Below are 111,291 nucleotides of genomic sequence, written 5' to 3'. Positions count from 1 at the left end.
GTCTTGCCGGCGCCGTTCGTCCCGAGCAGCGCGTACAGCTCCCCGCGCTCGACCTGGAACGAGAGGTCCCGCACGGCGTGGAAGCCGCCGTAGGTGAGGTTCAGGTGGTCGACGTCGATGACTGGTGTCGTGGACATGCTCCGATTCCAGCCCCGTTCGCGCCCCGGCGGCAGTGTGGCCACGTCACCACAGGACATGACGTGGTGTCACTGGTGGGGCCCGCCGTGGCCGTTACGCTCGGGGTATGGAGGTGACCACGCTCGCGCGCCGGGCGACCTGGACGGGCGGGGCGGTGCAGGAACGGCTGCGCCGGCTCAACCTCATCACGACGGTGCCGCCGCTGGCGTTCGTCGGGGTGCTGCTGGTGGTGCTCACCGCCCGCACCTGGTGGCACGTCGTGTTGCAGGTCATCGGCCTGGCCGCCGCGCTGGCGACCGCGGAGCGCTGGACCGCGGGCGACTTCATCCGCGTCGCGCGGCCCTGCGTGGCCATCACCGCGGCGGTCTGGCTCGCCGGGGCGATCAACGACGACTCCTCCTCGTTCTACGGCCTGTGCGTCGTCGGCTCGTTCACCATCCCGCCGCTGCCCCGCCACCGCATCGCGGCCCTGCTGGGGCTGGGCGTGCTGGTCGCCGCGCTGGGCTCGACGAACCTGTTCGTGCACTCCGATCCCGGCCACGGCATCGGACGGCTGATGCAGTTCGTCGTCATCCCGGCCGTGTCCGTCGTGGTGTCGACCGCGTTCACGTTCGTCAGCCAGCGGTTCTACGACCTGGTGGCCGAGCTGGAGCAGTCCCGCGACCGCGAGGCGGAGCTGGCCGTCATCCGCGAACGCATGCGCTTCGCCAGCGACCTGCACGACATCCAGGGCCACACGCTGCACGTCGTGAAGCTGAAGGTCGCACTGGCCGAGAAGCTGCTGCGCAGCGACGTCGACCGGGCCCAGGAGGAGCTGAAGGAAGTGCACACCCTGGTCGGCGACACCATCCTCCAGACCAAGGAGCTCGCCTACGCCCAGCGGCGGCTCAACCTGTCCGCGGAGCTTGAGAACGCGAAGAACCTCTTCGAGGCCGCGGGCATCCACGTGCGCGTCGACCGCGAGGCCGAGGTCGACGCGCGGGCGGGCGAGCTGCTCGGCCAGGTCCTGCGCGAGACGACGACGAACATCCTGCGCCACGCCCAGGCCGAGCAGGTGCGGATCACGCTCACGGAGTCCGGGATCAGCATCGTCAACGACGGCGCGCAGGAAGGCGGGCTGCCCGAGCTGAACGGCCTCGCCACGCTTCGCCAGCGGCTGGCGGAGGGCGGGGGCGAGCTGAAGGTCGAACAGCAGGACGGCCGGTTCCTGACGGCGGCCGCTTTCCCGCGACGGGAGGACGTCCGATGACGACCGTGGTGCTCGCCGACGACGAGGCGTTGCTGCGCAAGGCGCTGGCGGCGTTGCTGCCCCTCGAGGGCGAGATCACCGTGCTCGCCGAGGCCGAAGACGGCGAACAAGCCGTGAAAGCCACCCTGGAGCACCGGCCCGACGTGCTCGTGATCGACCTCGAAATGCCCCACGTGGACGGACTCGGCGCCGTCGCCGAGATCCGCCGCACGCGGCCGGACCAGGTGATCCTCATGCTCACCCGGCACGCCCGGCCCGGCGTGCTGCGCAAGGCGCTGAAGCTCGGCGTCCAGGGGTTCGTCAGCAAGGCGGCGGAACCGGCGCACATCACGTCGGTGATCAAGACCCTGCACGAGGGCAAGCGCTGGATCGACCCGGACGTCTCCGCGCTCGCCGTCGTCGACGACTGCCCGCTCACCGACCGCGAAGTCGACGTCCTGCGCGCGACCCGCGAGGGGTTCGCGGTCGCCGACATCGCGGGTCAGCTGCACCTCGCGGAGGGCACGGTCCGCAACTACCTCTCGAACGCGATGCAGAAGACCCAGACCCGCACCCGCCACGAAGCGGCCCGCTACGCCCGCGAGCACGACTGGCTCTAGACCAGCTTTTCCGTCCACGCCAGCAGGTCCGCGACGACCTCGGCGCGGTTCGTCTCGTTGAGGATCTCGTGCCGGGCGCCCGGGTAGACCTTGACCGTCAGGTCCTTGATGCCAGCGTCGCGGTAGCGCCGGACGAGGACGTCGAACAGCGCGAGGTTGCCGTTCACCGGGTCCTGCTCGCCCACGGCCAGGTACATCGGCAGGTCCGCGCGCATCCCGCCCACCGCTTCGGGATCGGCCAGCCGGCGGGCACCGGCGAACATCGCCTTCGTGTTCGCCAGGTCGATCCCGAAGCCGCACAACGGGTCCGTGACGTAGGCGTCCACTTCGGACTCGTCGCGGCTGAGCCAGTCGTAGTCCGTGCGCGGCGGCTGGAACGGCGCGTTGAACACCGCCAGGTCCAGCGGCTGGTCGAGGTCCAGCGCCGGCTCCAGGACGTCGAGCGCGGCCGTGCCGGTGAGGACGGCCGCGTCGACGTCCGCCGAGTGGTCGAGCAGGTACTGCTGGGCCGCGAACGAGCCCATGCTGTGCGCGAGCAGCACGACCGGCAGGCCCGGCTGCTCTTCACGGATGCGCGCGGTGAGCACGCCGATGTCGGCGACCAGCGCCGGCCAGCCGTCCGGGCCGAGGTCGCCGGGCGTGTCCCGGATGGACGCGCCGTGGCCGCGGTGGTCCTGGCCGTAGACGGCGAACCCGCGATCGGTGAACGCGCGGGCGACCCGGTCGTAGCGGAGCACGTGCTCCCCCATGCCGTGGGCCAGCTGCAGCACGCCGACCGGCGGCCCCGCCGGGTCCCAGCGGTACGCGGTCACGCTTCCGGGCAGGGTGAACGTCTCATCGGGCATCGTCGCCTCCTCGTTCCGCCCACCCTGCCTCATGCGCCCCGCCGGTTCCAGTCCTCAGCCGGCCGGGATGCAGGCCCGGCCCTGCGCGACGGCCAGGTCGACCTGGAGGTCGGGGCCCTGGCGGACGTCGACCTGCGACGGCGGGTGGTGATCGGCATGGCGTGGCACCCACGGAACTCCGCGGACGACGGGCACTCCTGGCTGCGCTCGGCGGTACGGCGGGCGCTGGACGAGGACGGACGCTGAGCCGGGCCAACCGCCGGATGCCTGACGGCGGGCACTCCGGCCCCTGAGCGAGGCACTCCGCTGGGCAGCGCGGTGACCCATCGGCGCCGGCCGCGGGACAATCGTCCGGTGACCGACTCCGGGGTAGCCGTTCGGGCCGTCTTGCTCTCACGGCTGAAGCGGCACTGGTGGCGGATCGCCCTGGTCGCCGCCGCCGTCGGCGTCGCCGCGTTCTCCGGGGAGCACCCCTTCGCGGCCTTCTTCGGGCTGCTTCCGATCATCGCCTGGTGCTTCCTCGCGACGGCACCGCGAACCGGCGTGCTCTTCGGGCTGCTCCTGCTGCTCCTGCTGGCCTGGTTCACGGTGCCGCGCGGGCTCGAGCTGGCCGGGCCGTGGGTGCCCGCGGCGATCGAGGTCTACTGGTTCCACACCGCTCTCGCGGCCGTCGTCGGCGCCGTCGGGATGCTCGTCGAACGGCAGCGTCCCAGCTCGCTGCTGCTCACCACGGTGGTCGTCGGGTTCGCGGCGGCCGGCGTCGTCGTGTTCTCGGAGTGGGAAGCGCCGCCCACGGACGAAGGCGTCGCGCCCGGGCCCTCCCAGCTGACGGTCGTGCGGACCGTCGGCTGCGGGTCCGGCGGGTGCTGGGGTGTCCTGGACGCCACCGGCGACCGCGCCACCGAGGTGATGCGCGGCTACCTCGTGCCGCACGGTTTCACCCCGGCGAGCGAGATCGACGGGGTGCCCCGGCTCTGCCGGCGCACGGGCGTGCTCGTGACGCACGAGGTGTGCGCGGAGCTGCGGACCCGATCGGCGACGGCCGTCCGGGTCGAGTGGTACGTGAACTGACGCGCGGCGGCTCGCCGGGGAGCCGCCGCGCGTCCGGTTCAGGCCGGCGCGACCGCGCGGCCCGTCTGCGGGGAGATCATCCCCGCGCACAGGCCGCGGGAGGCCAGCCCCTGCGCGATGCGCGGGATCGCCGTCCGGGTGTTGGCCGGCCACTCGTGCATCAGGATGATCTGGCCGTTCTGCAGCCGGGCGTTGGCCGCGACGATCGCGTCCACGCTCGCGCCGTTCCAGTCCTGCGAATCGACGTCCCAGATGATCTGGGTGAGACCGTACTTCGCTTCGACCGTCCGGAGGGTCGTGTTGGTCTCGCCGTACGGCGGCCGGAACAGACGCGGGGTGCCGCCGCCGGCGCCGGCGATCGCCTGCTGCGTCCGGGAGACCTCCGAGTCCACTTGGGACTGGCTCTGCTGGATCAGGTGCGGGTGCGTGTAACTGTGGTTGCCGACCCACATCCCGGCGCTCACCTCCGCCCGCACCTGGGCCGGGTACGCGGCCGCGTACTGGCCCTCGTTGAACATCGTCGCGCGCAAGCCGTTCTGCCGCAACGCGGTCAGCAGCGCGGGAGTGTTGCCGTTCGACGGACCGTCGTCGAAGGTGAGCCCGACGTACCCGGAACAGGCGGCCGCGTGGGCCGGGGTGACGGAGATCGTGCTCGCCGCGGCCAGCATGGCGGCGGCCACCAGGGATTTGCGCATGATCAGCCCACCGTCAGGTTCGAGTTGCCGCTGCTCTGGTAACCCTCGGTCGCGAGGATCATGTAGTAGCTGAAGTTGCCGAGCCGCATGCCGTAGCGCGCCCACGCGTCGAAGTGGTTGCCGGTGGTGATGGTGCCACCGGTCCGCTTCTGCTGCCGCACGCTCCAGTACTGGTTGAAGGTCTTGGTCCCTTCGACGGACGGCGCGTTGTACCGCGTGGTCTGGTAGACGTCGTAGGTGCCGCCGTCGCTGGTGACGGTGCCCTTGTAGGTACCGGTGGGCCGGTAGGTGCCCCAGTTGTCGACGATGTAGTACTCGACGAGCGGGTTCGACGTCCAGCCGTAGAGCGCGAGATAGCCGTTGCCGGAGGGGTTGAAGCTGCCGGAGTAGTTCACGGTCCGCCGGCTCCCGTTGCTCCACCCCTTGCCGGCGACGAAGTTCCCGGTGTTGCTCCAGGAGGTGCGGTAGTTGCCACCGGAGCCGAGCGTCATCGAAACCGAGCCACCACCATCGGTCCAGAAGGAGTAGTAGTAGCCGTTGCTGGTCCCGGTCTGGTTGGTGGTGACAACGGTGTCGGCGTGGGCGACCCCCGGCGTCAACGCGGCGATCAGCGCCAGGGCGACCCCGCCGGTCAACGCCCTGAAGCGGCCGTGGTTCTTGGTGCGCATGCTTCCTCCTCATTGAGGCTGGCAGGCAAGCCAGGATGACGGAAGCATGATTTCCGCACGGTTGGTTGGGCAATAACTTTCGAAGATTTTCGAGAGTTTCGAGCCGCACGTAGCGGCTATTGCGAACGCCGTTGACTCCGCAGGTTGTGTGGCCGTACCGCAGGCCGGGCCGCGAAAAGCCGGATCCACGCCGCGGCGGGGCGATCTCCGTCCACGACCGCGACCGGCCGGTAGGCGGCAGCGCCCGAGTGTTCGCTGTGCCGGATCACCTCGTCGAAGAACCAGTCCGAGGCGATCACGGCCAGCACCGCCGCGGTGTCCGCCAGCGCGGTCTTCAACTCCGGTGCGTCCAGCAGGCACTGGGCGTGGATGATCGACGAGCCGGTCACGCCGTGATCGTCGTACGACACCTCGCCGGCGTGCAGCGCCAGCCTGAGCCGCATGCGCTCCTCGGGCGGGTGGACTCCGTTGTGGGCCGCCAACTCGTCAGCGAGGAAGCCGGGAAGGAAATCGGCGAACAGCGTCTTGGAAATCTCCGCGGAAGCCAAGACGAGCACACCGTCCCCCAGATCCGCGTGCCGGCATCCGGCCCACGGGATCTCGGCGGCGGCGAAGGACCGCTCGATAGCGCGATACATCCCGCGCCGAATTCGCACCTTGTTGGGATTGGTACGACTGTGCCGGCCGAATCCCTCGACGTCGACGACGACCATCGTGCAGTGCGTCGTGTCGAGCCCGACGCTCCCCCGCCAGCCCACCGCATCCGGGCCCTCGCCGTGGAACTGCGGCGACGACGCGACACCGATTGCACCCGGCACCTGCCCGGAGCGCAGCAGATCCCACCCCCGTGTCCGCCCGCCGGGCCGCGCGGCAGCCGGCCTCGTCGTCTCGGGATCGGACATCGCGTTCTCCTGCATCCACCGTTCGAGGGCGCGTCGCGCGAGTTGTCGCAGCGCCGTGACAGCTACCCTCAGGTTACGCAACGGAATAAGACACCGATGGCGCACCAGTGTCATCGTTCGGTTACCGTAACCGCGCCTGTGTAGTTTGCAGGTGCTGTCGCGCGTGCAGCAGTTGTGAACCCTGTCGGACGTCTCGAGTTTTGCCGCACACTGTCCCTCGGCCGGCCACGTCGGTCACCAGCGGAGGAAGACATGACTGCTTCGCCGTCGCCGGTCGTCGCCTCCTGGGAACTCGCCCTGCGCCTGAAGGGACGGCGAGCCCAGCTGGGCGTCGAGGTCAGGACCATCACCGAGACACTCGGCTTTTCCCGGAACTACTGGTCAGCCGTCGAGAACGAACGCAAGATCCTCTCCTTGGAGAGCCTCAGCCGAATCATCGAGCTCTTCGAGTTCGACGACGAGGAGAAAGAGGAGCTGCTGGCCCTGCGCGCCGCGGCCAAGGAGCGCGGCTGGTGGACCCGGTACTCCGCCCTCTTCGACGACGAGCTCCAGCGACTGTTCGGCCTCGAGCAGGGCGCCCGAGGTGTGCGGAACTACGAAAATCTGTTGATTCCAGGGTTGCTGCAAACGGCCGATTACACCCGGGCGATCATGACGCCCGACGTGACGATGCGCCGGGTCGAGGTCGACCAGCGCGTGGAGGCCCGGCTTCGCCGGCAGGTACGGCTGACCGACGAGAACGACGCGTTCACGTTCACCGCCCTGATCAGCGAGGCCGCGCTCCGGCAGCAAATCGGCGGCCCACGTGTGCTGCGCAGCCAGCTCGCGCACCTCGCCGCGCTGATCGAGCAACACCCGGAGAAGCTCGACATCCGCGTGATCCCGTTCACCGCCACCTCATGCGGCCTTTTCGGCGGGGCAACGGTGGTCCTCATCGATTTCGACAACCCGCGACTGCCGACCTTGGCCTGGCAGGAAACGGTGACGACATGGGGAATCATCGACGACCCCGTGCAGGTCAGGAATCTGATCACAACTTTCCGGGATGCTTACCGGCGAGCCCTGGATAAAAAGGAAACACTCCCCCTGATACGAAAGTGCGCCAAGGAACTCGATTGACGACAGAAATCACGCCCCCCGCAGAGCGCGACCGCAACGGGTGGTTCACGAGCAGTCATTCCAACGCCGGCGGTAGCTGCGTCGAAACGTGGCTCAAACCCGAGGTCGCCCTGGTCCGAGACAGCAAAGACCGCCGGACCGATTCACCGGTCATCACCTTTTCCCCATCCGCGTGGACAACGTTCCTGAAGTTCGTCACCCCGGAGGGCATCGACGTCCAGAGATAACGCGGGGATGGGGGCACAGCCGGACCCCTCATCCAGCGAAGATTCAGCGATCAACTCGAGGAAGGCCCATGCCAGATTTCGAGAATCCTCCCATCTCACCCCGCAAGCAAAAATGGTTTAGAAGCAGTTACTCCGATCCTCGAGGAGGCGGGGTCGAAGTCCACTTCAAGTCCGACGCCATCCTCGTTCGAGAGAGCGAGAACCGTCGAACCGACGCACCTTTAATCACATTCTCGCCGACCACGTGGGCGGCCTTCCTCCACGCGATGACGCCACAGGAAGACCAAGCTTGAAATAGAGTCAGGACGCCACCCAGCGTCCTCAACCCACTGCCGGGTCGTCATATCGATCGGGGCACGCCTCTTCTTCCGCCCCCAGCAGGCGAATCCATCCGCAAGCCGCGGTTTCCTTCTCCTTCACGCACACCCGGCGATATCGATCGGGCCGGCTGGCGGGACTGTGGCGGATGATCTCTTCGTAGAACCACGCGGATGCGATCACCGCGAGGTCGCCGCCCGCATGACACGATGCTTCCTTCATCACGCCGGAGTTGAGCAGCCGGAACGTGTGCACTATCGCGGTTCCCGTGGCGCCGTGGGCATCGGGGCTGATCTCGCCCGCGTGCAGGGCCACTCGGAGCCTGATCCGTTCCGGTCGCCGGTGTGCGCTGTTGTGGCCGGCCAGCGATTCCGCGAGCGCGCCGGGAACCAGTTCACTGAAGATCGCTTTCGGGTAACCCGCGGGGATCAGGACGAGTACGCCCTCGCCGAGATCCGCGCGATGGCAGTCTTCCCACTCCACACCGCTGCCGGCCAATGCTCGCTGGAGCACGTCGTAGAGGCCGGCCCGCAACGTCAACCGGTGCGTGTTCGTGCGTTCCGTGGCGGCGAAACCATCGATGACCAGAGCGAGAACGGTGCAGTGCACGGGATCCGTGAGAATCTCCGCGTACCGGCCCGTGGGTTCCGGCGCCGGGGCGCCACCCCGCCCGCACAATCGTCGCCACATCCGTCCGGTTCCGTCCGTCCACGACATCTGGCCACCTCCCGCTGGGCCGGTCGTACGGGGTGATCGTGAACGCGGCTGGTTGACACTTCGGCTGCCGGTTGCTGGACAAATTCTTGACAGGGCGTTGACCTGCGCTGAAACGATCAGGTCGGCGGGTTAGTGTGCTGTTCAGGAAGTCCTTGCCGACCAGCCGGGGGTGGACGAGGAAACCCGATGGAGTTCCGGATCCTGGGGCCCGTAGAGCTCCGGCTCGGCGAGCGGAAGGTCGCACTCGGGCGCGCAAAAGAACGTTCGCTGCTGGGCGTGCTGATGCTCCACCACGGCAAGGTCGTCTCCCTCCGGACCGTCACCGAGGCGCTCTGGGACGACAACCCGCCCGGCCACGCCAAGAAGGACCTCCAGGCCTACGTCAGCCGACTGCGGGCTTCCCTGCGCAGCTCCGGCGTCTCGGCGCGGATCGTCACCCATCGCGGGGGCTACCAGTTCCTGCTCGAGGACGACGACCTCGACTACGTGCGGTTCAAGGACCTGGTCCGGGAGAGCGGGGCCGCCCGGCGAGCGGGACGACTCGACGACGCCGAGGCCTCGCTCCGCGAAGCGATGGACCTCTGGCGGGGTCCGGTGGTCGAAGACCTCGGCACCGTCTGGATGGAACAGAAGCGCGAAGACCTCGACCGCTACGAACGGGTCGCCGGCTACCAGGCGTTGTGCGGTGTCGAGCTCGAACGCGTCAACCACCGCGAGGTATTGCGGATCCTCGACGTCGCGATGGTCGAGCACGAGTTCGACACCCAGTACATCTCACAACGGCTCACCGCGCTGGACGGTCTCGGGCACTACGAAGAGTTCGACGCGTACTGGAAACAGGTCTACGACCGGTCCGCCCGGTCGTTCGGCACCGGACCGGCGCGAGACCTGCAGGAGCTGCACCGCCGGCTGCTGCAGGCCCGGGATTTGCTCGCACCCGACGATTTCCACCGCACCCAGGCCGCGCTCCGCTCCTTACCACCCGCCCAGCTGCCGTCGACGGTGAGCGAATTCGTCGATCGCACCGCGGATCTCGAGCGGCTGGACGACTTGTTCCTGCGGTCCCGCGTCGGCGGGTCGCCCGTGACCTTCATCGTCGCCATCACCGGACCGCCCGGTGTCGGCAAGACGGAGCTGGGACTGCACTGGGCGCACGCCGTCCGCGAGCAGTTCCCCCACGGCCAGTTGCACGCGGATCTCTCCGGCTACGCCAGCGAACCACCGCGCGAGCCCATAGAGGTGCTGGGCGAATTCCTCGACGCGCTGGGCATCGCCGCGACGACGATGCCCGCGAGCCTGAGCGCCCGGACCGCGATGTTGCGGACCCTGCTGGACGAACGCCGGGTGCTGTTGTTCCTCGACAACGCACGGGACTCCGCGCAGATCGTGCCCCTGCTCCCGGCCGGCGCGCAGTGCATCGTCGTCGTCACCAGCCGGCACCGGCTGAGCGACCTCGTGACCCGCCACGGCGCCTACCGGCTGGAAGTGGGCCGGTTCACCGCGGCCGAAACGGGGCAGCTGCTCGGTGGCCTGCTGCGAGGATCCTCGTCCGAGCCGCCCGATCCGGTGGCCGCCATCGAACTCACCGGCGGCACCCCGCAAGCGATCCGCACCCTCGCCGAACTCCTGCCCGGCGCCGGGCAGCTGCCGAATCCGGTGGAACTGCTCCTGGCCGGCGAGCTGGCGTCGGGAACGATCCTGACCTCTCTGACGTGGTCCTACCGCGCACTCGCTCCCGCAGCGGCGCACCTCTTCCGTTCGCTCGCGCTCCACATCGTCCCCAGCATCGCCGGGGAAGCGGTGTTCGCGCTCGCCGGAGCCGATGAAGAAGCCACTCGCGGGGCGCTCGCCGGGCTCGACGCCCAGTACCTGGTCAGCCGTGAGGACGGCCGCTACCGCATGGACACCCTCACCCGGGCCGCCGGTGAGCGGCTCGCGCTCGCCCACGATCCGCCTACCGCCCGCCGGCAAGCCGCGGTGCGGCTGCTCGACTGGTACATCGCCCGGGTCACGGAGGCCGCGGAGCTGCTGGCACCGGCCCATCGGCGCACCGACGACAAGCCGCAAGCCGGGAACTTGCCGGATTTCCCGGCAGCGAAGGCGTTTCTGGCCGACGAGGAAGCGAGCCTGTGCGGCGCGATCCGCCGCGCTGCGTTCAGTTGCCCGGCTCGAGCGGTGACGTTGCTGCGGCTCGTGCGTCCCCACCTCGCCTTCAGGGAGACCGGTGCCGGATGGCACGCCGCCGCCGAGGCCGTCCTGCTGGCCGCCCGCGCCGAACACGACCTCGACGCCGAGGGGCAGGCCTTGATCGCGCTGGCGCGGACCCACACCGCGCTGGGCGATCCGGTGAAGACCGAGGAGGCTCTCCAGCTGGCGAACACGATCTTCGGCAACACCCGCAACGACCGGGATCTGTCCGAAGTGCTGCTCCTGCTCGCGAGCCACTTCGAAGGCTCGGGTGACCACGTCCATGCCGAGTCCCACCTCCGCCGGCTCCTGAAGATCCAGAACGACCTCGACGAACCCGCTCAGGCCGCGGCGGCGCACGCCGCGCTCGGCACGCACTTCCGTCGCCGGGACAGGCTCGAAGAAGCCGCGGTTCACCTTTCGCAGGCGAAGACGCGCTACACGGAACTCGGTGACCACCGACGGCACGCCGCCATGGCGGTGGAGCTCGGTCTGCTGAGCCGTCGATCCGGGCGGACTGGCGACACCATCGGGTTCTTCACCGAAGCGGTCACTCTCCACGAGCGCTACCCGGCGGACCACGAGCGGACGCTCCTCGCGCTGGTCGAGTTGAGCGAGGTCAGCTGTGATGCCGGCGAACACGGCGACGTCCTGCTGTTCGCGCGTAAAGCGCTGGGCATGTCCCGCTCCCCCGCCGACCACGCCCGGGTCGCTCGCGCGCTGGTGGCGTTGGTCCGGTCCCTGGCGGCGACTGGGAAGCACACCGAAGCGGCGACCGAATCCCGTCAGACGATCGCGCTCGTCGCCGAGCTGGACGAGAAGGTCCGTGCCCATGTCCGCGAACACTTCTCCGGGCTGGGTCTGTGGCCGGCGGCCGACACTGGAAACGGCTGAGGCCATGCAGCTGCCTCGGGTGAAACCGACCTGCGAATATCCGCCCTGCCGCAGTGCTGACTGCAGCAGGGCGGATCCGCGGCTACTCCCGCAGCCCGATGGCGTCGATCGGCTTGGTTCGTAGCGCCGCCCGGGTCGACAGGCCCATCGACAGCAGTCCCAGCAGCACCGCGCCCGCGATGATTCCCCAGTAGACGGTCGGCGAGCCCGACGGCACCACCGTCCCCCGCAGGCCCATGTTAAGCAACGCCAGCGGTACCAACGGAACCAGCGTCCCGACCACCACCGCGACGCCGACCGTGGCCAGTGCCTCCAGGCGCATCATCCGGATCACCTGGCCCCGCGTGGTGCCCACCAAGCGCATCAACGCGAACTCGCGGCCGCGCTGGGCGGTGCTCATCACCAGGGTGTTGGCCACCGAAATCGCCACGTAGCCGATCAGCACGCCGACCGCCACCAGGTTCAGGTAGAACTGGGCCTGGCGCTGGCCGCCCGTTTCCGGGGATGCCGCGGTGAAACCCAAGCCGGGGTAGCGCTCGGCGACCGCACCCAAAGCCGCGGACACGGCCGACGGGTCCGCGGTGGGCGAACGGCGGACCAGGACCGAGTCGTCCAGCTGGTCACCTGTGTGCGCACGAGCCAACGGAGCAGGCAGCACGAAGTCGCCGAAGGCCAAGTCGTGCTTGTACGTCGCTACCAGGCGGAGGGTGGCCGGAGCCCCGTCTCCGTAATAGAACTCCACCTGGTCGCCGATCTTCTTGTCCAGCCAGCTCGCCTCCGACTCGCTCAGCGCCACCGTGTCGCCCCGCAGGTCCGCCAAGCGGCCGGCCGAGACGCCCAGGTCCAGGGTCGCGCCGGCCTGGTCGCCCAGCAGGCCCTGCGCGGGCAGGCTCTGGACGTCGATGTCTTCGCCCGTGGGCGTCGCCACGATCACCTGGGTGCGCACCACCGGGGTCGCCGCCGCCACGCCCGGGACGCGGCGGACCGCCTCGGCCACCTCCGGGGAGATGCCGCCCGCCGGGCTCGTGAGCACGTAGTCCGCCGTGGTCGACCGCGTCGTCTGCTGCTCGGCGGCCGCCGAGGCCGACGTCTGGCTGTAGAACATCGACAGCGCGAACGCGACCGCCAGCATCAGCGGGGTCACCGCCGCCGCCAGCCGGCGGGTGTTGGCCTGGCTGTTCGCCGCGGCCAGGTAGCCGCTGATCCGCGACACCCGCGACAGCACCGGCGCGAGCACCCGCACCAGCAGCCCGACCACCTGCGGCCCCACGACCGCCAGCCCGATGACGGTCACGAGCGTCGCCATCGACGACGCCGCCGTGCCCGCGTCGCCGTGCACGAACAGCGGGACCGCCGCGCCGCCGAGGCCGATCAGCACCAGCGCCCAGCCCGTGACGAGCCGGACCTTGCCGAGCTCACGCCGCTCCACCGCGGCTTCGCCGAGCGCCTCGACCGGCTTGATCGTCGACGGCCGTCGCGACGCCGTCCAGGCCGCCAGCCGCGCCGCGCCCAGGCCGAGGACCACCGCGGCCACCAGCGGAAGCGGTCCGATCACCAGGCCGAAGTCCGCCGGGATGACGCCGATCGCGGCGAACGCGTCGCGCATCCCGGCGGCGACCGCCAGCCCGAGCAGGCTGCCGAGCACGCCGGCGACCAGCGCGATGAGCGTCGTCTCGACGCCGATGAGCTTGCGGATCTGCTTCGGCGTCGCCGCGACGGCCCGCAGCAACGCGAACTCGCGCCGCCGCTGGTTGATCGTGAGCGCCAGGGTGCTCGCCACCACGAACACCGCCACCATCAGCGCGAACCCGCCGAACGAGCCGGCGATCGCGAGCAGCAGCGTGCGGGTCTGGCTGACGTCGAGGAACTCGACGGTGCTGCGCTCGACGCCGCTGGTCACCTCGACCGGCGCCCCGGCCGTCGCGGCCCGCACGCGGTCGGCGAGCGCGTCCGGAGCGACGCCCGGCTCGGCCAGGACGCCGATCGCGTTCACCTGGCCCGGCCGAGCGGCCAGGTGAGCGGCCTGGGACGTCGTGAAGAACAGCGCCGACTGCCGCGACAGGCCTGCCGCGGTCGCGACGCCGGACACCCGGAACGGCACCGGCGTCGACCGCGTCATGACGCGCACCTGGTCGCCGACGACGACGCCGGCGCGCTGGGCCAGGTCGGCGTCGAGCACGACCTCGCCGTCGGTCGACGGCGCCCGGCCGGCGCTCAGCGTGAACGGCGCCAGGACCGCCGCGTCCCAGTTGTGCCCGAGCGACGGGACGTCGGTCAGCAGCTGCCCGTCGCGAGTCACCACCTGCGCTGGGAAGCTCTGCTCCGCCACCGCGGCGCGGACGCCGGGGACCGCGGCGAGCCGGCCGGTCAGGTCCGCGGGCACGGTGGCCTGCTCGGCGACCTGCTCCGACGACAGCGCGTCGGCGCCGGGCGGCCGCACCGACTGGGTGCCGCCGACGACGACGGCCGCGGCCGCGTACCGCTGCGTCGGGACGCCGGCGCGCAGGCCGGACTCCATGAGGATCCCGCACGCGGCCACCAGGGCCGCGCCGCACAGGATCGCGACGAACGCGCCGGCGAAACCGCCGATGCGCGTCCGGATCGTCTGCAGGGCCAGGGTCAGCACGGTCACCACTCCCCGAGGTGCGTCATGCGCTCCGCGACCCGCTCGGGCGTGGGCTGCGTGAGGTGGCCGGCGAGCCTGCCGTCGGCGAGGAAGAGGACGCCGTGTGCCGCCGAAGCCGCGACCGGGTCGTGCGTGACCATCAGGACGGTCTGGCCCATGCCTTCGACGACGGCGCGGAGCAGGTCGAGCACCTGCCGTCCGGTGCGGGTGTCGAGCGCGCCGGTCGGCTCGTCGGCCAGCACGACCTCGGGCCGGGTGACGAGCGCCCGGGCGATCGCGACGCGCTGCTGCTGCCCGCCGGACAGCTCCGAAGGCCGGTGTTCGAGCTTCTTCGCGATGCCGACGCCTTCGACGATTTCGCGCAGCCAGTGCGGATCCGGCTTGCTGCCGGCCAGCCGCGTCGGCAACGTGATGTTCTGCAGCACGTTCAGCGACGGCAGCAGGTTGTAGGCCTGGAAGACGAACCCGATCCGGCTGCGCCGCAGCTGCGTGAGCGCGGTTTCCTTCAGCTTGCCGATCTCGGTGTCGCCCAGCAGGACCCGGCCCGACGTCGGCCGGTCGAGCCCGGCCGCGCAGTGCAGGAACGTGCTCTTGCCGGAACCGGACGGCCCCATCACGGCGGTGAACGTCCCGCGCGGCACCCCCACGGACACCCCGTCGAGCGCGGTGACGGCGCCGTCGCCGCGGCCGTACACCTTCCGCACCTCGGCCAGCTCCAGCGCATACCCTGTGGTCATCACGATCCCTTTCGTTCTGTAGCAACAAAACTAGGTTCGTGGCGGTGTCCGATCGATCCCGTGGGGAGGTGGATCCGGGGTAGCGCCTGCACCACCACGGCGGTGGGGTGCGCCTCGGTGGGACACTGACGGCGTGACGACCCGCTTGCGTGCCTGCTGGTCGGCGGTGCGCTACCTGCTGGCCGGGGCGGCGACGTCGCTGTTGTCGATCTTCGCCCTCGTCGGGCTGCTCGTCGTGCTCGTGCTGTGCCCGTTCGGCATCGGGATCCCGTCGGTGGCGCCCGCGATCCGGCTGTCGCGCAAGGTCGTCCGGCTCGATCGCCGCCGGGCCGCCCGCGCGCTCGGCGAGCCGATCCCCGAGCCCTACCGCGACGGCAACCCCGTGACCGACCCGGCAACGCGCCGCGACGTCGCGTGGCTGGCGATCCACGCCGCGACCGGGATGCTCATCGGCGCGATGGCGATCGGCCTGCCGCTCGGCGCGGTCCAGCAGGTCGTCACGGCCGCCGTCTGGCCGGCGGTGCCCGGCGGGATCGAGGCGTCGATGGGGATCCTCGTGCACTCGTGGCCGACCGCCGGGCTGGCCGTGCTCAGCGGCGTCGTGATGGCCGCGGTGACGTTGTTCCTCGCGCCGGTGGTCGCGCGCTGGCAGGCCCGTACCGCGCGGTCGCTGCTCAAGCCCGGCGCGGGCGTCGTCCTGGCCGACCGCGTCGCCGAACTGACCGCGACCCGGGCCGCCGCCCTGGAGGCGCACGGTGCCGAACTGCGCCGCATCGAGCGTGACCTGCACGACGGCACGCAGGCGCGGATCGCCGCCGTCGTGCTCCAGCTGGGCATCGCCGGGCAGCTGTACGAGCGGGACCCGGACACCGTGCGGGACCTGCTGGTCAAGGCGCAGGACACCGCGACCGACGCGCTGGCCGAACTGCGGACCGTCGTGCGCAGCATCTACCCGCCGCTGCTGAGCGAACGCGGGCTGGCCGGCGCGGTGCGCGCCCTCGGCGAACGCAGCCCGGTGCCGGTCGCGCTCACCGTCGAGAACGACGCCGGACGGCCTGCCGCGGTCGAGGCCGCCGCGTACTTCGTCGTGGCCGAGGCGCTGGCCAACGTGACCAAGCACGCCGACGCGTCGAAGATCGAGATCACCCTCGGCGGCCCCGCGGGCCTGCTGACCATCGACATCCGCGACGACGGCCGCGGCGGCGCCGTGGAGACCGGCGGCAGCGGGCTCGCCGGCATCCGGCGGCGCGCCGAGGCCTTCGACGGGACCCTCACCCTGACCAGCCCACCCGGTGGGCCGACCGAGCTGCGAGTGGAGCTGCCATGCGGGTCGTGATCGCCGAGGACGACGCCCTGTTGCGCGAAGGACTTTCGCTGCTGCTGAAGACGTCGGGCATCGAGGTGGCCGCGTCGTTCGACAACGCCGAGGACTTCCTCGAGTTCGTCGAAAAGGACCGGCCGGACGCCGTCGTGATGGACGTGCGCATGCCGCCGACGCACCGCGACGAGGGGTTGCGCGCCGCCGTCCGGGCCCGCGAGATCCACCCGGGCCTGCCGGTGCTGGTGCTCTCGGCCCACGTCGAGACGAGCTACGCGGTCGAACTGCTGGCCGACGGCGTCGGCGGGGTCGGCTACCTGCTCAAGGAGCGGGTCGGCAAGGTCGAGCGGTTCCTCGACGCGCTGCAGCGCGTCGCGAAGGGCGGCACCGCGATGGACCCCGAGGTGATCGGCCAGCTGATGGCCCGCAGCCGCGCGAAGGACCCCCTGGACGCGCTCACCGCGCGCGAGCGCGAGGTGCTGGCGCTGATGGCCGAGGGCTACAACAACGGCACCATTGCCGAACTGCTGGTCGTCAGCGACGGCGCGGTGCTCAAGCACATCCGCAACATCTTCCAGAAGCTCGACCTGCCCTCGGACGAGGGTGGCCACCGGCGGGTGCTGGCCGTGCTCGCCTACCTCGGCCGCGACAGCTGACGCTCGGCGGTAGTGCAGGCGCTACCCCGATTCCGGGTGCGCAGGCCAGTGAACCGGCCGCCGCGCCGCTTTAGCGTTCTGGCCATGGAAAACAACACCATCGCCCCCGCCCGCACCATCGTTCCGGTCCTCTGGGTGGTCCTCGCCGTCAGCGCCGGAACCAACGCCATCGGTTCCGCGACCGGACTGGATTTCACCCTCCGCATGGTCGCCGGCTCGGTCGCCCTGGTCTGCACCGTCCTGCTGATCACCCACTACGTCCGCCGCCGCAAGGCCAGGTAGTCGCCGAGGCGGGCCGACGCGTCGAGCATGGCGACGCCCTGGGCCGTGAGCCGCGCCTGCCAGCCGGCCAGCGCGCGGGACAGCTCCTCGGTGCCGCCGGCCGTCCGGATCTGCTCGACCACCGTGGCGATGTGCCCCAGCGGGTAGCCGCCGCGGCGCAGGAGGTGGGCGAGGTCGGCGTCGCGGACGTCCTCCGCGCGGTAGACGCGGTAGCCCGCGGCGTCGCGCGCGGGCGCCAGGATGCCGGCCTGCTCCCAGTTGCGCAGGGTCGCCGGCGTGACGCGCAGCCGGTGCGCCAGCTCGCCGATCGTCCGCGCGCCGGGGTCCGGCGCGGGTTCCGCCGTCAGGTCGCCCACGGCGCGGCGCACCGAGCCGAGGGTTTCGCGGTCGCGCAGCAGCCGGGCGTGGCCGCGGTCGATGGCCAGCAGGGCCTCGTCGAGGTGGTCGTCGTGCAGCGCGAGCATCACGCGACCGGCCGTCGGGTGGCCGTATCCCCTGATCAGGGCCAGGTAGGCGCGCAACGCGGCCGCGTGCGTCCCGGTGTAGACCCGGTAGCCGCTCGGCGTGCGGTCCGCGGGCGGGAGGAAGCCGCCGGCCTCGTAGTTGCGGACGGCCTGGGTCGAGAGCCCGTGCTCGCGGGCCAGGTCGGCGGGTCTCATCGGGTTGAGACTTTACCGCGTCCGGCTTCGACCAGGTCTCAACCGTTCTTTCAACGATACGCTTGAGCCTCATGAGTCAGGACATCCGAGACTTCGCCCCTGCGTCGTGCACCCTGCTGGGCTACGGCGAGCCGTCGCACCAGGAACCGGCGTTTCCCTTGCGGCGCAACGCACTCTTCGCCCAGCTGGCCGGCCACGGCTTCCGCTCGATCGCCCTCGAGACCGACCGGGTGGCCGCGCTCGCCGTGGACGGCTTCGTCCGCGACGGCGCCGGCACCCTCGACACCGCGATGAAGGAAGGCTTCTCGCACAGCTTCGGCGAGCTGGACGCCAACCGGCGGCTGGTCGCCTGGATGCGTGAGCACAACGAGCCCCTCCCGGCCGCGGAACGCCTGGCGTTCCACGGTTTCGACGCGTCCACCGAGATGATGAGCGCGCCCAGCCCGCGGCGCTACCTCGAACACGCCCGCGACTACCTGGGCCTCGACGTCGACGTCGCGAGCCTCGCCGGCGACGACGACCGGTGGAGCCGCACGGAGGCCGTGATGGACGCGGCGGCTTCTCCCGGCGCCACGCCGGCGGCCGACGCCCTGCGCGCGCTCGCCGACGACCTGCTGACCACGCTCTACAGCCGCGCGCCGGAGCGGATCGCGGCGACCTCGCGCGCCGAGTGGGTCCGCGCGCGGACGCACCTCACCGCCGGGCTCGGCCTGCTGCGCTACCACAAGCAGGCGGCGATCGACGGCGCCGAACGGTATTCGCGCCTCAGCGGCACCCGCGACGCGATCATGGCGCGGAACCTCCTCGACATCCGCGACCTCGAAGACCGGCGGGGGCCGACGATGGTGTTCGCCCACAACAGCCACCTGCAGCGCGGCACGAGCACCTGGAACTCGGCGGTGGCGAACCTCGTGTGGTCCGGCGCCGGCGCCATCGTGGGGTCGTTGCTGGGCGAGCGGTACGTCTTCGTCGCCGGGAGCGTCGGGCGCAGCGGGGCGCTCCGGCTTGGGGAGCCCGAGCCGGAGACCTACGAGGCGTCGCTGCAGGACCGCGTCGACGGCTGGGGCCTGGTGCGCGCGGTCGAGCCCGGCCGCACGCGCACGGACGCGATCCCGGAGACGGGCTACTTCCCGCTCACCCCCGAGGTCCTCGACGGCGCCGACGCGGTCCTGCACATCAGCGCGACCACCTGAGCGAGCGCGATCAGGACGACGGCCGTCCAGACCGGCGCCGCAACCGCCCCGAGCACCGGGCCGGCGGCGGCGCCGACGTTCAGCGCCGCCGTCGCGTACGACCCCGCCATCGTCGGCGCGCCCGCGGCCAGCCGCAGGATCCGCGCGATCACCGTGCCTCCGACGGCGAACGACAACGCGCCCTGTGTGAAGGCCAGTACGGGCAACGCGGCCGGGACCAGCGCCAGCACGACCCAGCCCGCGAGCAGCAGGAGCCCGCCGATCGCGACGACCCGGCCGGGCCACCGGTCGGCGAGCCGGCCCGCCGCGGTCACGCCGGCGAAGCAGCCGATGCCGAAGATCGCGAGGACCAGCGGCACCGGCGCGATCCCGGCGGCCAGCGGCGCCAAGGCCGTGAAGACGCCGAACGTGGCCGCGTTGACCAGGGCACCGAGCAGGAGCGTCCCGGCGAGCGGCGGTCGTCGCAGCTGGGCGAGTTCCTCACGCAGCCCGGACGGCTTCGCGGTCGCGGGAGTGCCGGGGATCCGCGCGACTCCCGCGACCGCCGGCACGCAGAGCAGCGCGACGGCCCAGAACGCCGCGCGCCAGCCGAACGCGGCGCTCAGCAGCGCGCCGCCGGGAATGCCGGCGACGCAGGCGAGCGTCGTGCCGCCGAGCAGGACGGCCAGCGCGCGGCCCGTCCGGTCCGGTGGCACGAGACCGGCCGCCGCGGTCAGCGCGACGGCGAGGAAGCCCGCGTAGGCCACCGCGGCCACCGCCCGCGTCACCAGCAGCACGGCGAACGATCCGGTGAGGCCGCCGACGACGTGCGTCGCGACGAACACCGCGAGGAACCCCAGCAACGCCGTGCGACGCCGCCACGAACGGGCCACGGCGGCCATCAACGGCGCGCCGACGACCAGGCCGACGGCGAACGCGGACGTCAGGAAACCGGCCTGCGCCGGGGAAATCCCCAGCGCGCCGGCGATGTCGGGCACCAGCCCGGCGAGCATGAACTCGGACGTGCCCATGGCGAACACGGCCAGGGCGAGGAAGCAGACAGGAAAGGACACAACAGGCTCCAGGGATCACGAGATCGGCAGACGACTTCGTGGTCACCCGGGCGCGCGGGCCCGTGCGAGCGAGCTACCGGGCTGCCGGGGTGACCGACAGCCCGGTCCTGGACGCTTCGGGGCTCGACATGCGTCCGACGATACCGTGGGCCCGTGTTCGAGCAGGAAGTCGCACGCGTGGACGCCGTCCTGGCACCGATCGCGAACGCCCCGTACGACGGGAAGCCGTTCGAGGTGGTCCTCCCGCCCGGCGCGCGGGAAGTCCTGCGCGCCCTGCCGGAGCACTACGCGACCGGCGACGACGACGCCCGGGCCGAGGTCCGCGCGCTGTTCGAGCGGTACCCGTCGTTCCGCTGGGCGGTGTCCCTGCCCGACGCGGACTTCCGCACCCGGCTGCTGCACATCTCGGCCTGCGACCAGGGCGCCGACCCGCGCGACGAACTCGTGGCGCTCAACGCCCTCTGCACCGCGGCGCGCGCCGACGGCGTCGACATCCGGCCGGTGCTGCGGGAGGTAGCGGCACTGTCGAGCCCGGTGGACAAGTACGGCATGGGCTCGACCCGGGACTTCCTCCTGCGCAGCGCGGACTGACTACGACCGCGTCGCGGCGCTCAGCCGGCGCGGAAGCTGGCCCGGTAGGTGTTCGGGCTTGTTCCGACGACTCGCTTGAACCGCTCCCGGAACGCCGTCGGTGAGCCGAAGCCCACCTCGCCCGCTATCCGGTCCACCGCGTAGTCCGTCGCCTCCAGGAGGTGCTGCGCGCGCCGGACGCGGACCCGTAGCAGCCACTGCAGCGGCGTCGTGCCGGTCTGCTCGCGGAAGCGGCGGTTGAGCGTCCTCGTGCTCATCCCGGCGTACACGGCGACGTCTTCGAGGGTCAGCTCCTTCGCGCAGTTCTCCTCCATCCACGTCAGCACCGGCTCCAGCGCCGAGCCGCGCGGGGCCGGGGGCTGGTCGTGGACGATGAACTGGGCCTGGCCACCTTCGCGCTCCAGGGGCATCACCGACAGCCGGGCCGCGTCGGCCGCCACCGCCGAGCCGTGGTCGCGGCGGATCAGGTGCAGGCACAGGTCCAGCCCGGCCGCCGCGCCCGCGGACGTCAGGAACCGGCCGTTGTCGACGTAGAGGACGTCCGGGTCGACGTCGATCGCCGGGTGCCGCCGGGCCAGCTCGGCCGCGCCGGCCCAGTGCGTGGTCGCGCGGAGACCGTCGAGCAGGCCGGTCTCGGCCAGGATGAACGCACCCGAGCAGATCGACGCGATCCGCGCGCCCCTCGCGGCGGCCCGCCGCAGCGCGTCGAGCACTTCGAGAGCCACCGGCGGGTTCGCGTCACGGCCCGGCACGATCACGGTGTCGGCGTCGTCGAGCCCGTCGAGGCCGAACGGCGGCCGCAGGGTGAACGCGCCCGCGTCGACCTCGGGGCTCGCGCCGCAGATCCGGACCTCGTACCCGCGGCGCCCGCTCGGCAGCAGCGTCCGGGAGAACACCTCGATCGGCGTCGCCAGGTCGAAGGGGACGACCCGGTCCGGCGCGAGGACGGCCACGATGTGCATGCCGTCCACGATAGGCCCGGCCTACCCGGCCATCGGCGGCTCCGCGCGGAGGCTGCGCAGCATCAGGTTGGCGAAGTGCTCGCCCACCTGCTCACCCGACAGCTCGCCCTCGGCGTGGTACCACATGCCGAGGCGGTGGATCGCGCCGTAGTGGTAGTTGATGACCAGGTCGGCCGGGACGTCTTCGCGGAAGACGCCCGCTCGCTGGCCTTCCTCGACGAGGTCGCGCACCCGCTCGTGGTAAAGCCGGCGCTCGGCACGCACCTGGACCTGTTTGGACTTTTCGAGCAGCGGGAACGACTGGAAGAACACGGTCGCCGCGTCGAGGTCCGCAATGGACGTCACCACGACGTCGGCGATGATGGCGTGCAACCGTTCCGGCAGCGGCATGTCCGATTCGGCGATGGTCCGCATCCGCTGGGTCTGCATCCGCAGCATCGCGCTGTAGATCTCGAACAGCAGGTCGTCTTTGGACTCGAAGTAGTGGTACAGGCCACCTTTGGTGACGCCGGCCGTCTCGACGATCTCGCGGACCGTCGTGGCCTCGAACCCCTTCTCGGCGAACAACCGCACCGCGGCCCGCATGACCTTTTCCCTGACCGCCATGTCTTCACCTTAAGTGAGGGTGGGTAGGCTCGCGCGGCGCCGCGAGCCGGCCCACGTTCCTCTACTTCCCCAGCAGGTTCACCTGGTCGGGGGTGGCGCGTTCGCCGCTGTACGGCGTGATCGCGCCGGTGCCCCGGTCGGTGACGGCCGGTTGCTGGATCACCGTCGTGGTCGTGTCCGGGTTGATCTTGAACACGTACGCGCCGGTGTACCCCGAGTGCGAGTCCTTCGAGAACCCGAACGGCGTCAGGCCCGGTCCCTTGAGCGAGCCGGAGCTCATCGCGTCGACGATCTTCTTGCGCGTCGGGTCCGGCCCGGCGGCCTTCAGCGCCTGGCCGAACGTGTAGGCCTGCACCATGCCGTAGAAGAGCGTGTTGGTGAGCGGCTCCTTCGGGATGTACTTGTCGTGGATGCCCTTGAAGTAGGCGACCCACGGGTCGGACGTCTGCGCGACGTCGGGCAGGTAGCCGGTGCCGATCAGCCCGTTGAGCAGCTGCGCGCTCGACACGCTCGCGCCGCCGCGCTTGGCGAAGTCCTGCAGCAGAACGGAAAGCGTCGCCGGGTCGGCGCCGATGCTGCTGACGACGAACTGCGGCTTGTAGCCGATCTTCGCCGCGGCCAGGATGGACAGCGCGGTGAACGCCGGGATGCACTCGCACACCACGATCTCCGCGCCGGCCGCCTTGAGCGCGGACAGCTGCGGCGTGACGTCGGTGTTGGCGCTGTCGTAGCCCTGCTTGGCGACCGTCTGGTCCTTGATGAACTGGTCGAGCCCGGCCTGGGTGTCGCGGCCGACGTCGTCGTTCTGGGTGAAGTACCCGACCTTCTTGCCCGCGAAGGTGTCCTTGACGTACTTGCCCTGGATCTTGCCCTCACGCGTGTAGTCCACCTGGTACCCGAAGGTCATCGGCGCCTTCTGCGGGTTGTCCCAGGCGAGCGCGCCCGACGACACCAGCAGGTCCGGCACGCCTTCGGTGTTCAGGTAGTCGACGACCTTGGAGTGCGTCGGCGTGCCGAGGCCGCCGACGATCGCGAACACCTTGTCCTGCAGCACGAGCTTCTTGACGACCTCGACGGTCTTGGTCGGGTTGTAGCCGTCGTCCTCGACCTTGTAATCGATCTTGCGGCCGTTGATCCCGCCGCCGTCGTTGATCGCCTGGTACACCGCGCGGGCGCCGACGGAGATCTTGCTGTACCCGGGCGCGGCCGGGCCGGTGAGCGGCTGGTGGGTGCCGATCACCACGGAGTCCTTGGTGACGCCGACCGCCGAGTCCGCGGCCTGCGTGCCGCTGGTGTCGGACTCCCCCGCACCGCCGCACGCGCTCAGCGCCAAGGCCAGGACCGCGATTCCCGCGACGGTTCTAGTGCTTCTCATGGGTCTCCTTTTGCTCGGCGGATCGACGGAGAAGTCCTCGCAGCCGGCTGAAACCGCCCTGGATGCCGCGCGGGAAGGCGAGCACGACGACGATGAGGATCACGCCGTACACCGCGAGCGGGAGGTTGTTGGCCACGTCGGTGTTCAGGTGCAGGGCGTCGGCGAGGTCTTCGGACCACGCCTGGAAGTAGACGAGCGCGATCGCGCCCCACAGCGCGCCCCAGAGCGACCCGAGCCCGCCGAGCACCACGGCGGCCAGCAGGCTCAGCGACAGCGCGGGGGTGAACGAGCCGGGCGCGGCGGTGCCGAGCAGGAACGCCTGCAGGCCACCGGCGAGCCCGCCGCACACGGCGCTGATGAGGAACGCCAGGATCTTCGTGCGCCCGACGTGGATCCCGCTCAGCGAAGCGGCGACCTCGTCGTCGCGGACGGCGCGGAAGGTCCGGCCGAGCTTGCCGCGCACGACGTTCACCACGAACACCAGCGCGATGAGCACGCTGAGCCAGACGATCCAGGTTTGCCAGCGCAGTTCCGGCACCACGCCGACCAGGCCGGCCGGTCTGCTGTGGACGGTGAAGCTCAACCCGTTGCTGCCGCCAAGGAAATCCTGGAACCGGCGGGTCAGCGCGGGCAGGCCGACGGCCAGCGCGAGCGTCGCCCCGGCGAGGTACGGCCCGCGCAGCCGGGCCGCGGCGGCCCCGGCCAGCAGCCCGCCGAGACCGCCCGCGGCCGCGGCGAGCAGCAGATCGGCCCACAGCGGGAACGCCGGGACCCGGCGCACCAGCAGCGCGACGGTGTACGCGCCGATGAACATGAACGCGCCGTGGCCCAGGGAAACCTGCCCGGTGAGGCCGGTCAGCAGCGTCAGCCCGGCCACCGCGATCAGGTAGTAGCCGACGGTCGCGATCCGCAGGTTGGTGAACTCGTCGGTGACCAGGGAGAGCACCACGACGACGGCGAGCGCGCCCAGCGCGGCCAGGATGTGCAGGACCAGGGGCGGCAGCCGGCGCTTCCCCGCGCGGGCGGGCGAACCGGCCGGGGCCTCCGGGAGACTCGTGCGCACGCTCACACCCGCCTCGCCTTCGCGCGGCCGAACAGCCCGGCCGGCCGCAGCGTCAGCACGATCACCAGGATGGCCAGCGCGGCGATCGTCACCGTCTCCGGTCCGAAGTAACCGGACACGTAGGACAGTCCGACGCCGAGCACGAACCCGCCGGCGATGGTGCCCAGCGGGTTGTCGAGCCCGCCGAGCACGGCCGCGGTGAGCGCGTAGACGAAGACGCCGTCCAGGACGTTCGGGAACAGGAACGGCGGGGTGGCCAGGAGTCCGGCCAGCGACCCGACGGCCGCCGCCATCCCCCAGCCGACGGTGAGCATCACCCCGACCCGCACGCCGAGCGTGCGCGCGACGTCCGGGGCGAACGCGGCCGCCCGCATCCGCAGGCCGAGCGGGGTGTACTTGAACACCACCAGCACGAGCGCGGCGATCGCGAGCACGACCAGCACCACGAAGAGGTCATTGGCGGAGAACCGGCCGACGAAATCGAAGGCGTACGGGTAGGCCAGCGGCTCGTTGGACCAGATCATCCCGGCGACCGCCTGCAGCACCAGCAGCAGCCCGAGGGTGACGATGATCGAGCTGAGCTCGGAACGGTGGCGCAGCGGGCGGATCAGCAGCCGTTCGGTCACGACGCCCAGCAGCGTCCCGGCCACGATCGCGACGGCGAAGCCGAGCCAGTAGCTGCCCGTCCCCTTGGTCACCGAGTACGCGAGGTACGTCGAGATCAGGGCGAGCGCGGGCTGCGCGAAGTTCACCACCCGGGTGGCCCGGTAGATGATGACCAGCGCGAGCCCGAGGGCCGCGTAGACCGCACCGGCGGAGATCCCGCCGAGGGTCAGGTCGAGGAATTCCTGCATACCGGACCGTTCACCTCCCGTTTGATGGTCAGCAGCGTCAGAAGCCGAGATAGGCGTGGCGGAGGCCGTCGTCGGCCAGCAGCTCCGCCGCGGTGTCGACCGCCACGACGCTGCCGAGCGCGAGGACGTACCCGTTGTCCGCGATCGACAGCGCGCTGTGCGCGTTCTGCTCGACGAGCACCACGGTGAGCCCGGTCGAGGCCCGCAGGTCACGCAGAATCCGCATGATCCGCGCGGTGATCAGCGGCGCGAGCCCGAGCGACGGCTCGTCCAGCAGCAGCAGCTGGGGCCGGCTCATCAGCGCCCGGCCGATGGCCAGCATCTGCCGCTCGCCCCCGGAGAGCGTCGCGGCGAGTTTGCCCGAACGTTCTTCCAGGGGCGGGAAAAGCTCGTACACCTCGCGTTTCGCGGCGGCGCGGTCGGCGCGGTCCCGCCGCCACAGCGCGCCGAGGCGGAGGTTCTCCTCGACGGTCAGCTCGGTGATCACCCCACCGCCTTCGGGCACGTGCGCGACCCCGCCGCGCGCGATGCGGTCCGGCGCCCGGCCCCGCAGTTCCGTGCCGTCCCAGGTGATCCGGCCTTCACGGGCCGGCTGCAGGCCGCTGATCGTGCGCAGCAACGTCGTCTTGCCCGCGCCGTTCGCGCCGAGCACGGCGGTGATGCCGCCGCGGTCGACGGTCAGGCTGACGCCGTCGAGCGCGCGGACGGCGCCGTAGGCCACGGAAAGGCCTTCGATCTCAAGCACCGGTCGCCTCCTCGGCGGGGAGCGCGTCGACGTCGAGCAGCGGACGCCGTCGCGGCCGGATCGCGGGGGCCCTTCGCGGCCACCCGGGGTCGGCCAGGCCGGCCGCCAGGCCGTCGAGCACCCGGCCACGCCCCGGCCGAACCGCCGCGCCTTTCGGGACTGCGTTGTGCGCCACGGAAAAGCCCTGCACCTCAAGCACCGGTCGCCTCCTCGGCGGGGTCGCCGAGGTAGGCCTCGGCCACGCGGGGGTCGGCCTGGATCTCGGCCGGGGTGCCCGCGGCGATCACCTCGCCGAAGTTGAGGACCACGACGCGGTCGCAGACCTGCATCACCAGGTCCATGTGGTGCTCGACGAGCACCACCGCCATGTGCCGCCGCAGCGACAGGATCAACGTCGTGAGCTCGACCAGCTCGGCGGCCGAGAGCCCGCTCGCCGGTTCGTCGAGCAGCAGCAGGTCCGGTTCGGCGACCAGCGCGCGGGCCAGCGCGACACGCTTGCGCACGCCGTAGGGCAGCACGCCGGGCAGGCGGTCGGCGAGGTCGGCGATGCCCAGCTCCGCCAGGGTCGCCCGGGCCCGGTCGGCGAGGTCGGCCTCGTCGCGGGCCGAGCGGCCGACACCGGCGAGGGCCGGGAGCACGCCGGAGCGAGCGTGGCGGCCCGCGCCGGCCAGCACGTTCTCCAGCACGGTCAGCCCGGCGAAGAGGCCGAGGCCCTGCAGCGTGCGGACGATCCCGAGCCCGGCGAGGTGCTCGGGGCGGTGCCGGACCAGCGGCGTCCCCCGCCAGAGGACGCGCCCGGACTGGGGGCGGACGAAGCCACAGATGACGTTGAACAGCGTCGTCTTGCCGCCGCCGTTGGGGCCGATGACGCCGACGACCGTGCCCTCGTCGACGCTCAGCCGGACGTCGCGCAGCGCGGTGAGACCACCGAAACGCACGGTGAGGCCGTCGACCACGAGCAGGCCCTCGCCGGGAAGTGTCATCGATGACCCCTCTAGTTCTCACCATGTGGACCAGTCCGTACCGCGCGGTCGGTATGAAGAGGGTGGGGCGCGGCGCCAGCCGTGTCAAGGTGCGAACCGGCAACATCCGGATCTTCCGGGCCGGTCCGAAAATTTCGCGAAGCACGGCCTCGGCGGGAAGCGGCGACGTCCGCGAAACGACCGAAGGCGGGTGCGCAGAGTGCGCACCCGCCTTCGGCGGTGGAAACCCCCGGGATCAGCCGCTACTGGACTGCGGCGCGATCATCTCCGAGGCGTCGACCTTCGTCTGGATGATGCCCAGCTGCTGGAGCAGGTCCGGCACGCGCTGGATGCGGCGGGCGTCCAGCGTCGAGCCGAACGTGGGCATCACCATCAGGCTCGCGACGTCCTGGTCCACCTTGGCGTTGCGCACGACCAGCGGCTCGATCCGGCCGCGGTCCACCGAGTCGCGGGTGGCCTTGAGCATCGCGCGCTGGAACGCCGCCATCGTCCGGGGGTGCTCCTGGACCCACTTGCCGGTGGCGCCGAACCCGGTCAGCGGGAACGACTGGGTGCTCCCGCTGGCGGCATCGACGACCGGGTACGCGCCGGCCACCTTGGCGGCCTGGGTGAGGAACGGCTCCGGCTGGTACGCGGCGTCGACCTTGCCCTGGGCCAGCGCGGCGCCCATCTCCGGCAGCGGCATCGGGACCCACTGCACCTTGCTGAAGTCGATGCCGTGGTCGCGCATCACCGACCGGGTCAGGATGTCCGACGCGGCGTTCTTCGAGCTGATCGCGATCCGCTTGCCGCCCAGGTCGTTCACGGTCTTCACCGGCGAGTTCGGCACGGTGACGACCTCGTTGCTGAGCGGGCTCGCCGAAGTCGCGTCGGCCACCAGCCGGACGTCGGCGGAGCCACTGCTCTTCGCCAGGAAGAACAACGTGTACGTGGACAACGCGATGTCGTCCTGGCCCTTCGTCATGCGCGTCAGCGATTCCTGACCGCTGGCGGCGAGGTCGGTCTGCACGTCGAGGCCTTCGGCCTTGAAGTAGCCGCCTTGCTGGGCCAGCCACAGGGTCGCGAGGTCGACGGCGGTGAAGATGGCGACCCGGATGGCCGGTTTCTCGACGTCGCCACCCGCGGAACCGCTTCCGCCCGCCTGGTTGCAGCCGGCCAGCAAAAGCCCGGCGGAAAAGAGCACAGCGAACCGCCGTAACGAGGCGCGTCGGAACATGACACTCCCGGAAAACACTGGACAGATCAGGGAAACCGGCCGGTATGGCCGTGATCTGCCGGACTGTAGATGACGCTTTCCGCAGTCGCAAACGTGTTGCCGACAAAAGAGAACACGTTATTTCCGGAAAAGGATCACCGGACATCGTTCAGTGCGGAGCACGCAAGCAACCCACCAATACACCGCCACGGAAATGAGCAACGGCAAATTGCAATCGGCGTTATCCCGTCGAGGACGGTCCCGATGGGCGCGCGGTCGGTCACCGGCTGACCCGCGCGGCGCGGCGCCCGGATCGACAGGTCGCCGGAGAAAGTTTCGCCGGACCTGTCGATTCCGGGCCGCCGCCGCGTCGGGTGGGTGAGAAGCTGCATCGGACGACCAGGAGGAGCCTTGCGGTACATGCTGATGATCTGCGACGACGGCGCGGAGCTGTTCAGCCCGCCCGAGATCGACGCCCGGCCGGAGTTCGTCGCCTGGCTGCGGGACGTCGAAGCCCGCGGCGCCACCCACGTGGGGACGCTGCTGCGGCCGCCCGCCGAAGCCGTCACCGTGCGGGTGCGCGACGGGCAGCGGCTGACGTCGGACGGCCCGTTCGCCGAGACGAAGGAGTGGGTCGCCGGCTGCGAGGTCGTCGAGTGCGAGGACCTCGACGAGGCCATCGCGATCGCGTCCGCCCACCCGTCCGCCGGGCGGTTTCCCCTCGAGATCCGGCCGTTCTGGGAGGACTGAGCGATGAAGTTCCTGATGTGGGTGTGCGTCGACCCCGAGCTCGTCGGCACCGCGGAAGAAGACCCGGGCGACTGGGTCGCCGAGGCCGGCGCGCGCCGGCTCGAAGGCCACCAGCTGCGGCCCGTCGGCGACGCGACGACGCTGTGGCCGCGCGACGGCGGCACGTTCGTCTCGGACGGCCCGTTCGCCGAGACGAAGGAGCAGATCGCCGGGTACGACATCCTCGAGTGCGCCGACCTGGCCGAGGCGATCGACGTCGCCGCGGCGCACCCGGTCGCGAAGTTCGGCGCGATCGAGCTGCGGCCCGTGTGGGAGTGACCGAGTCCGTCGCCACGGCGGTCGACGAGGCCTTCCGCACCGAGTGGGGCCGCGTCGTCGCCGCCCTGATCCGGGTCACCGGCGACTGGGACCTGGCCGAGGAGTGCGCCCAGGAGGCGTTCGCCAAGGCGCTGGCCACCTGGCCCCGGGACGGCGTGCCGCGCCGTCCCGGGGCGTGGCTGACGACGGCCGCCCGCAACCGGGCCCTGGACAGGCTGCGGCGCGGCACCGCCGAGGCGAACCGGCTGCGCGAGCTGGCCGTCACCGCCCCCGTCGACGACGAGCCGCCGGAACCCGACGACGTCCCCGACGACCGGCTGCGGCTGATGTTCACCTGCTGCCACCCCGCGCTGCCGCTGGAAGCGCAGGTCGCGCTGACGCTGCGGACCCTCGCCGGCCTGACGACCCCGGAGATCGCCCGCGCGTTCCTGGTGCCCGAACCGGCGATGGCGCAGCGGATCGTGCGGGCCAAGCGGAAAATCCGCAACGCTCGCATCCCCTACCGCGTCCCGCCCGCCGAGCTGCTGCCCGAACGGACGGCGGGTGTGCTCGGCGTGCTCTACCTGCTGTTCAACGAGGGCTACTCGGCCAGCGCGGGCGCCGACCTGGTCCGCCAGGCCCTGACGGCGGAGGCGATCCGGCTCGCGCGCGTCGTGCTCCGCCTGCTGCCGGACGCGCCGGAGGCCGGCGGGCTGCTGGCGTTGATGCTGTTCCACGACGCCCGCCGCGCAACCCGCACCGACGACGACGGCGACCTGATCACCCTCGCCGAGCAGGACCGCGCCCGCTGGGACCGCGCCCTGATCGACGAGGGCGTCGCCGTCCTGGACGAGGCGCTGGCGCTCGGCCGGCCGGGCCCGTACCAGCTGCAGGCGGCGATCGCGGCGTGCCACGCGACGGCGTCGCACGCGGCGGACACGGACTGGGCCCGGATCGCCCGGCTGTACGAGCTGGTGGCGAAGCTGAACCCGTCCCCGGTGGTCGAGCTGAACCGGGCGGTGGCGGTGGCCATGGCCGACGGGCCGTCGGCCGGCCTGACCCTGGTCGACGCGCTCGCGGACGGCGGGCAGCTGGCGGGTTACCACCTGCTCCCGGCCACGCGCGCGGACTTCCTGCGGCGCCTGGGCCGGGCCGGCGAAGCGGCCGAGGCGTACCGGGCGGCGCTGGAGCTGGCGCCGACCGACGCGGAGCGCCGTTACCTGGCCCGGCGAATCGGCGAGATCCAGTAACAAACCACCCCGCCGCGGAGACTCTGGCCGCGAATCGCGACGCGCGAAGAGGGTGGGGAAACGATGAACGACTCCTGGAAGTACCGGCCGCCGCTGCTGTCTCCCAGGTTCGGCCACGAGGTGGCGCGCGCCGGCGACGACATCTTCGTCATCGGCGGCACCGACGGGACCACCGGCCACAGCTCCGTGGAGACCCGCAAGGTGACGGGCCGCGGTGAATGGCGCCACGTCAGCCCGCTGCCGGCCCCGCGTCGCGACCACGCCGTCGGCGTCGCCCGCGGCCGGGTCTACGTCGCCGGCGGCACCGTCGGCGACCGCCCCACCGACGCCGTCGACCGCTACGACCCGCAGCTCGACGAGTGGAGCCCGGCGCCACCCCTGCCCGTCCCGCTCGCCGGGGCTTCGGCCGCCGGTCTCGGGGACCTGCTCTACGTCGCGGGTGGCACCGCCGGGGACAGCGCCTCGGACGCGGTGCTCGTCTTCGACCCGGAGGAGAAGCGCTGGGACCCGGTGGCCCCGATGCGCACCCCCCGGACCCGGTTCCGGCTGCTCGCGACGGAAACCCACCTGTACGCCATCGGCGGGCTGGCCGGCGGGCTGGCCGGCGGGCCGCAGGACGTGCTCGACTCCGTGGAGCGGTACTCCGCCGAGACGGACACGTGGGAAGCCGTGGCCCCGATGCACAAGCGGCGCGTGCTCCCCGGCGTCGCGCTGCTCGGCGACCGGATCGTGGTCGTCGGCAGCGAACCGGCGGCCGAGGACCCGATCGCGCGCGACCGCACGACCGAGGTCCTCGACCTGGGCACGGGAGCGTGGCACCTGCTCGCCACGCTCCTGCCCCACGGCCGGTCGTCGGTGGTCTGCACCGCCGGCGCACCGCACCGGGTCCTGGCGATCGGCGGCCGCGCGAACCCCTACGGCCAGCGGATCACGGTGCCCGGCGTGCTCTCGCTGAAGGTGCTGTGACTCAGCAGAACCAGCCGGACTGGACCCAGCCTCTCTTGTTGACGTTGCCCATGGCGTAACCCTCGGCCCAGTCACCGCTGGGCGAGTACCGCGACAGCTCGAAGTGGTCGCCGCGGTAGAGCGTCCCGACGATGACGCCGGCGGGCTGCGTCCGGACGTACAGGTCGGTGGCGCAGATTTCGTGGACGGTCCCCGCCGAGGCGGCGGGGGCGAGGGTGATCGCCGCGGACACGGCGAGCGTCGCGGCCGCGAGACCGCCGGCGATGCGTGCTGTGGTCATGTCTTTCTCCCGTCAGTCCAGTGAAAAGCAGCTGCGGAGCAGGAAGCCCCACTTGCTCGCGCCGTGCCAGAAGACGTCGGCCGAGTTGTGGTCCGACGTGATGTACCGGACGCCGATGTAGTTGCCCTGCACGAGCGTGTCGATCGGGTCGGAGTGGCCCTGCCCGGAGGTGTAGTTGCCGAAGAGCGTGGCGGACGAGCACGTGATGTGGGCGGCGCGCGTCGGCACCCACGGGTCGCTGATGGTGCCGCTTCCACTTTGGACGGTCGTGGTCCCGGCCTCCGCCGGGGCGACGGCGAGGCCGCCCGCCGCCGCGGCCAGTGCGACCACCGCGCAGGCGCGTTTGACGCTGGTGAACGTCATCATCGGTCCTTTCCTCAGCGGTTTCTCCGCTGCTCGGAAAAGAACTACCGAGCAGGCCGCCCCGGCGGAAGCCCACGTCGTGACCGTGCGTGCACACTTCGGGTCTCACCGTGCAACCGCGCAGGTCAGCGCGGCCCGCCCGACGGCAGGCCCGGCCCGCCGGGCCGGGCACCGGCGGCCGGTCCGGCTCCGGCGGGTGTGCCCCCGCCGGGGCGGGACGACATACTGGTGCCATGCCCCGTCCGAAGCACGTCCCCGCGAGCGATCTCCGGCTCCCGGACGCACTGGTGCCGGGGCGGCCGAAAGGCGACCAGCTCCGTGAAATCATCGAAGGCGTCGCGACGGAGGCGGGCCCCGGCAGGCTGATGCCGTCCGAGCGGTTCCTCGCCGAGCACTTCCAGGTGGCCCGCGGCACCGTCCGCCAGGAGATCAACCGCCTGGTCGCCGACGGCGTCCTCTACCGCCAGCACGGCACGGCGACCTTCACCGCCCAGCGCCAGGCCGCGCACATCGACATGCTGACGTCGTTCACCGAGGACATGAGCGCCCGGGGCGTCGTCCCGAAGACGAAGGTGCTGCACGCCGAGATCGAGAGCGCGGGCCCGCGCATCGCCGGCCGCCTGAACGTCCCGCCGGGCGCGCGGGTGTTCCGCCTGGAGCGGCTGCGTTACGTCGAGGACGAGCCGTTCGCGGTCGAGCGCACCAACCTGTCGGTCGACCGGTTCCCGGACATCGAGCTTTTCGACTGGGAGACGCAGTCCCTGCACCGCACGCTCGAGGAACGCTGGGGCGTCCGGGCGGACTGGAACGACACGGCGATCTCCGCGGTCCTCCCGAACACCCACGACGCGGGCCTGCTGGGCATCGAAGCCACCCAGCCGTGCCTGATCATCGAGGGCACGCTCCACGACCAGAGCGGCGGTGTCATCGAGGCGGGCCGGTCGCTCTACCGCGCGGACCGCTACACGGTCTTCACCCAGGCCCGCCGCAGCGGCGGCTAACCCCACCGTGTTGGCCGTTCCGGTCACCACGGACGTCGGACCGGGCGCTAGACGTAGTGGCTCTTGAGCGCCTTCGCGCAGTGCGCCACCAGCACCTCCGCCGCGTCCGGGCCGAAGAGCGTCACGTACGACTCGTAGATCCCGTCGCGGTGCCCGTTCGCGTCCGGCAGGTACCCCAGGTAGCCGTCGGTGTAGCCGATCACCCGCGTGTGCCGGAACGGGCTGCCCTCGCGAATCCGCAACCCCAGTGACGCGAACAGCTCGAACGGCGTGTGCAGCCAGGCGATCTCCCCCAGCGACACCACGCTGACCGGCACCTCCGCGCACCCTGTCGGCCGGTCGCTGGCCGCCATCACGGCGAGCATCGCGCAGCCCTCGTACCGGGTCTGGGCGATCCGGACGGCCGGGTGGTCCGAGCCGTGGCGGGACAGTTCGCGCTGCCACTCGCCTTCGGCCGACTCGCGCAGCTCCAGACTGTCCTCAATGGACGGTACGTCGCGGTAGGGCAGGTACAGCGAGGAGCGGGTCAGCCGGACCGGGCCGGTGGCCGGGGCCGACGACGTGGCCGCGAGCGTCCGGGCGATCGACGTCGCCAGGTGGCCGCCCAGCGTGCGGACCTCGTCGTGGTCGCGGCCGCGGCGGACGAAGCGGGAGCTGGCGTCGCCCGCCGCGCCCTGGAGGAACGCCGCGACCGGTCGGCCCATCAACGCCGCCAGCTCGCGGCGGGTCGCGCCCGGCCAGTCCGCGGACCAGCGCAGGTTCTCCGGGCCCAGCACCGTGGGGTGGCTCGCGTAGTCGAACAGCAACGCGGCCGGGGTGTCGTCGTCGCGCCGCAGTTCGAGCACGCCGAACGACGTGTCGTGCGGGCCGTCGGGGTCGTAGCGGTTGCTGCCGACCGCTTCCGTCTCGCCCGCGTGCCACCGGGCCCGGACCCGTCTTCGGCAGGCGCGCAGCAGGGCCGCGGCGCCGGTGACCTTCGCCGTCATGCGCTCGACCAGGCCGGTGTCCCGCTGCCCCGGCAGCCCGGGGTGCAGCGATCCGGTCCAGCCTTCGGGCCCGGAGTGCGTGTGCGACGCGCAGACGAGCACGCGCTCGGCGTCGATGCCGACCACGTCGGCGACGGCGTCGGCCAGGGTGCGGGTGAGCCCGGCGTCCACGGCCAGCGCGTCCAGCGCCACCCACAGCACGCCGGGGTCGTCGTCGGTGGACAGCCAGATCAGCGACGCTTCGAGGTCGTCGTGGGTGCCGGTCGCGACGCCGTTGCGGGCCAGGTAGCCGCCCAGCGGGTGCCCGGGTCCCGGGGTGATCCGCACGTCCTGCGCGGCGAGCAGGAGCGAGGCGGTCACCAGGTGGATTCCAGGACGTCGACGACGCCGTCCCGGCCGGCGGCGCGTGCCACCCCGGCCAGCTCGGTGACGTCGGCGGCGGGGTGCAGCAGGACCTCCAGCAGCATCGGCAGGTTCAGCCCGGACACCAGCTCGACGCGGGCCGGCCCCTGCGCGGCAAGGGTGCGGACGGCGTTGAACGGCGAGCCGCCGTGCAGGTCGGCGAGCACGAGCAGCTCGGTGGCGGCGCCGGCCAGCTCGCGCAGCCGGGCGCCGAAGTCCTCCGGGCGGTCGCTCGGGTTCAGCTCGCAGACCTTCAGCCGCGCCTGCGGGCCGAGGATCATCTCGGCCGCTTCGCCGACGCCCGAAGGCAAGCTGCCGTGCCCCGCGAGGATGATCGGGATCGACATGACGGGCTCCTAACTCTTCGCAGGCCCGGCGGGTGCGAACCAGCCGAGCCACCCCAGTGCGACGCCGACGACCATGACGACCGCGATGATCCAGATCGGCCGCATCCGGGCCTTCGCCGCGAGCAGGTAGACCCCGGCCGTGACGAGTACCGGCAGCAGGAACGGCACCAGCTCGTCGAGCCGGTCCTGGATCGCCACCGCCTGCGTCACCGCCTGCCCCTGCACGGTGGTGGTCTGCCGGTAGGTCAGCGTGGTGACGACCTTGACGATCGACGGGATGAACCCGCCGAGCACCACGAACCCGAGCGCCGTCGCACCCTGCGCGACGCGGGCCAGCGCGCCGGCCGCGAGGTGCCCGGCCAGCCGCTTCCCTTCACGGTACGCGAACCCGAACTGCCAGCGCCGGATGAGCGCGTAGGGCACGAGCACCATGACGGCGGCGAACGCCGGGCCGAGCCAGTTGCCCTGCAGCGCCCACGACGCGCCCATCGTGAAGATGATGCTGTTGTACAGCGCGAAAACGAGGGTGTCGCCGATGCCGGCGAGCGGGCCCATCAGCGCGACCTTGGTGCCGGCCGCGGAAGTCGGGGTGCCCGCTTCCTCCAGCGCGACGGCGGAGCCGAGGATCAGCGGCCCGCCGACGAGCACGGAGGTGTTGAAGAACTGCATGTGCCGCTGCAGCCCGGCGGCGTAGTCGGCTTTGTCCGGGTAGAGCCGGCGCAGCACCGGTTCCATCGAGTACGCGAAGCCGAGCGCCTGCATCCGCTCGTAGTTCCAGGAGATCTGGCTCGACCAGAAGTACCGGCGGTAGGCGCGGCGCAGGTCCTGCTTCGTCAGCCGGTGGTCCACAGTGGACTCTTCGGCAGCCGGCACGGCTTCCGGAGCGGTCTCCGGCACGGCCGCCGGCTCTTCGCGCTTGAACGTCACGAACAGCATGGCCACCGCGACGCCGACCAGCGCGACGCCCAGCACCGGCAGGTGCAGGTAGGCGAACGCGACGAAGCCGATGAACAGCAGGTACCAGTACTTCCGCAGCTCCATCATGCCGAGCAGCAGCGCGAACCCGACCGCGGGCAGCAGCGAGCCGGCCAGCGTCATGCCGTTCACGAAGCCGGTGGGGATGCCCGCCGTGATGTCCTTGACCAGCCCGCCGGACGCGGCGAGCGCGGCGAGGAACGTCGGGATGGCCCGCACCGCCACCCACGGGATGAGACTGACCCAGTGGATCATCGCCATCCCGCGCGCGTTGCCGTCGGCGGCGTAGGCGTCGGCGCGGTGCACCAGCCCGGTGGTCACCATCTTGCCGACCGGGTCCAGTGCGGAGAGCAGGACCGCCGCCGGCAGCCCGACCCCGAGCCCGACCGCGACCTGCGCGGACGTGCCCCCGGCGGCGCCCGCGGCCAGCGCGGTGCCGACGATCGCGCCGGTCTGGTAGTCCGGGATCGTCGCGCCGCCGTAGGTGTAGACGCCGAGCGCGGCCAGCTCCAGCGTCGCGCCGATCAGCAGGCCGAGCAGCGGGTTGCCGGTGATCAGGCCGGCGACCGAACCGGCGATCAGCGGGCGCTGGGCGTAGATGAGGAACGGGCCGAGCCCGTCGTAGGTGCAGTAGACGGCCCAGACGGTCAAGGCCAGCGCGACGAGCATGCCGGGCTCACAGCCCCTTTCGATCGAGCAGCGCGACGAAGTCGGCGGGTTTGTCCTGGGGCATGAGCTGGGTGACGAGCGGGACGCCGGCCGCGGCCAGCGTCCGGTAGCCGGCGGCCTCGTCCGCGGTGACCGCGATCGAGCGGGTGACCATGGTGTAGCCGTCGCCGGGCCGGGGCGCGGCGTTGCCGACGTTGACGACCTCGGGCCGCAGCCCGCCCTCGACGAGGCGGAAGACGTCTTCGGGGTGCTTGGCGATGATCATCACGTCGCCGGCGGCGGGCGCGAGCAGCGTGTCGGCCACCGAGAGCACCTCGGTGGGCAGGCCGCGCGCGGCCTGCGGGAGCAGCATCCGCTGCAGGTCGTCGGCGGCGACGTCGTCGTTGCAGACGAGCAGCCGGCGCACGCCGAGACGACGGGTCCAGGCGACGGTGACCTGCCCGTGGACCAGCCGGTTGTCGATGCGAACGTGCGCCCCCGCCATGTTTCTCCTCCCAGATGGCAGGAGACATCCTGGTTCGTCGCAGTAGTGAAGTCAATACTCCGTGTGACCAGGAAGACAGCCTCGCGCGGGCCGACGGCAGGACCCCTCAGACCTCCCGTCGGCCCCGAGCGCGCGAAGCCCCTCTTTACGTATCCCGGTGTGAATCCCCGGACCCTCCCATAAAGGTATATACCAGTATGGACCGTCTAGATCGACTGTCAAGACCCGTACCGCTCAGCGGACCGGGCCCGCCGGGCCGGCCGTCGTCGATCGGTGACCGGTTCACCCCAAGCTGTCCGTTCTTGTCAGTGACAGCCATCGGGCCCGCTTCTATCATTCCCAGTGGTCTAGACCGCCTGCGTACTTCTCGTCCACTGCCGCATCGGGAAGGCGGAATCCTCGTGACCGCAAGAACCTGGCGCCTCGCCGCACTCAGCACCGCCCTCGTGTTCGCCACCGCGTTGCTGCCGTCCGCCGGGGCCGCCGGCAACGATGGCACCGAACAGCTCCCCGACCACCTCCGGACGCCGGCGGCCACCGCCGCGGCGCCGCTGTCGACCGTCTGCGACGGCGACGGCACCAGCGGAAAGCGCGTTCAGGCGCTCTACGTCCGCGGAAATGGGCAGACCGACCGGTATTCGCAGTTCGCCGCTCAGTTCCAGACGTTCGCGAGCCAGATCGACGACGCCTTCGTCGAGGCCGCGGGCCGGCTCGGCGGCGGCGTCCGGCACCTGCGGTACGTCACCGACACGAGCTGCCGCGCCACCGTCGCGAACGTGACGATCGCGCAGGCCGACATGGCCACCGTCGACACGATCACCAACGCGATCAAGGCACAGGGGTACAACCGCGCCGACCGCAAGTACATCGTCTGGTACGACAAGGACGGCTGCGGCCTGGCGTTCGGCAACGGCGGCAACGACAGCCCGGGCGCGGGCAACCCGTACAACGCCGGCCCGCACTACGCGACGGTCGGCACCGGCTGCTGGACGTGGCAGGCGACCGGCCACGAACCGCTGCACACCCTCGGCGCCGTCCAGGGCAGCGCGCCGCACTCGACGCCGTACGGCCATTGCTGGGACGACGAAGACATCATGTGTTACGACGACGGCGGCATCCCGAACCCGCCGGGCGGCCTGGTGAAGGTCTGCCCCGGCGCGCCGGAGAACCAGATCGACTGCGGCGGCGACGACTACTTCAACACGAACCCACCGGCCGGCAGCTACCTGGCGACCCACTGGAACGTCGCGAACAGCGCGTACCTGATCACCAGCGGCACCACCAGCCCATCGGGCGCGATCACCGGGATCGGCGGCAAGTGCGTCGACGTCAGCGCGTCGAACACCACCAACGGCACCGCGATCCAGCTGTGGACCTGCAACGGCACGGGCGCGCAGCGGTGGACGTCGCAGAGCGGGACGCTGCGGGCGCTCGGCAAGTGCCTGGACGTCGCGTCGAGCGGCACCGCGGACGGCACGCTCACGCAGCTGTGGGACTGCAACGGCACCGGGGCGCAGGCGTGGCAGGCCCGCTCCGACGGCACGCTGCTGAACCCGCAGTCGGGCAAGTGCCTCGACGCGACGGGCGGCTCGTCGGCCGACGGCACCCGGCTGCAGATCCGGACCTGCGCGGCGACGGCGAACCAGCGGTGGCAGGTGCCGGCCTGATCTTTTCGTGATTTTCTCGCGAAGAGGTTCCCATTCGGACGGAAACTGGCAGAATGCGGATTGACCTGCCGGTTTCCGTCCTTACCGAGAACCTGCCGAGAAGTCGTCGGGAACTCGTCGAAATCCCGGCGGAAAGCGCGCAACCTGGCCGCGCCCTCGTCGTTAAGCGCAACGCCGGTCAGAACCCGCTCACGTGGGAGACCGACACGCTGCGAAGCCGGGCCGTTACGGCTTCGCTCAGGGAGGGAAAGCAATGCCGGCCGTTACCGCGAACATCGTCCCGCTCCGGCACGCGCGCCCGGGGGTCGTGGCGTACGTGAAGAGCCCGGACGAATGGTTCGTCGCCAACAGTGGCTGGATCCAGGGCAGCGAAGGCGTCGTGTTGATCGACACGTGCGGCACCGAGCAGGCCACTTTGGAACTGGTCCGCGACGTCCGCAAGTACGCGCCCGAAAGCGCGCAGCAACTCACCGTGGTCGTCACGCACGCGCACGGTGAGCACCACAACGGTGTCGGGGTCGCGCTGCGCGACGGCGGGACCGTGCTCGCCGCGCCCGCGAGCGTCGAGCTCGTCAAGGCGGGGCCGCAGACCTACGGCAACGTCTTCACCTGCACCCAGTGGGGCGTGCTGGAGCCGCCGGAGCCCGCCGCGGTCCACCCCGTCGTGGGCTGGAAGCGGCTCGACCTCGGGGGCGCGGTCGCCGACGTCGTGGCCGTGCCGGGCACCGCGCACACCGCCGGTGACCTGGTGGTGCACGAACCGCGCTCGGGCACGCTGTTCACCGGCGACCTGGTGTTCATCGGCAGCACGCCGATGGCGGTGCACGGCTCGATCCCGGGCTGGCTCGACGCGCTCGACTGGCTGCAGGACACGTTCCGCCCGCGGACGCTCGTGCCCGGCCACGGGCCGGTCGCGAACCCGGGCCACAGCGCCGTGCACGCGATGCGCGTCTACCTGGAGTGGCTCCTGGACGCGACCGCGCGCAGCCGCGACTTCTCGAAGCTGGCGACCCAGGCTTCGCTGCGCTGGCCGACGTGGACCAACCCGGAGCGCCACATCGGCAACCTGATGCGCGCGTACGCCGACCAGCACGGCCTCAAGCTCGACGTGGACCTCGCGGTCGACGCGGTGATCGCCGCCGCGGGCGGGCGCATCGACCTGGACTACCTGCTGGGCGCCGAGCCGGTCCGCCGGATCTCCTAAGCGGGCCCGAGGCTTTCGAGGAGCTTCCGCAGCATCTCCGCCAGGTCCTCCCGCTCGTCGTCTTCGAGCGCGGCCAGGACGCGGTGTTCCGTCGCGACGTGGTCCGGCAGCGCGCGGTCGATCAGCTCACCGCCGGCGTCGGTCAGCTCGACCCGCACGCCCCGGCCGTCGGCCTCGTTGGGCGTGCGGCGGACCAGGCCCCGCGCCTCCAGCTTGTCGAGGCGCTGGGTGATCGCGCCGGAGGTGACCATCGCCGAGCGCATCAGCTCCGTCGGGGTCAGCCGGTACGGCGGGCCGGTGCGGCGCAGGGTCGCCAGGACGTCGAAGGTCGCGTGGTCCAGGCCGTGCCGGGCGAAGGTACGCCGCAGCTCGGCGTCGACCAGCACACCCAGCCGGGACAGCCGGCCGATCACGGCCATCGGGGAGACGTCGAGGTCGGGACGCTCGGCGTGCCACTGCTCCAGCACCCGGTCCACGTGGTCGGCCATCGGCCCAGCGTAACCGAAACCTTAGCGGTAAGTGAGCGGTAGCAATTTACCTTAGCGCTGAGCTATATTGCCTTAGTGCTCAACAACCGGCTCCTGGTGGTCACCGCTCTCGCCCCGGTCATCTGGGGCTCCACCTACCTGGTCACGACCGAGCTGCTGCCACCCGGCCGGCCGCTGCTGGCCGCCGTCGTCCGGGCGCTGCCCGCCGGGCTCCTGCTGGTCGCGTTCACCCGGCAGCTGCCGCGCGGCAGCTGGTGGTGGCGGTCGCTCGTGCTCGGCACCCTGAACATCGGCGCGTTCTTCGCGCTGCTGTTCGTCGCCGCCTACCGGCTGCCCGGCGGCGTCGCCGCGACGCTCGGCGCCCTGCAGCCGCTGCTCGTCGCCGGCCTGTCCACCGGTCTGCTCGGCGAACGGCTGACCCGGCGCACGCTGCTCGCCGGCGTCGCGGGTGTCGCCGGCGTCAGCCTGCTCGTGCTGCGGTCGGACGCCCGGCTCGACGCGCTCGGCGTCGCCGCGGCGGTCGGCGGCGCGGTCGTGATGGCCACCGGCGTCGTGCTGAGCAAGCGCTGGACGTCGCCCGCTCCCCTGCCGGCGACCACCGGCTGGCAGCTCGTCGCGGGCGGGCTGGTGCTCGTGCCGCTCGCGCTCGCCGTCGAAGGGCTGCCGCCGTCGACGCTGTCCGCGGCGAACTACGCGGGTTACGGCTACCTCGCGCTGATCGGCGCCGCGCTGGCGTACCCGCTGTGGTTCCGCGGGATCCGCGCGTTGTCGCCGACGCACGTGACGTTCCTCGGGCTGCTCAGCCCGGTGGTCGCGACCATGCTCGGCCGGCTCGTGCTCGGCCAGCGCCTCGGCGGGTGGCAGCTGCTCGGCGGCGCGGTCGTGCTCGTCGCCGTCGTGACCGCTCAGCGACGGACGCTGGGCCGGACGGCTGCTAATAATTATCAGCCTTTGACAACGTCTCCGCGTGCCACCGACTCTGAAGTGGTCTGAACAACTCGTGATCACCGGCCTCGACGAGGAGGCGCCCCGTGCGTCCGAGATCCCCCTTCCGACGGCGGTTTTCCGCTCTGGCCGCGACGCTCGCCGTCGCCGCCGGGCTCACGACCGCCGTCGCCCCGGCCGCCGACGCGGTCCCGGCCACCATCCCGTTGAAGATCACCAACAACTCCGGTCGCGGTGATCAGGTCTACGTCTACGACCTGGGCACCAACCTGGCCACCGGACAGCAGGGCTGGGCCGACGCCAACGGCACGTTCCACGCCTGGCCGGCCGGCGGCAACCCGCCCACCCCGGCGCCGGACGCGTCGATCCCCGGGCCCGCGAACGGCGGCTCGAGCACCATCCGGATCCCGAAGTTCTCCGGCCGGATCTACTTCTCCTACGGGCAGAAGCTGGTCTTCAAGCTGACGACCGGCGGCCTGGTGCAGCCCGCGGTGCAGAACCCGTCCGACCCGAACGTCAACATCCTGTTCAACTGGTCGGAGTACACGCTCAACGACGCCGGCCTCTGGATCAACAGCACCCAGGTGGACATGTTCTCCGCGCCGTACGCGGTCGGCGTGCAGCCGACCGGCGGCACGACGAAGACCACCGGGCACCTGAAAGCGGGCGGCTACAACGGTTTCCTGAACTCGTTGCGCGGTCAGGCCGGCGGCTGGGCGAACCTGATCCGGACCCGCTCGGACGGCACGGTGCTACGCGCGCTGGCGCCGGGCCACGGCATCGAAGCGGGCGCGCTGCCCGCGACCGTGCTGCAGGACTACATCAACCGCGTCTGGACGAAGTACAGCTCGTCGGCGCTGACGGTGACGCCGGTGGCGGACCAGCCGAGCGTGAAGTACACCGGCCGGGTGTCGGGCAACGTCATGAACTTCACGAACACCTCGGGCGGCTTCGTGACGGCGTTCCAGAAGCCGGACTCCGACAGTGTTTTCGGCTGCTACAAGAACCTCGACGCCCCGAACGACGTCCGCGGGCAGATCTCGCGCACGCTCTGCGCGGGCTTCAACCGCTCGACGCTGCTGACGAACGCCAACCAGCCGGACACCAGCTCGGCCGGCTTCTACCTGGACAGCGTCACCAACCAGTACGCGAAGAAGATCCACGCGCAGATGGCGGACGGCAAGGCGTACGCGTTCGCTTTCGACGACGTCGGCAACTACGAGTCCCTGGTCAACGACGGCAACCCGGCGACGGCCTACCTCACGCTGGACCCCTTCAACTGAGGAAACCAGCGCCCTCGTGAGTGTTCAGGGCGGCCGGAACCGCCCTGAACACTCACGTCAAGCCCCGACGTAGGCCGCCAGGTGCTCACCGGTCAGCGTGGACCGCGCCTCCACCAGCTCCCGGGGTGTGCCTTCGAAGACGACCGTGCCGCCGTCGTGGCCGGCGCCGGGGCCGAGGTCGATCAGCCAGTCCGCGTGCGCCATCACGGCCTGGTGGTGCTCGATGACGATCACCGACTTGCCCGAGTCCACCAGCCGGTCGAGCAGGCCGAGCAGGTTCTCGACGTCGGCCAGGTGCAGGCCGGTGGTCGGCTCGTCGAGGACGTAGACGTCGCCCGCGGAACCCAGGTGCGTGGCCAGCTTGATCCGCTGCCGCTCACCGCCGGACAACGTCGTGAGCGGCTGGCCCAGGGTCAGGTAACCGAGGCCGACGTCGCCGAGCCGCTGCAGGATCTTGTGCGCCGCGGGCAGCTTGCCGCTGAAGAACTCCGTCGCCGCGGCCACCGACATCGACAGGACCTCGCTGATGTCCTTGCCGCCGAACTTGTAGTCCAGCACCTCGGCCTGGAACCGCTTGCCCTCGCACACTTCGCACGGCGTCGCGACGCCGGCCATCATGCCCAGGTCGCTGTAGATCACGCCGGCGCCGTTGCAGTTCGGGCACGCGCCTTCGGAGTTGGCGCTGAACAACGCCGGCTTGACGCCGTTCTCCTTCGCGAAAGCCTTGCGGATCGGCTCGAGCAGCCCGGTGTAGGTCGCCGGGTTGCTGCGCCGCGAGCCGCGGATCGCGCCCTGGTCGATCGAGACGACGCCCTCGGCGCCCGCGACCGAACCGTGGATCAGCGACGACTTCCCGGACCCCGCCACGCCGGTGATGACGGCGAGCACGCCGAGCGGGATGTCGACGTCGACGTCACGCAGGTTGTGCGTCGACGCGCCCCGGACCTCCAGCGCCCCTTCGGGCTTCCGGACTTCGTCCTTGAGCGCGGCCCGGTCGTCGAGGTGGCGCCCGGTCATCGTGTCGCTCTTCCGCAACCCCGCGACGGTGCCCTCGAAGACGACCTCGCCGCCTTCCGAACCGGCCTTCGGCCCGAGGTCGACGACGTGGTCGGCGATCGCGATCGCCTCCGGCTTGTGCTCCACGACGAGCACCGTGTTGCCCTTGTTCCGCAGCTGCAGCAGCAGTTCGTTCATCCGCTGGATGTCGTGCGGGTGCAGCCCGATAGTCGGCTCGTCGAAGACGTAGGTGACGTCGGTGAGCGACGACCCGAGGTGCCGGATCATCTTGGTCCGCTGCGCCTCACCGCCCGACAACGTGCCCGACGGCCGGTCCAGCGAGAGGTAACCGAGGCCGATCTCGACAAACGAGTCGAGCGTGTGGCCCAGCGCCTCCAGCAGCGGCGCGACCGACGGCGCCTTCAGGCCGCTGACCCACTGGGCGAGGTCGCTGATCTGCATCGCGCAGGCGTCGGCGATGTTCACCTTCCCGATCTTCGACGACCGGGCCTCCGGGCTCAGCCGCGTGCCGTCGCACTCCGGGCACGTGGTGAACGTGACCGCCCGCTCCACGAACGCGCGGATGTGCGGCTGCATCGCGTCGACGTCCTTGGAGAGCATCGACTTCTGGATCGAGGGCACCAGGCCCGAGTACGTCAGGTTGATGCCTTCGACCTTGATCTTGGTCGGCTCCTTGTAGAGCAGGTCGTCGAGCTGGCGCTTGGTGAACTTCTTGATCGGCTTGTCCGCGTCGAAGAAGCCGCAGCCGCGGAAGATGCGGCCGTGCCAGCCCTCCATGCTGTAGCCGGGGATGGTGATCGCACCCTCGTTGATCGACTTCGTCTCGTCGTAGAGCTGGGTGAGGTCCATGTCGTTGACCGCGCCCCGGCCCTCGCACCGCGGGCACATGCCGCCGAGGACGCTGAAGCTGCGGCGCTCCTTCGTGGTGCGGCCGCCCTTCTCGAGGGTGACCGCACCGGCGCCGCTGATCGACGCGACGTTGAAGGAGAACGCCTGGGGCGAGCCGATGTACGGCTTCCCGAGCCGGCTGAACAGGATCCGCAGCATCGCGTTGGCGTCGGTCGCCGTGCCGACCGTGGAGCGCGGGTCGCTGCCCATCCGTTCCTGGTCGACGATGATCGCCGTCGTCAGCCCGTCGAGGACGTCGACGTCGGGGCGCGCCAGCGTCGGCATGAACCCCTGCACGAACGCGCTGTAGGTCTCGTTGATCAGCCGCTGCGACTCCGCGGCGATCGTGCCGAACACCAGCGAGCTCTTGCCCGAACCGGAGACCCCGGTGAACACGGTCAGCCGGCGCTTCGGCAGCTCGACCGTGACGTCCTTGAGGTTGTTGACGCGCGCGCCGTGCACCCGGATCAAGTCGTGGCTGTCGGCTTCGTGGCTGGCCTTGCTCATCGTGTCTCCATCTTGTCCGGGCGGGCCTGAGAGCGATCCAACCAGGTCAGCTGTCCTGCAGCACACCCAGAACGTTGCCGTCGGCGTCGGTGAAGGTGGCCACCAGCCGGCCGCCGCCGACGTCCTTCGGGGCGTCCTTCACGGTGCCGCCGGCCGCGGTCACCTCGGCGAGCTTCGCCTCGATGTCGTCGACGTGCCAGTAGCTCACCGGGCCGGTGCCCGGTGCGGCACCGCCCGGCACCAGCCCGATGTGCTGGCCCTCGACGTCGTAGCCGACGTAGTAGGCCGAGTCGGCGGTCGGCTCGGCGCCGAGCAGCGCGGTGTAGACGGCCTTGGCCTTCTCCAGGTCGGAGACGGGGTGCAGCACGGTCTTGATCCCCTGGGTGCTCATGGTCACTCCTCGTTGTCGTCTTCTGTGCCACCGACGCTACGACCGGGGCGATGACCTGCGCTTCTCGATTCCTGATCGGTCTCGCGCGTGCATGATGGAGGTATGCGGATCACGGCTTGGTGGCGCGGCATCAGCCCGCGACGGCGCCTGATGCTGAGCGGCGTGGCGGTCGTCGTGGTGGCCGTGGTCGTCGCGGCGGTCGTCGTCACGTCCGGTACCAGCGCCGCGCCGCAGGCCGGGACGCCCGACCAGGACAAGCCGGGCCCGGTGCTGCTCGTGCCCGGGTACGGCGGCGGCCAGGGCGCGCTCAACGAGCTCGCCGCGCACATCCGGCAGACCACCGGACGCACGACCGAGGTGCTCACCCTGGCCGGCGACGGCACCGGTGACCTGCTCGAACAGGTCGCCGTGCTCTCCTCGGCGGTCGAACGCGCGTACGCGGCCGGCGCGCCTTCGGTGGACGTCGTCGGCTACTCCGCGGGCGGCGTCGTGGCGCGGCTGTGGGTCGGCCGCGAGGGCGGCGAGCACCAGGCCCGCCGGGTCGTCACGCTCGGGGCGCCCATGCACGGCACCGGCCTGGCCGCGGCGGGCGGCGCGCTCGTGCCGGGCGCCTGCCCGACGGCGTGCGTCCAGCTGGCACCGGGCAGCGCGCTGCTGCAGGAGATGGCGAAGGACCCGATCCCGTCGACCCTGCCGTGGCTGTCGGTGTGGACCGAGCGCGACGAGACCGTCACGCCCCCGGACTCGGCCCAGGTGGACGGCGCGGTCAACGTGGCGTTGCAGCAGGTCTGCCCCGGCAACCAGGCCGGCCACGGCGACCTGCCCACCGACCCCGCCGTCACGGAGCTGGTGCTGCAGGCGCTGGGCACCACGCCGCTGGAAGCACCCGCGGAGTGCCTCAGCTCGTGACGTCCTTGGTCGCGAAGTTCGCCCAGGCGGCGCCGAAGAACACCACGATGTAGCCGGCCTGCAGCAGCAGGCCGTGGTCGATGTTGCGCCACAGCACGGGGTCGCGGAAGAAGTCGATCCACGACAGCCAGTAGTGCGTCGGCAGGTACGGCTTCACCGACGCCGCCGCGTCCAGCGTCTCCAGCACCGAGCTGGTGATCAGCACGGCCAGCCCGCCCAGCGCCGCGCCGAGCGACGAGACGGTGACCGTCGAGAGGAACATCGTGATCGCGGCGAACCCCAGCATCGACACCACGATGTAGCTCACCGCGCCGAGCAGCCGCAGGCCCAGCCCGGACGAGCTGAGCGACTGCCCCGACAACGACGTCACCCCGGCGGGCTGCCCGCCGGGACCCGCGACGCCGGGGTTGCCGCCGGTGCCGAACAGGATCACGCCGAGCACCAGCGACGTCAGCACCACGATCACGATCGCCGCGGTGACGTACACCGCGATGGCGGCCATCTTGGCGCTGAGCAGGCGTGTCCGGCCGACCGGGCGCACCAGCAGGTACCGCAGGGTGCCGCCGGACGCCTCGCCGGCGATCGCGTCGCCCGCGACGACGGCGACCGCGATCGGCAGGAACAGCGGCAGCACCAGGGCGAGCGCGGCCGCCGGGTAGAGCGCGCCGTCGTTCACCACGGCCGACAGGAACGCCCCGCCCTGCCCGGGCGGCGGCGCGAAGTCGGCCGTCGCCAGGAAGATCCCGACGATCGCGGGCAGCAGGCAGAGCAGCAGGATGCTGACCCAGATCCGCGGCCGCAGCACGAGTTTCCGCAGCTCGACGCCGATCATCCGGCCGCCACCTCCCCGAAGCGGTCCGAGCCGGGGCCGGTGAACTCGAGGACCACCTGTTCGAGGGTCCGCCGCTCGGCGTCGATGGACGACACGCGCACGCCGGCCTGGACGAGCATCGCGTTCAGGGCGGCCGGGTCTTCGTGCCGGATCACCAGCCGGTCACCGTCGCGGGACTCGAGCTGCCCGTCGAGGACCGCGGCCGCCTCGGCCGGGTCCGGCGTGCCGACGAGCACCCGGCCGGTCAGCGCGCGCAGCGACGTCAGGTCCTCTTCCAGCACCAGCCGGCCGCGGTCGACGACGCCGACGCGGGTGCACAGCTGCTCGACCTCGGCCAGCAGGTGACTCGACAGGAACACCGTGGTCCCGCCCGCGTTCAGCGCGACCAGCAGCTCGCGGATCTCCTTGATGCCCTGCGGGTCGAGGCCGTTGGTCGGCTCGTCGAGGATCAGCAGCCGTGGCTTGCGCAGCAGCGCGCCGGCCAGCCCGAGCCGCTGCCGCATGCCCAGCGAGTACGCCTTGATCGGCCGCTGGTCGACCGCGCCCAGCCCGACCTGCTCCAGGGCGTCGTCGATGCGACGCCGCCGGGTGCGCCGGCCGCCGCCGCGCCCGGCGGCGTCGAGCAGCGAGAGGTTCCGGCGGCCGGACAGGTGCGGGTAGGCGGCCGGGCCCTCGACGAGCGCGCCGACCTCCGGCAGCACCTCGGCGACCCGTTTCGGCACCGGCTTCCCGAGGACCTCGATCTCGCCGCTGGTCGCGTAGACGAGCCCGAGCAGCATCCGGACCAGCGTGGTCTTGCCCGAGCCGTTCGGGCCGAGGAAGCCGTAGCGGTCGCCTTCGCGCACGTCCAGGTCGACGGCGTCGACGGCGAGCACCCGGCCGTAGCGCTTGGTCAGGCCGCGGGTGACGATCATCGGCCGCTCCGGCGCAGCCGCGACAGCTCGTCCGCGACCGTGCGCAGCACGTCCGGCGTCACCGTCCCGGCCAGCAGGTACGAGCGCCGGGAGAACGCCGACCGCACGATCGCCAGCGACAACGGCGTGAGCGACAGCTGCACCACGCTCCCGGCCGTCAGCTTGACCTCCACACCGCCTGCCTTCCCGGCCGCGTCGCTCGCGGCGTTCCCGACGTTGCGCGGCACGGCGATGACGGCGAAGGCCGCCAGCCCGGTGCCGTAGAGCGCGGCGCCGGTGATCCCGCCGAAGTTCGACGACACCACCGGCCGCCCGCCGAGGGTGGTCGGCAGCACGGCCTGGCCCAGCGCCCCGAGGGCGTCGGTGACGTCCGGGGCGCTCGTGACGGAGAAGCCGGACCCGAGCACCGGCCGCGGCGCCTCGACCACCGGCGTCGTCTGCTCGACCTGCTGGAACGCGGTGCTCAGGATCGGTGCCTGCTGGCCCCGCGCGGTGACTTCGACGCGCACCGGCAGCCCCGTCGCCGGGTCGGCCCACAGGTCCACCTGGCCGATCGTGGTGTCCGGGTCGGCCGGGACCAGCCGCAGCCCGGACGCGTCGACACCGGCGACGCGCCGCGCGGGCAGCGTGCTCACCGAGTCGTTCTTCGCCGCCTGCAGGACCCGCCGCGCGAGCTCCGGCGGCAGCAGATCCCCTGCTCGCGGCAGCCGGACGCTCGGTTCGCCGATCAGCTCGGTCAGCGTGTTGGTGCCGTAGTCCCAGGTGTATTCGCCGTCGGGCAGCCGGTAGACGTCGTGCTCGCCCGCGGTGCCGAGGGTGTCGACGCGGTAGCGGTCGGGCCCGGCGTACCAGGCGCGCATCCGCGTCGTCCCGGCGAAGAGCGCGGCGACGTCGGCGAGGTTCGGCAGCTCCGGCAGGGCGAGCGAGCCGGAGCTCTCGGCGTACCCCTGGTACGGCCGGCCGGCGGAGGCCAGCACCAGCGTGCGCAGGCGCGCCGGGTCGATCGACTCCCCCGCGGACGGCAGGGCGGCGACGACGGCGGGCACCGACACGAGGACAAGGGTCACCGCGGCGACCACCGCCCACCGGCGCCGCGTTTCGTGCCGCACCACCGAGGGCGTCATCCGGCATCACCTCTCTGTCGTCCTTTGTACGCCATGGCACCCGGAAGATCAGCCGCCGAGTTCTTACGAATCCTGTGGATCGCGGCGGTACGCTCGCCCGGTGACGACCCCCGTTCATGCTGCTGTCTTGAGCTAGTTCCGGCTGCTCCGGCAGTCCCGAACCCCCCTCACCCCGCGCCGCGCGCGGGCACTCCGCCACGCGCGCGGCCGCAGCAGAACGGAATTCCGTGCCTCACCTCGTCATGCCCGGCGAACCCGGCCGCATGCTCTTCGCCCCGCCCGCCCGCTCCGACGTCCCGGCCGTTCCCGCCGACGAAGCGCTCTCGGCCGACGCGGCACTGCGCAGCTTCTCCGCCGGCGTCGCCCTGCTCTGGAGCGGCGGCTACCCGGCCGCGCGGCAGCTCCTCGACGCCGTGTCCCGGCGGCTCCCGCCCCCGCCGCCGGACGACTACCCGGCCCACCGGGCGCACCGCGCGCACCGGGCGCGGCTGCTCTCGCTGCTGTACGTGCCCCTCGATCCCGGGCACGTCGTCCCGCTGCGCCGGGCGCCGGACGTCCGGGAGGCGTGCACCGGCGTCTACGGCGCGCTCGACGTCGCGGCCGCGGTCCCGCTGCGGGAGCTGCTCGGCGTCCTCGGCGCGGCCGGATGGCGCCGGAGGGGGATCGCCGTCCCCGCGCTCGGCGCGCGGATCCACCCGTACCACGGCGTTTTCGCGCCGGTGCGCCAGGAGTACGTCCGGCTGGTCGCGGAAACGCCGTTGCCTGCCACGGATGTCGCGTTCGACGTCGGCACCGGCACCGGCGTGCTCGCCGCCGTGCTCGCCCACCGCGGCGTGGCGCGGGTGGTCGCGACGGACGCCGAGCCCCGGGCCGTCGCGTGCGCGGCGGACAACCTGGCCCGGCTGGGGTTCTCCGCGCGCACCGAAGTCGTCTGCGCGGACCTGTTCCCACCCGGCCGGGCTTCGCTGGTGGTGTGCAACCCGCCGTGGCTGCCGGGCCGGCCCCGGACGTCGCTCGACCACGCCGTGTACGACCCGGGCAGCCGGATGCTGCGCGGCTTCCTCGACCGGCTGCACCGGCACCTGAAGCCGGGCGGCGAGGCCTGGCTCGTGCTGTCCGACCTGGCCGAACACCTCGGCCTGCGCACCCGTGGCGAGCTGCTCGGCTGGATCGACGCGGCGGGCCTCGACGTCGCGGGCCGGACCGACACGGCACCACAGCATCCCCGCGCGGCCGACGCCGACGACCCGCTGCACCGGGCCCGCGCGGCGGAAGTCACGTCGCTGTGGCGCCTGCGCGCGGACTGAGCACCACCGCCGGTGTCACGACTCGGTCCGGAATGCCGGATCCGGGTCGTGCCCCGGTTATTCTCGGGCCCAGCGCAACCGACCATGGGGGACGAAGTGAGCACGACCGGCGAGGGCACACCGCAGAGCAACGCCGAGGCGATGATCGCCGAGGCCAAGCGGGCGTTGTGGGTGATGGTGGGCCTGCTGGCCGTGATGTGGGTGCTGCAGATCGTCAACGCCCTCGACGACAACGGCCTGAGCCACGAGTTCGGCATCGAAGCTCGCGACCCCGCGTCGCTGCCGGAGATCTTCAGCGCGCCGTTCTTCCACTTCGGCTGGGACCACATCGAAGCCAACTCCGGCCCGCTGTTCGTCTTCGGCTTCCTCGCCGCTTATCGCGGGGTGAAGAAGTGGCTGGGCGTGAGCGTGCTGATCATCATCGCGAGCGGCCTCGGCGTCTGGTTCATCTCGCCGTCGACCGCGGTCACCGCCGGCGCCAGCGGCCTGGTGTTCGGCTACTTCGGCTACATCATCGTGCGCGGCCTGTTCGACCGCCACCCGATCGACATCGTGATCGGCCTGGTGATGGCGCTGTGCTTCGCCTACCAGTTCTCGTCGCTGCTGCCCTCCGACGAGCAGGTCAGCTGGCAGGGCCACATGTTCGGCTTCGCGGGCGGCATCATCGGCGGCTGGCTCTTCCGCGACCGCCGCCCCAAGCCCGTCACCGGCCCGGACGCGACCGACCCGGCGACCGTGCTGCTCCCCAAAGACCTCTAGGAGGTGTCCGGGCCGGCCTTCTGAAGCGGATCGTCCACAGTGGATTCCTGGGTGCGGGGTGTGAACCGCTGTGAGAACGCTGTGGATCCGGCTCCGCGAGATGCCGGCCCGGCGCGGCTGTGGTGATCTGGATCGGTGGCGAACAGTTTCCTCCGGACCGCGGTCCTCGCGGCGGCATCGACGCTGGTCCTGGGGACCGGCGTCGCTCTCGGCGCGAACTCGACCGCCGACGACGCCTACGCCGCGGCCGCCCCGGTCAGCACGCCTGCCCTCGCGCCCACCGTCACGTCCACACCTGAAGCCGCGGCGCCCGCGACCACCTCACCGGTCGGCGCGTTGTTCGCGAACGGGAGCCACTTCTGCAGCGCCAGCGTCGTGCACTCCGATGCCGGCGACCTCGTCCTGACCGCCGCGCACTGCGTCAAGGACGGGATGGCCTTCGCGCCCGGTTATCACGACGGCGTCGCGCCGCTCGGAATGTGGACCGTGACGGACGTGGCCGTCGCGGCCGGCTGGACGTCGGCCGCGGATCCGGATCTCGACTTCGCTTTCCTGACCGTTCACCAGGCCGGGAACACCGCTTCCCTGGAAAGCCTGACCGGCGCGAACACCCTCGGAATCGACCAGGGATTCGACCACGAAATCACTCTTACGGGCTACCCCGACACAACCGATTCCCCGGTCGTCTGCACGGGCGAAACAACCCGTTCGGACGTATATCAGCAACGGATCGCGTGCCCCGGTTTTCCGGACGGGACCAGCGGCGGGCCGTGGGTGACGAACGGCGTGGTCGTCGGCGTGATCGGCGGTTACCAGCTCGGCGGCGACACCCCGGACGTCTCCTACAGCGCCTATTTCGACGACGACATCCAGCAGCTCTACACGTCGGCTTCGGGCTGAACGCGAACCGGGCCCGCGTCCCTGGCGGAGGACACGGGCCCGGCTCATCTCACGTGAACCCTCAGCAGGTCACGATGAGCCCGGTGAGCGCCGAGCACGTCTTCGACGCGCTGTCGTTGGCGCTGGTGGGGTCGGTCGGCGCGCTCGTGGTCTTCTGCACCGTGGTGGTGTAGGAGCCGAGGGCCAGCAGGCCGCCGTCGACCGAGAACTTCGCGGTCGTGGACGCACCGGAGGCCAGCGAGGCGACGTCGCAGTTCAGCGTCCGGGTGCTGCCCACGTGGGCGCAGCCGGTCGAGCTCGCGTACGAAAGACCCGACGCGTACGTTGCGACGACCCGGATCCCGGACGCGGCCGACGGGCCGGTGTTCGTCACGGTCAGCGTGTAGTCGATGCGCGCGTTCAGGCCGCCGCGGCCGGTCGCGGCGAGCGCGACCTTGACGTCGGCGATGTTCGACGCCTCACCAATGGTGACCACCGGGCCGTCGAGGGTCTCGAAGGCGTAGTTGTCACCGACGAACTGGTGCTGCAGCGTGAACTGGCCCGGCGTGATCGTTTCCTTGGCGCGCAACGTGAACACCGCGGTCCGGGTGCCGCCGGCTTCGAGGTCGCCGAACGGCGCGCGGTAGCTGCTGCCGGCCTGGAAGCAGCCCAGGTCCGTCACGCCGGTGCAGGACACCAGGTCCGCGACGTCGGTGATGGCGGTCGGCGAGCCGTAAATGGCCGCCTTCGCGAACGTCACCGTGAAATCGCGGTCGTTGTAAATGGTTTCCGAGACGGTGAATGTCTGCCCCGGCAGTACCGTTGTGGGACTGACTTCGACAGAACTGGAGGGCGGGGCCGCGTCCGCGGCGGGCGCCATCGCGATGAACGCGGTGGCCAAAGCGGCCACCGAAGACAGAATCGTTGTCCGTCGCCAGCTTCTTCGCATAGTGGTGTTCTCGCCGTTCAGTCGAGGAATGCCGCTCTGACAGATGCTGCTGTTCAGTCGTCGCGTCCCCACAATTCGTTACCTCCATCCGGCGGCGCCCCGGAACCGCCGTCAGGACTGACGCCAGCGGCCGTTCATCTCACCCGGACGCGGCGGTGGACCCGGCAGGTCCGGGCCCTCGCCCGCCGCCAGCCCTTCCAGGAGCAGCGCGAGGTACCGCTGCCGCAGCTCACTGGTGCGCACCGGGTCGTCGACGCGGATCGCCGCGCAGCACTCGAGGATCATGCCGACGTCTTCGGTCACGGCGTCGCGGCGCAGGCGCCCGCTCTCGTGCGCGCGGGCGACGAGCCCGGCGGCCAGCTCGTTCGCGCGCTGGGCGTCGAGGCCCATCTCCCGGGTCGGCGTGAACGTGCCCGCCAGGTGCGTGGTCAGCGAGTGCACGTCGGCGTCGACCACCCGGCCGAGGAAGCCGGTGAGGGCCGTCCAGGCGTCCGGCTCCTCGACCGAGACCTCGGCCTCGGAGATGAACCGGCGGAGGCCGTCGTGGCAGAGCCGGCAGAGCAGCAGCTCCTTGCTCGGGTACCGCCGGTAGAGAGCGCTGATGCCGACGCCGGCGCGCTCGGCGACGGCCGAGACCGGCGCCTTCGGGTCCAGCAGGAAGACGTCACGGGCGGCGTCGAGGATCACGACGTCGTTGCGGGCGGCCTGGCCGCGGCGGCCGGGCAGGGCACTCTCGGTCATGGATCCAGGCTAGCACTGGAACGGATCGTTCCGCTCTGCTATCGTACGGAACGAAGCATTCCGTTCCAGTCATCGAGGAGCAGTCATGACAGCCCCCGCCCTTCGCCCCTTCCGCGCCGAGATCCCGCAGTCCGCCCTGGACGACCTGCGGGCGCGGCTCCAGCGCGCCCTCTGGCCGGACGACCTGCCGGCCGGTTACGGCGTCACGAACGAGCGGGTCCGCGCGCTGGCCGAGCACTGGCTGGAGCGGTTCGACTGGCGGGCCTTCGAGGCGCGGCTCAACGCGTATCCGCAGTTCACGACCGAGATCGACGGCGAGACGATCCACTTCCTGCACGTCCGGTCGTCCCGCGCGGACGCCACCCCGCTGGTGCTGACGCACGGCTGGCCGGGGTCGGTCGCCGAGTACCTCGACGTCATCGGCCCGCTGACCGAGCCGGAGTCACCCGAGGCGCCGGCGTTCCACCTGGTGATCCCGTCGCTGCCGGGCTTCGGGTTCTCGGGTCCGGTGAAGTCCGCGGGCTGGGGCACGCACCGCACCGCGGCGGCGTGGGCCGAGCTGATGAGCCGGCTGGGCTACGAGTCGTACGGCGCGGCGGGCAACGACGCCGGTTCGATGATCTCGCCGGAGATCGGCAGGCTCGCACCGGAGAAGGTCGTCGGCGTGCACGTCACGCAGCTGTTCTCGTTCCCGTCGGGCGACCCGGCGGAGATGGCGGACCTGAGCGAGGCCGACCAGGGCGCGCTGGCGCACCTGCAGTGGTTCTACGAGAACATGTTCTCCTTCAACCAGCTGCACAGCCAGCAGCCGCACACGCTGGCGTTCGCGCTCGCCGACTCGCCGCTGGCCCTGCTGGCGTGGAACGCGCAGCTGTTCGGCGAAAGCCTCGACGCCGACTTCGTCCTGGCGAACGTGGCGCTGTACTGGCTGACGGGAACCGGCGGCTCGTCGATCCGCTTCTACTACGAGGACGCGCAGAGGCCGTCGCACCCCGCGGAGCCGACCACGGTCCCGACAGCGCTGGCGATGTTCAAGGGCGACTTCCAGTCGATCCGCCGGTTCGCCGACCGCGACCACGCGAACATCGTCAGCTGGAACAGCTACGACGCCGGCACCGGCAACGGCGGCGGCCCACGCGACGCCGCCGGCCACTACGCGGCGCACGAGGCCCCCGAGATCCTGGTCGCCGACATCCGCCGGTTCTTCGACGGCCTTTCCCGCCCCTGGCCGGTCCTGGACCAGGCCCACGCCGCTTTGCGCTCGGCGATCGAAGGTGTCGAGGACTGGTCGGCCCCGACCCCGTGCGCGGACTGGAACATCACCCAGGTCCTGCAACACGCGGCGGCCGACCAGCTGGGCTACGCGGCATTCATCACGGGCGAGCCGGGCCCGGACTTCAACCCGTTCGCCCCGTCGGGCACCCTCACCGAGTCGCCGAGCGCCTACCTGGAACCCAAACTGGCGGCGGCCGAGGCCGCATTCGCGACGATCACCCCCGACGCCACCGCGGTCCCGACCCCCCTCCCCCAAGGCGCACTACCGGCCCCGGTGGCGGTCGGCGCGGCAGCTCTCGACGCCACGGTCCACGCCTGGGACATCGCCACGGCAACGGGCCGGAAGTCCTTGTTGACAAACGAACTGGCGGAGGCCCTGCTGCCGGTGGCCAAGGAACTGGCCGAGCCACTGCGAGGGTTCGCCTACGCCCCAGCCCTACCAGCACTGACCGAAGACGACGCGGTGTCGACACTGCTGAGGTACCTGGGCCGCAACCCCCACTGGACGGCCTAAGGCGCCGCGGGGTCGGGCCCCTCCCGGCCGCAGCCCCCTAAGTCACCCCCGCTCGACCAGTTCGCCGCAGCGGCCTCTCCCGGCTGAAGCCAAGCACCACGCAAGGCTCTCCAGCCACACCACCGCCAACAACCCCCGGCGGCGGCTCCCCAGCCAACGGCAGCAGCACCGCCACCCGCAACGGCAACCAAACCGACGGCCCACCAAGCCATCACCGACCGCCGACCAGCAGCCATCAGCTCGCAACCGACGGCCAGCAGCCATCACCTCTCCCGCCGCAAGCTGCGCTCAGGCAGCCAAGGCCCCACCAGTTCACGACAGCAGCCACGCCCGGACAACGCGTCCCGCGCAACACCTCTCCACTCAGCCGACGGCCAGCAGCCATCACCCGCCCGCCGCAAGCTGCACTCAAGCAGCCAGGCCCACCAGATCACGACAGCAGCCACGCCCGGACAACATCGTCCTACGCAACACCTCTCCACTGAGCCAGCAGCCACCTCCATCACCGACTTCCGGCGCACCTCCACCCCGCCAACGGCAGCACCAGCACCCCACCACAGCCGACCGGCCAGCAGCCGGCCACCGGCCACCGGCCACCGGCCACCGGCCACCGGCCACCGGCCACCGGCCACCGGCCACCGGCCACCGGCCACCGGCGATCGAACACCGGCGATCGAACACGCTGCTGCCCACCACCATGCCGGGTTCATAGTTCGGAGCGGTCGTCACCGGCGTGGTCTCGGTCGAGGCCACGTTCAGCTGGCCCGGCCTCGGGCATCCGACGTACCCGGACCGGCGACCGGCCAAGCCACCACCGACCCGCCACGGCGTCCCTCGAAACCCCAAGCCCAACCGGCTCGCGGCGGCAACCACCCTCCGCGCGCCCAACGCACCACCGGCCGCCGAACATCCACAGTGGACCGACCAAGGCCCGGGAGCACCATGAACAACCCCGCCGAGACCGCGCGAAAATCCGTTGCCCCGCAAGGAACCGCGATCCTAACCTCGAGCCATGACGAACCGGCCCTTCCGTTGGGACCTCGTGCGTCCCGACCAGGTCGGGACGCTCCTCGACAACGCCCGGGAACCGCACCTCTGGTTCCTCCCCCAGCTCACCGAGGCCACCGGGAAAGTGCTGGCGCGCTGCGGAAACGGCGAGCTCCACTTCGTGGGCCGCTCGCTCGACAGCATGCACGACCTCCTCGGCGGGGCCCTCGAACGCACCTCCTGGCACGACCGCGTCCACCAGCTGCCGATGTCCCTGAAACCACTGCGGGACTTCACGAAACACGACACCGCGCTGCTGCGGGAGCACCTCGCGGCCGCCGGCATCACGCCGTACCGGCTGGCGCGGGGCACGCGGCCCACGGTGTTCGTCGACCTCGTCCACGAAGGCGAGACCTTCACCGAGCTCTACCGGCAGCTGCGCCTTTGGATCGTCGAAGACCGGGAGGCCTGGCCGGTGATCCGGCGGAAGCTGCGGTTCCTCGGCGTCACGCCCCGCAACCTGTCCTGGCGGTGGCGGGAAGACGCGGGCTGGCCGGCCGAGCTGCCGGCGGCCGCGGTCCGCAACGTTTCGCTCGACCGCGAAGTCTGGTACTACTTCGGCGACCACCAGCCGAAACTCACGCCGTCGTTCCCGCGGCAGCGGTGGACCGACGAGAGCGTCCGGTCGCCCGACCGCGGGAAGGCCACCCGGAGTGCCCTGGCCGAAGCGTTCGCGCTGGTCGACGCCGGCCGGCAGGCCCGGACGAGGGAGCAGCTCGTCCGGGCCGTCACCGGGGAGCCGGCGATGGCCGGGTCGTGGCTGCGGACGCTGATCACCGAACTGCGGTACTGACCGATCGATCAGCAGGCGGTACGGTGACCCGCATGGCGCGGAAATCGGTGTCGGTGCGGCGGGAAGAGATCGTCCTCGCCGCGCTCGAACAGGTCCGCGCGCGGGGCATCGCCGGGGTCCGGGCGGCCGACGTCGCGAAAGTCCTCGACGTCAGCACGGCCCTGATCTTCTACCACTTCGGCACCCTCGAAACCCTCATCATCGAGGCCTTCCGGCAGGCCGCCGAGACCAACCTCGCGGTCCTGCGCGGCGAACTCGACCGCGGCGGCCCGGCCGGCGAACGACTGCGGGCCGTCTTGGCGCTGTACGGCCCCACCGAGCCCGCGCACGGCTGGAAACTGTGGATCGAGGCGGGCGCCGCGGCGATGCGCGACACCCAGCTGCGCGCCGTCCTGCAGCGGCTGGACCTGCGGTGGCGCGACGCCGTCGTCGCGCTGATCGCCGAGGGTGTCGGGGCCGGCGAGTTCCGGTGCCCCGACCCGCACGGCGCCGCGTGGCGGCTGACCGCGTTGCTCGACGGGCTGGCCATGCAGGTCGTCGCCCGCGAGGGCACCGTCACCGCCGACGACTGCGCCCGGTGGATCAAGCAAGCCATGACCCTCGAACTGGGCCATAACTGACTCAGCGATCAGGAGGGGTGATGACCGAACCCGCGTTCCTCGAGGTGACGTGGACCGACCCCGGCACCGGGTGCCGCGGCTACCTGGTGATCGACCGGCTGGTCCGCGGCGTCGCCAGTGGCGGGCTGCGGATGCGCCGCGGCTGCAGGCTGTCCGAGGTCCGCGGCCTGGCCCGGGGCATGACGCTCAAGGAAGGCCTCAACTACGACCCGGCCGGCCGGTACGTCCCGCTCGGCGGCGCGAAGGGCGGCATCGACTTCGACCCGTACGACGAGCGGGCCCGTGACGTCGTCGCCCGCTACCTGCGCGCGATGCGGCCGCTGATCGAGCAGTACTGGACCCTGGGCGAGGACCTGGGCCTGCGCCAGGACGTCATCGACAGCGTCATCACCGAGATCGGTCTGCAGAGCTCGATCCAGGCGATCTACCCGCTGCTCGAAGACCGCGGCGAGGCCGTCGAACGGCTCGCGGCCGCGTTCAAGATCGAGGTCGGCGGACTGGGGCTTGACGAGCTGGTCGGCGGCCTCGGCGTCGCGCAGGCGACGCTGACCGGTCTCGAAGTGCTGGGCCTCGACGGCCCGAACCGGGTGGTCGTCCAGGGCTTCGGCTCGATGGGCGGTGCCACCGCGCGGTTCCTCGCCGAGGCCGGGCTCGACGTCGTCGGCGTCTCGGACGTCCACGGGGTCGTCACCAACCCGGACGGCCTGGACGTCGAGAACCTGCTCCGGCACCGCGACCGGTTCGGCGGCATCGACCGCGACCACCTGAACCCCGGCGACGAGCTGCGGCCGCCGGAAGCGTGGCTGGACGTGCCGGCCGAGGTGCTCGTGCCCGCGGCCGTCTCCTACTGCGTCGACGCCGGCAACCAGGGCCGGATCGGCGCGAAGCTGATCGTCGAGGCGGCCAACATGCCGGTGACGGCGGAGGCCGAGCGGCTGCTCGGCGCACGCGGGATCCGGGTCGTGCCGGACTTCGTGGCCAACTCGGCGACCAACTCCTGGTGGTGGTGGACGCTCTTCGGCGACGTCGAGGCGGACGCCGATGCGGCCTTCGCCAAGGTCCGTACCCGCATGCGCGAGCTGGTGACGGACACGGTCGAGCGGGCAGCTCGCGACGGCCTCGGCCTGCGTGCCACCGCCCTGGCGCTGTCGGAGAAGAATTTCGAAGCCATCCAGGCGAGGTTCGGGTGACCCACCCCGGGAACGAATCGGACCGAAAGATAGTTGAACGCTCTATGAAACTCGGTATCTACAGCTTCGGCGACCGGCCGCCGGACCCCCGCACCGGTGACCAGGTGTCCGTGGCCCAGCAGCTGGCCAACACCCTCGAGCGGATCAAGCTCGCCGACGAGCTGGGTCTGTCCTTCTACGGCCTCGGCGAACACCACCTCGACCAGTACGCCATCTCGAACCCGGCCACGGTGCTGGCCGCGGCCGCGAGCGTGACGGACCAGATCACCCTGAGCTCCGCCGTGACCGTGCTGAGCACCGAGGACCCGGTGCGCGTCTACCAGCAGTTCACGACCCTCGACCAGCTCAGCCACGGCCGCGCCGAGCTGCTGGCCGGGCGCGGGTCGTTCACCGAGTCGTTCCCGCTGTTCGGCAACGACCTCGGCGACTACGACGAGCTCTTCGAGGAGAAGCTCGCCCTGCTCCTGCGGATCGACCGCGAGGACCCGCTCACCTGGTCGGGCAAGTTCCGGCCGCCGCTCGACAACGTGCGGATCCTCCCCCGGCCCTACGGCCGGCGGCTGCGCATCTCCGTCGGCACCGGCGGCAACCCCGAGTCGTCGATCCGCGCGGGCCTGCTCGGCCTGCCCGTGGTCTACGCCGTGATCGGCGGCCGTCCGGAGCGCTTCGCGCCGCTGGTCGACCTCTACCGCCAAGCCGGCGAAGCGGGCGAGCACCAGCGCGAAGACCTGCACGTCACGATGAGCGCCATCGGGCTCATCGCGCCGAACTCGCAGGACGCGAAGGAGAAGTTCTACCCGTACTGGCTCGAGACGATGAAGTACGGCGCGAAGGCCCGCGGCTGGGCGATCCCGACCCGCGCCGAGTACGACACGTACGCCCAGGGCGCGCAGGCGTTGTTCGTCGGCAGCCCGCAGGAGATCGCCGAGCGGCTGATCTCCGTCGGCAAGCTCACCGGCGCCGACCGGTACGCGCTGCAGATGGACTGGTCGGGTGTGCCGCACCAGGACGTCATGAAGGCCATCGAGCTGCTCGGCACCGAGGTGCTCCCGTTGGTGCAGAAGGAGTTCTAGACGTCGTTCGCGGCGATGTAGCCGAACGTCATCGCCGGGCCGATGGTCGAGCCCGCGCCCGCGTAGCTGTGGCCCATCACGGCCGCGCTGGCGTTGCCGGCGGCGTAGAGACCGGGGATCACCGAGCCGTCCGGGCGCAGCACGCGCGCCCGGGCGTCCGTGCGCATGCCGCCCTTCGTGCCCAGGTCGCCGGGGACGAGCTTGAGCGCGTAGAACGGCGGTGCCCACAGCGGCGCGAGACAGGAGTTGGGCAGCACCAGCGGGTCGGTGTAGTAGTGGTCGTACGCGCTCGCGCCGCGGCGGAAGTCGCGGTCGACGCCCGCCCACGCGAAGCCGTTGAATCGGTCCACTGTGGACTTAAGCGCGGCCGCCGGCACGCCGATCGCCGAGCCGAGTGCTTGGATGCTCGACGCCTTGAAGACCGCGCCCGCGCTGTACCAGGCGTCCGGGAACGGCAGCAGCGGCAGGATGTCGCGGAACAGGTACTTGTTGCGGTAGCTCTGGTCGACGATGAGCCACGCGGGGATGTCCGGCGCCGACGGGTTCTTGTCGTACATCGTGTGCACGACGTCGCTGTAGGGCGCGGCCTCGTTGACGAACCGCTGCCCGGCCTGGTTGACGATCAGGCCGCCGGGCAGGGTCCGCTCGGCCAGGCAGAAGTACGGGTCGCCGGGCGTCGGGATCGCCGGGCCCCACCACGCGTCGTCCATCAGGTCGAGCGCGGCGCCGGCCCGCTGACCGGCGCGGTGGCCGTCGCCGGTGTTCTCCTTGGCGCCGACCGTCCAGGCCGTGCCGATCGGCTGGCGCTGGTACTGCGCGCGCATGGCCGCGTTGTGCTCGAAGCCACCCGAGCCGACGATCACGCCGCGCCGCGCGCGGATCAGTCCCTGGGGCACCAGAACCCCGGTGACCGCCCCGTTTTCGACGTTCAGGTCGGTGAGCGGGGTGTTCAGCAGCACCGGGACGTTCGCGGCGAGCAGCCCGGCCCGCAGCCCGGCGGCCAGCGCCTGCCCCATGGTCAGCGGCTTCTGCCCGGCGAGCGCGGCGGCCGTCCCCCGCGCGAGGCACGTCGCGGCCACCGCGGCGCCCTTCGCGTTGACCGCGGCGAGGTTCAGCCACTTGTAGTCGGCGCTGAACACGACGAGCCCGGCCGGCGTCGCGAGGTACGCGGGGTTCAGGTTCGCCAGCTCGGCGCCCAGCAGATTCCCGTCGAACTGGTCCGGCTCGATGGACCGCCCGTTCGGCAGGCCGCCCGGCAGCTCCGGGTAGTAGTCGCTGTAGCCCTCCATCCAGCGGAACCGCAGCGGGCTGTTGGCCATGACGGACGCGATCATCGCGGGTCCGTTGCGCAGGAACGCTTCCTGGCGCGCGGCCGGCACGTCCGGGCCGACGACGGCGGCGAGGTACTGCGCGGCTTTCGCCGGCGTGTCCGGCACGCCGGCGGCGAGCAGCACGGGGTTGTTCGGGATCCAGATGCCCGCGCCGGACCGCGCGGCGGACCCGCCGAACGTCGGCGCCTTCTCGACCACGACGACACTCAGCCCGCGCTTGGCCGCCGTCAGCGCGGCGGTCATCCCGGCCGCACCGGAGCCGACCACGACGACGTCGTACTCCCCCACGAGCGGCGCCGCCCCGGCGGCCGGCGCCCCCGCGATTCCGGCGGTCACGGCGAAACCCACGCCCGCCGCGGTGCCGCGCAGGATCTGGCGGCGGGTCAGGTCGGCATCCATGGCGCACTCCTCGCTCGCGGAACGGCGAACGTCATGGTGTCGGTACCGGCCAGAAACTGGAACATGTTCTACCCGCTTGGAGCAGCCGTCACCGTCTCGAATGGACCGGTGGCGCCAACCGTTGACGACATTCGGCGCACCGGTCCTTAAGTTGACGACTCCCTCATCTTCTGACTAACTTGAGAGCAGTCTCAAGTTCTCTCCCGAGGAGGTCCTCTTGTCGAAAGTGCTCGCCGTCCTGGGTGTCGGTCCCGGGCTCGGCCTGGCGATCGCGCACCGGTTCGGCCGCGAAGGCTTCACGACGGCGCTGGTCTCACGCACCGACGCGCGGCACGCGACCTACCGCGCGTCGCTCGCCGAAGCCGGCATCACCGCGCACACCTACACCGCCGACGTCACCGACAAAGCCCAGGTCGACGCCGTCCTCGCCCGCATCACGGCCGACGCGGGCGAGATCGACACTGTCTACTTCGGCCCGGCGGACCTCGGCGTCGGCTCAGCCATCGCACCGCTCACCGAAGCCGGCGCCGACCACCTGCGCGTGCCGTTCGAGTCGATCGTGCTCCCGGCGGCGCAGCTGACCCAGGCCGTGCTGCCGGGCATGCTGGAACGCGGCGCGGGCTCGCTCCTGTTCGCCGGCGGCATCAGCGGCAAGTACCCGATCCCGCTGCTGGGCAGCTTCGCCCCGGCGGCGGCAGCGCTGCGCATGTACGTCCTGACGCTCAACGCGGCCGTGCGCGACCAGGGCGTCTACGCCGGAACGCTCACCATCGGCGGAGTGATCGAACGCGGCGACATCCACCGGATGTTCACCGAGCAGACCCCCGATTCCATGCCGGGCACGCTGGATCCCGACGACATCGCCGAGCGGGCGTGGCGCCTGCACACCGAGCGCGACGAGGCCGAAGCGGAGTTCAACGCGCTGGCGGTTTAGCCTGGCGATCGTGTACACCTCCGGAGAGCGGGACCTGTTGCGGGACAAGCTGATCGAGGCGGCCCGCGCGGACGACCGCGTCACCGGGGCCGCGCTCACCGGCTCGGGGGCGCTCGACGCCGAAGACGCCTGGTCCGACATCGACCTCGCCTTCAAGACGGCCGCACCCGAGCCCGTGCTCGCGGACTTCACCGCGCTGATGTACCGCGAGCACGGCGCGCGGCACCACATGGACGTCGTGTTCGAGCGGACCGTCTTCCGGGTGTTCCTGCTGGACAACACCCTTCAGGTCGATCTGGCGTTCTGGCCCGAGGCGGATTTCGGCGCGACGACGCCGAAGTTCCGGCTGCTCTTCGGCACCGCGAACGAGCGCGATCAGGCGTCGCCGCCGGACGCGCGGCGGCTGGTCGATCTGGCCTGGCTGCACGCCCTGCACGCGCGGTCGAGCATCGCCCGCGGGCGCCACTGGCAGGCCGAGTACATGATCGGCCGGGTTCGCGACCACGCCCTCGCCCTGGCCTGCGTGCGGCACGACCTGCCCGCGGGCGAGGGCCGCGGGCTCGACCGGCTGCCCGCCGCCATCACGACGCCGTTCGAAGAAACCCTGGTACACGGGCTCGACGACCTCGCCCGGGCGTTCCGCGCCGTCACCGGACTCCTGATCGCCGAGATCGAGCGGGTCGACGCCGAGCTGGCCGGGACGCTGGCGCCGCTGCTACGCGCGCCGGCTTCCTAGGTACGCGAGTTCCGGGTGCGCGGCGACGTAACCGTCGAGCAACCGGCGCGCCACGGACACCGAGTCGACCAGCGGGTGCAGCGCGAACGCCCGCAGCGCCGCCGTCCGCGAACCCGTCGCCGCCGCCTCGATCGTCGCCCGCTCGACGGCTTTCACCGCCGTCACCAGGCCCAGCGCGTGGTCCGGCAACGGCCCCGCGCCGATCGGCCGCGCACCCTCGGCATCCACCAGGCACGGCACCTCGACGACGGCGTCGGCTGGGACGCCCGGGAGTGCGGATCCGTTGCGGACGTTGAGGATCAGCGTGGCGCGTTCGCCGCCGGCGAGGGCGCGCATCAACGCCAGCGCGACCTTCTCGTAGCCGCCACCCTCGAGATCCTCGCGTTCGCCTTCGCGCGTCTCGGCCATGTACGTCTCTTCGCGCTCCAGCCGCGTCCGGTCCCACGACGCCAGCGACGGCTCCGCGTAGAACGGCTTTTGCTGCTCCAGCAGGAAAGCCCCGCGCGACGCGACGCCCAGGGCTTCGCGGGTGAAGTAGTAGTAGTGCAGGTACTCGTTCGGCAGGGAACCCAGCGCGCGCAGCCAGTCCGCGCCGAAGAGCTTCCCTTCCTCGAACGACTCCAGTGCGTCCACATCGGACAGCAGCCGCGGCAGGACGTCCTCGCCGCCGACGTGCATGGCCCGCAGCCAGCCCAGGTGGTTCAGGCCCGCGTAGTCGAACCGCGCCGTTGCCGGGTCGACGCCGAGGGCGCGTGCCACCCGGCGGCAGAGCCCGACCGGCGAGTCGCAGATGCCGATCACCCGGCCGCCGAGCACGCCGGCCATCGCCTCGGTGACCAGGCCGGCCGGGTTCGTGAAGTTGACGACCCACGCGCGGGGCGCCACCTCGGCGATCGTGCGGGCGAGCGCGACGGCGACCGGGACCGTCCGCAGCCCGTACGCGATCCCGCCCGCACCCACGGTTTCCTGCCCCAGCACGCCTTCCGCGAGCGCGACCTGCTCGTCGAGCCGCCGGCCGCGCATCCCGCCGACCCGGATCGCGGAGAACACGAAGTCCACATCGGACAGTGCGGCGCGCAGATCGGTCGTCGTGCGCACCCGCGGCGCGCCCGGGACACCGGCCGCCTGTTCGGCGAGGACGCGCTCGATGGCGGCGAGGCGCCCGGCGTCGACGTCGTGCAGGACCAGCTCGGTGATGTCACTCCCGGCCAGCAGCGCGCCGTGCACCAGCGGGACGCGGAACCCGCCGCCGCCGAGCAGCGCGAGCCTCATCGCAGCACCTCGACGCCGGCCTCGCCGAGCGCCGCGCAGGTCGGTTCGTCGGCGCCCGCGCTGGTGACGACGATGTCGAGCGCCTCCGGCCCGCAGACCTTGGCGAGCCCGGTGCCGGGGAACTTGCCCGCGTCGGCCAGCAGCACCACGCGGTCGGCCGCGGCGACCATCGCCCGCTTGACCGGCACCTCGACGACGGTCGAGTCCATCACCTGGCCGTCGCACCGCACGCCACTCGCACCGAGGAAGACGGTGCCGGCGCGCACCTGGCGCAGCGCGTCCTCGGTGAGGAACCCGACCATCGAGTGGTAACTGCGGCGCACCACCCCGCCGAGCAGCACGAGCTGGACGTCTTCGGCGTCCTTCAGCTCTTCGTAGACGGCGAGGCTGCTGGTGATCACGGTCAGCGCGCGGTCACGCAGGTGCCGGGCCAGCCGGTGCGCGGTGGTGCCGATGTCGAGGAGCACGGTGTCGCCGTCGGCGACCAGCGCGGCCGCGCGGCGGGCGACGGCTTCCTTGTCGTCGGCGCGTTCCGCGGCGACCTGCGCGAACGGCTCGTCGTCGTCCGCACACGCCACCGCACCGCCGTAAACGCGGGTCAGCCGGCCTTCGCGGTCGAGGTGCACCAGGTCGCGCCGCACCGTCGCCGGGCTGACGCCGAGCCGCTCGGCCAGCACGCCGACCGGCGCCGGCCCCTCCACGCGCAGGGTCCGCAGGATCAGGTCGTAGCGGCGCTGGGGCAGCATCCGGCGACGATAGCAGTCAAACCTGCTCACCACACGGACGAGTTTGCGCAGGTCTTGCGAAATCTGCGCGACTCAAGCAGTCTCGTGCGCAAGCTTGCGCAGCTCTGGAGGCGCCCGTGACGGCTGAACCCGACGTCGACGTCTTCCTGTCCGGCCTGCTGTTCTTCGACCTGGTCTTCACCGGTCTGGAAAAGCCGCCCGCACCGGGCGAAGAGGTGTGGACGGGCGGCATGGGCTCGGGGCCCGGCGGGATCGCGAACTTCGCCGTCGCGCTGAGCCGCCTCGGGCTGCGGACGTCGCTGGCGGCCGCGTTCGGCACCGACGTCTACGGCCGCTACTGCTGGGACGTCCTTTCGCGGCAGGAGAACATCGACCTCTCGCGCTCGCGGCGGTTCCCGCAGTGGCACTCCCCCGTCACCGTCTCGCTCGCCTACGCCGGCGACCGTGCGATGGTCACCCACGGCCACCCGCCGCCCGTGCCCGTCGCGGAGCTGGCCGGTTCGCCGCCGCCGAGCCGCGCGACCGTCGCCCACATCGGGCTCGACACCGCCGACTGGGTCCACACGGCGCACCAGTCCGGCAGCCTCGTGTTCGCCGACGTCGGCTGGGACCCGTCCGAGGCGTGGTCGCGGGCGCTGCTGGACCAGCTGGCGTGCTGCCACGCGTTCCTGCCCAACGACATCGAGGCCATGCGCTACACCCGCACGGACACGCCCGAAGCGGCGCTGTCGATGCTCGCCGACCTCGTGCCGATCGCCGTGATCACCCGCGGCGGCGCGGGTGTGCTGGCCGTCGACAGCACCACCGGCGAGACGGCCGACGTGCCCGCGCTGCCGGTCGACGTCCTCGACGCCACAGGCGCGGGCGACGTCTTCGGCGCGGGGTTCGTCGCCGCGACGCTGACCGGCTGGTCGCTGGCGGACCGGCTGCGGTTCGCGTGCCTGACCGCGAGCCTGTCGGTGCAGCACTTCGGCGGCGCGCTCGCGGCGCCCGGCTGGCACGAGATCGCCCAGTGGCACGCGCGCACCCGGCGCCGCGACTACGCGTTCCTCGACGAGGTCCTGCCCGCCGACACCGAAACCGGCACCTCCCGGCGCGGGCCGGTGACGCTCGGCTTCGGCACCGAGGACGGCTGGGGGTAGCCGTGCCGGACCGCGCCGCCCGCTACACCGCGTCCGGGCTGCGGACGTCGCTGCTGACGGTGCCGGGCGCGGTCGGCGCCGAAGCGGTGGGGCTGCGGCCGATCGGCGAGGTGATGGGCTGCGTCGTCGAGCACGCCGGCGTCGACGATCCGGCGGCGTGCCTGCGCCGCGGGTACGCCACGGCGCTGGACCGGCTGCGCGCGGAAGCCCGGGCCCTCGGCGCGGACGGCGTCCTCGCGATCCGGTGCACGGTGACCCGCGCCGGCCGGACGCGGGAGTTCGTCGTGCTGGGCACGGCCGTCCGCGCCACCGGCGGCAAGCGGCCGGGCCGGGTCTTCACGACGAGCCTGTCGGGCCCGGACGTCGCGAAACTCCTGCCGGCGGGCTGGGTCCCGGTGGCCCTGGCGATCGGCCTCGACGGCGGCACGGTCTACGACCTCGCGATGCCGGACCGCCCGGCCCGGGAGATCGCGGCGCCGACGGATCTGGTGACGCGCGTGCGGGCGACGGCCCGAGCGGAGTTCCTGGAGGCGGTCCGGCTGTCGGGAGCCGACGGCGGCCTGGTGTCGGCGACGACGCTGAGCGCGTGGCCCCTCGGCCGCACCGGCGCGGCGGCGGTGGCGGGCGTGTTCGGCACGGCGATCGCCCGGTGCGGTGACGGTCCGGCGCCCCGGAACGCGTTGGCCGTGCTGCCGCTGGACCGCCGCGGCTGACCCGGCGCACGCAAGATCTTTCCCCTGAACCGGGAGCTTCCGGACTGATCACCCCAGCTCCGCCGCCCGGGGTGCGGATCCGTGCCACGATGGCGGGAGAAGCCGGCCGAAGGAGGTCCGAAGTGCCCGAGTGGGACGGTCGTGGCCTGCCTCCCGTCGCGCGGGCCCGTGTCGAGCGCTACGCCGCGTCCGGGCTCAAGACGTCGCTGATGAGCGTGCCCAGTGCGGTCGGCGCCGAAGTCGCGGGCTTCACCGCGGTCGGCGAGGTGATGGGCTGCGTCGTGCAGCAGGTCGGCTGGGCCGGCACCGCAGTCTTCGCCGACGACCAGGTCAAGCTGATCTCCGGCATGCTGCGGCAGGGCTACTCGACCGCGCTCGACCGGCTCGCCCAGGAGGCGACCGCGCTGGGCGCCGACGGCGTGCTCGGCATCGGGTTCACCGTCACCTCGCTCGACGGCGTGATGGAGGAGTTCGTCGCCCTCGGCACCGCCGTGCGCGCGGAGACGAAGCAGCGGCCGCGGCGGCTGTTCACCACCGACCTGCCCGGCCAGGACGTCGGCAAGCTGATGCAGGCGGGCTGGGTGCCGGTGCGCCTCGCGGTCGGCATCGCCGGGCGCGCGCAGTACGACTACAACATGCAGTACCAGACGACCACCTGGGCCGGGAACACCGAGGTGGACGCGCCCACGCGGGTCGTCACCGAAGTCCGGGCCGCCGCGCGGGCCGAGTTCGCCCGCGCGATCCGCGACGCCGGCGCCGACGGCGGCATCGTCTCCGGCATGACCCTGCGGACGTGGCCCGTGCAGGAGGTCGCGATGGCCGGCATCGCGTCCGTCACCGGCACCGCGATCGCCCGCTTCCACACCGGGCGCGCCGCCCCGACGAGCGCGCTCAAGATCCTTCCGTTGAACCGTTCCTGAGGAGGCTTCGTGACCACCGCGGACCCCGCCGGGCAGCACATCCCCGAGGATGCGATGCGCCGGCTCGCCGAGATGCGACCGGGCCAGAAGACCAGCCTGTTCACGTCGGACCTGAGCGTCAACGAGTTCCTGCTCGTGCGCGAAGCCGGGTTCCGGCCGCTCGGGCTGGTGCTCGGGTCGAGCATCTACCACGTCGGGTTCCAGATGGGCCGGTGGAGCAAGAACCAGGAGCTGGACCGGCTTTCCCAGGCGATGTACCACGCCCGCGAGCTCGCGATGTCCCGGATGGAGGCGGAGGCGGACGTGCTGGGCGCGGACGGCATCGTCGCGGTCCGGCTCGAGATCGAGTTCAAGGAGTTCGGCAGCGACCTCGCCGAGTTCATCGCCGTCGGCACCGCGGTGAAGGCCGACGAACCCGGGCAGTGGCGCAACAACACCGGGAAGCCGTTCACCTCGGACCTGTCCGGGCAGGACTTCTGGACGCTGGTGCAGGCCGGGTACGCGCCGCTGGGCATGGTGATGGGCACGTGCGTCTACCACATCGCGCACCAGCGGTTCCGGCAGATGATGGGCAACATCGGCCAGAACGTCGAGATCCCGCAGTACACCGAAGCGCTCTACGACGCGCGCGAGCTCGCGATGTCGCGGATGCAGACCGAGGCGGAACAGCTCGAGGCGGAAGGGATCGTCGGCGTGCAGCTGCTGTCGCTGCCGCACCGCTGGGGCGGGCACACGACGGAGTTCTTCGCCATCGGCACCGCGGTGAAGCCGTTGCGGGAGGACCACCACATCGCCAAGCCGCAGCTCGTGCTGCCCCTCACCGACTGATGGGCGCCGAGCTGGAGTTCCACCTGCTGGTGGCGGCACTGCGCACGGACCGCGCGGACGTCGAGTCCTACCACCGGGTCCTGTCGGAAACGCTGGGCGACGCGCTCCCGGCGGGCATGGTCGAGGTGGCGCGGCGCAAGACGTTCGCCGACCGCGTCGCGGGCCGTGACGGGCAGGTCGTTTCGGTGCAGGTGACCACCCCGGACCGGGTCCTGGTCTTGAGCGCGGGCAAGCACGGCGGGGTCGCGGCGGAGATCCGCCAGGTGGTGCGCGGCGTGGTGATCAGCCGCAAGGAAACCGCGGTCAACGACTGGCTGGCCGCGCTCGCCCAGGAGCTGACGACGCTGGCCGAGAAGGACGCGAAAGCCCGGGACGCGCTCTCACGCCTCCTCGGCGGCTGAGAAGTCCTTGCCGCGCAAGGGAAGTGGTGTCGGGGGCGGGATGAGCACCCCCGAATACACAGCCTAGCCGCGGGGTACGACAGAACGGGCGTCAGCACTCGGGCGTCAGCGCTCAGACGTCAGCACCCGGCTGTCAGCGCTCGGGCGTCAGCTCAGCACCCGGCCCAGGAAGCCGCGGATGTAGCCCGCGATCGCGTCCAAGTGTGTCTCCAGGGCGAAGTGGCCCGCGTCGAGCAGGTGGATCTCCGCGTCCGGCAGGTCGCGGGCGTACGCGCGGGCGCCGTCGGCGATGAAGATTCCGTCGTTGCCGCCCCAGACCGCCAGCACCGGCACCTGGCTGGTGCGGAAGTACTCGTGGAACTTCGGGTACAGGCCGATGTTGTGGTGGTAGTCCGCGAGCAGCGCCAGCTGGATCTCCGCCGCGCCCGGCCGGTCGAGCAGCGCCTGGTCGTGGATCCAGACGTCCGGGCTGATCAGCTCCGCGTCCGGTGAGCCGTCGAGGTACTGCCCCTTGGTCGCCTCCAGGGTGACCATCGCGCGCAAGTCCTCGTCCGTCAGCGTGCCGGCGGCCAGCTTCTGCGGGAGACCTTCGCCGAGGCCCTCGACGTAGGCGTTGCCGTTCTGCGTGACGATCGCCGTGACGCGGTCCGGGTTCGCCGTGGCGATCCGCAGGCCGACCGGCGCGCCGAAGTCCTGGATGTAGAGCGCGAACCGGGTCAGGCCGAGCTGGTCGAGCAGGCTCTGCGTCAGCTCGGCGAGCGCGTCGAAGGAGTAGGTGAACTCGCCGGCCGGCGGCGCGTCCGAGGCACCCGCGCCCAGGTAGTCCGGCGCGATGACGTGGTAGCGGTCGGCCAGCGCCGGGATCAGGTGCCGGTACATGTGCGAGCTCGTCGGGAAGCCGTGGAGCAGCACGATCGTGGGTGCTTCGGCGGGCCCGGCCTCGCGGTAGAAGAGCCGGTGGCCGGCGACGGTGGCGTGGCGGTGGTGCACGGCGGTCATGGTTGCTCCTCGCGTCTCATGCTTACTTCTCCATTTATCCATGAGACGCGGTACGCTGTCAACGGGTCGGGGAAACTGGAGTCCGGACTCGGGAGGCGAACGTGGTCACTGCGGCACCCGGCGAGGAGCTCTCGCTCGCGCTGGCTTTGGTCAACACCCAGCGGGTCGGGGACGTCGACGACCTCGACGACCCGCTCCCCTGGCTGCACGCGCACGGGCTCCGGGTGACGTCGGTGGCCGACGTCACCCCGCTCACCGACCTCCGCGCGGCGGTCCGCGAGCTGCTGGCCGCGCTGGCCGAGGACCGGGCACCGGCCGCGACCGCCGTCGACGCGGTGAACGCGGCCGCCCGCGCCGACGCCGCCGCGCCGCAGCTCACCTGGGCCGCCGGCCCGCGACGCGAGTGGCGCAGCACCCGGCCGGGCAGCGTCGACGAAGCCGTCGCGGCCCTGGCCCGTGACGCGATCGACGTCGCCGGCGGCGACCTGGGCCGGTTGGTGCGCCCGTGCGAGGCCCACGGCTGCGTCCGGTTCTACCTCCGCGAGCACGCCCGCCGCCGCTGGTGCTCCACGACGTGCGGCGACCGCGTCCGCGCGGCGCGGCACCAGCAGCTGGTGGTCGAGCGGCGTACTGTGTGAGCCCGCCGACGAAGGGATGCACCATGGACTGGACGCTCGAAGTGATCGTGGTACCGGTGTCCGATGTGGACCGGGCGAAGGCCTTCTACACGGACAAGCTCGGCTTCCACCTCGACCACGACACCGCGCCCGTCGAAGGCGTCCGGATCGTCCAGGTGACCCCGCCGGGCTCGGGCTGCTCGGTCGTGTTCGGCCGCGGTGCCGTGCCGGACATGCCGCCGGGCTCGATGAAGGGGCTCCAGCTGGTCGTCGGCGACCTGCCGAAAGCCCACGCGACACTCGTCGAGCGCGGCGTCGACGTCGGTGACATCCAGGTCGTCGGCGCGGGCCCCTGGGACGGCCGGGCCGACCTGAACAACGTCGGCTTCGTGTTCTTCGCCGACCCCGACGGCAACGAGTGGGCGATCCAGCAGATCACCGCCCGCGGCTAGCCGGCCAGGGGCGCCGCGCGGCCCCGGGTGGTCACGGCCGCGGGACGCCCATCGGGTTCGGGACCGGCACCAGGCCCGCGTCGATCACCGCGCGGCTCAGCGGGACCGCCAGTTCCAGCACCCGCGCCACCCCGTCCTCGCCGAGCGCCTCGACCGGCGCCGACGCCAGCCGGTCCGTGTCCTCCTCGATGCCGCGGCGCAGCGCTGCCCCCGACGGCGTCAGGCGGCCCGCGGCGTCGAGCACGCCCCGGTCCCGCAGGCGCTCGACCGCCGTGTCCCAGTCCTCGTCGGACCAGCCGCGGTGCGGTTGGACGTCGCCGCGGCCGATGACGCCGTCGCCGATGTGGGTCAGCGTCGTGTCCAGACCCGACAAGCCCGCGTGGACCGCCGACAGGACGTGGCCGTCGCCGCGGTGCTCGCGCAGGATGGTCGCCGCCAGCCACAGCCGGCCGGGCCCGCCGGCCGGCCGCGGCACCGCCGACCACGCCGCCGCCAGCGGACGCCCGTCGAAGCGGCACGCGTCCGCCGCGCGCTCCAGCAACGACGCCAGCTCGTCGACGGCGGGCAGCACGCGGGACAGCGCCTTCTCCACTGCCGTCTCCACCGCGGAAAGCCGGGTCTCGAGGACGTCGGACGGCGACGCGAACGACCACGCGTCCGGCAGCGCCCGCGCGACCATCGCCGGGGCGAAGCCGAACAACACCGACGTCGCCGCCGCGGGACCGATCGGGCCCAGCGGCGCGAGCCGGCCGGCGAAGTAGCCCATCCAGTAGCCGCGCAGGCCGGCGGCCTTCGCCGCGGCCGCCGTCTCCGGCGCGAAGTAGACGACCGCGTGCAACGGCTCCACCGCGGCCCAGAGCCGCCGGGGCAACGTCATCGTGTGCTCCTCACGGGGTCAGCCGGTGCAGGTCGCGCGGGAACAGCGTGACCTCCCGGATGTTGGCGACTCCGAGGAGCCGCGCCGTCCACCTTTCCAGGCCCAGCGCGAAACCGCCGTGGGGCGGCATGCCGTGCGCGAACACCGCCAGGTAGTCGCCGTAGTCCGCGACCTCGCCGCCGAGCGCCGCGACGTAGTCGGCGTGCCGGTGCAGCCGCTGGCCGCCCGTCACCAGCTCCAGCCCGCGGAACAGCAGGTCGAAGCTGTTCGAGTAGGCGGGCCGCGCCGGGTCCGGGTGGGTGTAGAACGGCCGTTTCGCCATCGGGTAGCCCGTGACGAACAGGAACTCCGACCCGTGCTCGCGCACCGCCCAGTCCGACAGCCACCGCTCGTCGGCGGGCGCCAGGTCGGGCTCGTCCTTCCCCAGCATCTCCTGAGCCTCGGCGAAGTGCAGCTCCGGGATCTCGGCGGGCACCGCGGCCATCCCCGCGAGCACCTCCCGCAGCACGGCCATGACGTCGTGGTGGTCCTCGATGAACCCGAGTTCGGCGTCGAGGCTGGTGTACTGCGCCAGGTGGCGCGCGGTGTCGTGCGGCTCGGCGCGGAAGACCGGGCCGACCTCGTAGACGCGCTCGAACACCCCGACCAGCGCCTGCTTGAAGAACTGCGGCGACTGCGCGAGGTAGGCGCGGCGGCCGAAGTAGTCGACGCCGAAGACGTTCGCGCCCGACTCGGTGGCCGACGAGACGATCTTCGGCGTGTGCGCCTCGGTGAAGCCGAGGCCGTCCAAAGTGGACCGGAACCCGGCGACGGCGGCCGCGGACACCGCGAACCGCGCCTTCAGCAGCGGGTGCCGCAACGCGACCGGCGCGTGGTCGAGGATCGTCGGCAGCGACGCCGAAACCGCGGGCCGGTAGAGGTCGAACGGCGGTGGCGACGCCGGTTCCGACAGCGGGACCAGTGCCGCCGACGTCAGCTCGACGCCGCCGGGCGCGCGCGGGTTCACCGTCACGGTCGCGCGCACCTCGACCACGGTCTCCTCCGGCGGCGGCACGACGTCGGAGCGCAGCACGACCTGCGCGGTGCCGGAGCGGTCCCGGACCACGAGGAACGTGACGGATTTCAGGCGGCGCCGGCGGTGCACCCAGCCGGCGACGCGGACGTGGGCGCCGACGTGCCGGGGCAGGTCGGCGGTCAAGGTTCGGGAGATCATCGTGGGCCCTTCGCAGGCGACGTGACCCCTTGGGAGTGCGGGCGATAAGGGAACTCGCGGTGCCACCGCACTTTCGCTGTCCCCGAGGGGACGGCCTCTCGTGGCCCGTGACGGGGGCCGGCCGGCGGGGCATTTCCTCCCCGCACTCCGGAGGGTCTTCACCGCGGGGCACGGGACCGCCTTCCCAGCTGCCGGCGGCTCTCTGGACCCGTGCGCTCCCGGGGCTACTCGGCTCCATCAGCGCGTTGGCCGGGAGGTTAGCCCGGCCGCGGCACAGCGCGCACGGCATTTTCGGGTGTGGCCGGCGTCACGCCACTATTGAATGAACGCTCAGTTGACAGCCTTGGCGGGCAGGCCTACCGTCGCTGTTGAATGAGCATTCAGTCAGGAAGGGGCATCTCATGACCGGCAAAGTCTGGTTCGTCACCGGCTCGTCGCGCGGCCTCGGCCGGGAGATCGTCGACGCCGCCCTGGAGCGGGGCGACTCCGTCGTGGCCACCGCCCGCGACCCGCGCGGCCTCGGCGACCTGCCGGCGGACCGCGCACTGGCCGTCGCGCTCGACGTCACCGACGAAGCCGCCGCCGACCGGGCCATCGCGGCCGCCGTCGAGCGGTTCGGCCGCATCGACGTCGTCGTCAACAACGCCGGCTACGCCGACTTCGGGTCCATCGAGGACACTCCGGCGGCGCAGTTCCGCGCCCAGATCGAGACGAACCTGATGGGCGTGGTCACGGTGACCCGCGCGGCGATCCCGGTGCTGCGCGAGCAGGGCCACGGGCACATCATCCAGATCTCCACCGTCGGCGGCCGGATCGCGCCGGGGGTCGGCCTGGCCGCGTACTCGGCGGCGAAGCACGGCGTCGAAGGCTTTTCCGGCGTGCTGGCCAACGAGATGAAGCCGTTCGGCGTCAAGGTGACCATCGTCGAGCCGGGCGGGATCCGCACCGACTGGGCCGGCTCGTCGATGTCGTTCGTCGAGCCGAGCGCGGCCTACGCGCCGGTGCTGAACCCGATGATCGAGCACATCCGCGGCCCGGAGCAGCTCGCCACCAGCGACCCGGCCAAGGCCGGCCGCGTGATCACCGAGCTCGCCGACCTGGCCGAGCCGCCGCTGCGGCTGCCGCTGGGCTCCGACGCGGTCATGCTGATCCGCGCCACCGACGAGGCCAAGATCGCCGAGATCGACGCGTGGGCCGAGACGTCCCGCCGCACCGACGCCGACGACGCCGCACAGCGGGACTTCAGCAGCCTCGCCCGAAACTAGGCGCAGGAGACGGTCGTGCCGGTTCCGGTCCCGGTGCCCTGGTAGCCGAACTCGATCGCCTGCCCGGGCGCCAGAGCGCCGTTGAACTCGACGTTCGTGAACCGCACGGTGCCGGTGTCCCCGCTGCGCCCGGCGTTCCACCCGGACGTGATCACCGCGCCCGCGGGCAGGTTCGCGGTGACCGTCCAGCCGGCGAGCGCGGCGGCGCCGGCCGTGACGCGGACCGTCGTGACGAACCCGCCCGTCCACTGGTTCACCGAGGTCGTCGCCGTGCACCCGGCACCCGCGGGAGTCGTCGGAGTCGTGGGCGTGGTCGGGGTCGTGGGCGTGGTCGTGGGCGTGGTCGTCCCCGAGTCGGTCAGGGCAGGCGTCGTCCAGTCGCGCCAGTCGGCCAGGTTCCCGGCCTTCTGGCTCGAGATCCGGAAGGTGCCGGCCGTGTTGCCGGTCTTCAGCAGGAACTTCTGGATGTTCTGCTGCAGCGGCGTCTTCCACTCGGGCCGGGACGCGCAGTGCGTGCCGTCCTGGACGTCGGACCAGTAACTGATGTTGCCGCCCGCGCCGAGCGCCTTGTAGACCTCGGCCCCGGCCAGCGCGGCCACGCTGCCGGAGCGCGCGCCGAGCCAGTCGATGTGCGGGTTCTCCATGACGAACAGCCCGCGCGGCGCGACCATGGCGACGAGTTCGTGCGTGTCCACCGGCAGCGCGGCCGGGTTGCCGGTGTAGGCGCTGAACGCGTCGCCGAACCACGGCTGCTCGCCGTAGGCGTTGGAGAGCGGCTGCGAGCCGCTCTCCCCGGGGATCCCACGCAGGATCGGGACACCGGCGGTGCCCGACTCGATCGGCATGGTCAGCGCGATCCGCTGGTCGAACGCGCCGATCGCGAACGCGCTCTTCCCGTACCGCGAACAGCCCGTGACGCCGAGCGCGTCCGCCTTGAGGACGGTGCCGCCGGACTGCTCGATGACGTCGATGAGCCGGCTCACGCCCCACGCCCACGCGGCCAGCAAACCGGTGCTGCTCGTGGCGCCGTAAATGCTGTAGAACGCGCCCTGTTTGTTGTTCCGGGCCGTGCCTTCCTTGCCGACGGCGAGCGGGTCGTAGGTGATGACGGCGGCGTCGGCGGCTTTGATGGTGGCGGTGTCCGCGCCGAATCCGCCGACGACGAAAACGGCGGGGAACGGACCGGTGCCGCCGGGCAACTGGACGCCCGCCGAGAAACTCGCGCTGCGGCCGTTCTGCGTGACGTTCACGGTGATGTTCGTGCTCGAAACCGTGCCGGTGACGCCCGCCGGTTTCCCCGGCTTCTCACCGTAGACGGTCCGCTCCGCGAGCTTCTTGATCTCCTCGCGCCGGCACCGCCAGTCGCTCGTGGTGGTGATGCGCGTGCCGTCGATCCTCTTGAAGGGATCGGGAAGTTTGGTACTGGCCGGCCACGAACCCGGTATCGAGACCGCGCAGCCGGCCCCGTCGTCCTCGACCGCGGCGGCGGCCCCGGACGCGTTCGTGATCACGGCCGCCGACGCGAGCACGGTGGCGACCAGCAGGACAACGGACGAGCGGATCCGGGAGCGGCGCACGGACTTTCTCCCTTCCGGAGGAATGGTGCCCGGGAAACGTTAGGCGCGTTTCCCGGACACCGTCAAGAAAGGCAGGAAAACGAAACTTTCGAAAGCGGGAGCACTTTCGAAAGTTTCGTATTCACGGATATGAATCAGCTCCAGGCGACCGGCAGCTCGCGAACGCCGTAGACGAGCGTGTTGTGCTTGTACGCCAACGACTCCCGCGGCACCGCGAGCCGCAGGTCCGGCACCCGGCGGAACAACCGCGTCAGCGCCTCCTGCAGTTCGACGCGCGCCAGCTGCTGGCCGATGCACTGGTGCGCGCCGAACCCGAAGGCGACATGCGTGCGCGGCGACTCGCGGTGGAAGTCGAGCTTGTCGGCGGCCGGGAACAGCTCCTCGTCGCGGTTGGCCGAGTTCAGCGCGGCGACCAGCCACTCCCCCGCCTTCACCGCGCGGGCCCCGACCTGGACGTCTTCGGTGGCGTAGCGCAGCACCCCGAACTGCACGACCGACAGGTACCGCAGCAGTTCCTCGACGGCGCGCTCCGGCGCCGCCAGCACGACTTCGCGCTGCTGCGGGTGATCCAGCAGCACCAGCGTGCTGAGCGCGATCATGTTGGCCGTCGTCTCGTGCCCGGCCACCAGCAGGCTGAGCCCGAGCATCACCAGCTCTTCCATGGTGAGCGCGTCACCCGTCTCACGACCCCGGGCGATCAGCCGGCTGAACAGGTCGTCCTGCGGATTCTTCTGCTTGTCGACGAAGAGCGCAGCCAGGAACCCGGAAAGCTCCTCGTAAGCCTGCTGTCCCTGTTCACGCGTGGTGTCGGTGCTGACGAGCGTCGAGCTCTGGTGCTGGAACCGCTCGCGGTCGGCGTACGGGACGCCGAGCAGCTCGCAGATCACCAGCGACGGGATCGGCAATGCGAAGTCCCGCACCAGATCGGCTTCGCCGGGCTTCGCGAGCATCGCGTCGAGGTGGCTCTCGACCAGCCCCTGGACGTAGGTCCGCATCGCCTCGACGCGCCGCACGGTGAACTCCGCGAGCACCATCTTGCGCAGCCGCGAATGGTCCTTGCCGTCGAGCTGGATGATCGAGCCGGGGGCGACCTCGATGTCGAGGTCACGTTCGGCGCCCGCGTTCACGTGCACTGAAGACGCGCCGCGCGAGCTCATCGTGCGGTCGGCGAGCACCGCGCGCACGTCGCTGTAGCGCGTGACCAGCCAGGCGTCCATGCCCGCCGGGCAGCGGACCTGCGACGTCGGCGCTTCTTCGCGCAACGTCGCGTAGTTCTCGGGTGGGTCGTACGGGCATCCGGCCGGTCGCGTCGTCGGGAGGGCCGGGGTGTCGGATGCTGCCGTCACAGCGGATCACGCCTCTCTACCGGTGGTCTGGACACTTCCACCATGGAGACGTCCGGCACCGTCGTGGGACGTCCGACCCACATCCGACCCGGATGGACCAGTCCGGACGGCGTTCGTTAGAGAACTTTACGAATAGGTCTTGACGCGCCGGCGCCGCACCGCGAACCTGGACGCACGCCGCAGTCATCGTCCGTCCACTCCTCCCGGAGGCAGCATGACCCGGCGCGCTTTCGTGCTCGTCGTGACCCTTTTCCTCGCCTTGGCCGGCGCCCTCGCCGGCGGCACCCCGGCGAGCGCGGAGACCACGCAACCGACGTTCCTCACCTTCTACGGCTGGTGGGACAACACCCCGCCCGGCGGCGACATCGCCTACCCGCAGATCCACGACACCGCCGGCGGCAAGGGCACCTACACCGACCCGATCACGTTCGCCACCAGCACGTCCGAGCTCAAGGCCGGCACCAAGGTCTGGGTGCCCCGGGTGAAGAAGTACTTCATCATGGAAGACGGCTGCGACGAGTGCTCCGACGACTGGAACGGCCAGGGCCCCAACGGCGGCCCGAACCTGCGTCACATCGACCTCTGGCTCGGCGGCCAGGGCGGCAGCGCCTTCGACGCGATCGACTGCGAAGACGCGTTGACGCACTACAACGCCGACAACACGCCGGTCCTGGAACCGGTGGTCGTCGACCCGCCGTCGTCCGAGCCGTACGACGCGACGCCAATCTTCAACACCAGCACCGGCGCGTGTTACGGCGGCGCGCAGCCCAACACCACGGTCGGCCAGTACCGCAACAACTCCACCAGCACGTGCCTCGAGGCGCCGAGCAGCGGAACCACGCTGAAGGTCGCCGCCTGCACCGGAAGCGACGCCCAGCGCTTCACCTTCCACGGCGCGTTCCTCGTGCACAACGACAAGTGCGCGGGCATCTCCGGCAGCTCGATCGTGCTGCAGACCTGCACCGGCGGCCCGGCCCAGCAGTGGTCGATCAACCCCGACGGCACCATTTCCGACATCCAGACGAGCAAGAAGTGCTTCCGCGCCTCGGGCACGGCACTCACCGCGGGCAGCTGTTCCGGTGACCAGGCCCGCTGGACGTTCACCGCGGCCGGCACCCCGTCCGGCCTCAGCGTGACGCCGTCGTCGGTCTCGGTCGCGGCAGGCGGCACGGCGACGGCCACCGTCACGTCCACGGACGCGGTCACGTTGTCCGCGAGCGGCGCTCCCGCGGGCGTCAGCGTCTCCTTCTCACCGACGTCGGTACCGGCCGGCGGCACCTCGACCGCCACGGTCACCGCCGCCGCGACCGCCACCCCCGGCACGGCGACGATCACCATCACGGGCGGCACGAAGACCGCGTCACTGGGCGTCACGGTCACCGGCGGCGGTGACGGCACCGAGACGCTGCTTTCCCAGGGCAAGACGGCGACGGCGTCGTCGACCGAGTCGTCGTCCTACCCGGCGAGCGCGGCCTTCGACGGCAACCTGACCGGCACCCGCTGGGCCAGCGAGGAGACCGCGGCGGAGTGGCTGCGCGTCGACCTCGGCGCGACCAAGGCCGTCTCGCACGTCAAGCTGACCTGGGAGGCCGCGTACGGGAAGGCGTACAGCATCCAGACCTCGCCGGACGGCACGATCTGGACGACGATCTACAGCACGACCACCGGCAACGGCGCCACGGACGACCTGACCGGGCTCGCCGGCAGCGGCCGGTACGTGCGGATGAACGGCGTCACGCGCGGCACGGCGTACGGTTACTCGCTGTACGAGATGCAGGTGTACGGCACCGCGTAAGTTGCCGAACCGGCAACTGGATTTGCCTTCCCGGGGACGTTCTCCGCATGGTGGGAGGACGTCCCCGAGGAGGAACCATGGCCCACACCCACGAACAGCCGATGACCGTCGAGAACATGCTCAAGCAGGAGTTCTGGGAAGCGCTCTACCAGCGTGACGAGCACCGGATCTGGAGCGGGAACGTGAACCGCAACCTGGAGAGCGAGGTGACCGGGCTGAAACCCGGGCACGCCCTCGACCTCGGCAGCGGTGAAGGCGGCGACGCGATCTGGCTGGCCCAGCAGGGCTGGACGGTCGACGGCGCCGACATCTCGACCCTCGCGCTGTCCCGCGCCGAAGCCGCGGGCAAGGAACACGGCGTGGACGTCCGGTGGCTGCACCGCGACATCCTCACCTGGCGGCCCGAGGAGACCTACGACCTGATCTCGGCGCAGTACATGCACCTGCCGCCGGACCTGCGCAAGAACGTGTTCACGGCGGCCGCCGCGGCGGTCCGGCCCGGCGGTTCGCTGCTGATCGTCGGGCACTCCCCGAAGGCGATGCGGGAGTTCGACGGCCAGGCGCCGCCGCAGGAGCTGTTCTTCGAGCCGGAGGAGATCACGAACTACCTGAGCGACGCCCGGGAGTGGGTCGTCGAGACGTGCGAGACGCGCGGCGAGGGCCACCACACCGACGCCGTCTACCGCGCGAAGCGCCTCTAGAAAGCCGCGAGGGCCTCTTCACGCGCCCTCGACGCGTGTGAAGAGACCCTCGCGGGTGTTTCACCGGAGTGTGGATCAGGCGAGCGACAGACCGTAAGCCTGCAGCTCGAGGGTGAGCGGGTAGAAGTAGCTGGTCACGGTGTCGCCGCCGGACAGCGTGCCGAGGCCCTTCGAGCCGTCGTACGCCGGGCCGCCCGAGTCACCGTGGTCGGTGTGCGCGGTCGTGCCGAACTCGTGGTTGAGGACACCGACGTCGAAGTTGACCGACTCGTCGACCGAGGTGACCTCGCCGCTGCCGCCACCGGTGGTCGAGCCCTGCTTCTCCATCTGCTCGCCGACCGTCGGCTCCGCGGCGCTGGTGATCGCCTGGCCGGTGTTGATCTCGCTCGGGCCGGTGCCGTTCGGGCGGGTCAGCAGGCCGGAGTCGGCGTCGGGGCAGTCGCTCTCGACGACCGTGGCGCCGGAGACGTCACCGCCGGCCCAGGTGCCGCCGAGGTTGGTGCAGTGGCCCGCGGTGAGCAGGAAGGGCTCCCCGCCGCGCGTCACGTTGAAGCCGAGCGAGCAGCGGCCCTGGTCGTTCTGGATCGCGTCACCGTCGGCGATGTGCAGTTCGAGCTTGCCGGTGCGGTGCTCGACCCGGACGCTGTCGCCGTACTGCGCGGCGGCCGCGGTGACCTTGTCGGCGGTCTCCTTGCTGGCCGAGTCGTAGACCTTCACCACGACCTGGTTGGTCTTGGTGTCGATGCCCCACGCGGTCTGCGGGACGTTCTTCACGGCGTCCAGCGAGTTCTTGACGCCGGTGAGCGCGGCGAAGGTGTGCTTGACCTTCTTCGCGGTGAGGCCCGCGGCCTGCACCTTCTGCGCCGACGCGTCGTCGGTCACGTTGACGACGGCCTTGCCGTTCTCCAGGTAGATGCCACCGGAGGTGGCGCCGAGCGATCCCGCCACCTGCGTGGCGTTGCTGACGGCGTTGGCCTGCATCTCGGAGAAGGCCAGTGGGGACGCGGTGGCCGCCGACGCGCACACGCCGGACGTCAGCGCCGCGGCCGACAACACGGCGAAGGTCTTGAGAGCGGTCTTCCGGGGAGTCATCAACTTCCTCCAGTTTGCCGGTTCGAAGCCTGCGCCGGTCACTTTGGTTGCCGAGCAACCAACGCACCACCGACTAAGGTTGGTTAATAACCAGCAGAACCGGACATACCTCGCACTCAGGACGCGACGACTCCGTGCCACTACTGCGTTCGGCGTAACAAACGCCTGGTGTAGTCCCTTCGGCTCAAGACCCGGACGGCCAACGGACGTGCGCCTCGTAGTCCGGGTGCTTCCGGAGGTACCCGGCGATGAACGGGCAGACCGGCACGATCGTCCCGCCCTTCGCGACGACGTCGTCCAGCGCGCCCGCCGCCAGCACCTTGCCCAGGCCCTGGCCGGCGAAGGCGTCGTCGATCTCGGTGTGGGTGAACACGGTCAGGTCGCCCCGCTGGTCGTACGCGGCGAAGCCCGCCAGTTTCTCGTCCGACCACACTTCGTAACGGCTCTCGCCGGGGTTGTCGGTCACCTTGGTCATCTGGACTCCATTCTCTCTGCGGCGTGAACACCGGACGGCCGCCAAGCCTTCCCCCATCGTGCGACGGCCGGCCGCCGCGCGCGCCCGGGCCGTGAACCCGACTGGGCCGCCCGGGGGACAGCGGCTTCCCGTTCGTGTGCAACCCGACCGAGACCCTTGGCTCGCCCGGCTGCTTTTGGTTGCCTCATCGTGTCGGAAACCGCCGTAGCCGCAACGGAAAGGCCTCACCCGCGTGCCGCAGCAGCCGTTCGTCCTCCCCGAGTTCTACATGCCCTACCCGGCGCGGCTGAACCCGCACCTCGAGGGCGCCCGCGAGCACAGCAAGGCCTGGGCGTACGCGATGGACATGATCGACGTCCCGCAGCACGGCACGGTGATCTGGGACGAGCACGACCTCGACTCCCACGACTACGCCCTGCTCTGCGCCTACACCCACCCGGACGCCGGCGCCGAAGAGCTCGACCTGATCACCGACTGGTACGTCTGGGTCTTCTACTTCGACGACCACTTCCTCGAGCTGTACAAGCGCACCGGCGACATCGACAGCGCGCGCGGTTACCTCGACCGGCTGAACCTGTTCATGCCCGCCGAGGGCGCGATCACCGACACCCCGGAGAACCCGGTCGAACGCGGCCTCACCGACCTCTGGAACCGGACGATCCCGCACCGCTCGCCCGGCTGGCGGCGTCGCTTCATCGAGAGCACGAAGGCACTGCTCGAAGAGTCGCTGTGGGAACTGGCCAACATCAACGAAGGCCGGCTCTCCAACCCGATCGAGTACATCGAGATGCGCCGGAAGGTCGGCGGCGCGCCGTGGTCGGCGAACCTCGTCGAGCACTCGATGCACGCCGAGGTGCCGGACGCGATCGCCGCGGCCCGGCCGATGGAGGTGCTGCGCGACTGCTTCGCCGACGGCGTCCACCTGCGCAACGACCTGTTCTCCTACCAGCGCGAGGTCGAGGACGAGGGCGAGCTGTCCAACGGCGTGCTCGTGTTCGAGAAGTTCCTCGGGCTGACGACGCAGCAGGCGGCCGACGCCGTCAACGACCTGATCACCTCCCGGCTGCACCAGTTCGAGCACACCGCGCTGACCGAGGTGCCGGGGCTGTTCGACGAGCACGCCGTCGACCCGGCGTCGCGGATGGCGACGTTCGCCTACGTCAAGGGGCTGCAGGACTGGCAGTCCGGCGGGCACGAGTGGCACCTGCGCTCCAGCCGCTACATGAACGAAGGCGCCCTGGAATCCCGCGGCGGCCCGGAGCTGGGCACCGCCACCGGGCTCGGGACGTCGGCCGCGCGCATCTTCTCGTCGGTGCTCGCGACGGCGCCGCAACGGCTGCGGTCGTACTCGAGCACGCCGTTCCGCGCGGTCGAGATCGAACGGCCGCCGGTCGAGCTGCCGTTCCCGCTGCGGCTGAGCCCGCACCTGGACACCTGCCGCGTCCGCAACGTCGACTGGGCGCGGCGGATGGGCTTCCTCGACGGCGTGGTGTGGGACGAGCGGAAGCTGCGCGCCACCGACCTCCCGCTGTGCGCGGCGGGCATCCACCCGGACGCCGCCGCCGACCAGCTCGACGTCACCAGCGACTGGCTGACCTGGGGCACGTTCGCCGACGACTACTACCCGATCGTGTTCGGCGCGACCCGCGACCTCGCCGGGGCGAAGGCGTGCAACGCGCGGCTGTCGCTGTTCATGCCGGTGGACGGCGAACCCACGCCGACGCCGACAAACGCGCTGGAGGTCGGGCTGGCCGACGTCTGGCCGCGCACCACCGCCGGGATGTCGCCCGAAAACCGCCGCACGGTGCGGAAAGCCGTCGACTCGATGACGTCGAGCTGGCTGTGGGAGCTGGTGAACCAGGCGCAGAACCGCATCCCGGACCCGATCGACTACGTCGAGATGCGGCGCCGGACGTTCGGCTCGGACCTCACGATGAGCCTCTCGCGCTTCTCGCACGGCCGCGCGGTGCCCCCGGAGCTGTACCGCACGCGCCCGCTCCAGGCGATCGAGCACGCGGCGACCGACTACGCGTGCCTGGTCAACGACGTCTTCTCCTACCGCAAGGAGATCCAGTACGAGGGCGAGCTGCACAACGCCGTGCTGGTGGTGCGGAACTTCCTCGACTGCTCCGAGGAACGCGCGTTCGGCGTCGTCGACGACCTGATGAAGGCCCGCCTGGCGGAGTTCAAGCACGCGGCGGCGATCGAGCTGCCGGCGTTGTTCCGCGACTACGCCATCGACCCGGACGTCCAGGAGATGCTGCTGGAGTACGTCGAGGAGTTCCGCGACTGGCTGGCGGGCATCGTCAACTGGCACGAGAACGTGGGCCGCTACACCGAGAAGGAGCTGAACTACCACCCGATGGCGGCTTCGGCGTGGCAGGGCCCGACGGGCATCGGCACGTCGTCGCTGCGCATCTCGTCCCTGCTCCCCAGCGGGCGGTGACGTGCCGGGCTCCCCGACCACGAAACAGTGCGAGATCGCCCGGCTGCTGCGCGCGGTGGGCATGCACCGCGAGGCCGAGCAGGCGCTGCGCACGGACCTCCGGGCGCGCTTGCGCCGAGCCCGAAGACGCCTGCGGGTCCGGCTGATCCGATCGTCCCGCAGGCTCCGCCGCCGAGCCCGGGCATAACGACCCCGCCAACTAACGTGACCGGAAAGTCAACTCGCGTGAGTGAAGGGCGCCCGGATCACACCGGTCGCGTTGTTCGCGCCACTCCGCCGGGCATTCCCGGCGCGAGAAGGCGATACTCAAGGGCGTGAGCGGCTTCAACCTGCGTTTCCTCGGCCATTCCACCGTCCGGCTCGAGCTCGGTGACCGCGTCGTCCTCACCGATCCCGTGCTCACCGCCCGGGTCGGCGGGCTGACCCGGGTCGTGCCGCCGCCCCCGCCCGGCGCGTACGCCGGCGTCGACCTCGTGCTGCTGTCGCACCTGCACGGCGACCACCTGCACGTGCCGTCGCTGAAACTGGTCGGCCGGCGGACCCGGATCGTCGTGCCGCGCGGGGCCGGGAGCTGGCTCACCAAGAAGGGCTTCACCGCCGTCGAGGAGATCGCGCCCGGCGAGACGCTCACCGAGGGCGGCCTCACCGTCACCGCGACCGAGGCCATCCACTCCGGACACCGCTGGGGCCCGCGCCTCACCCACGGCCCGCAGAGCCCGGCCATCGGGCACCTGATCGACAGCGCGGGCCTGCGCGTCTACAACGCCGGCGACACCGACCTCTTCGACGGCATGGCCGCGTTCGGCCCGGTCGACGTCGCGCTCCTGCCCGTCTGGGGCTGGGGGCCGAACCTCGGGCCCGGCCACCTGAACCCGGCCCGCGCCGCCGAGGCCGCCGGCCTGCTGCAAGCCCGCGCGGTCGTGCCGGTGCACTGGGGCACGCTCGCCCTCCCCGGGATCCGGCGCACCACGCGCATGCGGCGGCTGCTCGCCGACCCGCCGCGGGAGTTCGCGGCCCACGTGGCCGCGGCGAAGATCGCCACCGGCGTCCTGTTCACCGAGCCCGGCGCCGACGTCGTGCTCCCGGCCTCGACGGACCGGGCGTGAACTGGACCGACCCGGCCGCCATCGGGTACCCGGTGCTGTTCGGCGGCGTGCTGCTCGGCTCGATCATCCCGATCGTGCCCACCGGCGCGGTGGTCGGCGCCGCGGCCGCCGTCGCCACCACCACCGACCACCTCTCGCTGCCGCTGGTGATCGTCCTGGCCACGCTCGGCGCGTACGTCGGTGACGTCGTGACGTTCGGCGTCCCGCGCCTGGGCAGCGAAGCCGCGTTCCGCTGGATCAGCCGCCGCCAGCCCGCCGAACGGCTCGAGAAGGCGCGTGACCAGTTCGCCCGCCGCGGCTGGCAGATCGTCGTGATCGGCAGGCTCGTCCCGGCCGGCCGGATTCCGGTGCTGCTCGCGGCGGCCGCGCTGAGCTACCCGTGGCGGCGCCTGCTGCCCGCCGCGCTCGTCGCGTGCGTGCTCTGGGCGGTCGCCTACAGCCTGCTCGGCATCGTCAGCGGGGGCATTTTCGACTCACCGCTCATCGCGACCCTGCTGGCGACGGTGCTGGTCCTGCTGGTCACCGTGCTGCTGAACCTGATCGCCCGCCGGCGCCGCACCAAAGCCGAGGCGAAAGAGAAGACAGGAGACCGAGCTTGACGACGACCGCGCCGAAGGGCCGGCTGCTGCGGGGCGGCCGGGTCGTCGCCCGCGTCCTGCTGGTGTGGGTGGCGGTGACCGGCGCGCTGCGCCTGCTCGACGTGCTGCTGTCCGGCTTCCGGATGACGCACTGGTGGCAGCCGACGGTGTGCGCGCTGCTGCTGGGGGTGCTGGCGGCGTTCGTCTGGCCGCTGGTCATGCGGATCGCCTACCCGCTCGCGTTCTTCACCTTCGGCCTCTTCGGGTTCCTGCTGCTCGGCGCGGGCACGCTCGCCGTGTTCAAGACGGTGCCCGGCGTCGAGATCGTCGGCTTCCGGACCGCGGTGATCGTCACCGTGGCCATGGCCGGCGTCGGCGCGGTGATCTCCAGCCTGCTGGCCATCGACGAGGACGAGATCTTCTTCCGCCGCGCGAACCGCCGCCGTCGCCGGCACGCCGCCGAGCCCGGCGACGCCGAACAGCCGCCCGGCGTGGTGTTCCTGCAGATCGACGGCCTCGGGTACGACACCGTCCGCCGCGCCATCCGCGACGGCGACATGCCGACGTTCGCCGCGTGGCTCACCGAGGACAGCCACGCGCTGACGCAGTGGCACACCGACTGGAGCTCCCAGACCGGCGCGAGCGTCTGCGGCATCCTGCACGGCTCCAACCACGACATCCTCGGGTTCCGCTGGTACGAAAAGGACCGCGATCACGTGATGGCGTGCGCGCACCCGACCGACGCGGCCGAGATCGAACGGCGCCACTCCGACGGGCGCGGCCTCCTCTCGGGCGACGGCGCGAGCCGCGGCAACCTGTTCTCCGGCGACGCCGACCACGTCAGCCTCACCATGAGCTCGATCCCGGTGCTGGTCCCGAAGGGCCTGCGCCACCGGCACCGCGACCGCCTCGGCGCGGGCTACTACGCCTACTTCGCGAACCCCATCAACGCGCTGCGGACGTTCGTCGTCGCGCTCGCCGACGTCTTCCGCGAGATCAGCGCGTCGGTCCGCCAGCGCCGCGCCGGCGTCGTGCCGCGGATCCCGCGCGGCGGCTGGTACCCGCTGGCCCGGCCGGGCACGACGGTGATCGCGCGCGACGTCGTCGTCTCGGCGATCCTCGGCGACATGCTGGCCGGACGGCCGGTCGTCTACGCCGACTTCCTCGGCTACGACGAGGTCGCGCACCACTCCGGCATCGAGCGCTTCGACACGCTGTCGGTGCTGCGCTCAATCGACCAGCAGATCGCCCGGCTGCACCGGGCGAGCCGGCTTTCCGCGCGCCGCTACCACGTCGTCGCGCTGTCGGACCACGGCCAGACCCAGGGCCAGGCGTTCTCGCAGCGGTTCGGCGAGACGATCGAGGCGTACGTCGGCCGGCTGTGCGGCGGCTCGCCGTCGGCGGCTTCGGGGAAGCGGCGCCAGGCCGAGAGCTGGCAGATCAACGCGGCGCTCGCGGAGGCCACGAAGAGCGGCGGCCTGATCGCACGGCGGCTGCGGGGCCGCGTCGAGAACGCCGAAGGCGGCGAGGACCGGCCGCGCACGGAGTCCGGCTCCCCCGGCGCGGTCACACGCGTGGCGCCCGGGGTGGTCGCGGTCGTGTCCGGGCACACCGCGATGGTGTCGTTCACCGAGCACGAAGGCCGCGTCGAGCTGGAGACGATCGAGCGCGAGTTCCCCGACCTGCTGCCGTCGCTGGTGGACCACCCCGGCGTCGGGTTCCTGCTCATACGCAGCCGCGAGTTCGGGCCCGTCGTGCTGGGCCGCGACGGGCTGCACCGGCTCGCCACCGGCGTCGTCATCGGCGAGGACCCGCTGCTGCGCTACGGCCCGCACGCCGCGGACCTGGTGCGCCGCGTCGACACGTTCCCGCACTGCGCCGACGTGATGATCAACAGCAACTACGACCCGGAGACGGACCAGTCGTCGCCGTTCGAGACGCACGTCGGCTCGCACGGCGGCCTCGGCGGCCCGCAGCAGCGCGGCTTCGTCGTGCACCCGCGTGAGTTCCCGCCGCCCGGCGACGTCGTCGGCGCGGAGGCCCTGCACCGGGTCTTCCGCGGCTGGCTGACGCACCTGGGCCACCCCTCCCCCGCCCCTGCCCCCGCCCCTGCCCAAACCCCTGTCGCTTCGGAGGTCGCTTCGTGAAACTGACGGTCTACGGCGCTTCCTGGTGCCCGGATGTCAAGCGCAGCCGCGCGTTGCTCGACCGCGAAGGCGTCGAGTACTCCTATGTGGACGTCGAGGCGGACGCGGCCGCCGAGGCGCGCGTCCGCTCGCTGCAGGACGGCGAACGCCGCATCCCGACGATCGTCTGGGACGACGGCACCTTCCTGGTCGAGCCGTCCGACGCCGAGCTGGGTTCGCGGCTGTGAAACTGCTGCGAGAGCTGCCGATCGGGACGCGGGTCGTGGCGCGCTACCGCATCGAGGGCGGCTTCACCGACGCGCTCGGCCTGCTGGTCGCCCGCGACGAAACGACGTGCACGATCGAAACCCGCCGCGGCCCGGTGGTGGTGGACTTCGACGCCGTCACCCTGGCCAAGCCGGTACCGCCGCCGCCGGCGCGGAAATCGGCTGGCGGCGCGCCCCCGGCTTTGTGACGATCGGGACCATGTTCGACGAACTGGTGGCCGAAGCCGACGCGGTGTCCGTCGACGGCTGGGACTTCTCGTGGCTCGACGGCCGCGCGACCGAGCAACGCCCGTCGTGGGGCTACCAGCGGCTGCTGGGCGAACGCCTCGCCGGCGTCCACGCGGCCCTCGACCTGGAAACCGGCGGCGGCGAAGTCCTCGACGGCTGCCCGGCGCTGCCGCCACTGATGGCGGCGACGGAGTCCTGGCCCCCGAACGTCGCTGTCGCGTCGGAGTTGCTGCGGCCGCGCGGAGTCGTCGTGGTGGCGACTTCGGACGAACCGCCGCTGCCGTTCGCGGACGACCTGTTCGACCTCGTCTCCAGCCGCCACCCGGTCCGGACGTGGTGGGCCGAGATCGCCCGCGTGCTGCGCCCCGGCGGGACGTACTTCTCCCAGCAGGTCGGCCCGGCGAGCGTGTTCGAGCTGGTCGAGTACTTCCTCGGCCCGCAGCCGGCCGACGTCCGCGAGGGCCGCCACCCGGACCACGCCGTCGCCGCGGCTTCGGAGGCCGGCCTCGAGGTCGTCGACCTGCGCTCGGAGTCGCTGCGCACCGAGTTCCGCGACATCGGAGCGGTGGTTTACTTCCTGCGCAAGGTGATCTGGATGGTCCCGGGCTTCACGGTCGAGCAGTACCGGCCGCGCCTGCGGGAGCTGCACGACCTGATCGAGCGCGACGGCCCGTTCGTCGCCCACACGACCCGGTTCCTCATCGAGGCCCGGAAGGACGAGGGTCGGAAGATCGAGGCCCGGAAGCCCTGACGATCGCTGCCTCGACGCCGTCGAGCAGCAGTTCCAGCCCCGCCTCGAACGACAGCCGCGCCTCGCGCTCCAGGTAGGGCTCGCCGTCGGGGACCGCGGCCATGTCCGCGCCGAGGGCCGACACCGTCGGGAAGCGGACTGAGAGGTCGGGGACCAGCTCGCCGAGCAACGCCGAGCGGGCGTACCACCAGTCCTCTTCGGACTGCCCCGTCTCGCGCGACGCCTGACGCGATTCCGCCGCCGACTGGACCGAGCCGCGCACGACGTTGAACAGCGCCGACACCACCCAGCGCACGCGCGGCAGTGGCAGGCCCGTCTCCGCCAGGACGCGCAGCAGCGTCTCCTGCACGTGGAACTCCCCCGGCCCGAGCACCGGCCGCGCCGGGGAGACCTGCAGCAGCCACGGGTGACGCAGGTGCAGGTCCCACAGTTCGTCGGCCAGGGCCAGCGCCGCCGCTCGCCAGCCGCGGGCCAGGTCGGGGTCCCCGGGCAGCTCGCCGAGCGTCCGGTCGTACATCAGGTCGACCAGCTCGGTCTTGCCCGGCACGTACGTGTAGAGCGCCATCGCCGTGCGGCCGAGGCGTTCCCCGACCGAGCGCATGGACAGCGCCGCCATGCCGTCGGCGTCGGCGATCCCGATCGCGGCACCGACGATCGCCTCGACGCTCAGCCCCGGCTTGGGCCCGGGACCGGTGCGCGGGGCGCCGACGCGCGGGCCCCACAGCAGCTCCATGGACCGCCGGGCGTCGCCCTGACCGGCGAAGACGACCACCTTGCCGACTCCTTACAGCCTAAAGTATTGTAACCAGAGCCATCACCTTACAGCCTAAAGTATCAAGAAGGACGGTATGACCTCACCCAGGCGGGCCGCCGACACCCACGACGTGATCGAGGTCCGGGGGGCCCGGGAGAACAACCTGACCGGCATCGACCTGGACATCCCGAAACGCCGGTTGACGGTGTTCACGGGCGTGTCCGGCTCCGGCAAGTCGTCCCTCGTCTTCGGCACCATCGCGGCCGAGTCCCAGCGCATGATCAACGAGACCTACAGTGCCTTCCTCCAATCGTTCATGCCGAACCTCTCGCGCCCGGACGTCGACCTGCTGGAGAACCTGAGCGCCGCCATCGTCGTCGACCAGGAGCGGATGGGGGCCAACTCCCGCTCGACCGTCGGCACCGCGACCGATGCCCACACGATGCTGCGCATCGCCTTCTCCCGGCTCGGCGAACCGCACGTCGGCACGTCCGGCGCGTTCAGCTTCAACCTGCCCGAGGGCATGTGCCCGGCGTGCGAGGGCCTCGGCCGGGTGTCCGACCTCGACGTCCGCGCCCTGCTCGACTTCGACAAGTCCCTCAACGACGGCGCCATCCAGGTACCCGGCTTCACCCCGGACACCTGGTACGTCCAGACCTACCTCGCTTCCGGTTTCTACGACCCGGACGCCAAGATCCGGGACTACACGCCGCAGCAGCTCGACGACCTGCTGCACAAGGACTCCTGCAAGGTGAAGGTCGGCAAGACCAACGTCACCTACGAGGGCCTCGCGGTGAAGGTCAAGCGCCTCTACCTGCACAAGGACACCGAGTCGCTGCAGCCGCGCCTGCGCGGGTTCATCGAGAAGGCCGCGGCCTTCAGCACCTGCGCCACCTGCGGCGGCGCCCGCCTGAACCAGGCCGCGCTCTCGTCGACGATCGACGGCCGGAACATCGCCGACTGCTCGGCCATGCAGATCAGCGACCTCGCCGAGTTCGTCCGGAAGCTCGACGAGCCCTCGATCGCACCGCTGCTGGGCAACCTGCGCGACACGCTCGACTCGCTGGTCGAGATCGGCCTCGGCTACCTCTCGCTGGACCGCGAGTCGGGCACGCTGTCCGGCGGCGAGGCGCAGCGCGTGAAGATGGTGCGCCACCTGGGTTCGAGCCTCACCGACGTCACGTACGTCTTCGACGAGCCGACCGTCGGCCTGCACCCGCACGACATCGAGCGGATGAACAACCTCCTTCTCTGCTTGCGGGACAAGGGGAACACGATCCTGGTCGTCGAGCACAAGCCGGAGACCATCGGGATCGCCGACCACGTCGTCGACCTCGGTCCCGGCGCGGGCAAGGCCGGCGGACGGCTCTGCTACACCGGCGACCTCGACGGCCTCCGCGCGTCCGGCACGCTCACCGGTCGCCACCTCGACCACCGCGTCACCGTGCGCCCGGAGGTCCGCACGCCTGCCGGGCACCTCCGGATCACCGGCGCCAGCCTGCACAACCTGCGCGACGTCAGCGTCGACGTCCCGCTCGGCGTGCTGACCGTGGTCACCGGTGTCGCCGGGTCCGGGAAGTCGTCACTGATCCACGGCTCCCTGGCCCACCGCGACGGCGTCGTGGTGGTCGACCAGTCGGCGATCCGCGGTTCGCGGCGCTCGAACCCGGCCACCTACACCGGCGTGCTCGACCCGATCCGGACGGCGTTCGCCAAGGCCAACGGGGTCAAGGCGAGCCTGTTCAGCGCCAACTCCGAAGGTGCCTGCCCGAAGTGCAAGGGCCTCGGGCTCGTCTACACGGACCTGGCGATGATGGCCGGCGTCGCGTCGGTCTGCGAGGAGTGCGAAGGCAAGCGCTTCACGCCCGAAGTGCTGACGTACACCTTGCGGGGCAAGAACATCAGCGAGGTGCTCGCGATGCCGGTGACCGAGGCGCGCGAGTTCTTCCCGTCCGGCAACGCGCGGGCGGTGCTGAACCGGCTCGCCGACGTCGGCCTCGGCTACCTGACGCTCGGGCAGCCGCTCACGACCTTGTCCGGCGGTGAGCGGCAACGGCTCAAGCTGGCGATCCGGATGGCCGAACACGGCTCGACGTACATCCTCGACGAGCCGACCACCGGCCTGCACCTGGCCGACGTCGACCAGCTGCTCGCGCTGCTCGACCGGATCGTCGACGCGGGCAACACGGTGATCGTCATCGAGCACCACCAGGCCGTGATGGCCCACGCCGACTGGCTGATCGACCTCGGCCCCGGCGCCGGCCACGACGGCGGCCGCGTGGTCTTCGAGGGCACGCCGGCTTCGCTGGTCGCCGACGCCACCACCCTGACCGCCCGCCACCTGCGCGAGTACCTGGGGAAGCCGTGACGGGCCTGCTCGAAGTGACGGCGGTCCGCCGGGTGACCCCGCGCACGGTGCGCGTCACCTTCACCGGCGAGGGCTTGGAAGTCTTGGAGGCGTGGCCGGACCAGCAGCTGAAGCTGATGTTCCCGCCGCCGGGACGCCCGGTGCGCCTGCCTCCCGCCGACGGCGACGTCATGCGCTGGTATCAGGCATTCCTGGCAATCCCGGCCGAAGAACGACCGGTGATGCGCAGCTACACGGTGCGCGACCGGCGCCCGGCGCTCGCCGAGATCGACGTCGACTTCGTCCTGCACGGCGACGCGGGCGGCCCGGCCACGAGCTGGGCCCGCACGGCGGCTCCGGATGACGTCCTCGGCCGGTACGGCCCGGACGCGGCCTACCGCCGTCCGCTCCCCGTGGCCGACACCGTGCTGCTGGCCGGGGACGAGACGGCGATCCCCGCGGTCTCCTCCTTGTTGTCCGAAGTCGACAACGCAGTCGTGTTCCTGGAGGTCCCGGACGCGGCCGAGGAGCAACCGCTGCCTGGCGACGTCCACTGGCTGCACCGGGACGGCGCCCCGCACGGGGCTGCGCTGCTGGACGCGGTGCGCGAGGCGAAACTCGGCGACGGCTCGGTCTCGGCGTGGCTCGCCGGCGAGGCGGGGATGGTCCGGGCGCTGCGGCGGCACCTGGTGGGCGACCGCGGGCTCGGCAAACGGGACATCGAGTTCACCGGCTACTGGCGCCGCAAGCTCACGCAGGACGACGCGCCCACGCCGGAAGATCTGGCGGACGCCGCCGAAAAGCTCGGCTGACGGGCTCGCGGTCCGAGCCGAGCACTGCCCGGGTTTACCGCAGTTCCCGCCCAGCGGCAGAGGTGCGCGGCAGTTTCCGCACAACCGCGGCCGCCGGCCGGTTGTCTCCGCGCTGCCACGGAGGCGATCGACCGGCGGGCCAAGCTGGAACTGGTGCCACGGCAGGACATTGACGCCTGTCGGAGCGCGCTCTGACCGGGCGCGGCACAGGAACCGGAACACGCGGCGGAGAATCGTTGTCGTCACGAATCCCACGTTACCGAACACGTGTGCGAACACCATCGCTAAACCGGGTGATCCTCGCGAGCGCCGCGCACAGCGAGCTTTCCGTTGCGGCGCAAGCGAATCATCAGCTCAGGAGCGACGAGAAGCCCCCGAATTCCAGGCTACCGGTAAGCACCGACAGAACCGGAATCCGGCAGCGCTGGAATCCGGCAGAGCGGGAATCCGCCAGAATCCTCACCACGTGACCGGCAACGAGTGGACGCCGTAGACCAGCATGTCGTTCTTGAACTCCAGCTCCTCGACCGGAACCGCCAGGCGCAGCGAGGGAATCCTGCGGTAGAGCGTGCCGTAGACCACCTGCAGCTCGACCCGGGCCAGTGTCTGGCCGAGGCACTGGTGCACGCCGTAGCCGAAGGCGACGTGGTGGCGGGCGCCGCGCGTGACGTCCAGCTCGTCCGGTGTCTCGAACACCGAGTCGTCGCGGTTCGCGATGTCCGAGGCGCCGATGATGCCGTCGCCGGCGTGGATGACCTGGCCACCGAGCTCGAAGTCTTCGACGGCGACGCGGCGGCGGCCCGAGTGCGTGATGTTCAAGTACCGCAACAACTCTTCGACCGCGCTGCGCAGCAGTTCCGCGTCGCCGGACCGGACCAGGTCCAGCTGGGCCGGGTTCTCCAGCAGCGCCACCGTGCCGAGCGCGATCATGTTCGCCGTCGTCTCGTGGCCCGCCACCAGCAGCAGCTGGCCCATGCCGGCGATCTGCTCGGCGGTCATCGTGCCCAGCTGCGAGACCGCCAGGCGGCTCAGGACGTCGTCGCCCGGGGACGCCGCTTTCTTTTCCACCAAGCGGGAAAGGTAGGCGAGCAGCTCGTCGGTGGCCTTCACGGCCTCTTCGGGCGCCGCGTCCATCGAGATCATCACCTTCGTGATGTCCTGGAAGAACTCGCGCTCCTCGTAAGGCACCCCGAGCAGCTCGCAGATCACCAGCGACGGCAGCGGCAGCGCGAACGCCGGCACGAGGTCGACCGGCCTCGGGCCTGCCAAGAGGTCGTCGATGAGGTCGTCGACGATCCGCTGGATCGCCGGGCGCAGCGCCTCCATCTTCTTGACCAGGAAGTCGCCGGTCAGCAGCTTGCGCTGGGCCGCGTGCTCGGCGCCGTCCATGTTGATGAATGACTTGACGCGGTTGCGCCGCGCCGCCGACGCCGCGCTCTGGTGCGGGTAGCCGGGCCGGTCGGAATCGGCGCTCACCCGCGGGTCACGCAGGATCGTGCGCACGTCTTCGAAGCGCGTCACCAGCCACGGCGTGCTGCCGTTCCACAGCTTGACGCGGGAAACCGGTTCGTCACGCTGAAGTTCCCCGAGCTCGGCCGGCGGGTCGAAGGGACACCGCCGGGTCATCGGAAAAGCGGGCACACCGTCCGTCATGAGGACCTCCCGAAGCCGCCGCACAGTTCGACAAGAAATTACATAGCTATGCTAAGCATCTTGTCGCGACTCCGCCACACTCCGTTCAGGCGACAGCGGGAAGATCACACGAACACGAGGGACAACAGCTCGTCGACGAACGGCTCCACCAGCTCGGCCCCGGTCCGGTGCAGCACGCTGTGGAACAGCGCGACCCGCCCGTGCGCGCCGACGAACACCACCGCGGCCGCGCGGCCCGGCGAAACCCGCAGCGGGTGGCCGGCTTCGACGCACCGCTCGAACGCCGCGGCCAGCCCGTCGATGACGTCCAGCAGCGGTCCTTCGGCACGCGCGTCCGGATCGGGCCGGGACGCGCCGTTCGCGAGCATCAGCCGGTAATGTCCGGGATGGTCCATGGCGAACGCGCAGTAAGCGTGGATCTGCGCCCGCACCCGGCCGACGACGTCGGTCTCGCCGAGCGACTCCTCCGCCGCGCGCATCGAGTCGCGCAGCCGCGCGTATTCGTAGTCCAGCAGCCCCTGCACGAGTTCCGCGCGGTCGGCGAAGTGCTGGTAGATGCTCGCCGGGGCGATCCCGACCGCGCGGGCCACCCCGCGGATCGTCAGCCCGTCCTCGCCGCCGAGCTCGGCGAGCAGCCGGGCGGCGGCCGCGAGGATTTCCCCGCGCAGCCGATCCCCTTCGCCCCAACGATTCCTGGTACGGCCGATTCCCGCGTTGTCCGGCACCCGCCCATTCATACGCCGGTGGCCGCCGCGGCCGTGTTCCGGGGGTCCCGGAATGACCATGGCGGCCACTCGCCGTCCTAAGTGGACTCAGGCGGTCAGGCTCGGGTACAGCCCGGTCAGGTCGCCGGAAAGCCCGGCGCGCACCCCCCGGCTGACGTCGTCGGCGAGCACCTCGTAGCGGCCCTGTTCGACACCTTCGAGAGCGAGACCGGCCACGACCGCCGGGTCGATCTTCGGGCCGTCGACGTGCTTGGCCATGTCGGTGTCCATGTACCCGACGTGCAGCGCGGTCACCTGCGTCTTCTGCGACGCCAGTTCCAGGCGCAGCGCGTTGGTCAGCGACCAGGCCGCCGACTTCGCCGCGGAGTAGGCCGCGACCTGCGGCGAGGTGAACCAGGACAGCACCGAAAGGACGTTGAGCACGGCGCCGCCGCCGTTGCGCTCCAGGATCGGCGCGAACTCGCGCGTCACGGCCAGCGTGCCGAAGTAGTGCGTGTCCATCTCCAGCCGGATGTCCTCGAGGGACCCGCCGAGCACCGACGCCCCGGTGGACGAGCCGGCGTTGTTGACCAGCAGCGTGACGTCCCCGACGATCGCGGCGGCGGCGCGGACCGAGTCGGGGTCCGTGACGTCGAGCCGCAACGGGATCACTCCCGGCAGGTCCACCGACTCCGGGTTGCGCGCGGCCGCGTAGACCTTCGCCGCTCCCCGCTGCACGAGGGCGGCCGCGAACTGCCGGCCGAGCCCGCGGTTGGCCCCGGTGACCAGCGCCACCGCACCTGTGATCTCCATGTCGAGCTCCTCTCGCATCTGACTTGCTCGTTGCAAGCTAGCTACCGGCGACCCTACGGCGTAAACTTGCTCCAAGCAAGCCAGCTCGAAGGGATCACACATGAGCCGCCGCATCACCTGGGAGGACGCCTCCTGCCCGATCGCCCGCGCCGCCGACGTCCTGGCCGAGCCGTGGACCCTGCTGATCCTGCGCAACGCCACCGCGGGCACGACCCGGTTCGAGGACTTCCGCAGCGAGCTCGGCATCGCCGACAACGTGCTGACGACCCGGCTGGGCAAGCTCGTCGACCGCGGACTGCTGACGAAGCTCCCCTACCGCGACGGCGGCCGCACCCGGCACGAATACCGGCTCACGCAGGCCGGTTCGGACGCGCTCCCGGTGCTCCACGCCCTCGGCGCGTGGGGTGACGCCCACACCGATTCGGTGAGCGCGTACGGCCCGATGAAGCTCGTCCACACCGGCTGCGGGCAGCTCACCCGACCGGGCCAGAACTGCGACAGCTGCGGAAAACCGCTGGTCAGGGACGATCTGGCGTGGCGCGGCTCGTGGCTGAGCGAAGGTGAGATCCCGCTGGCCGAGCCGATCTCCTGAGCCCGGCGGGGCATCCTCGTATGCGTGGCAGCGCATGTCAACACTGCAAAATGGTTGGTAAATCACCACTAAACACGCAGTACGAAAGTCGGGTCACAAGCGACGTCCGGATACGTAAATTCGGACCACAGCACACGCAAACCCGGCAAATTCCCCACAGCTGCCCTACCGCGAGGAGCCGTCCCGATGTCCAGGAAGTACCTGCTGCCCGGAGCCGCTGTCGCACTGGCGATGATCGCCACCCCGATGACCGCCGCCCCGGCCTTCGCGGCCCCGGCCCAGGCCGAAGCGGCCACGATCGTCTACTACGACACCTCGGACGCCCCCACCTTCCGCGCCCAGATCAACGCCGGCGCGGCGAACTGGAACGCGGCGGTCTCGAACGTCAAGCTCGAAGAAAGCTCCTCGGGCGCCACGCTGCACTACACCGAAGGCAACGACCCGCAGGGTTCGTACGCCCAGACCGACGGCCACGGCAGCGGCACCATCTTCATCGACTACACGCAGGCCGAGGAGTACAACCAGACCCGCATCACGGCCCACGAGACGGGGCACGCGCTGGGCCTGCCGGACCACTACGAAGGCCCGTGCACCGAGCTGATGTCGGGCGGTGGCCCCGGCCCGTCGTGCACCAACGCGAACCCGAACGCGGACGAGTCCGCTCAGGTGGAATCCCTGTGGGCCAGCGGTTTCCGCGCGGCGGCCGCCGCGCCGACCCGCATCTACGAAGTGACGATGCCGGTCAAGTGACCCGCAGCTGACGTCGTCGGGGGAGGCCGCACCGGGTACGCCCGGTGCGGCCTTCGCACGTCCGGCCCGGCTCACGCAGGACCCGAGCGCCGGGACGGTCAGAGGCGGGAGACCAGGCGGTCCCGGGCCACTTCCAGGTGGGCCGTCATCGCCTTGCGGGCGCCGGACGCGCTGCCCACGACCAGGGCGTCCACGATCGTGCGGTGCTCGGCGATCGTCTGCTCGCCGAACGGCTGGTTGTAGTTCAGCCGGAAGAAGTGCAGGTGGCAGTGGGTGCGGGCGAACGCCTGCTCCACCGCGACGTTGCCGGCCAGGTGCAGGATCAGCTCGTGCAGCCGGGCGTCGTGCGCGGTCAGGGCCTTGTAGTCGCTGTACGCGTCGTCGGCCGGGGCCGCCGGGCACGTCGCCAGCTCGGCTTCCAGCGCGGCGACACTCGCGTCCGACATCGCCGCCGCCGCCAGGGCCGCGGACGGCGGCTCCAGCAGCAGCCGCAGCGCGTACATGTCGTCGACTTCCTTGCGGTTCAGCAACTCCGTGACGCGGTAACCGCGCAACGGCAGCCGGCTGACCAGCTCCTCGGACTCCAGCCGCGCCAGTGCTTCGCGCACCGGCGTGCCGGAGACGCCGAGCTCGCGGGCGATCTCGTCGATGTTCACCCGCGCGCCCGGCTCGATGCCGTCGTTCATGATCAGCGCCCGGATCTGCTCGTAGACGCCGTCCGCCAGCACCTGCCGGTTCGGCAGTGCCTCGAGCCGTCGTCCGGAACTCACCCTGACTCCCTCATCGTCGGTGACTACAGGCTACTGCTTGCCCAGGATCTGGCTGCTCTTCCGCGCCATCTCGGCGAAGACGTCGTCGTCGCGCTGGTGCGCGAAGTACGCTTCGAACAGCGGCCGTTCCGCGTCCTGCAGGGCGGCGCCGTTGCCGTAGACGACGGCCGGGACGAGCGAGCCGTCCTTCATCATCGTGGTGAACACCGACAGGTCGACGCCCTGGCCCTGCATCGCCGTCGCCGCCGCGTCCATCGACGCCGGGATCGACGGGAAGAACGTGCCGCTCGCGCCGGCGGCCGACTGGCAGTCCGGCGAACCCATGTACGAGACCCACTTCCAGGTCAGGTCCGGGTTCTTCGTGCCCGCCCAGATGTTGTTCCCGTTCGAATTGGACAGCAGCGCGCGCTTCCCGGACGGCCCCAGCACGGTGGGCGCGATCCCGACCTTGACGCCGGGCAGCTTCGCGAACGTGCCGGCCGTCCACGACCCGGCCGTCTCCATCGCCACCTTGCCCGAGCCGATCAGGTCGGTGTCGCTGATCGTCGCCTGGCCGCCGGTGGTGAACGTGCCGATCTTCGGGGAGAACCCGCGGTCGGCCAGTGACCGCACCCAGCGCATGGTCTTGGCGAAGACCGGGTCGTCGTAGCCGAACTTCGCCGGCCAGGTCTGCTTGTCGGCCAGCCGCCAGCCGGTGGTCATTGCGAACGAGCTCCACGTCGATTCGCCGATGAAGTCCCGCGAGGCGAGCTGGCCGGTGCCGAAGGTGGCGACGTGGCCGGAGTCGAAGCCCGGCTGGTCGCCGCGGACGCCGTTCTTGTCGACGCTCAGGTGCGCCGCGACCTTCTCGAACGTCCCGCCGTCGTCCGGGTTCCAGGTCAGCTTCGCCAGGTCTGCGGGGGTGTAACCGGCTTTCGTGATGGTGTCGACGTTGTAGTAGAGCCCGGTCGCGGACCAGTCGAGCGGCAGCGCGTACTGCTTGCCGTCGGTGAACTTCCACGAGTCGACGCCGACGGAGAACCGCTTGAGGTCGAACTTGTCGCGGGCGACGAGGTCGTCCAGCGGCAGCAGCTGGTGCTGCGCGGCGTAGGCCTGGAAGTACTGAACGCTGTTCTGGAACGCGTCGGGCGCGGTGCCCGCGACGAACCCGGCGGTCAGCTTGGTGAAGTAGTCGTCCACGTTGTACTGCGTGATCTTCACCGTGGTGCCCGGGTTGGCCTTCTCGACGGCGGACGCGCAGCTCTGGTAGGCCGCCGCCTGCTTGTCGTCCCAGGTCCACCAGTTGACGGTGTTCCCGTTGCCGCTCGCCGAGCCGCCGCCACAGGCGGCCACCAGCGCACCCAGCGTCGCCACCAGGCCGATCGCCAAAGTTCTCATCTTGTCACTCCATTGTGGATGGTCATGGCCGCAGGATCGGCCGGAACCCTTCGAGTACCGCCTGGACGTCGTCCGCGCCGCCGGCGTCGTGGCCGTTGTATTCCCAGACGCCGATCCGCTTCGGGCCCTTGTAGGCGTGGTAGGCGCCGAACACCGTGGACGGCGGCACGATCCCGTCCATCAGCCCGGCGGAGAACCAGGCGGGCGCGGTCGCGCGGGCCGCGAAGCCGACACCGTCGAAGTAGGACAGCACCTCGAACGTCCGCGCGACGGCGTCCCGCTTGTCGGCCAGGTACCGCGTCAGCTCGACGTACGGCCGCTCCCCCGCGATCAGGCTCGCTCGCCGGAAGTCGCAGAGGAACGGCGCTTGGGCGTGCAGCGCGGCGACGTCCGGGACCAGCGCCGCCGCGGCCAGCGCGATGCCGCCGCCCTGGCTGTTGCCGAGCACCGCGACCCGCGCCGGGTCGACGGCGTCGAGGGCGCGCACAGCGTCCACCGCGCGGGCCGCGTCGGCGAAGATCCGCCGGTAGACGTAGGTTTCGCGGCTGTCGATGCCGCGCGTCAGGTGGCCGGGGTACGCGGGTCCGCTGCCGACCGGGTCGGGGGTCACGCCGCCCTGGCCGCGGACGTCGACCTGCAGGTGCGCGTACCCGGCGGACGCCCAGGTCAGCTCCTGCAGCGCGCTCCCCCGGCTGCCGCCGTAGCCGTGGAACTGGACGATCGCGGGCCGCGGGCCCTCGATGCCGCGCGGCAGCCGCAGCCAGGCGCGGACCGGGTGGCCGCCGAAGCCGGCGAACTGCACGTCGAAGACGTCGAGGGTCCGCAACGGCGTCTCGACCGGCGTCACTTTCAGGGCCAGGTCGTGGTCGCGGGCGTCGTCGAGGGTCGACGTCCAGAACTCGTCGAAGTCGGCGGGGGCGGCGTAGTCGCTGCGGTACTCCCACAGCGCGGCGAGACCGAGGTCGGTGAGCATCAGAGTCCTTTCAGGACGGTGGACTCGCCGGCCCGCAGCCGCAGCTCGGTCTCCCGGCCGCGGTAGCGCACGCGCACCACGTCGGCCGGGTCGCCGGACAGCCGCCGCAGCACGGCGTAGACCAGCTCACCTTCGCGCCATTCGAGGTCCACCGCGAGCCCACCGCGGCAGCGCAGCCCCCGCGCCTCGCCGTTCGCCCACTCCGCGGGCCGCGCCGGGAGCAGCGTCACGACGTCGTTCTGGCTCTGCAGCACCAGTTCCGCGAGCCCGGCGGGGAAGCCGTAGGTGCCGTCGATCTGGAACGGCGGGTGCGTGCTGAACAGGTTGGGCAGCAGCCCGCCCCACTCGGAGCCGTCGACCGGGGCGTCACGGTGGCGGTCGCCGGTGAACGGCTGCGACGCCTCGCCGAGCAGCTTCCGCGCGGTCTCGCCGTCGCCGAGCCGCGCGCGCAACGCGATCTTCCAGGCCCACGACCAGCCCATCGCCCCTGGTCCACGGCGTTCGAGCAGCACTCGCGCAGCCTCGGCGAGGGCTGGTGTCGCGACGGCGTCGATCTGCCCGAGCGGGTAGAGCGCGACCATCTGGGACATGTGCCGGTGCGCCGGATCGTCCTCCGGGAAGTCCTCGGCCCATTCCTGCAGCCAGCCGCCTTCCGTGATCGCCAGCGGACGCAGGCGCGGCAGGGCGAGGGCGATCTCGGCGCACAACGGATCGTGGACGTCGAGCGCGTCCGCCGCGGCGAGGCAACGCTCGAACACCGCGCGGATCAGCGCGATGTCCATCGTCACCGAGTACGTCAGCGACTCCTTCGTCCCGGCTTCGGAGAGGAAGAGGTTCTCCGGGGACGTCGATGGGCACGTCTCCAGGAAGCCGTCTCGTTCGACCAGCCAGTCCAGGCAGAACTCGGCGCACCCGCGCAGCAACGGCCACGCCGTCTTCTCGAGGAACGCGCGGTCGCGGGTGAAGTCCCAGTGCTCCCAGGCGTGCTGGACCAGCCACGCGCCGCCCAGCTGCCAGAGCGCCCACGACGGGTTGCCGTGCCCCATGCCGGCCGGCAGCGCCCAGCCCCACGGGTCGGTGTTGTGGTGGGTGACCCAGCCGCGGGCGCCGTACAGTTCGCGCGCGACGTCGGCGCCGGTGACCGCGAGCTTGCCGAGCAGGTCGAACAGCGGGAGGTGGCATTCGCCGAGCCCGGTCGTCTCGGCGCCCCAGTAGTTCATCTGGGTGTTGATGTTGACCGTGTAGTTGGACGACCAGGCCGGACGGAGGTCGTCGTTCCAGATGCCCTGCAGGTTCGCGGGCGGCGTGCCCGGCCGGGACGCGCCGGCCAGGAGGTAACGGCCGTACTGGAACAGGACGGTGGCGGTGAGCTGCTCGTCCTTTCCGGACAGCAGTTCGGCGACGTCGTGGGCGCCGCCGCGGCGCTCGCCGATCCTGAGCGAGGACGCGCTCAGCAGCGGGCGCAGGTCGGCCTCGTGCGCGCGTCGCAGCTCCGCCGTCCCGGTCTCGATCGCCTGCTCGGCGAGGACCGCAGCACGTCGGCGGTGTTCGTCGCGCGTGTGCTGGCGGTCGCCGATCCAGGCGTCGTACGCGCTGGTCGAGCTGGCCAGGACGATCAGGACGCCGGTTTCCGTCCGGGCGACCCGGACGGACACCGCGGCGAACGGGTCGTACCCCTCGACGGTCCCGTACCGCAGTGGCTCTTCCACCTGCGGTTCGTGCCTGGGTGCGCCGTCGATCGGGATCTCGATGCCCAGGTCGAGGCCGTCTCGCGAAACCTCCCGCAGCGGTGTCGACACATCGACTTCAACATCGATCGCGCCGGACAGTCCGATGCACAGAGCTTGCGCGGGACGGCTCACCCAGGTCGTGCGTTCGACGTCGTGGCCGCCGATGGTGAGCCGCTCGGTGGCGACGCCGTTGTCGAGGTTGAGCGTCCGGCCGTGGGACGTCCCTTCGGGCAGCGTCAGCCAGAGGTCGACGTACGGCAGGAACTCCTGGCTGTACGGCCCTTCGAACGCCATCAGGAGGGCTTCGGCGCGCCGGAAGTCCTTCGCGAACACGGCTTCGCGCACCTTGGCGAGCTGGTCCGGTCCGGCGTCGATGTCCTTCAAAGCAGACGCGGGACCGTTCGGCGTGCCGGACCAGACGGTGGCGTCGTTGACCTGGATCCGCGTGCACCCGGCGCCGCCGAAGACCATCGCGCCGAGCCGGCCGTTGCCGACCGGCATCGCCTCGGTCCATTCCGCGGCCGGGTGCGGCCAGGAGAGCAGGAGATCCGTCATTTCAACCCCGTGAAGCCGATGGAATTGACGAGCCGGCGGCCGAACGCCACGAACAGCAGCAGCATCGGGAGCGCGGCGACGAGCGTGGCGGCCATCAGGCCGGCCCAGTCCAGCGCCGCCTGCGGCGAGGACTGCTTGAACACCGCGAGCGCCAGCGTCAGCGGACGGACGGTGTCGTCGTTGGTGACCAGCAGCGGCCACAGGTAGTCGTTCCAGGTGTTGATGAACGTCAGCAGGCCCAGCGTCGCGATCGGGGCGGCGCTCATCGGGAGCACGATCCGGAAGCAGACGCGCAGCGGGCCGGCGCCGTCGATGATCGCGGCTTCCTCGATCTCGGTGCTGAGGCCGAGCATGAACTGGCGCAGGAAGAAGATGTTGAACGCGGAGAAGAACGCCGTCGGCAGGATCATCCCGCCGAAGCTGTTGAGCAGCCCGAGGTCCTTGATCAGCACGAAGTTCGGCAGCAGCGTCAGCACCTGCGGCACCATCAGCGCGGTCAGCAGCACCGCGAACAGCGCGTTGCGCCCCTTCCACCGCAGCCGCGAGAACGCGAACGCGGCCAGCGCGGAGAAGAACACCGTGCAGACGGTGAGCAGCACCGCGTAGACGATCGAGTTCCGCAGCGCCGACAGCAGGTCGATCGACGCGGCCGACCCGCCCTGTGCGGCGGCCTCGGCCGGGGACGCCAGGCCGAGCGCGCGCTTGAACGCGCCCAGCGTGAAGTCGACCGGGACCAGCGACGACGGGTCCGTCGCCATCGCGTAGTTGTTCGACAGCGCCGTCCGGACGATCCAGTAGAACGGGAAGATCGTCACCGCCAGGACGATCACGAGGTACGCCCAGGCGACGAGCCGGCCCGGGGACAACCGTCTGCGCACGAACCCTCCTAGTCGGTGTCGGACTCGCCCGCGCGAGCCATCCGGAGCTGGGCGAAGGTGACGGCGGCCAGCAGCACGAACAACGCGAGCGACATGGTCGCGGCGTAACCGAAGTCGAACTGGCCGAACGCCTTGTCGTAGATGTACATCTGCAGCACCTTCGACGCGTCCGCCGGCCCGCCCTTGGTCGTCACCTGCACGATGTCGAAGATCTGGAACGAGCTGATCACCGTCAGCACCACGACCATCACGAGGATCGGCCGCAGCAGCGGTACGGTGAGCCGGCGGAACATCTGCAGCTCGCTCGCGCCGTCGATCCGGCCGGCCTCGTAGATCGTCGCCGGGATGGTCTGCAGCCCGGCGAAGATCAGGACCGCGTTGTAGCCCATGGACTTCCAGACGTTGAGCCCGGCCAGCGTCGGCACCGCCCAGCCACCGGAACCGAAGAACAGCACCGGTTCGCCGGTGAGCTTCGTGACGACGACGTTGACGATGCCGAGCTGCGGGTCGAGCATCCACGACCAGACCAGCGCGGTGACGACGCCGGAGATGAGGAACGGCAGGATCAGCAGCCCGCGGACGGTGGCCGACACCGCGAGCCGGTGCAGGATCACCGCCGTCACCAGGGAAACCAGGATGCCCAGCACCACCGAGACCGTCACGAAGTAGATCGTGACGACCAGAGAGTGCCAGAACGTGGCGTCGCCGAAGAGTTCCCGGAAGTTGCCCAGGCCGATCCAGCGCGGCTCGGACAGGACGTGGAACTCGGTGAAGCTCAGGTACAGCCCGCGCAGGGTCGGGTAGGCGAAGAACACGGCGAACCCGGCGAGCGCGGGGCTGATGAGCAGCCACGCGATCGGCGCGTCCCGCCGGTGGGCGACCGACCCCACTAGACGGTGATCTTGTCGACGTCGTAGACGTACCCGGCCTGGTTGCCGATCTGGACCGTGTTGGCCCCGGCCTGCAGCCAGACCTGGACGGTCGTGCTCTGCGGCGTGTTCCAGTCGTCGTCGTTGCTCCCGGCGACGGGCAGCGGGAACGACGTCCCGTTGATCGTCACGATGCCGGTCCGGCTGGAGTCGCCATCCACATAGGACAGCTCCAGCAGGTAGACGCCGGCCTGGGGCACGGTCACCGCCGGCAGCACGACGTAGCCGCTGCCGCCGAGGTAGCCGACCTTCTTGCCGCCCGAGCACGCACAGTCGTAGACGGTCGCACCGCCTTGCGGGGTGCCGTTCTCCGCCTCGTACGTCTTCGGGCCGTCGACTGTCGGTGTCGTCAGGGAGTACTTCTTGCTGAGCGCGGACGGGCGGCCGTTCCGCTGGTTCGCCACGACCGTGAAGTCGTACGCGGTCGACGGCTTGAGCCCGGCGACGGTCGCGTTGGCGGTGTTGGTGGACGTCATCTTGCGACCGTTCGCGAAGACGTCGTAGTTCTGCGCGCCCTTCGACGCGTCCCAGGCCAGCGAGACACTGGTGCCGGTGACGCCGGTGGCGTGCACGACACCCGGCGCCTGCAGCACGTCGCGGTCGCGCGGGGTGACCTTCAGCAGGCGCGAGCCGTGCACCGGCAGGTCGGCGGAAGCGGTGCTGTCCTGGTGGGACCAGAGGTCGCGGATCTGGACCGGGCCGGTGATGCCGAGCTGCGCGAGGTCCGCGGTGACGCGGGCGGGCGTCGCGGCCAGGTTGAACAGCGCGACCGTGTAGCTGCCGTCGGCGTTGCGGTTCGACCAGACCTGCTGGTCACTCGTCTGGCTCACCGGCTTGGCCGGGATCCCGGCCTGGTTGACGGCGATGACCTCGTCGTTGGTCAGGAGCTTGACGCCGTAGTCGTCGAGCTGGGTCAGGTCGTCACCGATGTAGAGCGGCGCGGCTTCGATCGCCCACAGCGTCATGTAGCTCTGGCGCTCGGCCTCGGTGAGGCCGTCCATCTTGCCGCTGCCGACGTCGAGGGAGTCGAGGTTGTTCCAGTGGCCGGGGCCGGCGTCGGGGATCCACTGCACGACGTCGTTCCAGCGCTGCTTGACCGAGTTGTTCCAGGTCACGAGGGTGTCGCAGTAGCACTCGACGTCCGTGTCGACGCGCCAGCCGTTCGTGTTCGCCTTCCAGACGTCGGCCTGGCGGTGGCTCAGCGCCCAGGAGACGACGAACTCCATCGGGCGGCCGGTCTTGGCGATGGCCTGGTGCCAGGCCTCGACGTCGGTGGTGTTGGTGTAGTTCGGGCCGCCCTTGAAGGAGCCGGGTCCGACGCCGTCGAGCTTGAGGAAGTCGACGCCCCAGCCGGCCAGCAGCCGCGCCACCGAGTCCACGTAGGACTGGGCGCACGGGTTCGTGAAGTCGATCTTGTAGGCGGAGTCCCAGCCGTTGGTCTTGCGCAGGTCCGGGTAGACGAGGTCTTTGGTGTGGCAGTTCGTGGTGCCCGCGATCGGCGAGTTGCCGTCGTTGTAGGCCTTGAGGTCCAGGCCGAACGCCAGGTACGAGCCCAGCTTGAGGCCCTTCTTGTGGACGTAGTCGGCGACGTAGGCCATGCCGTCCGGGAAGGTCGCCGGGTTGACCACCGGGCGGGCGTACTGGTCGAAGGAGTTCGACCAGCCGGCGTCGATGTTGACGTAGGTGTAGCCGTGCTGCTTGAACTTCGCGGCGAGGACGTCCGCCTGCTGCAGGACGTGCTTTTCGGTGAGCCAGCTGGCCGGGCCGGCCGGGTTGACGCCGGGGTAGTTCGTCGACTCGAGGCTCCAGCTGCTCCAGCCCATGTAGGGCTTCTGCGCCACCGGCTTCGGCGCTTCCGGCTGGGCGTCCGCGGTGGGGGCCGTGAGCAGGCCCGCGGTCACCATCAGTCCGGCGAGGGCACCCAGTGCCCGTCTGCCGCGTGCGGCCATGACCACTCCTTTGAGGTCTGCAGACATCGGAGGACCACAGCTCGTTTCGGCTGAACCGTGGATCCTATAGGATCTACGACTGGAGATTCTGGCTGTTGGAGTTCACGAATGTCAACGGCCGCGTCGGACAGAGATCAGACGAATCTCGGACTGTCGGGGGTGGCGGTTAGGTTCGGGGCATGTTGACCACGCTCGCCGTCGAGAACTACCGCTCGCTGCGCGACCTGGTGCTGCCGCTGTCCGGGCTGACCGTCGTCACCGGGCCGAACGGCAGCGGCAAGTCGAGCCTGTACCGGGCGCTGCGGCTGCTGGCGGACGCGTCCCGCAACGGCGCCGTGGCGGCGCTGGCCCGCGAGGGCGGGCTGCCGTCGACGTTGTGGGCCGGCCCGGAGACGATCGGGCGGTCGGTGCGCGAAGGGCGCACGCCGGTCCAGGGCACGAAACGCACGAAGCCGGTCGGGCTGCGGCTCGGGTTCGCGGGTGACGACTTCGGCTACGCGCTGGACCTGGGCATGCCGGTGGCCGGGGAGACGATGTTCAACCTGGACCCGGAGTTCAAGCGGGAAGTGGTGTGGTCCGGCCCGGTCCTGCGCCCGGCCACCTTGCTCGCGGACCGCGGCGGCCCGATGGTCCGCACGCGGGTGGCGTCGGGCGGCTGGGGTGCCGATCGGTTCAAGATCCGCATGACGGACAGCATGCTGAGCGAGTTCGCCGACCCGCGCGCGTGCCCGGAGCTGCTGGTGGTGCGCGAGCGGATCCGGTCGTGGCGCTTCTACGACCACTTCCGCACGGACGCGCTGGCGCCCGCGCGCCAGTCCCACATCGGCACGCGCACCCCGGTGCTGGCCCACGACGGCGCCGACCTGGCGGCGGCGTTGCGCACGATCATCGAGATCGGCCGCACTTCCGAACTGGCCGAGGTGGTGGACCAGGCGTTCCCGGGATCGCGCTTGGAGGTGGCGGCCCCGGACGGCCGGTTCACGGTCCGCTTCCACCAGCACGGCCTGCTGCGTCCGCTGGAAGCCGCGGAGCTGTCGGACGGAACGCTCCGGTTCCTGCTGTGGGTGGCAGCGCTGCTCACGCCGCGCCCGCCGGAACTGCTGGTCCTGAACGAGCCGGAGACGAGCCTCCACCCGGACCTGCTGCCGGCCTTGGCCACCCTGATCGCGACGGCCGCCAAGGAGATGCAGGTGGTGGTGGTCTCGCACGCCCAGCCGTTGATCCGTGCACTGTCGGCGATCGCGGAGGTGGGCGAGGTGGAGCTGGAGAAGGACTACGGCGAGACGAAACTGGTGGGCCAGGGACGGCTGGACCGTCCGTCTTGGCACTGGCCCACCCGCTGAGGGCTGTCCCCAGGCGGTCGGCTCGCGTACCCGAAAAGTCGGCTCACGTATCGGGAGAATCGGCTCATGATCCTGAAGGGTCGGTTCCTGAGCTGACTGCCCAGGTACGCGAAACCGACCGTCGAGGTACGCGAGACGACCGGCTGGGCACGCTCGACTGCGTTCTACGGCTCCGATCTCGCCGCGGCCGCCAGCCTGCTGACCGGCACTTGGGCAGTCGGCTCATGTACCTAGAGGGTCAGTTCGCGTACCCGAAGAGTCGGCTCGCGTATCGGGAGAGTCGGCTCGTGTACCGGGAGGGTCGGCTCGTGTACCGGGAGGGTCGGTTCGTGTACCGGGAGGGTCGGTTCGTGTACCGGGAGGGTCGGTTCGTGAGCCGACTGCCCAGGTGCGCGAGCCGGCCGTCGGGGTACGTGAGATGACTGCCTAGATACGTGAGTTCGCTGTCCAGGTACGGGTCAGCGGCCCTTGGTGCTTTCGCGGATCTCCAGTGCGAACGGGGTCTGGACGTCCTGTGGTGGTGCCGACTTCTCCCCCGTGATGCGGCGGTGCACCAGGTCGATCGCCGCTTCCGCCAGTGCGGTCTTGTCCGGGGCGATCGTCGTCAGCGCCGGCAGGGAGAATGCGCTCTCTTCGTTGTTGTCGAAGCCCACGATCGCGACGTCCTCGGGTACCCGGAGCCCCAGCTCCGCCACCGCCCGCAGTGCGCCGATCGCCAGGAGGTCGTTGAAACAAAAGACCGCATCAGGCCGCGACGGCAACGCCAGCAGCGACTTCATCGCCGCCGCTCCGTAACCTCGGTGCCACTTCTCGGCCGGCGCCACCAGGGAGTCCGAATAGGACAGTCCCGCGTCGGTCAGCGCGGAGCGGTAGCCCGCCAGGCGTTGGGACGACGTCCCGCGCGCCGGGTTGCGGCCGATCGCCGCGATGCGCGTGCGGCCCAGGGAGGCCAGGTGGGACACGGCCATGTGCGCGGCCAGGACGTTGTCTATCGCGACGTGATCGATGGGGACGTCGACCGCGTGCTCGCCCAGCATCACCAGGGGGATGCCGCCCGGTTCCTCGGGGAAATCCGCGGCCTCCAGCGCCTCCGGGTGGACCAGCGCGCCGTCGACCAGGTGGGGGCCCAGCGACGACAGCGTCTTGCGTTCGCGCTCGCGCGTGCCCTGGGTCTGTTCGATCAAGACACTCCAGCCCCGTTTCTGGGCCGCCGTGATGACCAGGCCGGCGAGTTCGCCGAAGTACGGGATGGACAGCTCCGGCACCATCAGCGCCAGGAACCCGGTGCGGCCGCGACGCAGGTTGCGCGCCCCCACGTTCGGCCGGTAACCGGTCGCCGCCAGGGCTTCCTCGACGCGCCGGCGGTTGTCCGGCTTGACGAAGGCATAGCCGTTCACCACGTTCGACACCGTCTTCACCGACACTCCGGCGAGCGTGGCGACGTCCTTGAGCGTCACGGTCACGGGCGATCCCTTCACATCGGCGTGAGCCAGAGCATAGCGACAATTTGCCGGTTTACAACGTTGTTCCAACGATGTAAAAAGTACCTCAAGGCTCCCGCGGTGACTCCGATCACCCCGGTGAGCGGGCCACCACCGTCGCTGCCCGAGGAGTCGCTGTGCCGCTGTCCACCCGTCCCCGCCTGGTCCTGGTCACCGCGGCCGCCGCCGCGCTCACCCTCACCTCCTGCACCGCTCGGGAGGAGACCCCGGCCGCACCGTCGAACGGCGGCGGGCCGGCCGCGTCCGCCTCCTCCGCCGCGCCCTCCGCCGACGGCTGCACGCTGGCGAAGACCGGCTACCCCAAGATCGACCCGAAGACCGCGGTGATCGGCTTCTCGCAGTCCGAAAAGGAGGCCAACCCCTTCCGGATCGCCGAGACGCAGTCCATTCGCGACCAGGCTGCGAAGCTCGGCATCCCCACCGACAAGCTGCTCGTCACCAACGCCCAGAGCGACCTCAACCGGCAGATCAGCGACATCAAGTCGCTGCTCGACCGGGGTGCGCAGCTGCTGATCGTCGCGCCGCTGAACTCCGACGGCCTCCAGCCGGCGCTCGACGCCGCGAAGGCCAAGAAGGTCCCGGTCGTCACCGTCGACCGCAAGGTGACGTCGGCGCCGTGCACCGACTACCTGACCTTCATCGGCTCCAACTTCGTCGAGCAGGGCAAGCGCGCGGCCGACGCGATGGTGAAGGCGACCGGCGGTAACGGGAAGGTTGCGATCCTGCTCGGCGCGTCGGGCAACAACGTGACGACCGACCGCACCTCGGGCTTCAAGGACGAGCTGGCCAAGACGCCCGGCCTGTCCGTGGTCGCCGAGCAGACCGGCGAGTTCGACCGGTCCAAGGGCCAGGCCGTGATGGAGCAGCTCATCCAGAGCCACCCGGACCTCACCGC

General features: G+C 71.2%; 111 protein-coding genes (2 of these 111 only partly in view). 56 read left to right on the top strand and 55 right to left on the bottom strand.

Annotated features, from left to right (window positions below):
- Nucleotides 1–137, bottom strand: the 5' portion of a protein-coding gene (locus tag MUY22_RS19715) for an ABC transporter ATP-binding protein (RefSeq protein WP_247061516.1). It extends 748 nt beyond the left edge of the window; the window shows 137 of its 885 coding nt (coding positions 1–137); it begins with the start codon at nt 135–137; its stop codon lies beyond the left edge, outside the window.
- A gap of 107 nt (nt 138–244) precedes the next feature.
- Between MUY22_RS19715 and MUY22_RS19710 the strand changes: the two genes are divergently transcribed.
- Together MUY22_RS19710 and MUY22_RS19705 are read left to right on the top strand one after the other, a co-directional pair.
- Nucleotides 245–1,387: a sensor histidine kinase gene (locus tag MUY22_RS19710; protein WP_247061515.1), complete on the top strand. Its 1,143-nt coding sequence runs from the start codon at nt 245–247 to the stop codon at nt 1,385–1,387.
- Nucleotides 1,384–1,986 (top strand): response regulator transcription factor, encoded by a 603-nt coding sequence (locus tag MUY22_RS19705; protein WP_247061513.1) that lies wholly within the window; start codon nt 1,384–1,386, stop codon nt 1,984–1,986. Before MUY22_RS19710 ends, MUY22_RS19705 begins: the two co-directional genes overlap by 4 nt.
- On the opposite strand, the gene MUY22_RS19700 is transcribed toward MUY22_RS19705, so the two are convergent.
- A complete protein-coding gene (locus tag MUY22_RS19700; protein ID WP_247061511.1) occupies nt 1,983–2,831 on the bottom strand; it encodes an alpha/beta fold hydrolase in 849 nt (282 codons plus the stop codon). The two genes, MUY22_RS19705 and MUY22_RS19700, sit on opposite strands and share 4 nt — an antisense overlap.
- A 354-nt stretch (nt 2,832–3,185) precedes the next feature.
- Here MUY22_RS19700 and MUY22_RS19695 point away from each other — a divergent pair, with 354 nt between their 5' ends.
- The gene (locus MUY22_RS19695; protein WP_247061510.1) at nt 3,186–3,902 is read left to right on the top strand and encodes a hypothetical protein; all 717 of its coding nucleotides are present in this window, start codon (nt 3,186–3,188) and stop codon (nt 3,900–3,902) included.
- 38 nt (nt 3,903–3,940) lie between these two features.
- Here MUY22_RS19695 and MUY22_RS19690 read toward each other — a convergent pair whose 3' ends face one another.
- From MUY22_RS19690 to MUY22_RS19680, 3 genes are all read right to left on the bottom strand, one after another.
- Nucleotides 3,941–4,597 carry a polysaccharide deacetylase family protein gene (locus MUY22_RS19690; RefSeq protein ID WP_247061508.1) on the bottom strand — a complete coding sequence of 219 codons (657 nt, stop codon included), beginning with the start codon at nt 4,595–4,597 and terminating at the stop codon, nt 3,941–3,943.
- A gap of 2 nt (nt 4,598–4,599) precedes the next feature.
- Nucleotides 4,600–5,265 (bottom strand): glycoside hydrolase family 11 protein, encoded by a 666-nt coding sequence (locus MUY22_RS19685; protein WP_247061506.1) that lies wholly within the window; start codon nt 5,263–5,265, stop codon nt 4,600–4,602.
- 116 nt (nt 5,266–5,381) lie between these two features.
- Nucleotides 5,382–6,167, bottom strand: a complete 786-nt coding sequence (locus MUY22_RS19680) for a hypothetical protein (RefSeq protein WP_247061505.1) — start codon at nt 6,165–6,167, stop codon at nt 5,382–5,384.
- Between the two features lie 252 nt (nt 6,168–6,419).
- On the opposite strand from MUY22_RS19680, the gene MUY22_RS19675 reads away from it, so the two are divergent.
- From MUY22_RS19675 to MUY22_RS19665, 3 genes are all read left to right on the top strand, one after another.
- Nucleotides 6,420–7,286, top strand: a complete 867-nt coding sequence (locus MUY22_RS19675; protein ID WP_247061504.1) for a Scr1 family TA system antitoxin-like transcriptional regulator — start codon at nt 6,420–6,422, stop codon at nt 7,284–7,286.
- Nucleotides 7,283–7,513 (top strand): DUF397 domain-containing protein, encoded by a 231-nt coding sequence (locus MUY22_RS19670; RefSeq protein WP_247061503.1) that lies wholly within the window; start codon nt 7,283–7,285, stop codon nt 7,511–7,513. Before MUY22_RS19675 ends, MUY22_RS19670 begins: the two co-directional genes overlap by 4 nt.
- Nucleotides 7,514–7,581: 68 nt before the next feature.
- Entirely contained in the window at nt 7,582–7,806 is a 225-nt protein-coding gene (locus tag MUY22_RS19665) for a DUF397 domain-containing protein (protein WP_247061502.1), read from the top strand.
- 28 nt (nt 7,807–7,834) lie between these two features.
- Here MUY22_RS19665 and MUY22_RS19660 read toward each other — a convergent pair whose 3' ends face one another.
- Complete coding sequence (locus tag MUY22_RS19660) at nt 7,835–8,548, bottom strand: hypothetical protein (RefSeq protein ID WP_247061501.1); 714 nt, start codon at nt 8,546–8,548, stop codon at nt 7,835–7,837.
- A gap of 186 nt (nt 8,549–8,734) precedes the next feature.
- Here MUY22_RS19660 and MUY22_RS19655 point away from each other — a divergent pair, with 186 nt between their 5' ends.
- Entirely contained in the window at nt 8,735–11,629 is a 2,895-nt protein-coding gene (locus MUY22_RS19655) for a BTAD domain-containing putative transcriptional regulator (protein WP_247061500.1), read from the top strand.
- An 82-nt stretch (nt 11,630–11,711) separates the two neighbouring features.
- On the opposite strand, the gene MUY22_RS19650 is transcribed toward MUY22_RS19655, so the two are convergent.
- Together MUY22_RS19650 and MUY22_RS19645 are read right to left on the bottom strand one after the other, a co-directional pair.
- Nucleotides 11,712–14,255, bottom strand: coding sequence for an ABC transporter permease (locus tag MUY22_RS19650; RefSeq protein WP_247064007.1), 2,544 nt, complete (start codon nt 14,253–14,255; stop codon nt 11,712–11,714).
- 2 nt (nt 14,256–14,257) lie between these two features.
- Nucleotides 14,258–14,992, bottom strand: coding sequence for an ABC transporter ATP-binding protein (locus tag MUY22_RS19645; protein ID WP_247061499.1), 735 nt, complete (start codon nt 14,990–14,992; stop codon nt 14,258–14,260).
- A gap of 133 nt (nt 14,993–15,125) precedes the next feature.
- Here MUY22_RS19645 and MUY22_RS19640 point away from each other — a divergent pair, with 133 nt between their 5' ends.
- The 3 genes from MUY22_RS19640 to MUY22_RS19630 all read left to right on the top strand — a co-directional run bounded on the left by MUY22_RS19640 (nt 15,126) and on the right by MUY22_RS19630 (nt 17,248).
- On the top strand, nt 15,126–16,328 hold the full coding sequence (locus MUY22_RS19640; protein WP_247061498.1) for a sensor histidine kinase: 1,203 nt from the start codon (nt 15,126–15,128) through the stop codon (nt 16,326–16,328).
- Nucleotides 16,316–16,966, top strand: a complete 651-nt coding sequence (locus MUY22_RS19635) for a response regulator transcription factor (protein WP_247061497.1) — start codon at nt 16,316–16,318, stop codon at nt 16,964–16,966. The genes MUY22_RS19640 and MUY22_RS19635 overlap by 13 nt, the downstream gene beginning before the upstream one ends.
- A gap of 84 nt (nt 16,967–17,050) precedes the next feature.
- Nucleotides 17,051–17,248: a hypothetical protein gene (locus tag MUY22_RS19630; protein WP_247061496.1), complete on the top strand. Its 198-nt coding sequence runs from the start codon at nt 17,051–17,053 to the stop codon at nt 17,246–17,248.
- On the opposite strand, the gene MUY22_RS19625 is transcribed toward MUY22_RS19630, so the two are convergent.
- Complete coding sequence (locus tag MUY22_RS19625; RefSeq protein ID WP_247061495.1) at nt 17,221–17,907, bottom strand: TioE family transcriptional regulator; 687 nt, start codon at nt 17,905–17,907, stop codon at nt 17,221–17,223. The two genes, MUY22_RS19630 and MUY22_RS19625, sit on opposite strands and share 28 nt — an antisense overlap.
- A gap of 71 nt (nt 17,908–17,978) precedes the next feature.
- On the opposite strand from MUY22_RS19625, the gene MUY22_RS19620 reads away from it, so the two are divergent.
- The gene (locus MUY22_RS19620; RefSeq protein WP_247061494.1) at nt 17,979–19,100 is read left to right on the top strand and encodes an erythromycin esterase family protein; all 1,122 of its coding nucleotides are present in this window, start codon (nt 17,979–17,981) and stop codon (nt 19,098–19,100) included.
- Here the strand turns inward: MUY22_RS19620 and MUY22_RS19615 are convergent.
- Nucleotides 19,031–20,152 carry a Cmx/CmrA family chloramphenicol efflux MFS transporter gene (locus MUY22_RS19615; protein ID WP_247061493.1) on the bottom strand — a complete coding sequence of 374 codons (1,122 nt, stop codon included), beginning with the start codon at nt 20,150–20,152 and terminating at the stop codon, nt 19,031–19,033. The two genes, MUY22_RS19620 and MUY22_RS19615, sit on opposite strands and share 70 nt — an antisense overlap.
- Before the next feature lie 153 nt (nt 20,153–20,305).
- Between MUY22_RS19615 and MUY22_RS19610 the strand changes: the two genes are divergently transcribed.
- Nucleotides 20,306–20,743, top strand: coding sequence for a hypothetical protein (locus MUY22_RS19610; protein ID WP_247061492.1), 438 nt, complete (start codon nt 20,306–20,308; stop codon nt 20,741–20,743).
- A 20-nt stretch (nt 20,744–20,763) separates the two neighbouring features.
- On the opposite strand, the gene MUY22_RS19605 is transcribed toward MUY22_RS19610, so the two are convergent.
- From MUY22_RS19605 to MUY22_RS19565, 9 genes are all read right to left on the bottom strand, one after another.
- Complete coding sequence (locus MUY22_RS19605; RefSeq protein WP_247061491.1) at nt 20,764–21,705, bottom strand: GlxA family transcriptional regulator; 942 nt, start codon at nt 21,703–21,705, stop codon at nt 20,764–20,766.
- Nucleotides 21,706–21,726: 21 nt separating this feature from the next.
- Complete coding sequence (locus MUY22_RS19600) at nt 21,727–22,311, bottom strand: TetR/AcrR family transcriptional regulator (protein ID WP_247061490.1); 585 nt, start codon at nt 22,309–22,311, stop codon at nt 21,727–21,729.
- Between the two features lie 61 nt (nt 22,312–22,372).
- Nucleotides 22,373–23,686 carry an ABC transporter substrate-binding protein gene (locus tag MUY22_RS19595; protein WP_247061489.1) on the bottom strand — a complete coding sequence of 438 codons (1,314 nt, stop codon included), beginning with the start codon at nt 23,684–23,686 and terminating at the stop codon, nt 22,373–22,375.
- Nucleotides 23,673–24,749: a branched-chain amino acid ABC transporter permease gene (locus MUY22_RS19590; protein WP_247061488.1), complete on the bottom strand. Its 1,077-nt coding sequence runs from the start codon at nt 24,747–24,749 to the stop codon at nt 23,673–23,675. Before MUY22_RS19590 ends, MUY22_RS19595 begins: the two co-directional genes overlap by 14 nt.
- Nucleotides 24,750–24,751: 2 nt before the next feature.
- Nucleotides 24,752–25,603 carry a branched-chain amino acid ABC transporter permease gene (locus MUY22_RS19585; RefSeq protein ID WP_247061486.1) on the bottom strand — a complete coding sequence of 284 codons (852 nt, stop codon included), beginning with the start codon at nt 25,601–25,603 and terminating at the stop codon, nt 24,752–24,754.
- 37 nt (nt 25,604–25,640) lie between these two features.
- Nucleotides 25,641–26,348, bottom strand: a complete 708-nt coding sequence (locus MUY22_RS19580) for an ABC transporter ATP-binding protein (RefSeq protein WP_247061484.1) — start codon at nt 26,346–26,348, stop codon at nt 25,641–25,643.
- A complete protein-coding gene (locus MUY22_RS19575; protein ID WP_247061482.1) occupies nt 26,341–26,547 on the bottom strand; it encodes a hypothetical protein in 207 nt (68 codons plus the stop codon). The genes MUY22_RS19580 and MUY22_RS19575 overlap by 8 nt, the downstream gene beginning before the upstream one ends.
- Nucleotides 26,540–27,331 (bottom strand): ABC transporter ATP-binding protein, encoded by a 792-nt coding sequence (locus MUY22_RS19570; protein WP_247061481.1) that lies wholly within the window; start codon nt 27,329–27,331, stop codon nt 26,540–26,542. The genes MUY22_RS19575 and MUY22_RS19570 overlap by 8 nt, the downstream gene beginning before the upstream one ends.
- Nucleotides 27,332–27,566: 235 nt before the next feature.
- Nucleotides 27,567–28,547: an ABC transporter substrate-binding protein gene (locus tag MUY22_RS19565; RefSeq protein WP_247061479.1), complete on the bottom strand. Its 981-nt coding sequence runs from the start codon at nt 28,545–28,547 to the stop codon at nt 27,567–27,569.
- Nucleotides 28,548–28,946: 399 nt separating this feature from the next.
- On the opposite strand from MUY22_RS19565, the gene MUY22_RS19560 reads away from it, so the two are divergent.
- The 4 genes from MUY22_RS19560 to MUY22_RS19545 all read left to right on the top strand — a co-directional run bounded on the left by MUY22_RS19560 (nt 28,947) and on the right by MUY22_RS19545 (nt 31,789).
- Nucleotides 28,947–29,276: a YciI family protein gene (locus MUY22_RS19560; RefSeq protein ID WP_247064005.1), complete on the top strand. Its 330-nt coding sequence runs from the start codon at nt 28,947–28,949 to the stop codon at nt 29,274–29,276.
- 3 nt (nt 29,277–29,279) lie between these two features.
- A complete protein-coding gene (locus MUY22_RS19555; protein ID WP_247061477.1) occupies nt 29,280–29,594 on the top strand; it encodes a YciI family protein in 315 nt (104 codons plus the stop codon).
- A complete protein-coding gene (locus MUY22_RS19550; RefSeq protein ID WP_247061475.1) occupies nt 29,591–30,823 on the top strand; it encodes an RNA polymerase sigma factor in 1,233 nt (410 codons plus the stop codon). The genes MUY22_RS19555 and MUY22_RS19550 overlap by 4 nt, the downstream gene beginning before the upstream one ends.
- A gap of 63 nt (nt 30,824–30,886) precedes the next feature.
- A complete protein-coding gene (locus MUY22_RS19545) occupies nt 30,887–31,789 on the top strand; it encodes a kelch repeat-containing protein (protein ID WP_247061474.1) in 903 nt (300 codons plus the stop codon).
- Between the two features lies 1 nt (nt 31,790).
- On the opposite strand, the gene MUY22_RS19540 is transcribed toward MUY22_RS19545, so the two are convergent.
- Together MUY22_RS19540 and MUY22_RS19535 are read right to left on the bottom strand one after the other, a co-directional pair.
- Nucleotides 31,791–32,069: a hypothetical protein gene (locus tag MUY22_RS19540; RefSeq protein ID WP_247061473.1), complete on the bottom strand. Its 279-nt coding sequence runs from the start codon at nt 32,067–32,069 to the stop codon at nt 31,791–31,793.
- 12 nt (nt 32,070–32,081) lie between these two features.
- Nucleotides 32,082–32,432 (bottom strand): hypothetical protein, encoded by a 351-nt coding sequence (locus tag MUY22_RS19535; RefSeq protein WP_247061472.1) that lies wholly within the window; start codon nt 32,430–32,432, stop codon nt 32,082–32,084.
- Between the two features lie 233 nt (nt 32,433–32,665).
- Here MUY22_RS19535 and MUY22_RS19530 point away from each other — a divergent pair, with 233 nt between their 5' ends.
- The gene (locus tag MUY22_RS19530; protein WP_247061471.1) at nt 32,666–33,433 is read left to right on the top strand and encodes a GntR family transcriptional regulator; all 768 of its coding nucleotides are present in this window, start codon (nt 32,666–32,668) and stop codon (nt 33,431–33,433) included.
- Nucleotides 33,434–33,480: 47 nt separating this feature from the next.
- Here the strand turns inward: MUY22_RS19530 and MUY22_RS19525 are convergent, their stop codons facing one another.
- From MUY22_RS19525 to MUY22_RS19510, 4 genes are read right to left on the bottom strand one after another with little or no spacing between them, the layout of a single operon-like run.
- Nucleotides 33,481–34,779 carry a hypothetical protein gene (locus MUY22_RS19525; protein ID WP_247061470.1) on the bottom strand — a complete coding sequence of 433 codons (1,299 nt, stop codon included), beginning with the start codon at nt 34,777–34,779 and terminating at the stop codon, nt 33,481–33,483.
- Nucleotides 34,776–35,168, bottom strand: coding sequence for a PTS sugar transporter subunit IIA (locus MUY22_RS19520; RefSeq protein ID WP_247061469.1), 393 nt, complete (start codon nt 35,166–35,168; stop codon nt 34,776–34,778). The genes MUY22_RS19525 and MUY22_RS19520 overlap by 4 nt, the downstream gene beginning before the upstream one ends.
- A 9-nt stretch (nt 35,169–35,177) precedes the next feature.
- Nucleotides 35,178–36,812, bottom strand: a complete 1,635-nt coding sequence (locus tag MUY22_RS19515) for a PTS system mannose/fructose/sorbose family transporter subunit IID (RefSeq protein WP_247061468.1) — start codon at nt 36,810–36,812, stop codon at nt 35,178–35,180.
- Nucleotides 36,813–36,819: 7 nt separating this feature from the next.
- Entirely contained in the window at nt 36,820–37,296 is a 477-nt protein-coding gene (locus MUY22_RS19510; protein ID WP_247061467.1) for a PTS sugar transporter subunit IIB, read from the bottom strand.
- A 401-nt stretch (nt 37,297–37,697) separates the two neighbouring features.
- Between MUY22_RS19510 and MUY22_RS19505 the strand changes: the two genes are divergently transcribed.
- Entirely contained in the window at nt 37,698–38,963 is a 1,266-nt protein-coding gene (locus MUY22_RS19505) for a ricin-type beta-trefoil lectin domain protein (RefSeq protein ID WP_247061465.1), read from the top strand.
- A gap of 253 nt (nt 38,964–39,216) precedes the next feature.
- Nucleotides 39,217–40,167: an MBL fold metallo-hydrolase gene (locus MUY22_RS19500; RefSeq protein WP_247061463.1), complete on the top strand. Its 951-nt coding sequence runs from the start codon at nt 39,217–39,219 to the stop codon at nt 40,165–40,167.
- On the opposite strand, the gene MUY22_RS19495 is transcribed toward MUY22_RS19500, so the two are convergent.
- Nucleotides 40,164–40,655, bottom strand: a complete 492-nt coding sequence (locus MUY22_RS19495) for a MarR family winged helix-turn-helix transcriptional regulator (protein ID WP_247061462.1) — start codon at nt 40,653–40,655, stop codon at nt 40,164–40,166. The genes MUY22_RS19500 and MUY22_RS19495 overlap by 4 nt on opposite strands.
- Before the next feature lie 75 nt (nt 40,656–40,730).
- Between MUY22_RS19495 and MUY22_RS19490 the strand changes: the two genes are divergently transcribed.
- Together MUY22_RS19490 and MUY22_RS19485 are read left to right on the top strand one after the other, a co-directional pair.
- A complete protein-coding gene (locus MUY22_RS19490) occupies nt 40,731–41,648 on the top strand; it encodes an EamA family transporter (protein ID WP_247061461.1) in 918 nt (305 codons plus the stop codon).
- 38 nt (nt 41,649–41,686) lie between these two features.
- Nucleotides 41,687–42,883, top strand: coding sequence for a glycoside hydrolase family 64 protein (locus tag MUY22_RS19485; RefSeq protein WP_247061460.1), 1,197 nt, complete (start codon nt 41,687–41,689; stop codon nt 42,881–42,883).
- Nucleotides 42,884–42,940: 57 nt separating this feature from the next.
- On the opposite strand, the gene MUY22_RS19480 is transcribed toward MUY22_RS19485, so the two are convergent.
- Entirely contained in the window at nt 42,941–45,295 is a 2,355-nt protein-coding gene (locus MUY22_RS19480; RefSeq protein WP_247061459.1) for an excinuclease ABC subunit UvrA, read from the bottom strand.
- A gap of 46 nt (nt 45,296–45,341) precedes the next feature.
- Nucleotides 45,342–45,686 (bottom strand): VOC family protein, encoded by a 345-nt coding sequence (locus tag MUY22_RS19475; protein ID WP_247061458.1) that lies wholly within the window; start codon nt 45,684–45,686, stop codon nt 45,342–45,344.
- A gap of 102 nt (nt 45,687–45,788) precedes the next feature.
- On the opposite strand from MUY22_RS19475, the gene MUY22_RS19470 reads away from it, so the two are divergent.
- Entirely contained in the window at nt 45,789–46,595 is an 807-nt protein-coding gene (locus MUY22_RS19470; protein WP_247061457.1) for a lipase, read from the top strand.
- Here MUY22_RS19470 and MUY22_RS19465 read toward each other — a convergent pair.
- Genes MUY22_RS19465 through MUY22_RS19455 form a run of 3 tightly spaced genes read right to left on the bottom strand, consistent with a single transcriptional unit; the run spans nt 46,585 to nt 49,465 of the window.
- Nucleotides 46,585–47,427: an ABC transporter permease gene (locus MUY22_RS19465; protein WP_247061456.1), complete on the bottom strand. Its 843-nt coding sequence runs from the start codon at nt 47,425–47,427 to the stop codon at nt 46,585–46,587. The genes MUY22_RS19470 and MUY22_RS19465 overlap by 11 nt on opposite strands.
- A complete protein-coding gene (locus MUY22_RS19460) occupies nt 47,424–48,341 on the bottom strand; it encodes an ABC transporter ATP-binding protein (protein WP_247061455.1) in 918 nt (305 codons plus the stop codon). Before MUY22_RS19460 ends, MUY22_RS19465 begins: the two co-directional genes overlap by 4 nt.
- Nucleotides 48,338–49,465, bottom strand: coding sequence for a sigma-E factor regulatory protein RseB domain-containing protein (locus tag MUY22_RS19455; RefSeq protein ID WP_247061454.1), 1,128 nt, complete (start codon nt 49,463–49,465; stop codon nt 48,338–48,340). Before MUY22_RS19455 ends, MUY22_RS19460 begins: the two co-directional genes overlap by 4 nt.
- 263 nt (nt 49,466–49,728) lie before the next feature.
- Here MUY22_RS19455 and MUY22_RS19450 point away from each other — a divergent pair, with 263 nt between their 5' ends.
- The 3 genes from MUY22_RS19450 to MUY22_RS19440 all read left to right on the top strand — a co-directional run bounded on the left by MUY22_RS19450 (nt 49,729) and on the right by MUY22_RS19440 (nt 52,431).
- On the top strand, nt 49,729–50,772 hold the full coding sequence (locus tag MUY22_RS19450) for a class I SAM-dependent methyltransferase (protein ID WP_247064003.1): 1,044 nt from the start codon (nt 49,729–49,731) through the stop codon (nt 50,770–50,772).
- Between the two features lie 141 nt (nt 50,773–50,913).
- Nucleotides 50,914–51,531 (top strand): rhomboid family intramembrane serine protease, encoded by a 618-nt coding sequence (locus MUY22_RS19445; RefSeq protein WP_247064001.1) that lies wholly within the window; start codon nt 50,914–50,916, stop codon nt 51,529–51,531.
- Nucleotides 51,532–51,666: 135 nt separating this feature from the next.
- The gene (locus MUY22_RS19440) at nt 51,667–52,431 is read left to right on the top strand and encodes a serine protease (RefSeq protein WP_247061453.1); all 765 of its coding nucleotides are present in this window, start codon (nt 51,667–51,669) and stop codon (nt 52,429–52,431) included.
- A gap of 61 nt (nt 52,432–52,492) precedes the next feature.
- Here MUY22_RS19440 and MUY22_RS19435 read toward each other — a convergent pair whose 3' ends face one another.
- Nucleotides 52,493–53,290 carry a DUF11 domain-containing protein gene (locus tag MUY22_RS19435; RefSeq protein WP_247063999.1) on the bottom strand — a complete coding sequence of 266 codons (798 nt, stop codon included), beginning with the start codon at nt 53,288–53,290 and terminating at the stop codon, nt 52,493–52,495.
- On the opposite strand from MUY22_RS19435, the gene MUY22_RS19430 reads away from it, so the two are divergent.
- Complete coding sequence (locus MUY22_RS19430) at nt 53,193–53,399, top strand: hypothetical protein (protein WP_247064529.1); 207 nt, start codon at nt 53,193–53,195, stop codon at nt 53,397–53,399. The genes MUY22_RS19435 and MUY22_RS19430 overlap by 98 nt on opposite strands.
- Nucleotides 53,400–53,470: 71 nt before the next feature.
- On the opposite strand, the gene MUY22_RS19425 is transcribed toward MUY22_RS19430, so the two are convergent.
- Entirely contained in the window at nt 53,471–54,100 is a 630-nt protein-coding gene (locus tag MUY22_RS19425) for a TetR/AcrR family transcriptional regulator (RefSeq protein ID WP_247061452.1), read from the bottom strand.
- A gap of 85 nt (nt 54,101–54,185) precedes the next feature.
- On the opposite strand from MUY22_RS19425, the gene MUY22_RS19420 reads away from it, so the two are divergent.
- The 5 genes from MUY22_RS19420 to MUY22_RS19400 all read left to right on the top strand — a co-directional run bounded on the left by MUY22_RS19420 (nt 54,186) and on the right by MUY22_RS19400 (nt 60,612).
- Nucleotides 54,186–55,889, top strand: coding sequence for a TIGR03086 family metal-binding protein (locus MUY22_RS19420; RefSeq protein WP_247061451.1), 1,704 nt, complete (start codon nt 54,186–54,188; stop codon nt 55,887–55,889).
- A 1,012-nt stretch (nt 55,890–56,901) separates the two neighbouring features.
- A complete protein-coding gene (locus MUY22_RS19415; RefSeq protein ID WP_247061450.1) occupies nt 56,902–57,729 on the top strand; it encodes a hypothetical protein in 828 nt (275 codons plus the stop codon).
- Between the two features lie 32 nt (nt 57,730–57,761).
- Nucleotides 57,762–58,349: a TetR/AcrR family transcriptional regulator gene (locus MUY22_RS19410; protein WP_247061449.1), complete on the top strand. Its 588-nt coding sequence runs from the start codon at nt 57,762–57,764 to the stop codon at nt 58,347–58,349.
- Nucleotides 58,350–58,369: 20 nt separating this feature from the next.
- Nucleotides 58,370–59,539, top strand: coding sequence for a Glu/Leu/Phe/Val dehydrogenase dimerization domain-containing protein (locus tag MUY22_RS19405; protein ID WP_247061448.1), 1,170 nt, complete (start codon nt 58,370–58,372; stop codon nt 59,537–59,539).
- A gap of 44 nt (nt 59,540–59,583) precedes the next feature.
- The gene (locus tag MUY22_RS19400; RefSeq protein WP_247061447.1) at nt 59,584–60,612 is read left to right on the top strand and encodes an LLM class flavin-dependent oxidoreductase; all 1,029 of its coding nucleotides are present in this window, start codon (nt 59,584–59,586) and stop codon (nt 60,610–60,612) included.
- On the opposite strand, the gene kstD is transcribed toward MUY22_RS19400, so the two are convergent.
- Nucleotides 60,609–62,342 carry a 3-oxosteroid 1-dehydrogenase gene (gene kstD / locus MUY22_RS19395; protein WP_305879374.1) on the bottom strand — a complete coding sequence of 578 codons (1,734 nt, stop codon included), beginning with the start codon at nt 62,340–62,342 and terminating at the stop codon, nt 60,609–60,611. The two genes, MUY22_RS19400 and kstD, sit on opposite strands and share 4 nt — an antisense overlap.
- A 226-nt stretch (nt 62,343–62,568) precedes the next feature.
- Between kstD and MUY22_RS19390 the strand changes: the two genes are divergently transcribed.
- Nucleotides 62,569–63,276: an SDR family oxidoreductase gene (locus tag MUY22_RS19390; RefSeq protein WP_247063995.1), complete on the top strand. Its 708-nt coding sequence runs from the start codon at nt 62,569–62,571 to the stop codon at nt 63,274–63,276.
- Between the two features lie 10 nt (nt 63,277–63,286).
- The gene (locus MUY22_RS19385; protein ID WP_247061446.1) at nt 63,287–64,012 is read left to right on the top strand and encodes a nucleotidyltransferase domain-containing protein; all 726 of its coding nucleotides are present in this window, start codon (nt 63,287–63,289) and stop codon (nt 64,010–64,012) included.
- Here MUY22_RS19385 and MUY22_RS19380 read toward each other — a convergent pair.
- The gene (locus tag MUY22_RS19380) at nt 63,992–65,284 is read right to left on the bottom strand and encodes a 6-phospho-beta-glucosidase (RefSeq protein WP_247061444.1); all 1,293 of its coding nucleotides are present in this window, start codon (nt 65,282–65,284) and stop codon (nt 63,992–63,994) included. The genes MUY22_RS19385 and MUY22_RS19380 overlap by 21 nt on opposite strands.
- Nucleotides 65,281–66,030: a DeoR/GlpR family DNA-binding transcription regulator gene (locus MUY22_RS19375; RefSeq protein WP_247061443.1), complete on the bottom strand. Its 750-nt coding sequence runs from the start codon at nt 66,028–66,030 to the stop codon at nt 65,281–65,283. Before MUY22_RS19375 ends, MUY22_RS19380 begins: the two co-directional genes overlap by 4 nt.
- Nucleotides 66,031–66,146: 116 nt before the next feature.
- Between MUY22_RS19375 and MUY22_RS19370 the strand changes: the two genes are divergently transcribed.
- The 5 genes from MUY22_RS19370 (at nt 66,147) to MUY22_RS19350 (ending at nt 70,034) form a co-directional block, all read left to right on the top strand.
- Nucleotides 66,147–67,172 (top strand): carbohydrate kinase family protein, encoded by a 1,026-nt coding sequence (locus MUY22_RS19370; RefSeq protein WP_247061442.1) that lies wholly within the window; start codon nt 66,147–66,149, stop codon nt 67,170–67,172.
- A 2-nt stretch (nt 67,173–67,174) separates the two neighbouring features.
- Nucleotides 67,175–67,885 (top strand): heavy metal-binding domain-containing protein, encoded by a 711-nt coding sequence (locus tag MUY22_RS19365; RefSeq protein ID WP_247061441.1) that lies wholly within the window; start codon nt 67,175–67,177, stop codon nt 67,883–67,885.
- A 122-nt stretch (nt 67,886–68,007) separates the two neighbouring features.
- Nucleotides 68,008–68,805, top strand: a complete 798-nt coding sequence (locus MUY22_RS19360) for a heavy metal-binding domain-containing protein (RefSeq protein ID WP_247061440.1) — start codon at nt 68,008–68,010, stop codon at nt 68,803–68,805.
- Between the two features lie 9 nt (nt 68,806–68,814).
- Entirely contained in the window at nt 68,815–69,633 is an 819-nt protein-coding gene (locus tag MUY22_RS19355) for a heavy metal-binding domain-containing protein (RefSeq protein ID WP_247061439.1), read from the top strand.
- Entirely contained in the window at nt 69,633–70,034 is a 402-nt protein-coding gene (locus tag MUY22_RS19350; protein WP_247061438.1) for a hypothetical protein, read from the top strand. The genes MUY22_RS19355 and MUY22_RS19350 overlap by 1 nt, the downstream gene beginning before the upstream one ends.
- A gap of 147 nt (nt 70,035–70,181) precedes the next feature.
- Here MUY22_RS19350 and MUY22_RS19345 read toward each other — a convergent pair whose 3' ends face one another.
- Nucleotides 70,182–71,033, bottom strand: a complete 852-nt coding sequence (locus tag MUY22_RS19345; protein ID WP_247061437.1) for an alpha/beta fold hydrolase — start codon at nt 71,031–71,033, stop codon at nt 70,182–70,184.
- A gap of 101 nt (nt 71,034–71,134) precedes the next feature.
- Between MUY22_RS19345 and MUY22_RS19340 the strand changes: the two genes are divergently transcribed.
- Both MUY22_RS19340 and MUY22_RS19335 read left to right on the top strand, forming a co-directional pair.
- Nucleotides 71,135–71,671 (top strand): CGNR zinc finger domain-containing protein, encoded by a 537-nt coding sequence (locus tag MUY22_RS19340; protein WP_247061436.1) that lies wholly within the window; start codon nt 71,135–71,137, stop codon nt 71,669–71,671.
- A gap of 23 nt (nt 71,672–71,694) precedes the next feature.
- On the top strand, nt 71,695–72,102 hold the full coding sequence (locus tag MUY22_RS19335; RefSeq protein WP_247061435.1) for a VOC family protein: 408 nt from the start codon (nt 71,695–71,697) through the stop codon (nt 72,100–72,102).
- A gap of 31 nt (nt 72,103–72,133) precedes the next feature.
- Here MUY22_RS19335 and MUY22_RS19330 read toward each other — a convergent pair whose 3' ends face one another.
- A complete protein-coding gene (locus MUY22_RS19330; RefSeq protein WP_247061434.1) occupies nt 72,134–72,979 on the bottom strand; it encodes a hypothetical protein in 846 nt (281 codons plus the stop codon).
- Nucleotides 72,980–72,989: 10 nt separating this feature from the next.
- Nucleotides 72,990–74,192, bottom strand: a complete 1,203-nt coding sequence (gene aspS / locus MUY22_RS19325; protein WP_247061433.1) for an aspartate--tRNA(Asn) ligase — start codon at nt 74,190–74,192, stop codon at nt 72,990–72,992.
- 401 nt (nt 74,193–74,593) lie between these two features.
- Between aspS and MUY22_RS19320 the strand changes: the two genes are divergently transcribed.
- Nucleotides 74,594–75,457, top strand: a complete 864-nt coding sequence (locus MUY22_RS19320; protein ID WP_247061432.1) for an SDR family NAD(P)-dependent oxidoreductase — start codon at nt 74,594–74,596, stop codon at nt 75,455–75,457.
- On the opposite strand, the gene MUY22_RS19315 is transcribed toward MUY22_RS19320, so the two are convergent.
- Both MUY22_RS19315 and MUY22_RS19310 read right to left on the bottom strand, forming a co-directional pair.
- Entirely contained in the window at nt 75,454–77,034 is a 1,581-nt protein-coding gene (locus MUY22_RS19315) for a cellulose binding domain-containing protein (RefSeq protein ID WP_247061431.1), read from the bottom strand. The genes MUY22_RS19320 and MUY22_RS19315 overlap by 4 nt on opposite strands.
- A 134-nt stretch (nt 77,035–77,168) precedes the next feature.
- A complete protein-coding gene (locus MUY22_RS19310) occupies nt 77,169–78,380 on the bottom strand; it encodes a cytochrome P450 (protein ID WP_247061430.1) in 1,212 nt (403 codons plus the stop codon).
- Nucleotides 78,381–78,594: 214 nt separating this feature from the next.
- On the opposite strand from MUY22_RS19310, the gene MUY22_RS19305 reads away from it, so the two are divergent.
- Nucleotides 78,595–80,175, top strand: coding sequence for a discoidin domain-containing protein (locus tag MUY22_RS19305; RefSeq protein WP_247061428.1), 1,581 nt, complete (start codon nt 78,595–78,597; stop codon nt 80,173–80,175).
- Nucleotides 80,176–80,252: 77 nt separating this feature from the next.
- On the top strand, nt 80,253–80,876 hold the full coding sequence (locus tag MUY22_RS19300) for a cyclopropane-fatty-acyl-phospholipid synthase family protein (protein ID WP_247061426.1): 624 nt from the start codon (nt 80,253–80,255) through the stop codon (nt 80,874–80,876).
- Nucleotides 80,877–80,951: 75 nt separating this feature from the next.
- Here MUY22_RS19300 and MUY22_RS19295 read toward each other — a convergent pair whose 3' ends face one another.
- Entirely contained in the window at nt 80,952–81,968 is a 1,017-nt protein-coding gene (locus tag MUY22_RS19295; RefSeq protein ID WP_247061424.1) for a S1 family peptidase, read from the bottom strand.
- A gap of 184 nt (nt 81,969–82,152) precedes the next feature.
- Complete coding sequence (locus MUY22_RS19290) at nt 82,153–82,443, bottom strand: GNAT family N-acetyltransferase (protein ID WP_247061423.1); 291 nt, start codon at nt 82,441–82,443, stop codon at nt 82,153–82,155.
- A gap of 268 nt (nt 82,444–82,711) precedes the next feature.
- Between MUY22_RS19290 and MUY22_RS19285 the strand changes: the two genes are divergently transcribed.
- From MUY22_RS19285 to MUY22_RS19255, 7 genes are all read left to right on the top strand, one after another.
- Complete coding sequence (locus MUY22_RS19285) at nt 82,712–84,889, top strand: germacradienol/geosmin synthase (protein WP_247063993.1); 2,178 nt, start codon at nt 82,712–82,714, stop codon at nt 84,887–84,889.
- Between the two features lie 314 nt (nt 84,890–85,203).
- Nucleotides 85,204–85,995 carry an MBL fold metallo-hydrolase gene (locus tag MUY22_RS19280; protein WP_247061422.1) on the top strand — a complete coding sequence of 264 codons (792 nt, stop codon included), beginning with the start codon at nt 85,204–85,206 and terminating at the stop codon, nt 85,993–85,995.
- Nucleotides 85,992–86,594 (top strand): DedA family protein, encoded by a 603-nt coding sequence (locus MUY22_RS19275; RefSeq protein WP_247061421.1) that lies wholly within the window; start codon nt 85,992–85,994, stop codon nt 86,592–86,594. The genes MUY22_RS19280 and MUY22_RS19275 overlap by 4 nt, the downstream gene beginning before the upstream one ends.
- Nucleotides 86,591–88,720, top strand: coding sequence for a phage holin family protein (locus tag MUY22_RS19270; RefSeq protein ID WP_247061420.1), 2,130 nt, complete (start codon nt 86,591–86,593; stop codon nt 88,718–88,720). The genes MUY22_RS19275 and MUY22_RS19270 overlap by 4 nt, the downstream gene beginning before the upstream one ends.
- On the top strand, nt 88,717–88,947 hold the full coding sequence (locus MUY22_RS19265) for a glutaredoxin domain-containing protein (RefSeq protein ID WP_247061419.1): 231 nt from the start codon (nt 88,717–88,719) through the stop codon (nt 88,945–88,947). The genes MUY22_RS19270 and MUY22_RS19265 overlap by 4 nt, the downstream gene beginning before the upstream one ends.
- Nucleotides 88,944–89,174: a ferrous iron transport protein A gene (locus MUY22_RS19260; protein ID WP_247061418.1), complete on the top strand. Its 231-nt coding sequence runs from the start codon at nt 88,944–88,946 to the stop codon at nt 89,172–89,174. The genes MUY22_RS19265 and MUY22_RS19260 overlap by 4 nt, the downstream gene beginning before the upstream one ends.
- 11 nt (nt 89,175–89,185) lie before the next feature.
- A complete protein-coding gene (locus MUY22_RS19255; protein ID WP_247061417.1) occupies nt 89,186–89,965 on the top strand; it encodes a methyltransferase domain-containing protein in 780 nt (259 codons plus the stop codon).
- On the opposite strand, the gene MUY22_RS19250 is transcribed toward MUY22_RS19255, so the two are convergent.
- Entirely contained in the window at nt 89,913–90,737 is an 825-nt protein-coding gene (locus MUY22_RS19250; protein ID WP_247061416.1) for a TetR/AcrR family transcriptional regulator C-terminal domain-containing protein, read from the bottom strand. The genes MUY22_RS19255 and MUY22_RS19250 overlap by 53 nt on opposite strands.
- 76 nt (nt 90,738–90,813) lie before the next feature.
- On the opposite strand from MUY22_RS19250, the gene MUY22_RS19245 reads away from it, so the two are divergent.
- Complete coding sequence (locus MUY22_RS19245; RefSeq protein ID WP_247061415.1) at nt 90,814–93,087, top strand: excinuclease ABC subunit UvrA; 2,274 nt, start codon at nt 90,814–90,816, stop codon at nt 93,085–93,087.
- Nucleotides 93,084–93,878, top strand: a complete 795-nt coding sequence (locus MUY22_RS19240; protein ID WP_247061414.1) for a siderophore-interacting protein — start codon at nt 93,084–93,086, stop codon at nt 93,876–93,878. The genes MUY22_RS19245 and MUY22_RS19240 overlap by 4 nt, the downstream gene beginning before the upstream one ends.
- Nucleotides 93,879–94,337: 459 nt before the next feature.
- Here the strand turns inward: MUY22_RS19240 and MUY22_RS19235 are convergent, their stop codons facing one another.
- From MUY22_RS19235 to MUY22_RS19225, 3 genes are all read right to left on the bottom strand, one after another.
- The gene (locus MUY22_RS19235; protein WP_247061413.1) at nt 94,338–95,531 is read right to left on the bottom strand and encodes a cytochrome P450; all 1,194 of its coding nucleotides are present in this window, start codon (nt 95,529–95,531) and stop codon (nt 94,338–94,340) included.
- Between the two features lie 104 nt (nt 95,532–95,635).
- Nucleotides 95,636–96,199: a TetR/AcrR family transcriptional regulator gene (locus MUY22_RS19230; protein WP_326951784.1), complete on the bottom strand. Its 564-nt coding sequence runs from the start codon at nt 96,197–96,199 to the stop codon at nt 95,636–95,638.
- A 144-nt stretch (nt 96,200–96,343) separates the two neighbouring features.
- Nucleotides 96,344–97,048 (bottom strand): SDR family oxidoreductase, encoded by a 705-nt coding sequence (locus MUY22_RS19225; RefSeq protein WP_247061411.1) that lies wholly within the window; start codon nt 97,046–97,048, stop codon nt 96,344–96,346.
- Between the two features lie 100 nt (nt 97,049–97,148).
- Here MUY22_RS19225 and MUY22_RS19220 point away from each other — a divergent pair, with 100 nt between their 5' ends.
- Entirely contained in the window at nt 97,149–97,640 is a 492-nt protein-coding gene (locus MUY22_RS19220) for a helix-turn-helix domain-containing protein (protein ID WP_247061409.1), read from the top strand.
- A gap of 186 nt (nt 97,641–97,826) precedes the next feature.
- The gene (locus MUY22_RS19215; RefSeq protein ID WP_247061407.1) at nt 97,827–98,390 is read left to right on the top strand and encodes a snapalysin family zinc-dependent metalloprotease; all 564 of its coding nucleotides are present in this window, start codon (nt 97,827–97,829) and stop codon (nt 98,388–98,390) included.
- A 98-nt stretch (nt 98,391–98,488) separates the two neighbouring features.
- Here MUY22_RS19215 and MUY22_RS19210 read toward each other — a convergent pair whose 3' ends face one another.
- The 7 genes from MUY22_RS19210 to MUY22_RS19180 are packed head-to-tail and all read right to left on the bottom strand — an operon-like array spanning nt 98,489 to nt 107,551.
- Nucleotides 98,489–99,160, bottom strand: a complete 672-nt coding sequence (locus tag MUY22_RS19210; protein ID WP_247061405.1) for a GntR family transcriptional regulator — start codon at nt 99,158–99,160, stop codon at nt 98,489–98,491.
- A gap of 30 nt (nt 99,161–99,190) precedes the next feature.
- Entirely contained in the window at nt 99,191–100,537 is a 1,347-nt protein-coding gene (locus MUY22_RS19205; protein ID WP_247061403.1) for an ABC transporter substrate-binding protein, read from the bottom strand.
- A 22-nt stretch (nt 100,538–100,559) separates the two neighbouring features.
- Nucleotides 100,560–101,510, bottom strand: a complete 951-nt coding sequence (locus MUY22_RS19200) for an alpha/beta fold hydrolase (RefSeq protein WP_247061402.1) — start codon at nt 101,508–101,510, stop codon at nt 100,560–100,562.
- Nucleotides 101,510–103,795 (bottom strand): glycoside hydrolase N-terminal domain-containing protein, encoded by a 2,286-nt coding sequence (locus MUY22_RS19195; protein ID WP_247061401.1) that lies wholly within the window; start codon nt 103,793–103,795, stop codon nt 101,510–101,512. Before MUY22_RS19195 ends, MUY22_RS19200 begins: the two co-directional genes overlap by 1 nt.
- Nucleotides 103,792–104,673, bottom strand: a complete 882-nt coding sequence (locus MUY22_RS19190; RefSeq protein ID WP_247061400.1) for a carbohydrate ABC transporter permease — start codon at nt 104,671–104,673, stop codon at nt 103,792–103,794. The genes MUY22_RS19195 and MUY22_RS19190 overlap by 4 nt, the downstream gene beginning before the upstream one ends.
- A gap of 8 nt (nt 104,674–104,681) precedes the next feature.
- Nucleotides 104,682–105,563 carry a carbohydrate ABC transporter permease gene (locus tag MUY22_RS19185; RefSeq protein WP_247061399.1) on the bottom strand — a complete coding sequence of 294 codons (882 nt, stop codon included), beginning with the start codon at nt 105,561–105,563 and terminating at the stop codon, nt 104,682–104,684.
- Nucleotides 105,563–107,551 carry a CBM35 domain-containing protein gene (locus MUY22_RS19180; protein ID WP_247061398.1) on the bottom strand — a complete coding sequence of 663 codons (1,989 nt, stop codon included), beginning with the start codon at nt 107,549–107,551 and terminating at the stop codon, nt 105,563–105,565. Before MUY22_RS19180 ends, MUY22_RS19185 begins: the two co-directional genes overlap by 1 nt.
- 179 nt (nt 107,552–107,730) lie before the next feature.
- Between MUY22_RS19180 and MUY22_RS19175 the strand changes: the two genes are divergently transcribed.
- Nucleotides 107,731–108,894 carry an AAA family ATPase gene (locus MUY22_RS19175; RefSeq protein ID WP_247061397.1) on the top strand — a complete coding sequence of 388 codons (1,164 nt, stop codon included), beginning with the start codon at nt 107,731–107,733 and terminating at the stop codon, nt 108,892–108,894.
- A 458-nt stretch (nt 108,895–109,352) separates the two neighbouring features.
- Here the strand turns inward: MUY22_RS19175 and MUY22_RS19170 are convergent, their stop codons facing one another.
- Complete coding sequence (locus MUY22_RS19170; protein WP_247061396.1) at nt 109,353–110,357, bottom strand: LacI family DNA-binding transcriptional regulator; 1,005 nt, start codon at nt 110,355–110,357, stop codon at nt 109,353–109,355.
- Nucleotides 110,358–110,512: 155 nt separating this feature from the next.
- On the opposite strand from MUY22_RS19170, the gene MUY22_RS19165 reads away from it, so the two are divergent.
- A protein-coding gene (locus tag MUY22_RS19165; protein ID WP_247061395.1) for an ABC transporter substrate-binding protein crosses the window boundary here: on the top strand, nt 110,513–111,291 show its 5' portion. 298 nt of this gene lie beyond the right edge of the window; only the first 779 of its 1,077 coding nucleotides appear in the window; its start codon is at nt 110,513–110,515; the stop codon falls past the right edge of the window.

It is taken from the genome of Amycolatopsis sp. WQ 127309 (assembly GCF_023023025.1).
In the GTDB taxonomy this organism is placed as follows: Bacteria; Actinomycetota; Actinomycetes; order Mycobacteriales; family Pseudonocardiaceae; genus Amycolatopsis.
The sequence above is the reverse complement of the archived record's forward strand: the minus strand, read 5'-3'. Positions and strand labels throughout refer to the sequence as shown.

What these genes read in the sequence shown, in the direction of transcription:
- MUY22_RS19710 (WP_247061515.1), top strand. Translation starts at nt 245, where the DNA reads ATGGAGGTGACCACGCTCGCGCGCCGGGCGACCTGGACGGGCGGGGCG.
- MUY22_RS19705 (WP_247061513.1), top strand. Translation starts at nt 1,384, where the DNA reads ATGACGACCGTGGTGCTCGCCGACGACGAGGCGTTGCTGCGCAAGGCG.
- MUY22_RS19700 (WP_247061511.1), bottom strand. Translation starts at nt 2,831, where the DNA reads ATGCCCGATGAGACGTTCACCCTGCCCGGAAGCGTGACCGCGTACCGC.
- MUY22_RS19690 (WP_247061508.1), bottom strand. Translation starts at nt 4,597, where the DNA reads ATGCGCAAATCCCTGGTGGCCGCCGCCATGCTGGCCGCGGCGAGCACG.
- MUY22_RS19685 (WP_247061506.1), bottom strand. Translation starts at nt 5,265, where the DNA reads ATGCGCACCAAGAACCACGGCCGCTTCAGGGCGTTGACCGGCGGGGTC.
- MUY22_RS19680 (WP_247061505.1), bottom strand. Translation starts at nt 6,167, where the DNA reads ATGTCCGATCCCGAGACGACGAGGCCGGCTGCCGCGCGGCCCGGCGGG.
- MUY22_RS19675 (WP_247061504.1), top strand. Translation starts at nt 6,420, where the DNA reads ATGACTGCTTCGCCGTCGCCGGTCGTCGCCTCCTGGGAACTCGCCCTG.
- MUY22_RS19665 (WP_247061502.1), top strand. Translation starts at nt 7,582, where the DNA reads ATGCCAGATTTCGAGAATCCTCCCATCTCACCCCGCAAGCAAAAATGG.
- MUY22_RS19660 (WP_247061501.1), bottom strand. Translation starts at nt 8,548, where the DNA reads ATGTCGTGGACGGACGGAACCGGACGGATGTGGCGACGATTGTGCGGG.
- MUY22_RS19655 (WP_247061500.1), top strand. Translation starts at nt 8,735, where the DNA reads ATGGAGTTCCGGATCCTGGGGCCCGTAGAGCTCCGGCTCGGCGAGCGG.
- MUY22_RS19645 (WP_247061499.1), bottom strand. Translation starts at nt 14,992, where the DNA reads ATGACCACAGGGTATGCGCTGGAGCTGGCCGAGGTGCGGAAGGTGTAC.
- MUY22_RS19635 (WP_247061497.1), top strand. Translation starts at nt 16,316, where the DNA reads ATGCGGGTCGTGATCGCCGAGGACGACGCCCTGTTGCGCGAAGGACTT.
- MUY22_RS19630 (WP_247061496.1), top strand. Translation starts at nt 17,051, where the DNA reads ATGGAAAACAACACCATCGCCCCCGCCCGCACCATCGTTCCGGTCCTC.
- MUY22_RS19625 (WP_247061495.1), bottom strand. Translation starts at nt 17,907, where the DNA reads ATGAGACCCGCCGACCTGGCCCGCGAGCACGGGCTCTCGACCCAGGCC.
- MUY22_RS19620 (WP_247061494.1), top strand. Translation starts at nt 17,979, where the DNA reads ATGAGTCAGGACATCCGAGACTTCGCCCCTGCGTCGTGCACCCTGCTG.
- MUY22_RS19605 (WP_247061491.1), bottom strand. Translation starts at nt 21,705, where the DNA reads ATGCACATCGTGGCCGTCCTCGCGCCGGACCGGGTCGTCCCCTTCGAC.
- MUY22_RS19600 (WP_247061490.1), bottom strand. Translation starts at nt 22,311, where the DNA reads ATGGCGGTCAGGGAAAAGGTCATGCGGGCCGCGGTGCGGTTGTTCGCC.
- MUY22_RS19595 (WP_247061489.1), bottom strand. Translation starts at nt 23,686, where the DNA reads ATGAGAAGCACTAGAACCGTCGCGGGAATCGCGGTCCTGGCCTTGGCG.
- MUY22_RS19585 (WP_247061486.1), bottom strand. Translation starts at nt 25,603, where the DNA reads ATGCAGGAATTCCTCGACCTGACCCTCGGCGGGATCTCCGCCGGTGCG.
- MUY22_RS19570 (WP_247061481.1), bottom strand. Translation starts at nt 27,331, where the DNA reads ATGACACTTCCCGGCGAGGGCCTGCTCGTGGTCGACGGCCTCACCGTG.
- MUY22_RS19565 (WP_247061479.1), bottom strand. Translation starts at nt 28,547, where the DNA reads ATGTTCCGACGCGCCTCGTTACGGCGGTTCGCTGTGCTCTTTTCCGCC.
- MUY22_RS19560 (WP_247064005.1), top strand. Translation starts at nt 28,947, where the DNA reads ATGCTGATGATCTGCGACGACGGCGCGGAGCTGTTCAGCCCGCCCGAG.
- MUY22_RS19555 (WP_247061477.1), top strand. Translation starts at nt 29,280, where the DNA reads ATGAAGTTCCTGATGTGGGTGTGCGTCGACCCCGAGCTCGTCGGCACC.
- MUY22_RS19545 (WP_247061474.1), top strand. Translation starts at nt 30,887, where the DNA reads ATGAACGACTCCTGGAAGTACCGGCCGCCGCTGCTGTCTCCCAGGTTC.
- MUY22_RS19540 (WP_247061473.1), bottom strand. Translation starts at nt 32,069, where the DNA reads ATGACCACAGCACGCATCGCCGGCGGTCTCGCGGCCGCGACGCTCGCC.
- MUY22_RS19535 (WP_247061472.1), bottom strand. Translation starts at nt 32,432, where the DNA reads ATGACGTTCACCAGCGTCAAACGCGCCTGCGCGGTGGTCGCACTGGCC.
- MUY22_RS19530 (WP_247061471.1), top strand. Translation starts at nt 32,666, where the DNA reads ATGCCCCGTCCGAAGCACGTCCCCGCGAGCGATCTCCGGCTCCCGGAC.
- MUY22_RS19520 (WP_247061469.1), bottom strand. Translation starts at nt 35,168, where the DNA reads ATGTCGATCCCGATCATCCTCGCGGGGCACGGCAGCTTGCCTTCGGGC.
- MUY22_RS19515 (WP_247061468.1), bottom strand. Translation starts at nt 36,812, where the DNA reads ATGCTCGTCGCGCTGGCCTTGACCGTCTGGGCCGTCTACTGCACCTAC.
- MUY22_RS19510 (WP_247061467.1), bottom strand. Translation starts at nt 37,296, where the DNA reads ATGGCGGGGGCGCACGTTCGCATCGACAACCGGCTGGTCCACGGGCAG.
- MUY22_RS19500 (WP_247061463.1), top strand. Translation starts at nt 39,217, where the DNA reads ATGCCGGCCGTTACCGCGAACATCGTCCCGCTCCGGCACGCGCGCCCG.
- MUY22_RS19495 (WP_247061462.1), bottom strand. Translation starts at nt 40,655, where the DNA reads ATGGCCGACCACGTGGACCGGGTGCTGGAGCAGTGGCACGCCGAGCGT.
- MUY22_RS19480 (WP_247061459.1), bottom strand. Translation starts at nt 45,295, where the DNA reads ATGAGCAAGGCCAGCCACGAAGCCGACAGCCACGACTTGATCCGGGTG.
- MUY22_RS19475 (WP_247061458.1), bottom strand. Translation starts at nt 45,686, where the DNA reads ATGAGCACCCAGGGGATCAAGACCGTGCTGCACCCCGTCTCCGACCTG.
- MUY22_RS19470 (WP_247061457.1), top strand. Translation starts at nt 45,789, where the DNA reads ATGCGGATCACGGCTTGGTGGCGCGGCATCAGCCCGCGACGGCGCCTG.
- MUY22_RS19465 (WP_247061456.1), bottom strand. Translation starts at nt 47,427, where the DNA reads ATGATCGGCGTCGAGCTGCGGAAACTCGTGCTGCGGCCGCGGATCTGG.
- MUY22_RS19460 (WP_247061455.1), bottom strand. Translation starts at nt 48,341, where the DNA reads ATGATCGTCACCCGCGGCCTGACCAAGCGCTACGGCCGGGTGCTCGCC.
- MUY22_RS19455 (WP_247061454.1), bottom strand. Translation starts at nt 49,465, where the DNA reads ATGACGCCCTCGGTGGTGCGGCACGAAACGCGGCGCCGGTGGGCGGTG.
- MUY22_RS19450 (WP_247064003.1), top strand. Translation starts at nt 49,729, where the DNA reads ATGCTCTTCGCCCCGCCCGCCCGCTCCGACGTCCCGGCCGTTCCCGCC.
- MUY22_RS19445 (WP_247064001.1), top strand. Translation starts at nt 50,914, where the DNA reads ATGATCGCCGAGGCCAAGCGGGCGTTGTGGGTGATGGTGGGCCTGCTG.
- MUY22_RS19430 (WP_247064529.1), top strand. Translation starts at nt 53,193, where the DNA reads ATGGTTTCCGAGACGGTGAATGTCTGCCCCGGCAGTACCGTTGTGGGA.
- MUY22_RS19435 (WP_247063999.1), bottom strand. Translation starts at nt 53,290, where the DNA reads ATGGCGCCCGCCGCGGACGCGGCCCCGCCCTCCAGTTCTGTCGAAGTC.
- MUY22_RS19425 (WP_247061452.1), bottom strand. Translation starts at nt 54,100, where the DNA reads ATGACCGAGAGTGCCCTGCCCGGCCGCCGCGGCCAGGCCGCCCGCAAC.
- MUY22_RS19420 (WP_247061451.1), top strand. Translation starts at nt 54,186, where the DNA reads ATGACAGCCCCCGCCCTTCGCCCCTTCCGCGCCGAGATCCCGCAGTCC.
- MUY22_RS19415 (WP_247061450.1), top strand. Translation starts at nt 56,902, where the DNA reads ATGACGAACCGGCCCTTCCGTTGGGACCTCGTGCGTCCCGACCAGGTC.
- MUY22_RS19410 (WP_247061449.1), top strand. Translation starts at nt 57,762, where the DNA reads ATGGCGCGGAAATCGGTGTCGGTGCGGCGGGAAGAGATCGTCCTCGCC.
- MUY22_RS19405 (WP_247061448.1), top strand. Translation starts at nt 58,370, where the DNA reads ATGACCGAACCCGCGTTCCTCGAGGTGACGTGGACCGACCCCGGCACC.
- MUY22_RS19400 (WP_247061447.1), top strand. Translation starts at nt 59,584, where the DNA reads ATGAAACTCGGTATCTACAGCTTCGGCGACCGGCCGCCGGACCCCCGC.
- kstD (WP_305879374.1), bottom strand. Translation starts at nt 62,342, where the DNA reads ATGGATGCCGACCTGACCCGCCGCCAGATCCTGCGCGGCACCGCGGCG.
- MUY22_RS19380 (WP_247061444.1), bottom strand. Translation starts at nt 65,284, where the DNA reads ATGAGGCTCGCGCTGCTCGGCGGCGGCGGGTTCCGCGTCCCGCTGGTG.
- MUY22_RS19375 (WP_247061443.1), bottom strand. Translation starts at nt 66,030, where the DNA reads ATGCTGCCCCAGCGCCGCTACGACCTGATCCTGCGGACCCTGCGCGTG.
- MUY22_RS19350 (WP_247061438.1), top strand. Translation starts at nt 69,633, where the DNA reads ATGGGCGCCGAGCTGGAGTTCCACCTGCTGGTGGCGGCACTGCGCACG.
- MUY22_RS19345 (WP_247061437.1), bottom strand. Translation starts at nt 71,033, where the DNA reads ATGACCGCCGTGCACCACCGCCACGCCACCGTCGCCGGCCACCGGCTC.
- MUY22_RS19335 (WP_247061435.1), top strand. Translation starts at nt 71,695, where the DNA reads ATGGACTGGACGCTCGAAGTGATCGTGGTACCGGTGTCCGATGTGGAC.
- MUY22_RS19330 (WP_247061434.1), bottom strand. Translation starts at nt 72,979, where the DNA reads ATGACGTTGCCCCGGCGGCTCTGGGCCGCGGTGGAGCCGTTGCACGCG.
- aspS (WP_247061433.1), bottom strand. Translation starts at nt 74,192, where the DNA reads ATGATCTCCCGAACCTTGACCGCCGACCTGCCCCGGCACGTCGGCGCC.
- MUY22_RS19320 (WP_247061432.1), top strand. Translation starts at nt 74,594, where the DNA reads ATGACCGGCAAAGTCTGGTTCGTCACCGGCTCGTCGCGCGGCCTCGGC.
- MUY22_RS19305 (WP_247061428.1), top strand. Translation starts at nt 78,595, where the DNA reads ATGACCCGGCGCGCTTTCGTGCTCGTCGTGACCCTTTTCCTCGCCTTG.
- MUY22_RS19300 (WP_247061426.1), top strand. Translation starts at nt 80,253, where the DNA reads ATGGCCCACACCCACGAACAGCCGATGACCGTCGAGAACATGCTCAAG.
- MUY22_RS19295 (WP_247061424.1), bottom strand. Translation starts at nt 81,968, where the DNA reads ATGACTCCCCGGAAGACCGCTCTCAAGACCTTCGCCGTGTTGTCGGCC.
- MUY22_RS19290 (WP_247061423.1), bottom strand. Translation starts at nt 82,443, where the DNA reads ATGACCAAGGTGACCGACAACCCCGGCGAGAGCCGTTACGAAGTGTGG.
- MUY22_RS19285 (WP_247063993.1), top strand. Translation starts at nt 82,712, where the DNA reads ATGCCCTACCCGGCGCGGCTGAACCCGCACCTCGAGGGCGCCCGCGAG.
- MUY22_RS19255 (WP_247061417.1), top strand. Translation starts at nt 89,186, where the DNA reads ATGTTCGACGAACTGGTGGCCGAAGCCGACGCGGTGTCCGTCGACGGC.
- MUY22_RS19245 (WP_247061415.1), top strand. Translation starts at nt 90,814, where the DNA reads ATGACCTCACCCAGGCGGGCCGCCGACACCCACGACGTGATCGAGGTC.
- MUY22_RS19235 (WP_247061413.1), bottom strand. Translation starts at nt 95,531, where the DNA reads ATGACGGACGGTGTGCCCGCTTTTCCGATGACCCGGCGGTGTCCCTTC.
- MUY22_RS19225 (WP_247061411.1), bottom strand. Translation starts at nt 97,048, where the DNA reads ATGGAGATCACAGGTGCGGTGGCGCTGGTCACCGGGGCCAACCGCGGG.
- MUY22_RS19220 (WP_247061409.1), top strand. Translation starts at nt 97,149, where the DNA reads ATGAGCCGCCGCATCACCTGGGAGGACGCCTCCTGCCCGATCGCCCGC.
- MUY22_RS19215 (WP_247061407.1), top strand. Translation starts at nt 97,827, where the DNA reads ATGTCCAGGAAGTACCTGCTGCCCGGAGCCGCTGTCGCACTGGCGATG.
- MUY22_RS19205 (WP_247061403.1), bottom strand. Translation starts at nt 100,537, where the DNA reads ATGAGAACTTTGGCGATCGGCCTGGTGGCGACGCTGGGTGCGCTGGTG.
- MUY22_RS19200 (WP_247061402.1), bottom strand. Translation starts at nt 101,510, where the DNA reads ATGCTCACCGACCTCGGTCTCGCCGCGCTGTGGGAGTACCGCAGCGAC.
- MUY22_RS19195 (WP_247061401.1), bottom strand. Translation starts at nt 103,795, where the DNA reads ATGACGGATCTCCTGCTCTCCTGGCCGCACCCGGCCGCGGAATGGACC.
- MUY22_RS19180 (WP_247061398.1), bottom strand. Translation starts at nt 107,551, where the DNA reads ATGGCCGCACGCGGCAGACGGGCACTGGGTGCCCTCGCCGGACTGATG.
- MUY22_RS19175 (WP_247061397.1), top strand. Translation starts at nt 107,731, where the DNA reads ATGTTGACCACGCTCGCCGTCGAGAACTACCGCTCGCTGCGCGACCTG.